We start from the raw sequence: 111,475 nt of genomic DNA, 5'->3' as shown, positions 1-111,475 counted from the left end.
TCACCCCGGCGAAGGCCGGGATGAGCGGGATTATTGCGGGTCTTCGAACCACACCGGCATGCGTTCGCGCGACAGCATGTCATCATAGGTGGGGCGAGGGCGGACGACGGCGAACTGTTCGCCGCGGACGAGGACTTCCGGGACCAGCAGGCGGCTGTTGTATTCGCTGGACATGGCCGCGCCGTAGGCGCCGGCGCTCATGAACGCGACGAGGTCGCCGGGCTCGAGCGGGGGCAGGTCGCGGTCGCGGGTGAAGGTGTCGCCGGTTTCACAGATTGGACCGACTACGTCATAGGGCCCAACCTCGCCGGCGCGCGGTTCGACCGGCCGGATGTGGTGATAGGCGTCATACATGGCCGGGCGGATCAGGTCGTTCATGGCCGCGTCCAGCACCAGGAAGCGGCGGCCTTCCGGACGCTCGTGGATATGCAGCACCTTGGCGATCAGGACGCCGGCGTTGGCCGCGATCATTCGGCCGGGCTCGAAGGCCAGCGACACATCCAGGCCCGAGGTGACGCGGGCGACCATGGCGGCGTATTCGTCCGGGGCCGGCGGATCGGGCTGGTTGAAGTAAGGCACGCCAAGGCCGCCGCCGAGATCCAGGCGCTCAACCGGAAGGCCTGCGGCGCGCAGGCGCTGGACCAGGCCGCGCATCTTGAAGAAGGCTTCTTCCATGGGCCTGAGGTCGGTGATCTGGCTGCCGATGTGACAGGCGACGCCGATGGCGCGGACGCCGGCCATGTTCATGGCCCGCGCGTAGAGGCGCTCGGCCTCGGCGAAGGAAACGCCGAACTTGTTGTCGGCCTTACCGGTGGCGATCTTGGCGTGGCCGCCGGCGGCCACGTCCGGATTGACGCGGATCGCGACAGCGGCGCGGACGCCCTTTTCGCGGCCGATACGGTCGAGGATTTCAAGCTCGGGCTCGGACTCAACGTTCACCTCGGCGACGCCAGCTTCCAGAGCGAAGGCCAGTTCCTCGGCGGTCTTGCCGACGCCGGAAAAAACGATGCGGTCGGCCGGCACCCCGGCGGCGAGCGCCCGGCGAATCTCACCCTCGGAAACGGTGTCGGCGCCCGCGCCCAGCCGGGCCAGAGTGCGTAGCACCGCGACATTGGGGTTGGCCTTGACCGCGAAGGCGATCAGCGGCTCGACGACGCCGGCGCCAACCAACGCATCGCGCAGCACATTGAAGTGCCGCTCGAGCGTGGCCGAGGAATAGATGTAGACCGGCGTGCCGACAGTCTCGGCGATGCGGCTAAGCTTCGTGTCCTCGCACCAGAGCTCGCCCCCCTTCAGCTCGAAGTGGTTCATTCGGGATAGTGGAAGGGGTCGGGCAAGGCGCCTTGCGGGGCTTTGCCGGTCGGGTCGCGGGTGTTCTGGATCGGGTCGGTGCGGACGGGCAAATTGGGCTGGACGTTGCGGCGATCGCGCGGGTCGATGGTGCGCACGGTCTCGACGTCTTCAGCGGGCGTCGCGGCCGCGGACTCGGCGGTCGGGGTGCGTCCGAATAACGGGCCGGGGCGCTCCAACTGGCCCATCTTGCCGCAACCGGCGATCGCGGATGTCGACAGCAGCCCGGCGACGATCAGGGTGTGACGAAGGCTCATGCGAGAATCTCCTTCCAGCGTTGGATCTGAACGCGCACCTGCTCAGGCGAAGCGCCACCATAGCTCCTGCGGCTGGACGCTGAAGCCTCCGGGGTCAAGACCTCGTAAACGCTGGCGGTGATCCTCGGCTCCAAGGCCTGCAATTCGGCGAGCGGCAGGCCCGGCAGGTCGACGCCGAGAGTCTCGGCCAACTTCACAGCCGAACCGGTGATGTGGTGCGCTTCCCGGAACGGCAGGTTCAATTCGCGCACCAGCCAATCGGCCAAGTCGGTGGCGGTGGAGAAGCCCGCGCCTGCGGCCGCGGACATGCGGCCAGTATTGGCGGTCAGGTCGGCGATCATTCCGGTCATGGCGGCGATCGAGAGGCGAAGCGCGTCGAAGGCCTCGAAGGTGGGCTCCTTGTCCTCCTGCATGTCCTTTGAATAGGTCAAAGGCAGGCCTTTCATCACCACGGCGAGGTGGGTGAAGGAGGCCAAGAGACGCCCGGCCTTGGCGCGCACGAGCTCAGCGGCGTCGGGGTTTTTCTTTTGCGGCATGATCGACGAGCCGGTGGTGAAGGCGTCCGACAGCGTGATGAAGCCGAACTGCGGCGTCATCCAGATGACGATTTCCTCGGCCAGGCGCGACAGGTGGATGGCGCAGATCGCCGCAGCGGCCAGGCTCTCCAGGGCGAAGTCGCGGTCGGAGACACTGTCCAGCGAGTTGGCCGTGGGCCGGTCGAAGCCGAGCGCCTTGGCGGTCTGGAAGCGGTCGATGGGGAAGGGCGAACCGGCGAGCGCAGCCGCGCCCAGGGGGCTTTCGTTCATCCGCGTTCGCGCATCGGCGAACCGTGAGGCGTCGCGGCCGAACATCTCGACATAGGCCATCAGGTGATGGCCGAACGTGACCGGCTGGGCAGGTTGCAGATGGGTGAAGCCTGGCATCAGGTCGGCGGCGTGAGCCTCGGCCTTGTTCAGCAGGGCGCGTTGCAGGCGGCGAAGCTGATCGCCGGTCTGGTCGCAGGCGTCGCGGACCCACATCCGGAAGTCGACGGCCACCTGGTCGTTGCGCGAACGCGCCGTGTGCAACCGGCCGGCTGGCGGGCCGATTAGTTCCCGCAAGCGCGCCTCAACGTTCATATGGATGTCTTCGTATTCCTCGCGGAAGGGAAACACTCCGCCCTCGATCTCTTCGCCGATCGTCTTAAGACCCGCCTGGATCTGGGCCTCGTCCTCGGCGGAGATCACGCCGGTTGTGCGCAGCATCTCGGCGTGCGCCCGTGAACCGGCGAGATCCTGTGCAGCGAGACGCTTGTCGAAACCGATGGAGACGTTAATCGCCTGCATCAGCTCGGCCGGCTTGTCAGCGAACCGGCCGCCCCACATGGCTTGACCTTTGGGCGCCGGTCCCGTCGGTTGGCCAGTGGGCTTTGCAGCGTCAGAGGAGTCGTCGGTCATGAGCGGTCATCCGGAGAAGGCGAACGGCGGACCCCTGAAGTGGGCCCTCCTCGGCGCAGGCGCGGTCGGCGTGGCCGGGCTCATCTACATCATAGGCCAGTCGGGAACCAAGCCGGCTGAACCGCAAGAATCGGCGCCGGCCGCACAGAGCGCCGATACGTCTGGATTCGCGTCCAAAATCAGCACGACCAACGCCGGCAAACCGGCCAGCGACTATCCCTTCGTCGACGCCGCTGGCCAGCCGACCAAGATCGCCGCCTTCAAGGGTCAGGTGACGGTGGTGAACCTGTGGGCGACCTGGTGCGCGCCTTGCAAGATCGAGATGCCGACGCTGGCGGCGCTGCAGAAGGCGTACGACGGCAGGCCTGTGTCCGTCGTGGCGATCAGCATCGACAAGCCGGACAAGGCCCAGGAGGCGCGCAATTTCATCACGCAGCACCCGCCGCTGAAATTCTACAATGACCCTGAGGCCAAGTTCCCGTGGGAGATGCAGCCGGCGGCCCAGGGCCTGCCGACCACCATCATCTACGGCAAGGACGGGCTGGAGCGGGCGAGAATCGCCGGTGACGCCGATTGGGCGGGCGCCGGACCGAAAGCGCTGATCGACAGGATTCTCGCCGAGGGCTGATTAAGGTCTTGGTCACCGAAGCAGCCGAACCGTGAGCGCAAGGCTTCGGCGAATCGGACTCATGACCAGCTTCAGTTCTCTACCGCCCTTCGACCATGGCGCCGCGCTTCGCGTCCCGCCGCCCGGGGATTCAACCAATTGGCGCAATCTATTGATGTGGTTGGGCGATGACGCGCGCACCCTGGAGCACGCGGAGGCGATTCAGGTGCGCACCCCGCAGGGCGAGGTGATCGCCCACTGTGGGGACTGGATCGTGCTGTCGGTGACGGGTGCGTTCCATGTCACCCGGACAGGCGACCGGATCTGCGACGCCTGAGCTTTACGCCGCCGCGATCGCCGCCAGCAGCCGCTCGACCAGGTCTTTGCGACAGACCAGCAGGTCCGGCAGGTAGGGGTCCTGGCGGTTATAGATCAGCGGGGATCCGTCGATGCGGCTGACATGCAGGCCCGCGGCCTGGGCGACGCCGACAGGGGCGCAGCTGTCCCACTCATACTGACCGCCGGAATGGATGTAGGCGTGGGCCTCGCCGCGGACGACGGCCATGGTCTTTGCGCCCGCCGAGCCCATGGGCACGAGTTCCGCCCCCATGGCCTTGGCGGCGGCCTCAGCTTGCACCGGTGGGCGTGTGCGGCTGACGACGAAGCGCAGAGGGTTGTCCAAGTGCGGCACGGCGGGCGGTGTTTCAGTGGAGAGCACGACGCCAAGTCCCGGCAGGGCGACGGCGCTGGCCGTGGGCAGTCCGTCTTCGGTCAGGGCGACGTGAACGGCCCAGTCGCCGCGGCCTTCCGAGAACTCCCGGGTCCCGTCGAGGGGATCAATGATCCAGACCCGGCGCTTGCCGAGGCGGGCCGGATCGGGGGCGGCCTCCTCCGACAGCAGGAAATCCTCAGGTCGCTGTTCGGCGAGGACCCGCAGGATGAAGGCGTTGGCCACGGCGTCGCCAGCCGCGCCCAACGGCTTGCCGTCGAGCAACGTGGAGCGCTGGATCGCCAGTAGGATCTCGCCCGCGGCCTCAGCCAGGCGGTGGGCGAGCGCGTGGTCCGACAGGATGTCGCTCACGCGCTGAGCACGCCGGCGTCGCGAAGGCGCGCGATGATCAGGTCGGCGGCCGCCTCCGGCTCCAGGGCCGTGGTGTCGATCCTCAGCTCAGGGGTCTCCGGCGCCTCATAGGGGCTGTCGATGCCGGTGAAGTGCTTGAGCTCTCCGGCGCGGGCCTTCTGGTAGAGGCCCTTCACGTCGCGCTGCTCGGCCACGGCGAGAGGCGTGTCGATAAAGGTCTCAAAGAACTCGCCCGCGGCCATCAGCTTGCGGGCCATGTCTCGCTCGGCGCGGAACGGCGAGATGAAGGAGACCAGCACGATCAGGCCGGCGTCGGTCATCAGCTTGGCGACCTCGGCGACGCGGCGGATGTTCTCGACGCGGTCGGCGTCGGTGAACCCTAGGTCGCGATTCAGGCCGTGGCGGACATTGTCGCCGTCCAACAGGTAGGTGTGCCGGCCTTCGGCGTGCAGCTTCTTCTCGACGATATTGGCGATCGCCGACTTGCCGGCGCCGGAAAGGCCGGTGAACCACAGGACCGCCGGCTTTTGCCGCTTGGCCTCGGCGCGGCTGGCGCGGGTGACGTCGAGGGCCTGCCAGTGGATGTTGTGGCTGCGGCGGAGCGCAAAGCGGATCATGCCCGCGCCGACCGTGCCATTGGTCATCCGGTCGATGAGGATGAAGCCGCCGGTGTCCTTGCCCTGGTCGTAAGGGTCAAAGGCGATGGGCTGGTCGACCGACAGGTTGCAGACGGCGATCTCGTTGAGCTCGAGGGTCTTACCGGCCAGATGTTCCAAGGTGTTGACGTTCACCTTGTACTTGATGTCGGTGACCTGGGCTGAGGTCAGCTTCGTACCGATCTTCAGCCAGTAGGGCCGGCCAGGAAGCAGGGGCTCGTCGGACATCCAGACCAGGGTGGTCTCGAACTGGTCGGCGACCTCGGGTGGGCTGTCGGCGGCGGCCAGGACGTCGCCCCGGGAGACGTCGATCTCGTCAGCGAGCGTGAGCGTCACTGATTGGCCGGCGACCGCCTCCGCCAGGTCGCCGTCCTTGGTGACGATGCGCGAGACGGTGGAGGTGCGCCCTGACGGCAGGACGCGCACGGCGTCGCCCGGCTTGACCGAGCCGGCGGCGATCAGGCCTGCGAAGCCGCGGAAATCGAGGTTTGGGCGGTTGACCCACTGGACGGGCAGGCGGAACGGCCGTTCGCGTTCGTCGTCGTCGATGTCGACGGTCTCGAGGAAAGGCAGGAGCGCGGGTCCCTGATACCAAGGGGCGGCGTCACTATGAGCGGTGATGTTGTCGCCGCGCAGGGCGGAGATCGGGATCGGGGTGTAGTCGGTCAGGCCGATCTTCTGGGCGAAGGCTTCATAGTCGGCCAGGATCTCGGCGAAGCGGTCCTGCGACCAGCCCACCAGGTCCATCTTGTTGATCGCCAGCACCACATGGCGGATGCCGAGCAGCTTCACGAGGTAGCTGTGGCGCCGCGTCTGGGTCAGTACGCCCTGCCGCGCGTCGATCAGGATGACGGCGGCGTCGGCGGTCGAGGCGCCGGTCACCATGTTGCGCGTATACTGTTCGTGGCCGGGGGTGTCGGCGACGATGAACTTGCGCTTGTCTGTCGAGAAGAAGCGGTAGGCGACGTCGATGGTGATGCCTTGCTCGCGCTCGGCGGCCAGGCCGTCGACCAGCAGGGCGAAGTCGATCTCGCCGCCTTGCGTGCCGACCTTCTTGGAGTCGGCCTCAAGCGCGGCCAGCTGGTCCTCGAAGATCATCTTGGAGTCGTAGAGCAGGCGGCCGATCAAGGTGGACTTGCCGTCGTCGACGGAGCCGCAGGTCAGGAACCGCAGCAGCGACTTGTGCTGGTGGGCCTCAAGGTAGGCGGTGATGTCGGTGGCGATGAGGTCGGAGACGTGAGCCATCAGAAGTAGCCTTCCCGCTTCTTCTTCTCCATCGAGGCGGCCTGATCGTGGTCGATCTTGCGACCCTGGCGCTCCGAGGTGGTGGTGAGAAGCATCTCCTGGATGATCTCGGGCAAGGTGGCGGCGGTGGACTCCACGGCGCCGCTCAAGGGGTAGCAGCCGAGCGTCCGGAAGCGGACCGACTTTTGCATCGGGACTTCGCCGGGCGCGAGCCGCATGCGGTCGTCATCGACCATGATCAGCGCGCCGTCGCGCTCGACCACCGGGCGCACCGCGGAGAAGTAGAGCGGCACGATGGGGATATTTTCCAGGTGGATGTATTGCCAGATGTCCAGCTCGGTCCAGTTGGAGATCGGGAAGACCCGGACGCTCTCGCCCTTGGCCTTGCGGGTGTTGTAGAGCCGCCAGAGCTCGGGCCGCTGGTTCTTGGGATCCCAGACGTGCTGGGCGGTGCGGAAGGAGAAGATGCGTTCCTTGGCGCGGGACTTCTCTTCGTCGCGACGGGCGCCGCCAAAGGCTGCGTCGAAGCCATATTTGTCGAGGGCCTGCTTCAGCCCCTCGGTCTTCCACATGTCGGTGTGCAGCGAGCCGTGGTCGAAGGGATTGATGCCCTTGGCCAGGGCTTCTGGGTTCTGGTGGACGAGGAGTTCGAAGCCGAGCTCGGCGGCCATGCGCTCGCGCATGGCGTACATGTCTTGGAACTTCCAGGTCGTGTCGACGTGCAGCAAAGGGAAGGGCGGCTTGGCTGGGAAAAAGGCCTTGGCGGCGAGGTGCAGCATCACCGCTGAGTCCTTGCCGACGGAATAGAGCATGACCGGGTTTTCGCACTCGGCGACGACCTCGCGCATGATGTGGATGCTTTCGGCCTCCAGACGTTGGAGGTGTGTCAGCCGGTCTGGGGTGACGCCAGCCTCGGCGGCCTTTGCGGGATCGACCATTAGATTCACTGAAAGGTTCCTGCCTCTTCCTGGCGCGCCAGGTTCGGACTGAGGGCGCTGGCGCCGCGCGAGAGATCGCGGCCATTCGTCCGCAGTTGGGCAGACTTATGTGAGCAGGGCGCCTGGGCGCGCAAGGCCAAAGCCGCCCACGGAAGCCCAATGAATCCTTCCCGGGGTCGTAGAAAATCTGGCCGGTTGGCACGAGCCGGACGTCAGACTGAGCCGGACGTCCCAGGCATGACCGGGACGGTCTCAGCGCCTTCCGGGACGTCGTCGGTCCAGCGGACCGAGCCTAGCGGGCGCTCCAGCCGGCGGTGCACGATGGGGGGCGCATCACCCACGTGGAAGGCGAGCGCTGCGCGATGCGCTTCGGCGTCCTCCTCGGTCGTGCGGGCGCGCAGACGGAGATAGTCGTGCCAGGTCGGCGAGGAATAGCGTTCGACCCAGAGTTCCGGATCGGCGAGGTCGCGCGACAGGGACCAGCCATAGGCGCCGTTGCGTTGGCGCAGCTGCCGGACAGCCTGCATTGTGCGGTAGAACTCGCGGGCCCGCTCGATATCGATGCGGTACTCGACGTCGATGGAGATCGGGCCGCTGCGGCCGGTCACGCCCAGGCGGATATCGGGGTCCGCCGGCGCCTCCAGCGCGTCGCCGTCGCGGCCCGTGATGGGGTCGAGGGTCAGCCACAGACCGACGACCGGCAACAGCGTCATCAGGCCGCCCGCGATGAGCAGGGCCGGCGTCAGCCCCCAGGCGCCGGCGACCAGGCCCCAGCACCAGGCCCCCAGCGCGTTGCCTGCGGCGTTGGCCGCCTGGAAGGTCGCAAGCGCGCGGCCCGAGACCCATCGCGGCGCGCTGGTTTGGACACTGACATTGAACACGGTGATCAGGCTCATCCACGAGGCGCCGGCGGCGATGAGGGCGGGCGCGGTGAATAGGGCTGAGTGGCTGGCGCCGATCACCGCCATGCTCAGGCCCAGCGTGACGCTGAAGACCCGCGCGCAGGTCTCCGCACTCATCCGGCGTCGGATTTCGCCGGCGCTGAAGGCTGCGGCGATGGCGCCGACGCCGAAGGCGCCCAGCATCAGGCCGAAGGTCTCAGCCTCCCCTTGCAGATTCTCACGCGCCACCAACGGCATGAGCGCCAAGATGCAGCCGCCGCAACCGGTGGTCAGGAAGGTGCGGATCACCGCCTTGCGGATACTCGGGGCGTGCCAGACGAAGCGTACGCCAGAGACGACCGCCCAGCCCAGCCGCTCCGGTGGCAGACGGGACGGTGTCTCGACCCTGTTCCACTTCCACAGGACATAGATCAGCGGCAGGTAGAACAGGGTGTTCAAGCCAAAGGCGGCGCCCGCGCCGGCGCCGGCTACGATCACGCCGCCTAGCGCAGGACCGAAGCTGCGGGCGATGTTGAAGCTGATCGAATTGAGCGCGATGGCTTGGGGCAGCAGGCGTGGATTGACCTGCTCGCGCACGGAGGCGGCCCACGACGGTGCGAAGATCGCGACCCCGAGCCCGATGGTGAAGGTGAAAATCAGCAGCACCGCTGGCGATAGGCCGCCGGCCATCGCGATGATCGTCAGGCAAGCGGAGCTGAAGAGGCAGAAGCCCAGGCCGATCAGGGCGACCTTGCGCCGGTCGTACATATCGGCGATCGCGCCGGAGGCTAGCGACAAGACCATGAAGGGCGCCATCTGAGCAGACTGGACAAGGGCGACCAGATCAGCCCGGCCTGTCAGTTCAGTCATGCTCCAGGCGGCGCCGACCCCTTGGATCAGGGCGCCGAAGTTGGAGAACAGGCTGGCGAACCAGATGCGGCGGAAGATCGCCTCGCGGAACGGGGCGGTCAGGCGGTCCGCCGGTTCACCGCCTTGCTCGGCGCCTGCTGGCGCGGTGGTCTCCGCCACGGTCCGTCCCTCCTAAGGACCGACGAGTTAGGCTGGGCGGCCGCCCCGTGCAATGGCGCTCAGATCTCCACGCACTGGAAGCGGCTGGCCAGTCCGCTGAGGTCGCCGGCGCGCAGGCAATCGGCGTCGAGGCAGCAGGCCGTGCGGCTGGCCTCGACCCAGGACGCCTGGTGCCACCACAGGCCTGCGCTCTCTTGGGCCTGCGGCTCGGGGACCGGCGCGTAGGCCTGTTTCGCCGCGCCAAAGGGCCCAAGTATCGCCGGCATATCCAGGGCCTCGCCGTTCTTGACGACCATGCGGACGTCCGCCGCGGCGGCGATGTCGACCAGGGGGTCGGCGTTGCACACGACGAGGTCGGCCAGCATGCCCGGCGCGATGACGCCCAGCGGCGCGTCGAGGAACTCGCCGGAGAAGCGCGTGGCGGTCAACAACGCCTCATAAGGGGTCATGCCGTATCGGACCATGGCTCGCAGGTTCATGTGGTGGCTGATCGCGTTGAAATCGATCGGCGAATCCGTCCCGGCGGTCACTCGCCCGCCGTTGCGCAGGATGGCCATGAGGTGCTGCACATTGCGTTCAAGGAAGGCCATGGTGACGCTGTTGTCGCTCTTGGCCAGGGCCTCGGCGCGGGCCGAGAGCCGTGCATATTCCCATGGCGGATAGAGCGCCTTGATACGTGCGTCGTCCACCAGCGAACGGTCTTCGCCGTACATCGCGCTCGACTGGAAGAGAGTCGGGGTGCGCCGGGCGCCGCTCTGGACGAAGACCGCCGCGACGTCCTGATAACTGTGGCCAGTGGCGGTGACGGTGCGCGAATAGCCCAGCCGACTGGTGGCGCCGATATGCTCCATCCCATCCTGGCCGAAGGACATGGCCGGGTAGTGATAGTGGCCGGTGACGGGCAGACCGTGCGCGTGCGCCCAGTCGATCAACTCCTTCTGGGCCGCCAACGGCAGGCGGACATAGCTCTTCATCAGGTCGTAGGAGAGGGCCGCGGCCCGTTCCAGCTCGAGCGCCATCTGGCCCGGTTCGCTCACCGGCCGCATGAAGTTGTAGAAGATGCGGTTGCCATCGATCGCTTCGCCCGTCGACCAATAGCGTGGGCCCACGCGGCGGCCGGAATCCAGCGCCTCGCGGTCCTCGACCATGTGATAGGCCGGCGATCCCGGCGAGCGAGTCGTCGTGACGCCCAACGACAGCCACAGCCGGCCGTCACGGTCGCCATAGGCGTAGCCGGCCATCTGCCGGTGGGCGTGGATCTCGACCATGCCGGGGATCACGGTGGCGTCGGCGGCGTCAATCAGCTTGGCGTCAGCCACCTTGACCGATCCGGCCGGGACAATCTCGGCGATCCGCGCGCCTTCGACGATGACGTCGACGTTGCGCTTCACATCGGGGCCAAGACCCTCCCAGAGCCCACCCGCGCGGAGGACCAGCCGGCCCTTGGGCCTCACGTTAGCCCAGGTCAGTCCATGGGCCACCGTGCGGGGCGCTCCGCCGGTGGTCGGGATCAGCCGTAGCTTGCCGGCGCTGAGATAGAGGACCTGCTTTCCGTCGGCGCTAAAGGTTGGGGCGTCGCTGACTTCATTGTTGATTGCGACCGGAGCCCCCATGAACTTGCCGGTGGCGTCGACGGCGACGACATGGAGGCGGCTGGCGAAGACGAAGACCATCTTCGTCCCGTCGACCGTCCAGACAGGCCCATCGTCGCCGCGCGTGCCCAGCGAGCGGTCTGGGAAGACCGGCTGGTAGGTCGCCACGCCTGTGGCGACATCCACCGTGAGGATTTCGCTCAGGCCTTCGCGGAAGCGGGCGGAATAGGGCTTGAAGGCGGCGTAGGCGATGGTCTTGCCGTCGGCGCTCCAGCTGGGCTTGCCGGGCTCCCAGAGGGACTGGAAGACGCGCGTTGTGGCGCCGGTCGCGACATCGACGCGAAACAGGCCACCCTGCTGGTCGAGGAAGGCGATTTGGGCGCCGTCCTTGGACCAGGCGGCCGACAGGGCGGCGTCGGCGCCATGGGTCAGCTGACGTTCGGCGCCTGTAGCCAGGTCGCGCAGCCAGATGTCGAGCTTGCCGCCGCGGTCTGTGGAATAGGCGAGGGTCTGGCCATCCGGCGACCAGGCGGGATCACAGACCCAAAAGCCGTCGTCGACGATCGCCTTCGCCCTTCCGCCCACGGGCAGGAGGTAGAGCGCATTGAGGCTGCGAAAAGCGATTTGGCGGCCGTCCGGCGAGAGCGCGGGGGAGCCGATGCCGATTACGGGCTTGGGCGTCGCGGAGTCGAAGTCCTTCCGCGCCTTGGGATAGCTGGGCCGTGTGACCGGGTTCTGGGCGGCGAAGGGGATCTTGGTGACCTTCCCGCCGGCGCGCCGACGGATCTGGCCGTCGGCCGTATAGAGCATGTCGCCGGACTTCAGCCAGCGCGGCTGGAACGGGAAGAGGTCCTCGCCTGCAAACAGGGCGCCGTCGGAGCCGCGGTACTCGGTCTTGCCGTTCTCGACGACGTGGAAGACGAGGCCGCCCTTCGGATCGAAGCAGGGGCTCTGCGCCAGGGTCGCGTTCATGAAATCGGGGTTATCAGCGAGGTTGGCCAGGACCGTCGGCGGCTGGCCCTTGGCGCAAACCTCGATCCGGGTGCGATCGACGGCGTAAACGATTCTTGCGCCATCTGGCGACCAGGCCGGCTGGCAGGCCTGGCCCTTCCCATTCGACCAGGGGCTGACGGCGCCGGTCGACAGGTCCAGCACATGGATGGCGTAGGATCCGCTGCGGTCCGAAGAGAAGGCGACCTTGGACCCGTCCGGCGAGACCCGCGGTTCGCGGCAGTCGAAGGCGCCGGTGGTCAGTTGGGCGATCCCGGAGCCGTCAGGGTTCATCCGCCAGATGTGAAAGTTACCGCTGCGGTAGGACTGGAAGACGATGGTCTTGCCGTCGGGCGTCCATTCCGGAAGGGCGGCATCGGCGAATTCGTCGGTCAGGCGCCGCGCCACGCCGCCGGAGATCGGCAGGGTCCAGAGAATGCCGTAGAGATCAAAGACGATGGTCCGTTCATCTGGCGATGGGGCGATGCAGATGTTCGTCCCCTCATAGGCGGTGACGTAGACGGGTCCGGCGGCGAGCGGGACATGACCCTCCGCCGCCGTCGGCGCAGGCGACTGAGCCATGCCGACGGCGGGGAGCATGGCCGAGGCGACCGCGGCCGTTCCGCCCAGCGACAGCAGCTTGCGGCGATCCACGCCCTTATTCGAACCGGTCATGCCAGCGCGTCTCCAACCCAAGTAAATACAGATATTTCAATATGATATCAGAAGGTGACGTTCATCTTGGCGTAGTAGAAGCCACCGCTGATTCCGTAGGGCGAATACTGGTTGTAGTAGGTGAAGGGGTTCGCCCCGCCGCGGTTGGCTGGCTTGACGATGTCGGGATAGACATCCGTCAGGTTGTTGGCGCCGATGGCCACCTTGACCTGATCGGTGACCTGATAGGAAAGCTCCACGTCGGCGATTCCCGCTGGGGCGATGACCTCGTCATTCGCGGGAAGCGTGCTGCGCTGAATGATCTTGCCGTAGCGGGTCACGCGCAGAAGGCCTGTGAAGGCGCCGCGGCTGTACTCGGCCGAGGCGATTTCCTTGTCCCTGGGCTGACCGCTGGTGAAGTCGCCCTGCCGCACGCGGTCGATGAGGGTGAACCCAAAGGCCGGCGGGATCACGCGGTCGAAACGGCTCTTGTTATAGTTGCCCGACAGGGTCCAGCGGACCGTGCCCCAGTCGCCGAAATCGGTGCGATAGTCCATGACCGCGTCGACGCCGCGCGTCGTGGTGTCGGCGGCGTTGGCGTAGAAGAAAACCGCCTGCTGGGGGTTGAGCTTGAGGCTTTCCAGGAGGTTGCTGATCTGCACGCTGGGGCCAAGGACGCCCGTCTGCAGGATCCGGTTCTTGATCTTGATCTGGTAGAGATCGACGGTGATGTTCATCCCCGGGATCGGCCGGGCGACGACGCCGACCGAGTAGCTGGTCGACTTCTCCGGCTCCAGGGGCTTGGCGCCCAGGGCGGCGGCGGCCGGGTTGTCTGGCGGCAGCAACTGCACGGGATAGAGCGTCGTCACAGTCGCTGGCGGCAGGATCACCCCGATGGTGCTGGACGAGCCATAGTGCTGCTGTTGCAGCGACGGGGCGCGGAAGCCGGTCGAGATTGTGCCGCGCAAAGCGTAGTTGGTGATTGGCTCCCAACGAACGGAGACCTTGCCGGTCTCGGTCGAGCCGAAGTCCGAGTAGTGCTCGTAGCGGCCGGCCACCGAGACATCGAGACCCTGGACGATCGACTGCTCGATGTTGGCGTAGAGGCTGTAGTTGTTGCGTTTGAAGACGCCCGCGGCGAAGGGCGAGAAGCCGCTGACGCCCTGCGAGCCGCCTTGCATGACCGCGCCCGCATTGGGCTGGCCCGGCGGCGGCGTGTAGGAGCCGATGACGTAGGATTCGGGCTGCCCGGCGATGATCTGGAACTCGTCCTTGCGGTATTCGGCGCCGACGGCGGCGAACAGCGGCTTGTAGAGGCCGACGTCGAACTCGCGGTTGATGTCGAGGTTGGACGTCCACTCCTTGAAGACCAGGGTGCCGGCATAGAAGTAGGTCGGACTGGCCGGGCCCAGCGAGGCGTTGAGCGAGTTTGTGTAGAAGGCGTTCTTGTTACGGCTGGGCGTTGTCGACAGGTCCCAGTTGAAGCCGCCGAGCTCGCCCTTGAGGCCGATCGCAAACTGGTAGTCACGGTCCTTCAGGAACAGGCGGGGAGAGTAGCCGTCCGGATAGACCTGGATGATGTTGTTGGACGCCAGCGGCGTGCGGTGGGTCAGCCAGGCCGCGGAGTTGCGGCTGGATAGCGTGCCGAAGCTATAGAGCTTGATGTCTTCCGTGACGGAGAAATCAGTATTGTAGCTGGCCACGTAGAGCTGTGATGATGGCGCGCCAGGATGGGCGGTGTGCCGGTCGCGACCGATGTCCGCAGGGTTCGGCTGACCGTTCACGAGCGGATAGTAGGGCGAGGTCGTGTTGGGCGAAGCGCCGCCACGATCAACCAGATTTGTGGTTTGGGCGTTGAACGTGACGTTGAACACGCCGCGGTCGGCGAGGTTAAAGCCGTAGTTTATCGAACCCTGCAGGGTCTCGCCGTCGCCCTTGCCGGTGGCGCCGGTCAAGACCTGGGCTGAGCCGCCGACCTGATCCTTCAGGATGATATTGACCACGCCGGCCAGGGCGTCGGAACCGTATTGCGCCGAGGCGCCGTCGCGCAGCACTTCGATCCGCGAGATACCTTGCGACGGAATGAGATCGAGGTCAGGCGGCGACTGGCCATTCTGGGTCGTGCCGTTCACGAACAGGATCGAGGTGTTGTGTCGCCGCTTGCCGTTGACCAGGACCAGGGTCTGGTCTCCGGCGAGGCCGCGGATCGACATGGTCTTGATGGCGAAGCTGGCGCCGGCGCCCGAGTTGGATGTGTTGGCTGAGGGCACCAGGGTTGAGATCAGGTCCCGGGTTGAGATCTTGCCGCTCTTCTCGAGCGCCGAAGATGACAATACGTCGATGGGCGCCAGGCTGGTTGTGACGGTGCGCGATGTCGACCGGGTGCCGGTGACGATCAATTCGTCGATGTCTGCGTCCTGCGCTTGGGCGGAGGCCGCTCCGAGCCAGGTGAAAGCGGATACGCCGGCGATCAGCCAGCCGCGATTTGAAGTCCCCATCTTGTCCCCACGCGTGTTGTCTTCGCCGCTCCTCCTGCTGCGCTCCGTCCCTAATGCCGCGCCAACGCATTGCCTGCGTTCACTGCGACCCCAGAGGGTCAGACTTCGAATGCCTCGGACAAGCCGCGCACCGCCCGATTGGGCAAGGTGGGCTCAGGCGCCGCCACGCCAGGCGGCTGGTGACGTGCGTTTGGGCGCCTGGATCATTTTGCGGCGAGCGCGTCGATGGCCGCCAGATGAGGGGCGGCTTCGTCCGGCGACAGGAATGATCCGGTGAAGCTGTTGCGGGCGAGGGTGAGGAGGTCAGCTTCGGTGAGACTGAGTGCGCGGGCGGTTTGTAGCCAGTTTTCGCCGACATAGCCGCCGAAGTAGGCCGGGTCGTCGGAGTTGATTGTCACCGTCAGGCCGAGGTCGAGCATGCGCTTGAGCGGATGGGCGCTCAGGTCGTTGACGACGCAGAGCTTGAGGTTGGAGAGTGGGCAGACGGTGAGAGTCATCCCGAGGTCGACGAGGCGGCGAACCAAGGCCTCGTCTTCCAGCGAGCGGTTGCCATGGTCGATTCGGTCGACCGCCAGGACGTCGAGGGCTTCCCAGACGTAGGCGGGGGGTCCTTCCTCGCCGGCGTGGCAGACGAGCCTGAGGCCGCGTTCGCGGGCCGCGGCGAAGACTCGGGCGAACTTTGCGGGTGGGTGACCGATTTCCGAGGAATCGAGACCCACCCCGCAGAGCCGGTCGAGGTAGGGCGTGGCTTCGTCGAGCGTGGCCAGCGCCTCGTCTTCTGACAGGTGGCGCAGGAAGCAGAGGATAAGCTTGGAGGTGACGCCCAGGTCGGCCTCGGCCTCAGCCATGGCGCTCAGCAGTCCATCGGCGACCACGGCGAACGGCACGCCGCGGGCGGTATGGGTCTGGGGGTCGAAGAATATCTCGGCGTGGCGCACTCCGTCGGCGGCGGCGCGGCGAAAATAGGCCATGGCCAGATCGTGGAAGTCCTGCTGGGTCAGCAGCACGGCCGCGCCCTGGTAGTAGATGTCGAGGAAGTCCTGAAGGTTGGAAAAGGCGTACGCCGCGCGGACTTCGTCCACCGAGCCGAAGGGCAAAGCGACGTTATTGCGTCGCGCGAGCTCGAACATCAGTTCAGGCTCGAGGCTGCCCTCGATGTGCAGATGGAGTTCAGCCTTGGGCAGGCCGGCGATGAAGGTTTCAAGGTCGCGCATGGCCGGAGCATCCGTCTAAGCGCGGCCTTCGACAAGACGCTAGACCGGCACAGTCATCCGGGCGAGGCGTGGCCGCAACGAGGCGCCTGTGTAAAAGGGCGCGGTCTCGCGGAACATGCGGTCCAGCGCCAGGCGGACCGGCGCCTCGACGTCATAGTCGGCCCGCAAGCCTGCGGCGCGTGCGATCACCGTCGGCGGGTCGGCTTCCTCGATAGTGAGAAACAGGCGCGCTTTCCGCGCGGCCGCGCCCAGGTCCAGGCGCGAGGTCAGCAATGACAGCGGCGCAGATAGCAGCAGGCCAAGCGCCACCGGGCCGGTCCAGGCGAACAGCATGGGATCAATGCGCCAAGCGAGCGATGCCCAGGCGACGCCAGCCAGGGTGTGCCAACGGTGGCGACGCCAAGCGGCCCGCAGGCGAAGTTCGCCGCCATCGCGTTGCTGCGTCGCCCAGCCGGAGCGCCGTCCGGCCAGCACATCGAACACCGCTCTGGTCTGCATCAGCATGAAGACGGGCGCCATCAGCGCCGAGACGAGGATCTCGGCGATCACGCCCGTGGCGAGCCGCAGCGTGCCGCCGCAGGCCCGACGCCAGAGGCGATTGCGCAGCACCAGCGCCAGGCCCATGATCTTGGGCGCGATCAGCAGAGCCATGGTCAAGCCGAACAGGGCGAAAGGCGAGGCTTCGCGGGCGTCAGTCGGCGTCTGCTGGGCCCAGACGACGACGCCGAGGATGAGGAAGGCCAGCCACAGAGGCGCTGTCGCATAGGCCAGGACGCCGCGGAAGAGATGCAGGCGGCTGACCCAATGCAAGCCGGCCGCGGGGATCACGGCTGAATGCTGCAGGTTGCCTTGGCACCAGCGTCGGTCGCGCACGGCCATGTCGATGAGAGAGGGCGGTGTTTCCTCGTAGCTGCCAGCCAGGGCGGGCGCCATGCGGACGGCCCATCCGCCCCGGCGGAGAAGGGCGGCCTCGACGAAGTCGTGGCTCATGATGTGGCCGCTTAAGGCGTGGCTTCCCTCGATGTGAGGGAGGCCGGCGCATGCGGCGAAGGCCCGCGTGCGAATGATGGCGTTGTGGCCCCAGTAATTGCCCTCGTCGCCCGACCACCAGGCCTGGCCCTGGGCGATCACGGGACCGTAGATGCGGCAGGCGAATTGCTGCAGCCGGCCAAACAAGGTCTGGGCGCCGATGATCGCCGGCACCGTCTGGATCAGGCCGGCCTTGGGATCGGCCTCCATCGCCGCGGTCAGGCGCATGATCGTGTCGCCGCTCATCAGGCTGTCGGCGTCGAGCACGATCATGGATTCATAGGCCGCGCCGAAGGATCGGACCCAGTCGGCGATATTCCCGGCCTTGCGGTCGAGATTGAGCGGCCGGCGCCGATAGTAGACGCCGCCGCCGTCGGGCAGGATGTTGCGCAGGCGCATGACGCCGGCGACCTCAGCCCGGGCGACGGCTTGAAGGCGCGTGTCCGAAAGAACGAAAATATCGAAGAGTTCCGCGACGCCCCTGGTGTCGAGCTCCTCGCGGATGGCGCGGACACCAGCCAGAATCCGGCCGGGATCTTCGTTGTAGGTCGGCAGAAGCAGGGCTGTTCGGCTGAAGAGGATCGGCTGTGGCCGCCAGGGTTCCAGGTCGCGGGCGGCCCACGCCAAGCAAAACCCCGCCAGGGCGCTGGTCATGGCGAAGGCGATCCACGCGAAAAGGATCGCGAACAGGACCAGCATGGCGATCTCGGCGATACTGAATCCGCCGCCAGCGACGATCGCACCCATCGCCCATACGGCGCCGGCGGTGGCGAGGGCCGTGGCGCCCAGGATGACTGACCGCCGCCCCGCGCGGGTGGCGGCCAGCCTGCGGCGCGCACCGCGGACGTGATCTTGGGAGAGGCTCTGGACGGGCATATCGAGCGGCGCGCGTTCAGGTAGAATCTGCAGGGCAGGCGCGCTCGCCGCAGCGCGTTGCATCAGGCGGTCCATCGATAAAGCCACACTTCGGAACAGGGTTTGTCGGATAGCTTGAGACAAGCGCGGAGCTCCACTTTGCGGTTCCTGCCTGGGTCGAGTTGGAAGCTGATGCGCGCATTTCGCTCGCCTGCTGTGCGATCGAGGTGAATTTCGTGCACATCTGCGTCGGTCGCTGACGCTTCTGCTGTCAATTCTGCGCGGGAGAGCGCGGCGGGCAAGATGAAGTCGATGACGAACAGCCGTCGATCGGCGTGATCGTGCGCGGCGCCGGAACGCGTGGCGACGACCGTGGCCAGGGCCCCGGATTCGGCGACTTGGCCCCAGTGCAGTCGATAGGCGACATCAAGGGGCTGGCCCCGTCGCGCAGGCGTTGCGGGCGACCACCAGGCGGCGATGTTGTCCTGGGCCTCGGAGGTCGACGGCAGCTCCAGGAGGCGCACGTCGCCTTGCCATTCGCCCAGGGGCTCGACCCAGACATCGGGGCGTCGATCATAGCGCGCCTCCAGGTCGGCGTAGGCGTCGAGATCTCGGCGGCGCTGCACCAGCCCGTAGCCCGCGCCCAGTTGCTGGAAGGCGCTGATCTGGGAGGATGGGGGGTTCGACAGGGGCCGCCAACCACGCCCGCCGTCGCCTGCAGCCATCAGCAAGCCATCGGAATCATGGACTTCGGGGCGGAAGTCGTCGGCTGGGCGGCGACCTTCCCCGCTCCACATGTACATGCTGGTGAGGGGGGCGATGGCGAGGCTGGAGATATCGGTCCGCGGGTAGATCCGGGCGGACACGTCGAATACGGTCTCCCGGCCTGGGGCGATGACGAAGCGATAGGCGCCGGTGCAACTGAGCGAATCCAAAAGGGCATGGACGATCAGGCTCGTGTCCTCAGCCGCCGGCCGCTCGATCCAGAAGGCGCGGAAGTCGGGAAATTCCTCCCGCGCCCCGATGTCGACGCCCAGGCCACGGGCGGAGAGGCCATAGAGCTGATCCTTGGCGACGGCGCGGAAGTAGCTGGCCCCCAGGAAAACCGCCGCCTCATCGAAATAGTCCGATCGGTTCAGCGGCGAATGGATGCGGAAGCCGGCGAATCCGAGGTCGGCAGGAAGGTCGGCGGGCGCAGGACCGTCCCGGAACGAAAATTGTTCGCGGTTGTAGACGATCGGCGCGGCGCGGCCGTCGCGGACTTCGAACAGATCGACCCGCTTGGCGTAACCGCCGCCGCGGTGGAAGAACTGTAGTTGGAAGGGCAGGCGGTCGTTACGCCAGAGCGCCGCTTCGGGCCGAAACCGCAGGCTGCGATAGCCATCGTAGTCCAGGTTGGCGAGGATCGGGGGCAGTTCTGCTGGCGGCGGCTTGTAGGGACGGGCGGCGAGCGCGCGGGCGCGCGCTTGAAGGTCGGCGGGGCTGAAGGCGCGCGCGACGGCGGCGTGCGGCGCGGCGAGGCCCGCCGCCAGGGCCGCGGCGGGAGCGGCGGCGAGGAAGCTGCGACGGTCCAGGAGGGGAAGGCTCGGGAAGGCGGCGGCCGGTCCGGCCACTTCCCGCGTTCGTCTGGCAGTCAGCAAAGGGCACGCGGACGTTGTTGAACCTGTTCACCGGTTCGCCTTCGCCTGAGGCGAAAGCAAGGCGAGGGCGAGATAATCACAGGCGCCGCGGCGAGGCGCCTAGACTTCGGCAGGCGGCCGAGGCTCGCCCAGAACGACGGCGAGACTGCCGGTTATGATCAGCGCCCCGCCGATTCCCAGCGCCGGCGTCAGGTGGTCGCCGAACAGGGCGACGCCGATCGCCGCGCCGATCAGAGGCTCCATATTGATGAAGACGCCGGCTGTAGCCGAGCCCAGGCGGGCGGCGCCGTACTGCCAGGCGGCTGTGGCCAGAAGCGTCGCCAGGACGCCCTGACCAATAACGCCGGCCCAGGCCATGGGCGAAAGCGCCAAGTTGGGCGGGCCGTGCATGACGAAGGCGATCGGCGCCACGGTCGCCAGGGCGACCATGATCGTAGCGGCGGTCACCGCCAGCGGGGCCGGAGAGGGCGGGGCCCGACGGACGAGATGAAGCCAGGCCAGGAACACCAGGAGCGCGCTGAGCGCCAGGACGACCCCCAGGACAGAGCCCGCTCCGTCCGGCTTCCCGGCGATGATGGCGGCGCCCAAGGTCGCGGCGGCGACGCCGATCCAGGCGACCCGGCTGACGGTCTCGCCCAGCAAGCGCGCGCTGACCGCGATGAATGCGGGCATCGCGCCGACCAGCAGGGCCGACAAGGTCACGCTGGTCCGCGCCAGACCCTCGAACTGGACAAGGAACGCCAAGCCGTAGAGCGCGCCGCCGAAAAGGATCACTGGCGAGCGGAAGAGCCGGCGCGTGGCCGCGTTGCGCAGGGCGAACGGGGCGGCGGCCAGGGCGGCGACGGTGAACCGCAGCATGACCACATGGGCAGCGTCGGTTTCGGCCATGATCATCTTGCCGAGGGGAAAGCCCATGCCCCAGAAGCCGCCGGCGGCCACCAGCGCCAGGAAGGCAAGGGCCTTGCCTTGGGGCGCCCGGCCTGCGCGGGCGAGGGCGTCCATCAGATCCGGGCGGCGGGGTGGGCCTGGGCCAAATGCTCGTAGGCGCTGATGATATGATAGAAGGAGCTGGCCGGCGCCGGCTCGTGACGGAAACGCCCGTCAGGCAGGAGCTTGTCCCACCAAAGCCCGGGCGTCGGAGCCGCCAGATAGTTGCGCAGACCTGCCGCGGCCGTCAGCGCATGCGCGGGTTCGTCCATGATGAGGGCGGCCTTGAGATACTCGGTCTGCGGCCAGAGCCGCGCCTCGTCATCGCGCATGGAGAAATCGTCCCAGAGTTCGTTCACTGCGACCATCCGCTGGTGATCGACGCCCCGCGATCCGGAGTCGAAGAGGGTGCGTGCCGTGCCCATCATTGAGGAGTCCTGGGTGAGCCGACTCCAGCGGGCGATGAGGCCGGCCCATTCGAACTGGTGGCCTGGTTCGATCAGGCGACCGTCGTCGCCGTCGGCTGGCCGCCAGGCCTCATTGAAATATTCGCGAAGGAACCCGCCGTTGGGATCGATGAAACGCGTCATGGCGAGGTTCATGATCTCCTCGGCGAGGGGCACGAACTGCGAGGCGCCGGCCTCGACCATGCAGATCGCCGCCTCCACCAAATGCATGTGGGCGTCGGACTGGAACGGGAACTCGCCGGATTCCCGGAAGCCGCCGTTGGCATGGCGCAGGCCGTCCAGGGCGCTCATCAGGCTGAGCGCCTGAGCCAGGTGTTGGCCGTTGTCTGGCTCAGCGGCGTAGAGGGCCGAAAGCGCGAGCAGGGCGAAGGCCTGGTCATAGAGATAGGCGGTGTCGTCGATGTTGGCGCCGTCGGGCGCCACCAGGGTTCGATATAGTCCGTCCGGGCGCAGGTAATTCTTGTGGAAGAATCGCCACCCATGATGGGCCGCTTCTCGCCAAGGCCCGGTCCAACCCAGGCGGCCAGCCATGGCGTAGGTGTAGGTTTGACGGGTCTGGACGCGGGCGCGCCGTAGCGGCGTGCCCGGCCAGTGGTTCATATCCAGGCAGTCGTGGAAACCGCCGTGTTCATGGTCGGCGCCCAGGGCCCACCAGATGGGGAGGGCGTGGTTGGAGAGCCAGCGGGCGTACCAGCCGGCGGCCTCCTCGATCATGGCGAAGGGGATGGGCCCAGAGGCGGCGAAAGCCTCGGCGACGGACTTGACCCCTTGGCTCGAGTTCAGCGCGCTGACCAGAACGTCCTGGCCTTCGACGACGATGGCGAGGTCATGAACGCCGATGACGCCGATGCGCACGCCCTCTGAGCCGCGAGCGAAGACATTGGTCGACCCCGCGAACCGAACATCGCCTCGCGCGGAGTTACCGTCGGCGTCCTTGGGCGCGACCTTCCAGATCGCATCCCAAGCGCCAAGGTCGGACCAGGCGAAATCAACCGGCAGGACGGCCGCGCGGTCAGTCTTTTCCATGACCGCGTAGTCGACGGAAATCTTGGGCGCGTTGCGAAAGGAATCACCCAAAAGCACGCGTCGATCGCCATCTTCGTGAGCAGCCTCGGCCAAGCCGGCGCGGGCGGCCTGGAGCGTCTTGGGAGCGTGCCGTTCGAGCTCGGAGACCAAGGTCGCCGCAGAGGCGATAAAGTTTCCGCTGTTCCAGAGGTAACCCTCGGCGACGTAGGCCTTGGCGCGCTCCATCGAAGGCTTTTCAACGAAGGTCTCGATCGGCCGGACGCCTTCGCCGAGCCCGGGCTTGATGTAGCCGTAGGCGGCCGAGGGAACGGAGGGCACGACGCCCAGGGTGGCGATGGCGCCGGCTTCTGCGGCGTCGGCCGCCTGCAGGACCGCAGCGCGGAAGGCCTCGGCGTCCGGCAGGTGGTGGTCGGCGGACACGACGACGGCGACTCCCGCCGGATGGCGCGCCTGAATATAGAGCGCGGCGGCCGCGACGGCGGCGGCCGAGTCACGCGCTTCCGGCTCCAGAAGGATGACGCCGGTGGCGCCGGCCGCGGCCAGTTGTTCTTCAACGATGTCGGCGTAGGCGGCGTTGGTGACGACCAGGATGTCGCCTGAGCCTTCGATTCCCAGGACGCGCCGTACGGTGTCTTCGAAGCTGGAACGGCGACCGGACAGGGGGATGAACTGCTTTGGTCGGGCCGGCGATGACGTCGGCCACAGGCGTGAGCCGTGGCCGCCGCACATGATCACCGGGTAGATCCGCACACTCACTCCTTAAGCCCATTCCAGGCTGCGTTGAAACATCGCAGCGCGCGCGAGGCCTTCAACGGTGCGCTGGTAACCCGTCAGCCTCGTTCGTCAAACACTGGAATTGGACAAACACGAGGCGAACGGAGCGTTCGAAAGATCGTCGTTCTCTTACCTTACGTCCTTCTTGGCGCGATTGGATGCATCAAATGATCGGCGCTCCGCCTCATACGATCACGTCGCCTGCACAGCCTCTACTCACCGAATTGGCTGCCGGAACGTAAACCGGGCAAGTGTCGGAAAAGCACGCGAAACGACCATCGGAGGGCCGTTCGACACGGCGCCCCCCGCTACGCGTACCAAAGGTTTTCTGAATTCTTGGGAGGGCTGAGCGCCATGATGGGACGCAGCGGCGGCAGGGTTGGCGCAGTGACTACGAGGCGGCAACTGCTGCACGCCATCGGCATGATGGGCGGCTCGGCGCTGCTTTACCAGGCCATGACCACGATGGGGCACGCTGCGGAAACCCGATTCCCTGGGCCGCCAAAGCTGGAAGGCGCGCGTAAAGGGGCGAGCGTCATTGTCCTGGGCGCAGGCCTGGCCGGCATGTTGGCCGCCTATGAACTGCGCAAGGCGGGCTATCAGGTGAAGATCCTGGAGTTCCAGGATCGTGCCGGCGGGCGTAACTGGTCGCTCTACGGCGGCGACACTGTCACCGAGATGGGCGGCGCCGTCCAAAAGGTCGGCTTCTCCGCTGGCAATTATCTCAATCCTGGCCCATGGCGCATTCCGCACCATCACCGCACCTTGCTGCACTATTGCAAGGCCTTTGGCGTGTCTCTGGAGCCCTTCATCCAGTTCAACCACAATGCCTTTGTCCATTCGACCGAGGCCTTCGGCGGGACGCCTCAGCGGTTCCGATCCCTCGCGGCGGATTTTGAGGGCAATGTCGCCGAACTGCTCGCCAAGGCGATCGACCAGAAGGCGCTCGACACCCCGTTGACGGCGGAGGATCTCGACCGCCTCAAGGAGGCGATGCGTGGCTGGGGCATGCTCGACCAGGACATGAAGTACGCCAAGGGCATCAGATCATCGAGCCATCGCGGGTTCGAACTGGCGCCCGGCGGCGGAGTGAATGGCGCGCCCGTCCCATCGGACGTGCTGCCTTTCGACGAGGTCCTGAAGTCCGGCATCTGGGCGAACATGTCGTTCTTCATGACCGACGAATTCCAGACCACCATGTTCCAGCCGACCGGCGGCATGGGCATGATCGGCAAGGCCTTCGCCAAACAGGTCGAGGGGCTGATCTCCTACAATGCGAAGGTCACGCGCATTCTGCAGGACAAGAAGAGCGTCAGCGTCACCTACGCCGACACGGCAAGCGGAGCGGTGAGCGTGGCCAAGGCTGACTTCTGCGTTTGCACGATTCCCCTATCTGTCCTCAGTCAGATCGAAACCAATCTGTCAGACGAGAAACAGGCCGCAATCCAGGCCGTGCCCTACTCCAACAGCGTCAAGATCGGCCTAGAGTTCAAGCGGCGGTTCTGGGAGGACGACGACGCGATCTATGGCGGGCACAGCTTCACCAACCAGCAGATCAGCCTGATCTCCTACCCAAATTTCGATTACTTCAAAGACGGCCCGGCGGTGCTGTTGGGCGCCTTCGCGGGCGGCATGGGCGGCTACCAGTTGGCCGGCATGACTCCTGAGGAGCGGATCGAAGCGGCGCTTGAGCAGGGTTCGGTTTTCCACCCAGCGCAGTATCGCAAGGAATTCATGACCGGCGCGTCGGTGGCGTGGCATCGCGTGCCATGGACCATGGGTTGCTGCGCCCGTTGGAACGAGGACACCCGCAAGGACCACTACCAGACCCTTGTGAGCCTTGAGGACAGGGTCGTCCTGGCCGGCGAGCACGCATCCTATGTGGGCTGCTGGATGGAGGGCGCGCTGTTGTCGTCGATCGACGCCATTTCGCGTCTGCACGCCCGCGCGCTGGCGGCCTGAGGGGAGGAGCGATCATGATCAAAGCCATACTCAAGATCGGCGCGGCCTGCGCCGCGTTCGCCGTCGCTTCGCCGGTCCTGGCCGACGAACCCGGGCCCGGGGGCACGAAGCCGCTGGCGCCAAGGTCCGGCGAGGAGACCTATCGAATGGTCTGCCAATCCTGCCACATGCCTGACGGGAAGGGCGCGGCGGGGGCCGGCGCGGCCTATCCGGCGTTGGCGGGAAACCCGCGACTGGCGGCGGCGCCCTATCCGATCATGCTGGTGCTGAACGGCAAGGGCGCCATGCCGTGGTTCTCCGACAGCCTGAGTCACGCCCAGGTGGCCGATGTGGTCACCTATATCCGCACGCACTTCGGCAACGCCTTCGCCGCGCCCGTCACTCCGGAGCAGGTGTCCGGCATGGCGCGGCCCGCGCCCGTGGCGACGCACTAGCCAGCAGATAACGGGGCCCCGGAGGGGATTCCGGGGCCCCGCAGGACCGAGGGCGCCGTGAACCGAGTGGGGAAGCCCGCGGCGCACCCGACCTGTCCTTTTGTGAATATGCGAAGCGGTCGCAAACGGTGGGATGAGGTAGCGCCCATGTCGCTTGTCGGTCAAGTCTATATATGCTATTGATTATCAGATGCATCTATGTATCAATTGGGTCGTCCCGGCGCGCGGGAGGCGCGACAGATGATCAGGATTCCTTTTGGCGCAGCCTTGGGTCTTTCGCTCGAAACGCCGGGCCGAAAGACCTCGGGCGAAGAAGGCCCAGGCCGCGGCGGTCGCGGCGCGGCGGTCGTTCGCAGGCCCCATCGAACCGACGGCGCGCAGCCTGGCGGGAAGCGGCCGGAACACTGAGGCGCGGGCTTTGCAGCTGCGACTTGTTTGCAACATGGAAAGCCCATGCTACTGCGCAGCGCAGTCGAACAACCCCGGTAAGCTATGTCGTCAACTGTGATTTCCGATGCCGAAGCCGATGAACGCGCCCGGGCGCGCAAGAAGGCCCAGCGGCGCGCGGGCTTCCTGCGGCAGACTGTGCGCTGGCACTGGATCAGCGCGGCGATTTCGCTGATCGGGATGCTGGCGTTCGCCGTCACTGGTTTCACCTTGAACCACGCCGCCGACATCAAGTCGGAGCCGAAGACGGTGGAGCGTTCAGGTGAGTTGCCCGCCCCGCTGTTGCCGGCGCTCAAGGCCGCGGAGACTGCTCGTGGCGACCTGCCGGCGCCAGTGGTCGCGTGGCTGAAGTCGGAGATGAAGATCAAGGCCCGCAAGGGTCCGGTGGAGTGGTCAGAAGGCGAAGCCTATCTCGGCCTGCCCGGGCCAGGGACGGACGCCTGGGTGACGCTGGACACTGAGACAGGCGAGGCGGCCTACGAGCGCACGGATCGTGGCGCGATCGCCTATCTGAACGATCTGCACAAGGGCCGGAACTCGGGTGAGGCCTGGGCCTGGTTCATCGACGTCTTCGCCATCGCCTGCGTGGTGTTCTGCGTGACGGGCTTGCTGCTGCTGCAGTTCCACGCCCATGCCCGCAAGTCGACGTGGCCGCTGGTGGGGGCGGGGCTGCTGATCCCGCTGCTGCTGGCGCTGTTTCTCGTTCACTAGGGAGAGCGCAATGGGCGCGAACCACCACATTGTCGTCGCGGCCGCAGGCTTGGCTGGGCTGCCTGTCGCGGGCCAGGCGGCGGAGCTGAACGTCAGCCTCGAGCTGCCGAAGATGACCGTAGCCGAATATCATCGGCCCTACGTCGCCGTGTGGATCGAAGGCGCCGACCAGGCCGCGGTGAAGACTCTGGCGGTTTGGTATGACGTCAAGAAGCGCGACAACGAAGGCGTCACCTGGCTGAAGGACATGCGCCAGTGGTGGCGCAAGGCCGGGCGGACCACGACGATGCCGATCGCCGGCGTCAGCGGCCCCACCAAGGCGCCGGGCAAGCAGCAACTGGTCTTCACCCGCCAGCAAATGACCGGCGTGGCGCCGGGGGCCTACAACCTGGTGGTCGAGGCGGCCCGTGAGGTCGGCGGCCGCGAGGTGCTGCGGGCGCCGTTCGTCTGGGGCGCTAAGGGCGCGGCGAAGACGTCGACCGTCCAGGGGACATCCGAGCTGGGGGCTATCAGCGTCACGGCCGAACCGTAGAACAGACCAGAGAGGAACATCATCATGTCCGCCGCTTCCCGCGCCGCCATCATTGTCGCCGGCTGCGTCGCGCTCCTCGCGCCGACCGCCCATGCCCACCGCGCCTGGCTTCTGCCCATGGGCACGGTTCTGTCTGGCAATGACACCTGGGTCACGGTGGATGGGGCGATCTCCAATGATCTGTTCTACGCCGACCACGCCGCCATGCGGCTGGATGGGGTGACGGCCTACGCGCCGGACGGCGCGGTCCTGCCGCTGGAGAACACCTCGACTGGCAAGTACCGATCGACCTTCGATGTGCGTCTGGCGAAGCCTGGCACCTATAAGATCGCCAGCGCCGGCGGCGGCGACCTGCTGTTCGCCAGCTACAAGGTCGGGACCGAGACCAAGCGTTGGCGCGGGACGCAGGCGCAGATGGCCACGGCCATCCCTAAGGACGCGACCGAGGTGAAAGTCTCCTCCAACGTGCGACGTATCGAGACCTTCATCACCAACGGCGCGCCGAGCACTGAGGTGCTGAAGCCGACGGGCCAGGGCCTGGAGCTTGAGCCGATCACCCACCCCAACGATCTGGTCGCCAGCGAGCCCGCCAAGTTCCGCCTGCTGATCGACGGCAAGCCGGCCGCGGGCGTCGAGGTCGAGGTCGTCCAGGGTGATCAGCGCTATCGTAAGACCACGGAGATGAAGATCAGCACGGGAGCCGATGGTGTCTTCGAGGTGAAGTGGCCAGAAGCGGGCATGTACTGGATCGAGGCGGGCGTGCGCGGTGAGCCGATGAATGGCGTGTCGCGCAACGCGAGTTATATCGCGACCCTCGAAGTCCTGCCCGAATAGGCCGCGGCTGAGGCGCGCGACGCCATGCGGATCGCGATCCCCCATGGTCTTACGGCTGAGGCCACCCGGCCGAGGCCCGGTCGGCCCATTCGCCTGAGCGGACCGACGATGGGCGTGAGTTGGACGCTGCTCGCCAATGCGCCTCTGGCGGTGTCTGACGCCGCCCTGACGGCGGCCGTACAGGGCGCCGCGAACCTCGTCGTCAAGCAAATGAGCACCTGGGAACCGGAGAGCGATATCTCGCGGTTCAACGCCGCCCCGGCTGGCGCGTGGGTCGAGGCGCCGGATCACCTGTTGCGTGTGATCCGCGCCGCGTTGGTCATGGCGCAGGCGAGCGACGGCGCCTTCGACCCGACGCTCGGCGAGGCGGTCGACCTTTGGGGGTTCGGCGCCTGGGGTGCGGCGCTTGAGCCGCCGAGGCCGGAGCGTCTGGCGGCTGCGGTGTCGGGTTGGCGCGCACTGGAGATCGAGGGCGGCCGAATGCGCCAGCCTGGCGGCTTGCGGCTGGACCTGTCGGGCGTCGCCAAAGGCTATGGGGTGGATCTCGCCGCGCAGGCGGTGGCTGGCCTGGGCGTCCGCGATTTCCTAATCGAGATCGGCGGGGAACTGCGCGGCTCCGGCGTGCGCGGCGACGGCGAGCCCTGGTGGGTCGACCTGGAACACCCGGCCGAGGCCCACCTGGAAGAACCGCCATTGCGGATCGCCCTAACCGGAATCTCGGTCGCGACCTCCGGCGACTGGCGGCGGCAGTTCATCTGGAACGGACGTCGCTACAGTCACACCATCAACCCTGTGACCCGGGAGCCTGTTCGGACACGGCTGGCGCAGGTGAGCGTGCTGCACGACTCCTGCATGCAGGCCGATGCGATTTGCACGGCATTGCAGGTGATGGGCGACGAGGCCGAAGCGTTTGCGACCACGAAGGATATCGCGGCCTGCTTCCTGTGGCGCGAGGCGGACCGCTGGCGCGAGACCTTGTCGCCAGCGCTGGCGGCCCTGCTGGACGATTAGGGCTTGGGGTACTTCAACGGCGGTGTCGTCTTCGCCGTCGGCGCAGTCTTGGCGGGTGTCGGCGTCTTGGCGGGCGGGGCGGGCGTCGGTGGGGCGACGTAGGGCAGGCTGAAGGAATCGCGATCCGTGGCGCGGAAGTCGATCGCTTCCACCGTCCGCTCGACCCCATCGGTCACATACTTGAACGGCGCCATGATCGCGCCCACGCGGCGATAGTCGAGGACCTCGGTGGTGGTTACGGTCGGGCCGCTGCGGTTGACGATGCGGGCGAGCAAGCTGGTGCGGCGATCGAACCACAGTTCGCGGGGCAAGCCGCCGGCGGGACGGACGATGATCACCTCAAAGGTGCGGTCGCCCTGCTTGCGCACGCCGACGTAGGCCGTGCGGATGTCGTAGCGGCTGGGAAAGAAGTAGCCGAAGGAGCCGAAGAAAGCCTCCGAGCGAGCGCGGGCGACTGTGCCGATGTCATCGGCGCCCGTGGCTTGGCCCGTGGGCAGGATCTGCCACTCCGCTGCGCCGTTGAAGGCTCGCACGCGTCTGCCCGCGGCCTCATGCGTCTCGATGCGCTGCCCATAGCGGACTGGGTCGCGCCAGGATTCGTAGCGCACGCCCGCGCGTCGGCCGGTTTCGTGGACGCCGCGGATGGTGTTCCAGCCGGGCCCGCCGGAGACGGATCGGGCCTGGTTCAGCACGCGCTGGGCGGTGGCGGAATACTGCTGGGCGGCGACGGCGTTCTGCGCCGCGGCGCTGGGGACCAGGACGATGAATGTCAGGGCACAGGCCATGGCCGCGAGGATCGCAGCGGTGGTCTTGGGCATCGGGATCCCCTGAACGCGCGCGCCTTGCGAACGCCGCACGGCGAAGGCGGAACCATAGCCCGACCCGGCGCTCAGGGCCTAGAGCTTGCTCATCTCGGACGGCACCGCGTCCTGCAAGGTGCGGCCATAGCCACGGGGCGGCTGGCGGAAGACGGCGCCCAGAACGGCGGGGCTCGCACTGACGCCTTCATCATCGGGAATGACGAGCAGGCCTTGCGCGGCGAAGGCGTCACCAGCGCTGCGCTTGGAGGTGAAGATCGCGAGCCACGGCGAGGCCATCAGCGGCAGGAAGATTGGCGCGAAGCACAGCAGCAGGTCCGGCCGGAAGGCGCAGAGCAGGCCAAAACACAGGACGCCGGCGGCGATTTGGGCCGCCATGGCGCGGCAGGCGTCGGCGAAGCGCAGGCCATCGGCGTCACGCTGCTGGGCGCTCCAGCCGGCGTCGCGGCCGCGCAGGACGCGCAGGACCGATCGGGTGTTGGCGACCATCTGGATCGGGGCCATCAAGGCCGACATGACCACCTCGGCGAGGACTCCGCGCATTACGGTGCGACTGCCGCCGAAGGCCTTCAGCTCGCCCGGCCGGCTGAGCACGATGACCGCGCCCATGATCTTGGGGCCGACCAGCAGCACCCCGGAGATCCAGGTGCCCAACATGAAGGGCGTGAGCTCCGGGCCCATGAAATACCAGAGCGAGCCCCAGTCCGGGGGGAACTGCAACTGGATGGCGAGGCCGACGATCAAGGTGATCATCCAGAGCGGCGAGGCGATATAGGCCATAGCTCCCATGCCCAACTGGGCGCGGTTGATCGGGTGCAGGCCGCGGGCGCCAAGCAGCGCCAGGTGTTGCAGGTTGCCCTGGCACCAGCGGTAGTCGCGGCGGATGAAGTCGAGCAGGGTCGGCGGCGTCTCTTCGGCGCTGCCGTCCAGGGCGGCGGTGACGTGCACGGCCCACCCGGCGCGGCGCAGCATGCCGGCCTCGACGACGTCATGGCTGAGGATGTCGCCGCCGAAGGGCTTGTCGCCTTCGAGGATCGGCAGCTTGGCGCAGGCGGCGAAGGCTTTCACGCGCAGGATGGCGTTGTGGCCCCAGTAACTGCCCTCCGCGCCGGACCAGAAGCCGACGCCTGCGGCGGCCACGCGGCCGTACATGCGCACGCTGAACTGCGAGACGCGGCCGTAGAGTGTACGGGCGCCGACGATCGTGGGGGCGGTCTGGATCAGGCCGACGCCCTCATGGCGCTCCATGGCGTCTGCGAGGCGCAGGACCGTCTCGCCGGCCATGGTGGAGTCGGCGTCGAGGACGATCATAAAGTCGTAGGCGTCGCCGAAGTGCTCGACCCAGTCGGTGATGTTGCCGGCTTTGCGCTCTGTGTTCTGGGCCCGACGGCGCAGGTAGAGGGCGCTGTGGGCGTAGCGACGCAGGGTCAGGTAGCAGGCGTCCTCATCGGCCGCGATCTCAGGGCGGCGGGTGTCGCTGAGCACGAAGATGTCGAAGGCGTCAGAGACACCGAGCCGCGCCAGCGATACGTCGAGGGCGGCCAGACGGCCAAAGGCGGCCTCAGCGTCTTCGTTATAGAGCGGCATCAGGAGCGCCGTGCGCGACAGCGGCGCGGACGGACGGGGCGAGAAGTCGAGATCTTCCTGCTCTGCGCCGGTCATCAGGGCGTGGAAGCCCGCCAGCGCGCTGCAGAACCAGGTGGAGATCGCCGCGGCCAGCATCAGGAAGGCGGCGAAGCCGAGCATCTCTAGGCGCTCGAAGCCCTCACGCAGGTAGAGGGCGAAGGGACCGGCGGCGACGAGTGCGGTGAGGATCGCCGCGCCGCCGAACACCAGGGCCCGACGACGACCGATGTGGGCGGGACTGGTCTCCGGCTTCAGGTCCGGGCGATCGCCATGCAGTTCCTGCCGGGGCATGGCCAGAGGCGCCTCAGCCGGCAGCCAGGCGTCAGCTGCGCCCGCGTCCAGCCACGCAGCGTTGTCCTTCCAAGACGCCGCTTGGTTTTGGTCCGCCGGATATTGGCCAGCCGGTAGGCGCCGCGCCAGGTTGTCCATCGAAGGCTTCACTCTCCACGGCGGCAGGCGAGAACCTGTGCTGCGATGCAGCATCCATCAGAATCCCAGCCATACAATCACGGACATGTGAATTCAATCTTGATCAGACTTTCGTGCGCGCTCCGTGTGCGTTTTCTGCGTGGATAACGTCCGCCGGCGCCTCGGCGCCCAGGCTTCGATCAAGGACCAGCGCGGCGACGGCCACCCAGCCCACGAGGACGATCGCGTAGGCGCGCTCCCACCAGCCGACGTTGGCGTCGGTCACCGTGCCCGGGAACAGCAGGTGTTTGGTGAGCACGGTCAATATCGCCATAATTAGGAAGATGGTCGCGAGGAACAGCTTAAGTCGCTTGAGGTCGCGCCGGCGCCAGAGGCCCCAGAGCAGGAGCAAAGGGGCGATCTGAATGCCGAGGCCGAGGTTGATCGCCATGTGCCGCGGGTCGGGCCAAGGGTAGAGCGCGGCCGCCGAGAGGCCGACGCCGGCGGCGGCGAAGACGAGGGCCGTCAGCGTGCCGACCAGGCGGGCGTTGGTGAGCGCGATGATCGCCAAGCCGAAACCCAGTCCGGCGAGGCCCGCCATGAGGCCGGCCAACAGAACGCCGGTGTTGAAAATCGCCGGATCGCGGGCGGAAGCGCCGCCGAGTTCGCTCAGGTACTGGGTCGCGTGGTTGAAGCCGGGGTAGGCGGCGATCGCGGTGACGACGGTGGCGAGCGCCACAATTGGGCCGGCGACGCCGAACGCCAAAAGACTGCGACGGCGCGGGTAGCGGGGAGTCCCTTCGCGCTGGGGTTTGAGCCCCCAGAGCGGCCGCATTGCCGGGACGCGGCGGACGACCTCATAGATCACAAGGCTGCCCAGGATGGTCGCGGCGACGAGCAGCAGGGCCTCGACAGCGGCCGGCAGCCCGGCGGGCTTCAGCATCCAGGCCGCGGCGACCAGGACCGTCTGATGGGCCAGGTAGAGCGGAAAAATCGCGCCGTTCAGATAGCTGAGCACTGGGCCGCCGGCGTCGCGCAGATGGCGGCTTGCGAAGCCGAGGATCGCGGCGATCATGCAGCCCTGCTCGATGGCGAAGACCACAGCCCGCGGCACACCGTCATAGGCGCCGCCGCCCGGATGGACGTCCTGGATCATCACCAGGGGCAGAGCGACGAGGCCGATGGCCAGACTGACGAACCGCAGGCGTTCCAGGTCGCGCCAGATCGTCTCGCGCCCGACCACCAGAAAGCCGAACAGGAAGGCGGCGAAAGAGAGGGCGTGGTTGTACCAGTCGGCGCTCAGCCGGTTCGTCACACCGAACCAGGGGAAGATCAGGACGCGAATGGCGAGCAGATAGACAATCGGCCAGGCGAGCGCCCGCCAGCCGCGCAGGGCATGCTCAAGCCGTGGCTCGAGGGCGCTCACGAGCCGGGGCTGCATCAAGAGAACGGCGGCCAGGCTGTAGGCGCTTATGTAGACGAGGAACCAGAGATGGTTGACCGGTACGCCATTGGCGAGGCCGGCCGGGCTGAACTCGCTGGCGAGCCAACTGACGTAGCCCTGGGTCCAGAATCCCTTGTCTGTAGCTTCGATCCACGACTGGATCGGCACCAGCACGATGACGCCAAAGATCAAGGGCGGGGCGAGGCGGCTGAATCGGGTCTGCAGGATCTGGCCGGTGGAGCGGTTTCGGCAGAGGAACCGCAGGGCGGCGCCCGAAACCAGAAACAGAAGGGTCAAACGCCAAGGGCTGGTGACGAGCAGGGCCTCACGCACCCAGCCGAAGGTGTGACGCGAGCGGATGTGCCAGTCGAACGGCGAGTAGACCAGGGCCACATGGTAGAGGATCAGCAGGCCGAAAGCCGTGACCCGCAGCCAGTCGAGGTCGTAGCGCCGGGGCGAGTGCAGGCTCGGAAGCGGTGAGGGCGGGCCTTCTGCACGTTGCGTGTCGCCGCCGGCCGAATGCGCCGCCTTTCGGCCGTGGAGGAAAAAGGGGCCGCGCCACTCGGGGCGCGGCCAACTCAAAAGGGTCATGTCTCCTCCACGAGACAAACCAATTGAAGCGGAACGCTCATGAGACCGGCAATAGAACAAGAATCGCCGGACGCCGACTAATTCCCAACGCCTCATTCCGCAGCAGATTGCGGCGCTCGGTGCGCGTTCCCTAACCGCCCCAGCTGTGCAGCGTGGCCGGAACGAGGGTGGGCTGCAGGGGTTTCCTTATGCGACGCGGACACCCGCACCCGTCTTAACGAGGAACATCCCCATGAACGTCAGTGAAGTCATGACCGCGCAGGTGGCCACGGCCAGCCGCGACACCACCATCGCCCAAGTGGCCAAGACCATGGCCGAGGTCGAAAGCGGCGCCGTGCCGGTGGTCGAGGACGGCAAGGTCGTCGGCCTGATCACCGACCGCGACATCGTCCTGCGCGTCGTGGCCGAGGGTCGCAGCTTCGAATCGCCGGTGTCCGATGTGATGACCGACGACGTCCAGACTTGCTCCAGCGACGACAATGTCGCCGACGCCGCGGCGAAGATGGGCGCGCACCAGATCCGCCGCCTGGTCGTGCTGGACGACGCCGGCAAGCTGGCGGGCATCCTGTCGCTGGGCGACATCGCGCTGGACTACGGCGCGAAGGCCGTCGGCAAGACCCTCGAGGAAATCTCGGAAACGACTCCCGCCGCGCACTAGCAGCTTGGGTTGAGACGATGAGCGCCCGGGCGGGAGACCGCCCGGGCGTTGTCGTGTCAGAGCGTGACAGCTTCCAGTGGAAGCCGGTTGAAGCGCCTGTCGCGCTCTAAGTCTATGAAGATAGTCCCTTTTGATCCGGATCAGGTGTGTTCACCTGATCCGGAAAGGGTCTAGCTGGCGGGCGTGAACACCGGCTTGGCGTCCGGGCCAACGACGGCGGGCCAGCTGGCGCGGACCAGGGCCTTCAGGTCGGCCGGGAGGGGCACGTAGCCGAGCTCGGCGGCTTTGGCGTCGCCTTGGGTGAACGCCCAGTCGAAGAACGCCAGCGCCGGTCGGGCCTGGGCCGTGTTGGCTTGGCTCTTGTGCATCAGGATGAAGGTGGCGCCGGTGATGGGCCAGGCCTTGGCGTCAGGTTCGTTCACCAGCAGCAGATTGAAACCTGGGGCCTTGGTCCAGTCTGCGGCGGCGGCCGCCGCGGCGAAGCTTTCGGCGGTCGGGGCGACGAACTGTCCGGCGACGTTCTGCAGTTGGGCGAAGGCCAAGCTGTTTTGCTTGGCGTAGGCGTATTCGACGTAGCCGACCGCACCGGCGGTGTTCTTGACGAAGGCCGAGACACCGTCGTTGCCCTTGCCGCCCTGGCCGGTCGGCCACGCGACGGCTTCAGCCGCGCCGACTGCGCCCCACTGCGGGGCGGCCTTGGCCAGGTAGGTGGTGAAGAGGAATGTGGTGCCCGACCCGTCCGAGCGATGGACGACGGTGATTGGCAGGTTCGGCAACTTCACGCCAGGGTTCGCGGCGACGAAGGCCGGATCGCTCCACTTTTTTATCTTGCCCAGGTAGATGTCGGCGAGCAGTCCGCCGGTCAGCTTCAGCTGGCCGCCGCTGACGCCCGGCAGGTTCACGATCGGCACGACCCCGCCGATGACCGTGGGAAACTGCACGAGGCCCGCAGCGTCGAGCTCCTCAGCGGTCAGCGGCTTGTCGCTGGCGCCAAAGGTCACGGTCTTGGCCTTGATCTGCTTGATGCCGCCGCCGGAGCCGATCGCTTGGTAATTGATGGCGACGCCGGAGGACGCCTTCCATTGCTCGGCCCAGGCTGCGTAGAGCGGGGCTGGGAAGGTCGCGCCGGCGCCGGCGATCTGGCCGGAGGCGGCGGGTCCGCCCGCCGAGGATTTGCCTGTGTCCTGGCCGCCGCAGGCCGCGAGCGACAGAACCGCCGCAGCGGCGATAAGCATCCTGATCATCGTCAATCCCTCAAGATTTCATGCGCCGTGCGTCGCATGCGGCCGAACGGTCAGCGACCGCCTCCGTGCAACAGTTTGATGACGGCGGTGTGACGCCGACCTCCCGCACGCCGCGAGAGGTCGGCGTGGGGATCAGACCAAGCGCTTTCCGGCGTCGTCGATGAGCGAGCCGAGGTCACGGGCTTCAGAGGCCATGACCATCTCGTTGTGCGCCTTGCCCGAGGGAATCATCGGGAAGCAATTCTCCATCTTCACGACGCGGCAGTCGAAGATCACCGGCTTGTCCGAATTGATCATCTCCAGGATCTTTTCGTCGAGTTCGGCGGGGTTGTCGCAGCGGATGCCGACGCCGCCATAGGCCTCAGCCAGCTTCACGAAGTCCGGCAGGCTGTCGGAATAGGAGTGCGAATAGCGCTCGCCGTGCAGCAATTCCTGCCACTGGCGGACCATGCCCATCCATTCGTTGTTCAGGATGAAAATCTTGATCGGCAGGCCGTACTGCATGGCCGTCGACATCTCCTGCATGGTCATCTGCACGGAAGCGTCGCCGGCGATGTCGATGACCAGGCTGTCGGGGTGGGCGATCTGCACGCCGACGGCGGCTGGCAGGCCGTAGCCCATGGTGCCCAGGCCGCCGGAGGTCATCCAGCGGTTCGGCTCATCGAAGTGGAAGAACTGGGCCGCCCACATCTGATGCTGCCCGACCTCGGTGGTGATGTAGACGTCGCGATCGCGGGTCAGGGCGTACAGGCGCTGAATGGCGTACTGCGGCTTGATGACCTTGTCGTCCGGCGCATACCAGAAGCCGTCGCGGGCCCGCCAGGCGTTGATCTGGGTCCACCAGTCGGCCAGGGCGGCCTGGTCGACGCCGAGGTTCTTCGCCTTCCACGCCGCGATCATGTCCTCCAGCACCGAGCCCGCGTCGCCGACGATGCCGACGTCTGTGCGAACGTTCTTGCCGATGGACGACGGGTCGATGTCGATGTGGATCTTCTTCGAGGTGGGGGCGAAGGCGTCGAGCTTGCCGGTGACCCGGTCGTCGAAGCGCGCGCCGACGCAAAGCATGACGTCGCAGTCGTGCATGGCGTTGTTGCTCTCGAAGGAGCCGTGCATCCCCAGCATCCCCAGCCACTGGGGGCTCGACGCGGGGAAGGCGCCCAGGCCCATCAGGGTGGAAGTGACAGGCGCGCCGGTCAGGGCGGCGAACTCACGCAGCAGTTCAGAGGCGCGGGGGCCGGCGTTGATGACGCCGCCGCCGGTGTAGATCATCGGGCGGCGCGCCTGGGCGAACAGGGCGACGGCTTCCGCGATCTTGGCGGCGTCGCCCTTGGTGCGCGGCGCATAGGGGTGGGCGTGCTCGACCTCATCCGGGCCCAGGTAGCGGCCCTTGGAGAACTGGACATCCTTGGGGATGTCGATGACCACGGGGCCGGGGCGGCCGGTCGTGGCGATGAGGAACGCCTCATGCATGATGCGCGGCAGGTCGGCGACATCCTTGACCAGATAGTTCTGCTTGGTGATCGACCGCGTGATGCCGACCGTGTCGCATTCCTGGAAGGCGTCGGTGCCGATCAGGTGGGTGGCGACCTGGCCGGTGATGACGACCAGGGGGATAGAGTCCATCAGGGCGTCGACGATGCCGGTGATGGCGTTGGTCGCGCCCGGACCCGAGGTGACCAGGACGACGCCCGGCTTGCCCGTCGAGCGGGCATAGCCCTCGGCGGCGTGCGTCGCGCCCTGCTCATGGCGGACCAGGATGTGGCGCATCTTCGGCTCGGCGAAGATGGCGTCGTAGATCGGCAGGACCGCGCCGCCCGGATAGCCGAACAGGGCTTCGACGTTCTGGTCGAGGAGGGCGCGCACCACCATCTCGGCGCCGCTGATGAAGTCGGTGTCGGTATTGGCGTTTTCAGTCTGGATGGTCTGGTGGGCGGTCATCGGAGCGGTCCCTTAAGGGGCGTTTTGGGCAATAAAAAAGGCCCTCTGGGGGCCTGGGTGCAAGCGACCTTGACGGCTGACCGGTGTCAGTCCGCGGAGGGCCGCCTTACGAGTACGAGAATGGTGGTGCGCACGGCTGTTCTCTCGAATTAGAGGATCAGGGCTGTGCCATGCCCTGCGCCGAGCGTCAAGGCAGGCGTCTGCGGAAGATCCTACCCGTGACTACTTTGCGCCGACGCGCCAGGGCGGCGGCGCGCGGAGGCAAGCGCCGATGGACGGGTCGATGCGCGCCTCCCAGCCCGCGGGCCAGTTCTGCTGATAGGCGCGGTCGTAGTCCGACAGCAGGAGCATGAAGGCGCCCAGCGAGGAGCCCGCCGCCCAGGCCGGCTTGGAGAAATTGCCGGCGCGCTCGAAGAAGTAGACGTCCGGGCGCTCGGTCTCGATCGAGAGGTCCAGGCCGAAGAGATTGCCGCGCTTGTCGCGGAAGACGGGCAAGGCTTCCACGTCAAGCAACTGGCCAAGCTCGCGCTCGATCGGCGTGCGCCAGCCGACCCAGCTGTTCCAGACCGGCATGATGGCGTCATAGGCCGCCACGCTGGTGATGCGGGCGGCGTAGAAGTCGGCGAGGTCGCCGGGCGGCGGGCGGCCCAGCATGGCCTCCACTCGCGCAAGGATGCGTTCGGAATAATCCTCTCGGCGCGTCTTGAGGGCGCCGCGCGCGTGCAAGGCGCTGGCCGCTTCAGAAACAGAGATCACGGAAGCTGCTCCATCGCGCGCGAGTATAGGGAGGAACCGACGCTCAACCCTAGCCCCTGTTTTGCGGCGACGGCGAGGACGGGGCCTAATCTTCCGGCCAGCCCCATTTCGGCTCCACGCGCAGGCAGTTCTTGATCTCAGGGTCGATCTTTTCCATCCAGTCGTCAGGCCAACCCTCCTGGAGGGCGCGGTCCCAGTCGCCCAAGATGAGAAGGCTGGTCGCCAGAGATGATCCTACTGGCTGCGATGGAAATTTGAATCTGTCGATGTGGTCAAAGAAATACACGCCGTGCCGGGGTCCTGGATATTGAAGATCTAGACCAAAGATGCTGCCACATCCGTCACTGAATAATGGTACGGCTTGAGGGATAGACTGCCAAAATTCCCTTTCACTCGATCTGAATCCGATCCATTCGTTCCAAACGGGAACGTATGAAGAAAATTGACAGATACTCTCGATGTTCTCGCTGTAGAACTCTGCAAGCTCATCGGGGATGGGCTGGCCTATGATTTCCGCCATATAGTCGATTACGCGCGGAGAGAATTTGGTCTTCATCCGTCTGAGAAGACCTCGGGACTCCAAGGTCAGCGCGGCGTCGGTAACGGAAATCAACGTAGCACCTCTGCTTTTGATGGCTTTGATGATCGTGGAACGCCAGCTCTGAGAACATAGGGGGCGACGAGCCGGTCGATGCGCAACTTTTCGCGCATGAACTCAGCTTGCGTTGGTCTTCTTCCGCCCAGCGAAGCAGCAAACTTGGCCCACTCCCGGTTGGCCAATTTATGCGCCGCTTCACGGAGAGCCCAAAGGTTCGCCGTCGAATTTGGGTTTGCCCGAGGAATGATATGGCTCCATTCAACAGGTCGGCTGTGATGAACAACAGCTTGCATCTCCTGAGCGGAGATGCCGTTCGCTCGAGCAAACTGCTTCCGGCCCTCGTCGCGTAGCTTGTTGTCGCCGGCCTTACTGCGCAACGCTGGCTTGGTTTGGAAGGCCAACGGTCCAGGACTGATCGCCGCCGCTGAACGTGCGCCCAAGGCTATGAGCGCTTCGACACCCAACGGCGCGACAGCAGGAAGCAGTGCTGGGGCGAGCATCCAGCTATTTTTGCGCATTTGTCGCTGCCGCTCGGCCTCGAATATCCGACGTTGCTCTGCGAGAGGAAGCTCAGGCTGTCGAGTGGTTCTCGTTGATGTTGGATAGAGCAGTTCGTTCATCCGAGCCCCGGGTTAATCACAAATTCCAGCCCTAGAGTCTGATGAAAGGACGTCAAAAAATCAAGAACAAAAAGAGAACAAATTGACACGCTGGCCGTCGCCATCCGCCGCTGTGATCCGCGGCCAGCGCGCCATGCGGCCGCGCATCCAGGTGAGCTGGCGCTTGGCGTAGCGGCGGGTTTCCTGCTGGGCGGCGGCGATTGCGGCGTCGAGCGGGGCTTCGCCGCGCAGATGGGCGGCGAGTTCGCGGACGCCGACGGCTTTCATGGCGGGGAGGGCGGGGTCGAGGCCGCGGGCGATCAGGGCCTCGACCTCGGCGAGCGCGCCGGCCTCGATCATTCCGCTGAGGCGTGCGTCGCAGCGGGCGTAGAGGGTCTCGCGCGGGGGCTCCAGGGCGATGGGCTGATAATCGGCGATGGCCGGCGCGCTTGCGGCCTGCCAGTCGGTCAGGGCCTTGCCGGTGGCGGCGTAGACCGACCAGGCGCGGACCAGACGCTGGCGATCGAAGGCGGCGATGCGGGCGTCGGCGGCGGGATCAACGGCGGCGAGGCGAACGCGGAAGTCTGGTTCGCCCAGGCCGTCGTAGTCTGCCTGGGCGGCGCGGCGATAGTCGGGGCTGATCTCGGGAATCTCGGCTAGGCCGTCGACGAGGGCCGAGAAATAGAGGCCGGTGCCGCCGACGATGATGGCGGGGGCGCCGCGGGCGTGGATCTCGGCGAGGGTGTTGGTCGCCGCGCGCAGCCAGCGACCGGCCGACCAGCCATCGGCGGCGTCGGCCACGCCGAAGAGGTGGTGGGGGACGCCCTGCTGCTCGGTCTGTGTCGGTGCGGCCGACAGGATGGGAATGTCGGCGTAGAGCTGCATGGAGTCGGCGTTGATGATTTCGCCGCCAATCTCGCGCGCCAGGCGGACGGCGAGCGCCGACTTGCCGCTTGCCGTGGGCCCGGCGATCAGCCAGATGCGGGGCGCCATGATCAGCCTCACCTTCGTCAGCTCCGACGCCGGAGCCGCCGCCGACGCCTATCACAGGGCGAGCCGACTCGTCAGCCTGGAGGGCCGCCGACTGGGCCCCGTCGCCTGGGAGATCGTCGGCGATATCGCCCTGGAGGCGGCGCGCACCACGGCGGCCGAGGCCGTGGGCGACCTGCCGGTGGACCTGTGCGTTCAGACCGCGGAGGGTCGCAGGAAGCGGCTGCTGATCGCCGACATGGATTCGACGATCATCAATGTGGAATGCCTGGACGAACTGGCTGACTACGCTGGCGTGAAGGCTCAGGTGGCCGAGATCACCGAGCGCGCCATGCGCGGCGAACTGGCCTTTGAGGGCGCCTTGCGCGAGCGGGTCGTCATGCTGAAGGGCCTGGGGCTGGACGCCCTGCAGCGGGCCTATGACGAACGCGTGCGGCTCAATCCCGGCGCGCGGACCCTGGTGCGGACCATGGCGGCCCAGGGCGCGCGGTGCGTGCTGGTGTCGGGCGGCTTCACCTTCTTCACGAGCCGGGTCGCGCGGGCGGCGGGCTTTCAGGACAACCGGGCTAACACCCTGGGCGAGGCCGACGGCCGGCTGACGGGAAGCGTGGGCGAACCGATCCTTGGGCGCGAGGCGAAGCTTTCGGCGCTTGAGGCCGAGGTCGCCGCCCTGGGCCTGGGTCCGGAGGCCGCGCTCGCGGTCGGCGACGGAGCCAACGACCTGGCGATGATCGAAGCCGCGGGGCTGGGCGTGGCCTACCGCGCCAAGCCGATCGTGGCCGCGCAGGCCGACGCCAAGGTGGATCACGCCGACCTGACCGCGCTGCTCTATTTCCAAGGCTATGGCGCCGCCGATTTCACGGTCGACTAGATGAGCCTGCCGCGTCCAGTGAAGGCCGTGGTCTTCGACATGGACGGCCTGATGGTCGACAGCGAAAAGCTGTGGTGGGCGGCGTGCAGCACGACCAGCGCTGAGATGGGGGCGGAGTTTCCCTTCGAGGTCTTCGTCAGCATCATCGGATTGAGCGCGGCGGCCTCGAACGAACGCCTCGTCGCGCACTTTGGGGCCGATTTCGACATGCCGGCTTGGGACGCCGCGATGCGGGCGGAGGCTCAGGCGATGTACGCCATGGGGATCGCGCTGAAGACTGGGGTGGTGGAGTTGCTCGATCACCTTGACCAACTGGGGCTGCCGCGGGCGGTGGCCACCTCATCATCGCGCGCGACGCTCCAGGCGTCCCTCGATCCGCACGCCCTGACCAGTCGCTTCCAGGCGATCATCACGCGTGAGAGCGTGACCCAGCACAAGCCGCACCCGGCTCCCTATCTGGCCGCCGCCAAGGCCTTGGGCGTCGACCCCGCCGACTGCCTGGCCCTCGAGGATAGCCACAACGGCGTCCGCTCCGCCTCAGCGGCCGGGATGATGACCGTGATGGTGCCGGACCTGCTTGACCCCACGGAAGAGATCCGCGGACTGTGCGTGCGGGTCGCGGCGGATCTGCATGAGGTGCGCGGACTATTGAGCGATTGATCGGCCATCCTCGGCGCTTCGCAGGCGCGCTATTCAGCTCCTGGGACCGCCAAGGCATCGCCGACATCCTGTGAATTGCGTTCGATCAGGCGCCGGGCTGCGGCGGCTTGGGGCCCCCCGTGGGGATGGTTGGCGACTTCAAGGAGGAGGGCGCGGCCTTCATCGCGCTAGCCGCTGCGCATCAGGACTTCACCGGCGAGCATGGTGATCGCCCCGACCGAAGGCGACAGGGCCAGGGCCGTCCTGACCGAGGCCACGTCGTTCGCGGTGGGGTAGCCCGGTTGTACGCGACGGGCGAAGACATAGGCGTAGATAAGCGGCGCGTCCGCCTTGTCGAGGGCGTAGCCCCGGGCGGCCAGGTTCCGGGCCTTCTGGAAGCGTTCGGCGCGGCCGTCCGGGTGGGCGGCTGCGGCGTAGGCGAGGTTGAGCGCGCCGATCCGCAGAGCGTCGACGTCGTTGGCGTCCTTGGCCAGCAAGCGGTCGATGATGACCTCGCCGGCGGCGGGATCGCCGCAGCGGAACTCCGCCTGAGCGAGGATGCGCTGGACGTAGGGTTCGTCTGGGTGACGCGTGGCCTTGGCGCGGAGTCGGCCGATGAAGGCAGGGTCGTCGGCGCAGCCGCGCACCGCATGGAGCCAGTCGAGTTGGAAGTCTGCGGCAGGCTCGGGCATGCGCGTCACGGTGATGGCGGGCGCCGTCTTGAGCGGGTTGGGGAAGGTGATGGCGGTGATCCTGCGATAGGCCTGGAGCGTCCGCGTCAACGTGGGCATGTCCATGCCGGTGACCGTCTGCACGGCGGTGACGGAAGATTGTCCCTGGCCGATCAGGTCGAGAATGCGGCCGAGTTGCTGCAGCCGTTCTGGGGTCGATTGCATGTAGTGCACGAAGATCCACGACTGTGCGTAGAACCGGTTTCGTTCATCACGGGACATCTCGAATGGAGCCTTCGAGAGCACATCGGCCATGGGCAGCCAGACGCTGAAGAGCACGCCCCCGCGGCTGTTGCCACCGATGGAGATCTTGTCGTCGTCGATCTTGGTGACGCCATAGTATTCGGCCAAGCCTTCCGCCAGCCATGCAGGTGTGGCGCCCGGCATGTAGGCCCGCATGAAATTGTGGGCGTATTCGTGGAAGAGGAACACCTGACCCAACCCCTCCGGCGCGCTGACATCGGCGATGGCGAAGGGCTCGATGGCGGGCGAGGTGAAGAAGCCTGCGACCGTGAGGGGCACAGCCGGATTGACGACCCGCAGGGCGTTGCGATCCTTCACCAGATAGACGTGCAGCTTCTGCGTCGCGCGACCGGCTGTGGCGCGGGGGTAGTTGGCGCGGAGGACGACGTCGAAGACGGCGAGCTTGGTCGCGTAGTCACGGATCACCCGCTCGGAAACTTCGCCGCGAAGGATAAAGCGGTCGGTTTCGGCCTGGAGCCAGGGGGCGGCGGCGGCTTGGCCCACAGTCAGCAGGGCGATGGCGGCGGTGAGGCTAAGGAGCAGGCGCATGGCGCCATGCTGATCAGGGATTGTGACATTGAGAAGGGATTTGACGTTGATCTGTGCTCAAGATCGTCATCAGGATAATTCGCAATTAGAGGCGAATTATAAGGACTTATGGGGATAAAACGCCACTATTTGCGAATTAAGTGCTAGTTATTTAGATCGTCAATCTTGCCGAATTTGGGGATGTGGTCTATAAGTCGTCATAAGAGGCGAGTTGTGAAAATTGATAATCTCCTGACGGATGAGGCTGTCGCCGCTGAGATGGGCGTGCGACTGGCGCAGGCCAGGATCGCGCGCGCCTTCACTCAGGCGCAGCTGGCGGCGGCGGCGGGCGTCTCCAAGCGGACGGTGGAGCGGCTGGAGGACGGACAGCCGACGCAGATGGCGGTGCTGATCCGCTGCCTGAGGGCGCTCGGCTTGCTCGAAAATCTGGAGCGATTGCTGCCGGCGCAGCCGACCAATCCCATGGATCTCTTGAGGGCGCGGCGGGCGCCGCGCCAGCGGGTGCGGTCCTCAGCGCAAGTCGAGCACGGTGTCGCGGAAATACCGGCCAAGCCCTGGGTGTGGGGCGACCAGCGGTGACCACCGTCGCCGAGGTACGGTTGTGGGGCACGCGGATCGGCGCGGTCTCCGTCGAGGAGGGCGAAGAGGTTGCGGCCTTCGCCTATGATCCGGCCTTCATCGGCAGCAGGGTGCAGGTCGCGCCCTTGATGATGCCTCTGGGCGACGGAGTGTTCCGGTTTCCCGATCTGCCGCCGCGTAGTTTCCATGGCCTGCCGGGCTTGCTGGCCGACGCCTTGCCGGACCGCTACGGCAACATCCTGATCGACGCTTGGCTGGCGACGCAGGGCCGGACTCCGGAGAGCTTCAACGCCGTTGAGCGGCTTTGCTACACGGGCGCGCGAGGCATGGGCGCGCTCGAGTTCGCCCCGGTCCAGGGGCCGCGGGCGCGGACCTCCCATGCGGTTGCGATCGACGCCCTCGTCGAACTGGCTTCGGAGGTGCTGAGCCATCGTCGCGACCTGCAAGCCTCGTTTGGCGACGCCGAGAAAGCCGAGGCCTTGCGCTCTATCCTGCAGGTCGGCACCTCGGCGGGCGGGGCGCGGGCCAAGGCGGTGATCGCCTGGAACGCGCAAACCAATGAGGTCCGCTCCGGCCAGGCGCCGGCGGGCGAGGGGTTCGGCTACTGGCTGCTGAAGTTCGACGGTGTCTCGGGCAACCGCGACAAGGAGCTCGACGATCCCCAGGGCTATGGGGCGGTCGAATACGCCTATGCGCAGATGGCGCGGGCGGCGGGGATCGACATGGCCGAATGCCGGCTGTTGGAGGAAGGCGGACGGCGGCATTTCATGACGCGGCGCTTTGACCGGCTGGAGGACGGCGACAAGCTGCACATGCAGTCGCTGGCGGCGATGGCGCACCTGGATTTCAACGACCAGAACGCCAACGCCTATGAACAGGCGCTATTCGTCATGCGCCGGCTGGGGCTGCCGATGGCGGCGCTGGAGGAACAGGTCCGACGGATGCTGTTCAACGTGGTCGGCCGCAACCAGGACGATCACGTCAAGAACATCGCCTTCCTGATGAACCGGGCGGGCGGCTGGGCGCTGGCCCCGGCCTTCGACATCACCTGGAGTTTCAACCCGATGGGCGAGTGGACACAGCGCCACCAGATGTCGATCAACGCCAAGCGCGACGATTTTCTCCCGGAGGATTTCGAGGCATGTGCGGCGACGGTGTCGATCAGCCGGCGGCGCGTCCGCGCAATTCTCGGCGAGGTGCGCGAGGCGGTGGCGAGATGGCCCGACTTCGCCGAAGCCGCCGGCGTCGGCGCCGACTGGCGGCGCAGCATCGATCCGACGCTGCGCCTTGCGATCGGAGTCTAGCGGGCGTTGGCCCCGCGGTCGAAGTAGCGGAAGAAGGCGCTGTCCGGCGAAAGCACCATAGTCGTGTCGCCCTGGCCGAGGCCCTGCTCGTAGGCCTGCATGGAGCGATAGAAGGCGGCGAAGGACGGGTCCTTGCCGTAGGCCTGGGCGAAGATGCGCGTGCGCTGGGCGTCGCCTTGACCACGGACGGTTTCACCCTGCTCCTGGGCGGTGGCCAGCGTAATGGCGACCTGCCGGTCCGCGTCGGCGATGATCTCACGCTTCTGCTGCTCGCCCTCGGCGCGGATGCGCGCGGCTTCCTGCTGGCGGGCGGTCTGCATGCGCGCGAAGACGCGGGGCTGGTTCTGGGCTGGCAGGTCTGCGCGACGGATGCGGACGTCGACGATCTCGATGCCGAGGCGCGAGGTGCGGGCGCGGGCCATGACGTCGTTGCGGGTCTGCAGCATCAGCTGGCCGCGACGGCCGGAGACGATGTCGGTGGAGGTCGCGGAACCCAGCACCTGGCGCAGCGAGGAGTTCACGAGGCGCTCGATGCGGTCCTGCGCCGTGCGTTGGTCGCGCAGGGTGCGGTAGTACTGCAGAGGATCGGCGATGCGATAGCGGACGAAGGCGTCGACCACCAGACGGTCCTGGCCTGCGGTAATGACCTCTTCCTGCGACGCCTCCAGCGAGAGGTTTCTGCGGTCGAAGCGCACGAGGTTCTCGACGAAGGGGACCTTCATGTTCAAGCCGGCGCCTGGCTTGCCTGGCGCGTTGATCACGCGAACCGGCTCGCCGAAGCGCAGGACGAGGACCTGCTGGCGCTGATCGACGATGAACAGGCTGTTGGCCAGAAGGATGATCAGGCCGACCGCGAGGACGGCGTAGGCGGTGAGACGCGGGCTCATTGGGCGGGACCAGGCGCGGCTTCGACCGGAGCCGGCGGCGCGGGCTGGCTCTGGGTGCGCGGACGGAAGACGTCAGGTGGCAGGATGATCGGCGCGGACGCGCCCTTGCCGTCGACGACGACCTTGTTGGAGCGGGCTAGAACGCGTTGCATTGTCTCGATGTAGAGGCGCTCGCGGGTGACGGCGGGGGCGCGGCGGTACTCGGTATAGATCGAGTTGAAGCGCGCGGCGTCGCCGATCGCTTCGCGCACGGACTGTTCGCGGTAACCGTCAGCGGACTCGGTGATCTTGGCGGCGTCGCCCTTGGCTTCGTTGATCACGCGGTTGGCGTAGGTGCGCGCCTCGTTGACGGCGGACTCGCGATCCTGGCCGGCGCTCGAGACGTCGCGGTAGGCGGCCAGGACCTCCGAGGGGACCTGTGCCGAGCGGATTTGGACTTCGACGACGCTGACGCCGGTGCCCCAGCTGTCGAGGGTGCGCTGCATGAGTTCGGCGGTCTGCACCTGCACCTGGCCGCGGCCAGTGGAGATGATCAGGTCGAGCGGCATACGGCCGACCACTTCGCGCAGGGCGCTTTCGGCGACGGCCTTGACCGAGCCCTCAGGGTTTTCCGTCGAGAACAGGTAGCGCGGCGCATTGGCGACGCGCCAGGTGACGGAGAACTGCAGGCTGACGATGTTGTCGTCGCCGGTGAGCATCAGGCTCTCTTCGGGGACGTCGTTGTCGTTGGTGCCGCCGATGTCGATGCGGTTGAGGCTGGTGACCGGCACTTTCTCGACGCGCTCGATCGGGGCCGGCAGATGGTAGCGAAGGCCGGGCGTCTCAGAGCGCGAATAGGCGCCGAAGGTGGTGACCACGCCTTCTTCGTTGGGCTGGACGACGTAGACGCCGGAGGCGGCCCACAAAGCAACGATGACGCCGCCGATGGCGAGGGCCGTACCTGGACGCATGCGGCCGCCAGGGCCGCCCATGAGGTCGCGCAGGCGCTGGGTCAGGCGGTTGAGTTCTGCGTTGAAGTCGGGACCGCTTGGACCACGACCGCCGCCGCCGCCGGATGGGCGCCGCGGCGGGTTCGGGCGCGGTTCATTGTTCTCGGGAGGAGGCGGGGAGCCCCAGGGGCCGGGCTTAGCGTTATCGTTCCAGGGCATTCAGGTCGCGTCGGGTTTCTTCTTGGCTTCCAGGCGCGGCCCGCTCGCAAACCCGGATGGGCTTGTAAACCGGCGCTGTCAGCCGGATATGAGGTCCCTTCTCGGTCAACGCAAGACAAAGGCGACATGAGCGAAGCGCGCGAGCCTGATCGCGCCGCGATCCTGGCGGCGCTGGACAGCATCAAGGATCCAAAGTCGGGCCAGGGCTTATCGCGCGCCGGACTGGTGCGGGGACTGACGATCCGCGGCGGACGGGTGGGGTTCATGCTGGAGGCCCAGGCCGCTGACGCCGCCGTCTACGCCCTGGTGCGCAAGTCGGCGGAGGCGGCGATGCTGGGGGTGCCCGGTGTCGAGACCGCGCAGGTCGTGCTGACCGCCGAGAGCGGGCCGATCGCCGTGCAGCCGCGCCGCGCCAAGATTTCAGAAGATCCTCAGGCCAAGTTGGGCGCCATGCCGGAAGCCACGCGGCCGGTGAACGTGCGCAAGGTGATCGCGGTCGCCAGCGGCAAGGGCGGGGTGGGCAAGTCGACGGTGTCGGTGAACCTGGCGGCGGCCTTCGCCAAGCTGGGCCTGCGCGCCGGCCTGCTGGACGCCGACATCTATGGGCCCTCGGCGCCCCTGATGATGGGGGTCGACGGCGAGCCGACCTTCGATGCGGAAAAGCGGCTGAACCCGATCGAGGCCTGGGGCGTCCAGGTGATGTCGGTGGGCTTCATCGTCGAGGAAGGTCAGGCGGCGATCTGGCGTGGTCCGATGGCGTCGTCGGCGCTCAGGACGCTGATGAATTCCAACTGGGGCTCGCATGATGCGCCGCTGGACGTGCTGGTGGTCGACCTGCCGCCGGGGACCGGCGACATACAATTGACCCTGGTGCAGCGGCTGAAGCTGGACGGGGCGGTGATCGTCACGACGCCGCAGGAGGCGGCGCTGATCGATGCGCGGCGCGCGGCGATGATGTTCGAGAAGATCGGCACGCCGATCCTGGGCGTGGTCGAGAACATGGCCTGGTTCGTCGAGCCGTCTACGGGGGCGAAGCTGCCGCTGTTCGGCCAGGGCGGCGGGGCGGCGGAGGCCGAGCGCCTGGGCGCGCCCTTGCTGGCGGAAATCCCCCTGGAGATGGCGCTGCGCGAAGGCGGCGATGCAGGACGGCCGCTGGTGGTGACCGATCCGGAGAGTGCGGCGTCGAAAGCCTTCCTGGCGATGGCCAAGCGGCTGGCTTAAACGCCTCTGGCCTCTAGCGCCGCGCGGATCTCGGCGTGTCGGGCGGCGTCCAGGCGGAAGCCGATGAAGCAGGCGCCGCCAATCAGGACCGACAGGATCGGCCCTGAGAGAAAGGCGATCTCCAGACCCCGGATGGCGCTCGCGGTGTTGGCGGCGCCTTCGCCGGCGTCATAGCCGACCGCGTCCAGGGCCAGGAAGGTCACGAAGATCGAGACCGCGCCGGCGATCTTGATGCTGGCGTTGGTGAGCGCGAACAGCAGGCCCATCCACTCGCGGCCGCTATCGAGGCGCAGTTCGTCGCCGATGTCGGCGGTGATGGCGCGGACGGTGACGTCGAAGCCGGCGGCCAGAGCGCCGGTGGCGAAGAGGAAGGGCGCGAAGGCGATGAAACTGCCCTTGGGCAGGGTCATCAGCAGAGCCATGCAGGCGGCATAGGCGGTGGTGGTCGCCATCAGGGTGCGGTGCTTGCTGAACCGCTTGGCGGCCAGGGCCGTGAGCGGCGCGCCGGCGAAGCCCGCCATCATGTAGATCAGCAGCAGCAAATTCGCCTGGGTGGTGGAGAAGCCGCGGCTGTCCTTGGCGAAGAACAGGTAGAGCGCGCCCATCCAGAGCGGTCCCAGGCGGATCAGAAGGTCGGCGCAAAGCAGGCGGATGACGTTGGGACGGACGATCAAGCCCAGGTAGTCTTTGAGCGCGAAGCCGCCTTCGGCATGGTCGCTCATGACGCGCTCCGGCGTCTTCCACAGGGCGAGCAGGGTGAAGACCGGGGTGGCGGCGATGACGAAGCCAGCCATGGCCTGAACGCCCTGGGCGTCGGTGGCGCCGGTCTGGGCGGCGACCACCGGGATGATCAGCACGATGGCCGCGCCGATCACGCCGACGGCGGTGATGACACCGAACACCTGGGAGCGCTGGTCGTAGGTGGGCGCGAGCGTCGAGGCCCATGAGGCGTGGGCTAGGCCTTGCATCGACAGGCCGAGGTACATGACGAAGAGCCAGGCGACGAGGAAGGCCTGGGAGCCGGCGGTGGCGGAGGTCAGGACGAAGACGCCCAGCATCAGGACTGGCGCGCCAGCCAGCGCCCAGGCGCGGTAGCGGCCAAGCCGTGTTCGGGTGCGGTCCATGGCGAGACCGAGCAGCGGGTCTAGCGGGATGTCGATGAACCGGACGATGGCGAAGGCCGCGCCGACGACGGCGAGCGGCAGGCCGAGATGGCTGGCGAAATAGCGCGGCAGGTGGACCATGACGGCGATGGTGAGCGCCATCAGCGGCAGGTTGATCCCGGCGAAGGCCCACAACCGCCAGCCGGAGACGGGCGCGGGCGTCATCCGCCCTGCAGCCGGCGCAAGAACTTGGCGGCCTGCTCCAGGCCCTGGCCGTAGGATTGGGCGCCCGTGGGATCGGCGATCTCGGCCCATTGGTCGCGGACGGCTTCGGCGGTGAGGTCGCCTGTCAGGACCGCGCCCTCGGTCTCGACGATGCGGGCGAGCGCGAAGACGCCGGCGCCGGCGGTGAGGATCGCGCCGGTAGGGGCGTCCTCCGAGGCCAGGTGGATGACGCCGGGCGTGACAAACTCGGGCTTCAGGGCTTCCAGCATCTGGGGCGACATCACGCCTTCGGTCATGCGGGTGCCGGCGATCGGGCTGATGGCGTTGACGCGGATATTGGCCTTCTCGCCCTCCAGCTTCAGGCTGTTCATCAGGCCGACGAGGGCGAGCTTGGCGGCGCCATAATTCGTCTGGCCGAAATTGCCGTAAAGGCCGGTTGAGGACGTGGTGAGCACGATACGGCCATAGGCTTGGGCGCGCATGATCTCCCAGGCGGCCTTAATCGGCAGGACCGCGCCCATGAGATGCACGTCGACCACGGCCTCGAAGTCGGCGACCTCCATCTTGGCAAAGGAACGATCGCGCAGGATACCGGCGTTGGCGACCAGAACATCGATCCGGCCCCAGGCATCCAGCGCGCGCTGGACCAAGCCCTTAGCGCCGGCAGGATCGGCGACCGAGCCGCCGTCGGCGATGGCCTCTCCGCCGGCCGCGCAGATCTCGGCGACCACGGCTTCCGCCGCCGCCGAGCCGCCGCTGGACCCGTCTAGGTCGGCGCCCAGGTCGTTGACCACGACCTTGGCTCCACGCCGCGCGAACTCCAGCGCGTGCGCCCGCCCGAGGCCGCCTCCGCTGCCGGTGACGATAACAACGCGACCGTCGAAGCGGATGTCCGTCATGTGTCTAACGGCGACGCCGCTCTTCCTTCTCACGCCGCCGAAGTTCGCTCATCGGCATGGCATGGCCATCGGCCACCGCGTCATCGAAGTCATAGCCTTGATCGAGCACCTGGAAAATCGCCGCCATATCGTGCGCATCATCCAGCCGCTTCTTTAATTCGGCCAGGACGACTTCTTCCGAGATTGGCGTTCCCGCTTCACCCGCAACAAGTTCGTCATCGCGCCACACGTCACGGTCAGCATCCAGCGCCCGGAAGATCCTTGTCTTCACCTCGTCCAGTTCAAGCGGAGCAAGAGGTTCTAGATTGTACCTCGCGGTCCAAAGGCCGCCGGTGTCGCGGTCAATCGACCGACCGATGATATCCCACCATTTGTGTGGGTGCTCCTTGATCTTCTCCAGGGAGATGATGCGCCAGCGGCCGCCCGACATATCGTACAGTTCGCCGCCGATATTCGGATTTTTAGCAGCGCTCTTCCCGTAGACCATGTTGAAATCACCGATCTCATCATCGTACTCAATGGAAGTGAAATCTCCGCGCTTGTCATCGAAGTTATTCAGAAAAATGAATGGGCCGTTCCAACTTTCAGTGTTCATTTTTTCGATCCTTGGGTCTGCCGATCATAGTGATGCTTCGTTCGTGAAACCACGTGGCCAGCAGCGTCGACGTGAGCAGCTTTTCCCCATGCGGGTGTCCCGTGCCAATAGCGCATCGCGGGCTTGAAGCGCGGAAGATCTCCCACGCGATGATCGATGCGCCAGTGTGTCTCGGGGTCTGGCATAGGCTTGATGTTGAGAGGATGGTTCTTGATCCGGTCAGGCACGCCCTTGCCCCACTGGTTCTGCGGAATCGCCCAGTGATGACCGTGCTGACCTCTTTCTAGATATTCAGCCTTTCCGAGCCTCTCTCGAACCTTCTTCCATTCGTAAGCCCGCGCCTTGTTCATTCGCCTCGAGGCCTCCACTGCTTCACGTGAAAATTTCGCCGCCTTCAGCGCCTTTCCTGCCAAACCGATCGGCGCCAAATCTGCGCCCGCAAGAAGGGCGTTCCCGACGGCGCCATATAATGTCGCCGTCGTAGGCGTCGGCGATGGCCTCTCGTGCTGAACCCCAGACCGGGACCAGCGACTCCACCGCACCTGGATGTCGGCGTAGGAAGTCTTGTTCAGGAGCGTATGCGGGGCGCTTAACGGGTGCGCTGGGGCGGCCGACACGGCCATCGCCTCTGGGCATGTTTCATCTCCAAACTGACCTGAAGATTGTTGCAGAAAAATGAGAACAAATAAAGAACAAAGGCGTATCGCCATGCGCAGGCTTCTCAGCTGCGTTACGTCCCGTTACACCTTGCGGCCAAGAGCGCCGCCGAGACGGCGCAAGCAAGCTCAGGAACCGCTCCAATATGATCCGAACCCTCATCGGCGCGCTCAGCGCCGGCCTGGTCGCCTTCGCCGCCTCCGCGGCGAGCGCGGACGAAGGCATGTGGACCTATGACAACTTCCCCTCGGCCAAGGTGAACGCCGCCTACGGCGTGAACGTCGACAAGGCCTGGCTGGACCGGGTGCAGGCCGCCTCCGTGCGGCTGACGAGCGGTTGCTCGGCGTCGTTCGTGTCGAAGGACGGGTTGATCTTCACCAACCATCACTGCGTGGTGGACTGCGTTCAGGCGATCTCGACGGCCGATAAGGACTTCGTGAAGGACGGCTTCCTGACGGCTACGCGGGAAGAGGAGCGCAAGTGTCCGGGCATGCAGGCCGAAGTGCTGGAGACCATCACCGACGTGACGCAGACGATCGGGTCTGCGACCGCGGGCAAGACCGGACAGGCCTTTATCGGCGCGCGAGACGCCGCGATGTCGGGATTAGAGGACGCCAGCTGCGCCAAGACCCAGCTCTATCGCTGCCAAGTTGTGACGCTCTACCGAGGCGGGCAGTACAAGCTCTATCGCTACCGGAAGTACTCTGACGTGCGCCTCGTGTTCGCGCCGGAGTTCGCGACGGCCTTTTTCGGCGGTGATCCGGACAACTTCAACTTTCCACGCTTCAATCTCGATATCGGCTTCCTGCGCGCCTACGAGGGCGGCAAGCCGGTCAGGACGCCGAAGCATCTGACCTGGGTGTCGCGCGGGCCGAAGGTGGGCGAACCCACCTTCGTGTCGGGCAATCCGGGATCGACGGAGCGGGCGCTGACCGTGGCGCAGCTGGAAACCCAGCGCGACCTGGTGATCCCTGTGGGCCAGCTGCAGCGTTCTGAACTGCGGGGGCGGCTGATCCGGTTCTCGGAGGAAGGCGCCGAGCAGAAGCGCATCGCCACCGACCCGCTGTTCGGAATCGAGAACAGCTACAAAGTGTTCTTCGGCCGACAGTTCGCCCTGAACGACGCGGCCTTCATGGATGTGAAGCGTAAGGAAGAGGCCGACCTGAAGGCCAAGGTGACGGCGAACCCGACGCTAGCAGCGGACGTGGGCCATCCCTGGCGCGAGATCGGCGCGGCGCAGAAGGCGGCGACGGACAATTATGTTCGCTATCGCCAACTGGAGGCGGGCGCAGGCTCGGCCTCAGAGCTTTATCAGTTCGCCCGGGCGATCGTGCGAGGCGCCGAGGAGCGCGCCAAGCCATCGGCCGAGCGTCTGCCGGAATACTCCGACGCGCGCTTGGCGCTGCTGGGAAAGCAGCTGCTCGACGAACAGCCCATCGATAAGCCGCTTGAGCAGATGTACCTGGCGTTCTGGCTCTCAAAGACGCGCGAGTATCTGACGACCGACGATGCGGCGACCAAGGGTCTGCTGGGCAAAGAAAGCCCTGAGGGCCTGGCCGAGCGTTTGATCGCTGGCACGACCCTGGCGGATGTCGCGGCCCGCAAAGCGTTGTGGGAGGCTGACCTAGCGACTGTGAAGGCGTCGAAGGATCCGCTGATTCAGCTGGTCCTGGCCAACGACGCCGCGGCGCGGACGGTCCGCAAGACCTGGGAGGCGGAGGTTTCCGGCCCGACCGACCGGGCCGCCGAGCGGATCGCCCGGGCGCGTTTTGCGGCCTATGGCGACGCGGTCTACCCGGACGCGACCTTCACCCTGCGTCTATCCTACGGCAAGGTCGACGGCTGGAGCTATCGCGGCGTGGACATCGCGCCCACCACCAACTTCGCCGGACTCTACGAGCGGGCGACCGGCGCGGAGCCCTATCAGCTAGCGCCGCGCTGGATCGCGGCGAAGGACAAGCTGAACCCGGACACAGTCTATAATTTTGTCACCACCAACGACATCATCGGCGGTAATTCCGGCTCGCCAGTGGTCAACGCCCAGGGCGAGATCCTGGGCGCGGCGTTCGATGGCAACATCCATTCGCTGGGCGGCGACTATGGCTACGATCCGGCGATCAACCGCACAGTGGTGGTGGCCTCCAGCGCAGCCACCGAGGCCTTGCAGAAGGTCTACGGCGTCGATGGGCTGGTGAAGGAACTGACCGCCAAGTAGTCGGGCGCCGATTTGGCGCAGGGCGGTCGCAACGCCGTCTTGCGCCGACCTCGCCCGCAGGCTTTGAGTGGGCGAGGCGGGGTTTCCGGGATTCGATGATGTTCAGCCTGACGAACGCGCAGAGCCTGATCGGCATTGTCGCTATCCTGGCGTTGTGCTGGCTGCTGTCGGAGAACCGCAGCCGGTTTCCGTGGAAGATGGCGCTGGGCGCCCTGGTGATGCAGGCGGTGCTTGTCGCCGCGCTCTTTGGATTGCCTTGGCTGCGGACAGGCCTGTCGGGCGTAGGCGTGGTGGTCGAGGGCCTGGCGTCCAGCACGCAGGCCGGCGTCGCCTTCGTCTTCGGATTCCTGGCCGGCACGCCGGCTCAGCCCTATGCGGTGACTGAAGCTGGCGGACTTTTCATCTTCGCCTTTCGGGTCTTGCCGGTGATCCTGGTGGTCTGCGCGCTTGCAGCGCTGCTTTGGCACTGGCGCATCCTGAAATGGATCACTCAGGTTTTCGGGGTTGTCTTCGAGAGGACGATGGGCCTTCGCGGCGCACCGGCGCTGGCGACAGCGACGACGGTGTTCATGGGCCAGGTGGAAGGGCCGATCTTCATCCGGGCGTATCTGCCGGGTCTGTCGCGTTCGGAACTCTTCCTGCTGATCGCGGTGGGGATGTCGTGCGTCTCCGGATCGACGATGGTGGCCTATGCGACGATCCTGGCGGGTGTGCTGCCCAATGCGGCGGCCCACGTGCTGACGGCCTCGATCATCTCGGCGCCGGCCGGCGTGATGCTGGCGCGGGTGCTAATTCCGCGCAATCCGCTCGTTGAGAAGCCGGAAAACCTCGATCTCAGCGCCGGCAAGACCTACGAAAGTTCAGTGGACGCCTTGATCAAGGGGACGACGGACGGCCTGCAGATCGTGCTGAACGTGGGCGCGACGCTGATCGTCTTCGTCTCGCTGGTGGCCATGGTGAACGGGGCGCTCGGGCTGTTCCCAGACATCAACGGCGCGCCCCCCTCAGTGGAGCGCGCGCTGGGGCTGCTCTTTGCGCCACTGGCCTGGGCGATGGGCGTTTCTTGGGCTGACGCGCCGACGGCAGGGTCGCTGCTGGGCGTCAAGCTGGTGCTGACCGAGTTCACAGCTTTCATCCGCATGGCGGCCTTGCCCGAAAGCGGCTTTGACGACCGCAGCCGGGTGATCATGACCTACGCCCTGTGCGGCTTCGCCAATGTCGCCTCGGTGGGAATCAATGTCGCGGGCTATTCGGTCCTGGTCCCGGAACGCCGGGGCGAGATCATGGGCATGGTGTGGAAGGCGATGCTCTCGGGCTTCCTGGCCACCTGCCTGACGGGCGCGGTGGTGGGATTGATGCCCGCGGCCCTGTTCGGCGGCCAATGAGGAACCGGTGCTGTGAGCGTTGAGATAGAGACGGCAATTTTCGATCTGCTGGCTCAGGCCGGTCCTGGCAAGTCGATCTCGCCCGAACAGGTGGCGCGCTCGGTCGATCCGGAGAGCTGGCGCAGGACGCTTGGCCATGTGCGCGCCGTGGCCAAGGGGCTGGCGCGGCAGGGGAAGCTTGTGATCTCCCGGCACGGCAAGCCCGCCGATCCGGAGGATTTCAAGGGTGTCTACCGGCTGAAGGCGCCTGACCCCGCGGCATGAGGGCGGGGGCGATCCTCCTGATGGCCCTGGCGCTGAGCGCCTGCACGCCGATCGTGTCGCAAGCGCCGCTGGCGCCGCCGGCCGGGTTCGCAGGGCCGAAGTTCGATGGCGATCGGATGATCAGTTTCGATAGCGCGCGCCTTGGATTAACCCGCTGGGCGCCGGCGCAGGAGCCGTGGGCGGTGATTGTGGCCCTCCATGGGATGAACGACTACGCCAACGCCTTCCACCTGGCCGCCCCCTATTGGGCGGAGCAGGGGATCGCCACCTATGCGATCGATCAGCGTGGCTTTGGTCGCAGCCCGCAGCGCGGGATCTGGGCGGGCCGCGACCTGATGGCTGAGGACCTGCGGACGGCGGCGAGCCTGGCGCGGGCGGCCTATCCCAAGGCGGTGCTGGTGGTGATGGGCGAGAGCATGGGGGGCGCCGTGGCGGCCTATGCCGCGGCCTCTGATCGGCCGCCGGAGGCTGACCGGATCGTCCTGCTGTCGCCCGCCGTTTGGGGGTTTGAGACCCAGCCGCCGCCGAACGGACTTTTGCTGTGGCTGGCGGCGCGGTTCACCGGGCCGAAGGTTTACGCGCCGCCGGAATGGGTGACCGACCGAATCTCGCCCACCGATAATCGTGACGAACTGATCGCCATGAGTCAGGATCAGCTCATGATCTGGGGCGCGCGATCCGACACCCTCTATGGCCTGGTCCGGCTGATGGGAAAGGGGTCCGAAGCGATGGGACGGACGAGGGCGCCGGTGCTCTACCTCTATGGCGCCCACGACGAGATCATTCCCAAGCACGCCGCGCGGCGGGCGATGCGCGGGCTGCGGCCTGGCGATCGGACGGCCTACTATCCCGACGGGTGGCACCTGCTGACGCGCGATCACCAGGGTCCGAGAGTCTGGGCCGATGTGGCCGCCTATATCCGCAACCCGACGTCGCCGCTGCCCTCGGGTGTTGGTGAAGCGCCATTCAGGGCGCCTGTTACGTCGCATTGACGGCATTGGCGGAACACCGTCATCTCGTCATCTCGGCGATCCGTGGGGGCGGGCAGTGTTCATTTTCTTAGGCATGGCGATCATCGCCGGCGGCGCCTGGACGCATGCGTTTCAGCTGGACCAACCCGCCGCCGTCGGGCGGACCGCTGTGGTGATCGGCAGCATCCTCTTGTTGATGGGGCTGAGCTCGGCCCTGCGCAAATCCGGCGGCCGACGGGCGGATCGGGGCGGGGTCGGACTTTGGTGGCTGGGGGTCACCGTGCTCACAAGCTGCGTCTCACTGATGGGACTGGTCTACATCACCGTGGTGCCGGACTTCGGGGCGATCCAACAGGATCTCGTGCGCGGCCTGCTCACCGCCCTGGCGATCTCGGAGACGCTGCGCCTGCTGCTCTTCGGGTTCAGCAGCTTACGCAGGTGACAGAGGGGCGGCCCCGGCGTAGAGGCCCGCCATGAGCACTCTGTTCGACTCCCCGTCCTTCGACGACCATGAAGGTGTCCACGCCTTCTCCGATCCGGCCAGTGGGCTTCGGACGATCATCGCTGTCCACTCGACGGCGCGCGGCCCGGCGGCCGGCGGTTGCCGGATGTGGCCCTATCCCAGCGCCGAGGCGGCGCAGGAGGATGCGCTGAAACTCAGCCGGGCGATGTCATACAAGAACGCCATGGCCGACATTCCGGTGGGCGGCGGCAAGGCCGTGATCATCGGGGACTCGCGGACCCAGAAGACCAAGGCGCTGTTCGAAGCGTTCGGACGGGCCGTTGAAGCTGTGGGCGGCCGTTACTGGACGGCCGAGGATGTGGGCGTCTCACCGACCGACCTAGCGCATGCGCGGACGCAGACTCGCTACGTCGTCGGGCTGGAAGGCCACCAGGGCGCCTCCGGCGATCCAAGCCCGGTGACGGCGGAAGGCGTATTCCGAGGCATAGCCCTCTGTGTCCGGCGTGCGCTGAACCGTGATCTGGCGGGCGTCACCGTAGCGATCCAGGGTGTTGGACAGGTCGGCGGCTATCTCGCCGATAAGCTGCATGCGGCGGGCGCGAAGCTGGTGATCTGCGATGTTCACGGCGATGCGGTCGCCGCGGTGGCCGCCCGGACCGGCGCGCGGGTGGCGACGCCCGACGCCATTTTTGACGTTGACGCAGACGTCTTCGCGCCCTGCGCGATGGGCGGCGCCGTCAACGCACTGACATTGCCGAGGCTGCGGGCCAAGGTGATCGCCGGTGGGGCGAATAACCAGCTGGCGGGACCGGACGTCGGTCGGGCGGTATTCGAGCGCGGGATCGTCTATGCGCCGGACTATGTGATCAACGGCGGCGGCATCATAAACGCGGCCGCCGAAATCCTGGCTGTCGAGGCCGGGCGCGCTTACGACGCCGATTGGGTCGAGCGCAAGGTGGAGGGTATGATCCGGACCCTGGACGAGATTCTGGGGGGTTCGGCCATCGAGGGCCGTCCCACCAACGAAATCAGCGACGAAATCGCACGCGGTCGCATCGCTGCGGCGAAAACGGCCTAAGGCCCGCAGGTCCAAAGACCGGGGAAGATGCGCTTCGCGCCATCGGCGCGATCGTAGGTCAAGATTGCCGGCCGGGGCGGTGACTCGCCGCCTTCCGTGGCCGGCCCGGTCAGGGCGACGGTGACGGTCTTGCCCTGGCCAGTGAACACCGCGCCGGGCAGCATGCCGTCAAAGCCGCCAGGCGCGGCCATGCGTTCGACATAACCGGCCACCTTGATCAAGCCGAAGGCGGCGTCCTGAGAGCCGACATCACCGCGGGCGATGACAAGGGGCGAGGCGGTCGGGGTCGAGAAGCTGCAGGCGAGCTCGCCGTCCAGCCTGTTGTCATGGATATCAGCGCCGGTGAGGGCCGAGAGCTCGATAGATGAGCCATCGCCGCCGACCGTGGCGGTGGGCCGAGGCGGGGGCGGAGGCCTGGGCGTTGTTGGAGCTGGCGTGGGGGGCGCGGTCTCCGGCGCTTGAGTGGGCGCGGGCTGCGAGCAGGCCGTCAGTGACAAGGCGCCGAAGAGCAGGAATGTCAGGCCAAGCCTCATGCGCTTCTCCCTCAGATGCGTCGGTATTCGATGCTGGAGTTGTCCTCCAGCTTGCCCTTGAGGCCAGCCCAATCACCGGCTGCGTCGTAGGTGTCGTCGATCTCGGCCTCGCCGCGGACCGACCAGATTCGACCGTTGCGCGAAACGGAGACCTTGAGGAGTTTGCCAGTCTGCGGGTTGAACAATGGTCCCTGGAAGGCCTTGGCGTTCCAATGAGTGAGGGGGTTGGCGCTCGCGGGGGCGGAGACTTGGCCCTTTGCGGTGACAATCTCGACCAGGCTAGCCTGGCGCTGGGCCTCGACCCGTTCGTGCTTACCGTTGGAATTGGTGTTGGTGGCGAGGCTCTCGAACGCTGCGCCCAGGCGTCGCTCAACCGCTTCGTGACGATAGCGATATACGACGACGGGTCCGATCTTCACGCGCATGGCGGCCAGCGTCCGGACGACCAGTGACTGGTCGGCGGTTTCAAAGGTGAGTTCGTGATCGCCGATCCGTTCGCCGTTGCGAAAGACCGCAAAGGCGAGGCGGCGCGGCGCGGCCAGGGCGGGACCAGCCGCCATGAATAGGCCGCCGGCAAGCATCAGGCGACGGGATGGCAAATGCATAGGTGAACTCCGCTCACTGCTGAGAGGAGCTACGGTCGTCACGGAGAGCCGGATGCGCCCGTTCAGGAATGACCAGGTCTGGGCTGGAAGCTGCGTGGTGGTGCGGCGGGTAGGGTGCTGCGTGGCGCCGGCTTTTGGCCGTGTTGTTGGACGGCGGCGGACCGCAGGGTGACGAAAACGGGAGGAGTTTGCTGGAAGGTGTTCATGACAACCTCTCCTTATTGTGTGGACGCTTACTGGGGCCGCGGGTTCAGGCTGCGGCGAAAACCTCTTCAGTAGGAAAGACATCGACGAAGACGTTCAGGTTGCTGACACCGGGATCGCCGTAGATCGAGCCGGAGACAGGGGCGGCTTCGTCAGGCGTGCGGGTGACGGCGACCGGGATCAGGTCGGCGGATTCGGCAAGACCGTTGGTCGGGTCGAATTCGATCCATCCCAGGCCAGGCAAAAAGACTTCGCACCAGGCGTGGGTGGCGCCGGCGCCGCGGACTTTCGACGTGGCGGGTGAGTAGAGGTAGCCAGTGACAAAGCGGGCGGCGTAGCCCAGTCGGCGCAGGCTTTCGACCATCAGCCAAGCGAAGTCGCGGCAGGTGCCGATGCCGCAGGCGACGGTGTAGGCGGGATCCTGGGCGGCGCCGAGGTCGCGCGGCTGATAGTCGAAGGAGGCGTGGATCGTGTCGTTAAAGCGCAGCAGGAAATCCAGGGCAGGCTCTCCCGGAGCGGCGATCTGGCTGCGCAGCCACGATAGCAAGGCGCCGTCGGAATCCTCGGTCAGGGGCTCGATAAAGGGCGCAAGCACCGCGCGATCGGGCGCATCGTAGACGATAGGGTGGGCGGTCTGCGGATCGCGGATCAGCAGCGGCGCGAGCGGCGCCGGGAAGCGCTGAATACGCAAATCACTGACGACCGAGAGGGTATCGGACGCCCGGGCTGGCGTGTACCAGCAGACTGAGTTTCCCAAGGCGTCATAAACCCAGCGGGTCTCGCCCGGCGGCGACAGGGTCAGCGACGCGCGCACGACGCGGATAGCATGGCTGTCGCGCGGCCGGATCAGCAGCTTATGGGGCGAGAAAGATACCGGACGCTCGTAGCTGTAACGGGTTTCGTGCCGGATGGTGAGCGCGGTCATGCGTGCGGAACAGATGGGAAGCATGCGAGTTCCCGCCCGCAGGGGGAGATTTTGCTCGCCTGCAAGAAAGTTCATGTTCCGTGCCGGGAACATCAGAGTCACCGGGGCGCATCAAAAACTTCCCATGGCTCAGCTTGTAGGAACAAAGAGAGAACAATAGGATAGTCCGATGACTATCCTCGACGTTCGGCAGAAGCTTGCGATCCTGGCTGACGCAGCCAAGTACGATGCCTCCTGCGCCTCGTCTGGCGCAACGAAGCGGAATTCGTCGGACGGCAAAGGGATTGGCTCGACCGAGGGGATGGGCATTTGCCATGCCTATGCGCCGGACGGTCGCTGCATCAGCTTGCTGAAAATTTTGCTGACCAACTATTGCATCTACGACTGCGCCTATTGCGTGAACCGTGTGTCGTCCAATGTCGAGCGGGCCCGGTTCTCGGTGGAGGAGGTGGTGGACCTGACCCTCGGGTTCTATCGCCGCAATTACATCGAGGGCCTGTTCCTCTCGTCGGGCATCATCCGGTCGGCGGATTACACCATGGAAGCCATGGTCCGGACGGCGAAGACTCTGCGGCAAGTCCATGATTTTCGAGGTTATATCCATCTCAAGATAATCCCCGAGGCCTCGCTTGAGCTGGTGCGACAGGCGGGTCTGTTCGCGGACCGGATATCGATCAATGTCGAGCTGCCGCGGGACGAGAGCCTGGCCAGACTGGCGCCGGAAAAGGATCCGCAGGTAATCCGTAAGGCGATGGGCGCGGTCCGGCTGGATGTCGAGGCAGCCAAGGAGCCGGCGCGGAAAACCAAGCCGCCGTCTTTTGCGCCAGCCGGCCAATCGACCCAGCTGATCGTCGGGGCGGACGGCGCCAGCGACGGCGAAATCCTCAAGCGCAGTGAGACGCTGTACGGCGCATACCAACTGCGGCGTGTTTATTACTCAGCGTTTTCGCCGATCCCGGATTCAACCTCCAGGCTGCCGTTGGCGCGACCGCCGCTGATGCGCGAGCACCGGCTCTACCAGGCCGACTGGCTAATGCGGTTCTATGGATTCGAGCGGGCCGAGATCGTCGATGAGGATTGCGATCTGGAGCTCGACAAAGACCCGAAGCTGGCCTGGGCGCTGCGGCGGCGAGAGGCCTTTCCAGTGGATATCAACAAGGCCGACCGCGAACGGCTTTTGCGGGTGCCAGGGCTGGGCGTGCGAGCGGCGGATAAGCTGATTCAAGCGCGACGGTTCACGCGGCTGACTTTGGCGGACTTGGGCCGCGTGACGCGCGGGGTGGCTAAGATGAAACCCTTCATCATCGCCGCCGACTGGACGCCGGGGCGATCCGGGGATGGTGAAACGGTCGCCCCTCAGCCTGAACAGTTGAGCCTGTTCTGATGGCGGTGGTGCGGCTTGAGTCCGAAATCGATATCGCCGGCTGGCGGCGTGCGGCGCGGGTGCTGCGGGCGCAGGGCGCGCGGGCTGAGGAGGTGGTCTGGACGGTCGGCCCGAACCTGTTTGAAGAGGCGTCGATGGATCTTGAGGCGACGGCGAGCTTCACCGTGCCACGGGCGTTCGTGGAACTGGCGGACCGCGTGCTGCTGCATCGGTCGGGCGAGCGGTTCGATCTGATGTATCGGTTGCTCCGGCGCCTCGGAGGGGAACCGAACCTCCTGAAGATCGAAACAGACAGCGAGGTCGCCCAGGCTTTGTTGATGGCTAAGGCGGTTGATCGGGCGGCGCACAAGATGCGGGCCTTCGTGAGGTTTCGTGAAATTGAGACCGGCGAAGGCGCCGGGGCCTTTGTGGCGTGGTTCGAGCCAGCCCATCGGGTGACGGAGCTCGTGGCGCCATGGTTCGCGCGCCGCTTCACCAACATGGATTGGAGCCTTCTTACTCCAGATGTCAGTGTCCACTGGGACCGCACAGCGTTGACCCTCGGCCCAGGCGCGGATCCGGCGGACGTCCCGCACAGCGACGCTTTGGAAGCGCATTGGCGAACCTACTATGCGGCCATCTTCAACCCGGCGCGGCTGAACGTGGCGCAGATGACAAAGGAAATGCCCAAGCGCTACTGGCGGAACCTGCCGGAGGCCGCGCTCATTCCAGAACTCGTCGCCCGCGCCGAAAGCCGCACTGAAACCATGGTGATGAAGGCGCCCACCGAGCCTGATCGTCGGATCGTGCGCCAGGCGCATAGGGCCGCGCGAGATGGCTCCTTCGAGGAAGCGCCGCGTGAAAGTCTGGAGCTGATCGCAGCGGGCGTTGACGCCTGCCGCCGCTGTCCACTTTGGAAGGATGCGACCCAAGGTGTGCCGGGCGAGGGGCCGCCGAGGTCGCGATTGATGTTTGTCGGGGAGCAGCCAGGCGATCAGGAGGATCTAGCCGGGGCGCCCTTCGTCGGACCGGCCGGCCAGGTTTTCGACCGGGCGATGGCGGAGGCCGGCGTAGACCGCCGTGCGGCCTATGTCACCAACGCAGTGAAGCACTTCAAACACGAGCTGCGCGGCAAGCGACGGATTCACCAGACGCCGACCTCATCTGAGGCGCAGGCTTGTCGGTGGTGGCTCGACGGTGAGCGCCGGCTGGTGCGGCCGCGGGTGATCGTAGCCTTGGGTGCGACGGCGGCGGGCTCCGTATTCGGCAAGGCGATGCCGATCGGCAAGTCGCGGGGCCAAGCCTTTGAGTTGCCCGACCAGGCGCAGGGCGTGGTTACCTATCACCCCTCCTACCTGCTGCGTATTCCCGATGAGCGGGCGAAGGTCGAGGCCTATTCAGCCTTCGTCGCGGACTTGAAGTTCGCTGGCGAACTGGCGGGCTGAAGGGGCTCTAGGGCGGCAAGGTCAAGGCTGATGCGACCGCCGAAAGGTCCTTCCATCACCAAGGCCGCGCGTTGGCCCACAGGGCTTTCGAGGACTTCTGCCAGACGGCCCGACCAGAGCCCGCGGTTTATATAGACCTTGTCGCCAATGGCGGGTCGCCGCGCGCTTCGATCAGGCTGGGTGTGATCGTGCCGCGGCTGCTCGGCTTGGATTTCGGCGATGGCCTGATCAGGAATGACGACGGGGCGGCGTTCACCGTCGGCGTCGCGCCAGCCGACGAGGTGGTGGACGCCGTCGATCCGCTGAGCGGCGAGAAGCGCCGTCGGTGTGCAACGGACGAACAGGTAGCCCAGGAAGAGTGGGTGGCTCGCCCGAGTTTTGGTGCGCCGGATTCGACTCCAGCGGACTTCCACAGGCAGGAAGGTCTCATAGCCCAGGGCGACGAGGCGCGCCTGGGCGGCCCCTTCCTGCCGGGTCGCGCAGCGCAGGGCGTACCAGGCGCTCATTGGCCGGGCTCGACGGCGGCGGCGAGCGCTTCGGGCGCGACGCTGAACAGCTCCGCCAGGTCTTCGATGCTGGCGCCCATGCTGGCGTAGGTCTTCGACCAGCGCAGGATGGCGGGGGATAGGGCCCGCAGGCGCACGACGTCCGCGGGCGGTTCGATCGCGTCCTCGTCCTCGTGATCGTCCGGCGTCGGGCGAGCCAACGGGCCAAGCGCCAGGGCGATCGCGGCCGCGGCCTCGCGCTCCGCCGCCCGGAAGCCAGGCGGCGGATCGCGGCGGGCGTCCCAGATTTGCTCGGCTTGGACGCCAAGGAGGCGCGCGGCGCGGCTGACGGGCCAGGCAAGGCGGTCGGCAAGCGCGCTGGCGCAAGCCTGAGCCCCGCAGCGGGCGCGGGCGCCGGACGAATCGCGTGCGGCGTCTGGCTCTTCGGACAGAGCGAGCGTGGCCGCGAGGAGCGCGCGGCCGATGAGGTCGGACGTGGAGGGGGTCTGGATCAACATGCCAATATGATGCAAAATGCACCAAACGTATTCAAGTGCATTTTGCATCAATCATGTGTATTAGGTTGGGGATGAGTTTGATCGAGGCCCAACAATGACGCCAGGCGAGCGACTGAAGCAGGTCCGGGAACGGCGTGGCGTGCCCAGCGCCAAGGAAGCGGCAGAGGCCATGGGCGTGCCCGTGGCGACCTACATCCAGCATGAGAACGGGGTGCGGGGGGTACGTCCGGAACGGGCGCAGCAATACGCGATCTTCTATGGCGTTAGCCCGGAGTGGATCGTTTATGGCAAGGGTGACGACGCGGCGGACAAGGCGGGCGCGACCGTGCCGCTCGTAGGATACGTCGGCGCAGGGGCCGAGGCGCACTTTTACGCCTCGGCGGATGACGGACTGGGCGAGGTTGAGGCGCCGCCGGAGGCGACGACCGATACGCGCGCCGCCGAGATCCGTGGCGAGAGCCTGGGGCCGCTCTTCGAGGGGTGGCTGGTGTTCTATGACGACGTGCGCACGCCGGTGACGCCGGATCTGATCGGCCAGTTGTGCGTGGTCGGACTTCCGAACGACAAGGTGCTTGTGAAGAAACTTCGGTTGAGCCGGACACCCGGGCTCTACCACCTGTTGTCGAACAGCGAGGCGCCAATGCTGGACCAGGAGGTGGCCTGGGCCGCCAAGGTCAAGACCATGCGCCCCCGCTAGTGCGTTTCGCACTGGACAATAAATAATGCGTATCGCATCATGCAGGCATGACCACCGCTCGATTAGTCAGCCTTGCCCTGAGGAGGACCGCGCCCGCCCGCCGCCGAGCCTTACTGGTCGCATTGATGCGCAGCGCCGCGGAGAGCCTGGCCGTCATTCGCGGCCTCGAGGGCGCGGCGGAAGAGGCCTATCGGCTGGGGGACTGCATGGCCACCCGGGAAGGAAGCCGACCAGGACGGGCGGACTAGCCGGGTCACCGCGCCCGTAGTCTAGTTCTTCGACGAACAGGCTAGGAGTATACTGGTGCAGCAGACGATCACCATGGCCGAGGCGCTGCGCATGCAGGCTGCGGCGCTGGCCAAGGCGGAGGAATTCGGCGTCGCCGTGGCCGTAACCATCATCGATGCGCACACCCATCTGGTGTCATCCATCCGCATGGACGGGGTGGAATGGGTCTGGTTGCCAGACGATGCGCGAAGCAAGGCGATGGTGACGGTGGTCTGGCGCGGGGAGCCTAGCGGCCCGTTCCGCGACCGGGCGGCCAGTCCGATGTTCACCTGGCTGAACAACCACTATCAGGGCAAGCTGCTCTACCTGCAAGGCGCAGTGCCGATCAAACGCGGGGCCCACCTGCTGGGCGCCATTGCGGCCAGCGGCGCCAGCGGCGAGCAGGATGAAGAGATCGCGTGGGCGGGCGCGAACGCTCTGGAGGCTTAGCGCCGCCGTCGTTAGGATCGCGGCATGAAAACACGCGCCGCCGTGGCCTTTGCGCCCAAGACCCCGCTCGAAATCGTCGAAGTCGACCTGGAGGGCCCCCGGTTCGGCGAGGTGCTGATTGAGATCAAGGCGACCGGCGTCTGCCACACTGACGCCTACACACTTGACGGCCTGGATTCGGAGGGCTTGTTCCCGTCGATCCTGGGCCACGAAGGCGCAGGCGTGGTGGTCGAGGTGGGGCCGGGCGTCACCAGCCTGGCGGTCGGCGATCACGTCATCCCGCTCTACACGCCGGAATGCCGGCAGTGCAAAAGTTGCCTCTCGCGCAAGACGAACCTTTGCACGGCGATCCGTGGGACCCAGGGCAAGGGGCTGATGCCGGACGGCACGAGCCGGTTCTCCTACAAGGGCCAGGCGATCCATCACTACATGGGCTGCTCGACCTTTTCGAATTTCACGGTGCTGCCGGAAATCGCGGTCGCCAAGATTCGCAAGGACGCGCCCTTTGATACGGCGGCCTATGTCGGCTGTGGGGTGACGACAGGGGTGGGCGCAGTGGTGAACACCGCAGGCGTCGAGGCTGGGACCAACTGCATCGTCTTCGGGCTGGGCGGTATCGGCTTGAACGTGATCCAGGGCCTGAAGATGGTGGGCGCTGGCATGATTGTCGGCGTCGATATCAACCCGGCGCGCGAGGAATGGGGCCGCCGGTTCGGCATGACACACTTCGTCAATCCAAAGGCAGTGGGCGGCGATCTCGTGGCGCACCTGACCGCGCTGACTGATGGCGGGGCCGACTACACGTTCGATGCGACCGGGAACACCGAGGTGATGCGACAAGCGCTGGAGGCCTGCCATCGGGGCTGGGGCGAGAGCGTGATCATCGGCGTGGCGGAGGCCGGCCGCGAAATCTCAACGCGGCCGTTTCAACTGGTGACCGGCCGTGTCTGGCGTGGCTCCGCATTTGGCGGCGCACGCGGACGGACCGACACGCCGAAGATCGTCGACTGGTACATGGACGGGAAGATTGAGATCGACCCTATGATCACCCACCGGCTGCCGCTGGATCGGATCAATGAGGCCTTCGACCTGATGCATGCGGGCGAGAGCATCCGCACCGTGATCGTCTACTGACGCAAAAAGGCCGCCCCGCATGGGCGGGGCGGCCTTTGTTTTCAGAGCGCTCGAAGAGACCCTAGCGGTAGTAATCGGCCGGGCAGGGGTCTCCCTTGGCGATTTGATTACCGATAACGGCGCCGGCGACGCCGGCGACGGTGCCGACGGCGCGGTTGTTGGAACGGTCACGCTCGCAACGGGTCTCGTAGCGGCCGCCGGCGTAACGGTCGCCGCGGTAGCCGTAGCCGCCGCTGCTGGCGCAGGCCGAAAGGGCGGTCGCGGCGGCGAGGGAGACGCAGATCAGGGGCAGGGTGCGCATTGGGTAGTCCTCCAGCTTTGCACACCAAACGGCCTAGCTGAGATTGAGGTTGCATCGGCGGCGGTAAGTTCTTATTATGTTCTTAATCCCGCAGCGCTGAATCGCGCGCGCGCGGACGGACGACCGGCGGGGCCGCAACGCGCGGCGTGAAACACTCCCTCAGCGAGGGGCGCCGATCCGCAAGGCCCTGGGCATGATGCGCCGGGTCTAGAGGGCGAAGCTATGGGCGTGCGCCCGATTTGCCAGTTTTGCAGTTCATTGCGAGGTGACGCTCATGGTCGATGAAGCGCCGGATTCGGCTGGGCCGTCGAAGCCCGAGCCTGGGCCGCCAATCCTCACCGCTCAGGCCCTCCGCAAGGCCGCACGCGCCCATAGCCGCGCGGCGCTGGACGCCCTGGCCGCGGTCGCGGGCAATGCCAATGATAGCCCGGCCGCCCGGATTTCTGCGGCGAATGCGATCCTGGATAGGGCGTTCGGCAAGTCGCGTGCGGAAGGGGCCGGAGACACCGATCGACCGCGTCCGAAGGTCGATCGGCGCTATGAGAACGTGATCGTCTATCCGCCGGCCGGCGGCTGGGATTGATGCTGAAGCGGGGGCATGCGCCGGCGTTCAAGCCGCTTCTCGAGCCGGCCAGATACAAGGGCGCCTATGGCGGGCGCGGATCGGGCAAGAGCCACTTCTTCGCGGAGGAGCTGGTGTTGCGATGCGTGGACGATCCGACCATGCGGGTGGTGTGCGTGCGCGAGGTCCAGCGTTCGCTGGACCAGTCGGTCAAAAAGCTGCTGGAGGACAAGATCGAGGCGATGGGCTTTGGCGCCTGCTTCGAAGTGCGGGCCGGCGAAATCCGCGTGCTGGATGAGCGCGGACGCAAGCGCGGGCTGATCATCTTCCAGGGCATGCAGGACCACACGGCAGCGTCGATCAAGTCGCTGGAAGGCTATCGCATCGCCTGGGTGGAGGAGGCGCAGTCGCTGTCGAAGCGGTCGCTGGAGCTTTTGACGCCGACGCTGCGGGCGCCGGGCGCAGAGATCTGGTTCTCTTGGAACCCCGACCTGCCATCCGATCCGGTCGACGCCTTCATGCGCGGCCCGGGCGTCGCCGATGACCCTGAGGTGATCTGCGTCGGCGTGACCTACAACGACAATCCCTGGTTCCGCGACACGTCGCTGCTGGCCGACAAGGCGCGCGACCAGCGTCGCGATCCGGACAAGTACAAGCACGTCTGGTTGGGCGGCTATGACGACAAGGGAGAGGCGCGGGTGTTCCGCAACTGGACGGTGCGCGAGTTCGAGGCGCCGGCCGGCGCTCAGCATCGGCTGGGGGCGGACTGGGGATTTGCGACGGACCCGACCGTGCTGGTGCGCTGCCACCTGGAGGCGCGCCAGTTGTTCGTCGACTACGAGGCCTGGCTGGTCGGCTGTGAGATCGACCATACGCCGGCGCTCTTCGACAGCGTGCCGGAGTCGCGGCGGTTCTTCATCACCGCCGATTCCGCGCGGCCGGAACTGGTCAGCTACATGCAGAGGAGCGGATTTCCGAAGATCGTCGCGGCGATCAAGGGGCCGGGCAGCCTGGAGGACGGGATCGAGTTCCTGAAGAGTTACGACATCGTCGTGCATCCCAGGTGCAAGCACGTGATCGAGGAACTCTCGACCTATTCCTACCGCACCGATCGCCAGAGCGGGGCGATCCTGAGCGAGCTCGAAGACCGCCGCAACCACACCATCGACGCCCTGCGCTACGCCTGCGAGGGCGCGCGGCGGGCTGGGCCTGTGCGGCCGCCGAAGCGCGAGCGGCGCGAGGCGATGGGCGCGCAGGGATGGATGGCGGGGTGAGAGCCCTGGAGAAGCTGAGATGAAAGCTCCGACCCTGATGCTCCAATTTGCCGTGACACGGTCTGATCTCGGTCCCCATGTGTTCTTATGTCTCGCGACCTGAGCCCAAAGCTGGCGCGCCGCGATCTGCGCAATGCGCGACGGCTGCAAATCGTGGCGCTAGCCCTGCGGTCAGCGCGCCTTTGCGATCCGCAGGTTTGTTGGGTCAATGTAGGGCTCCATCGAGGTGTGGCAGAAGCCTGACGTCATGCCCACGGCGAGGTTCAGGCTCGCGCAGTCGTGTACGCGCCCGGTGACCGCGAACCACCGGGGCCTGTGGGCCGAGCGGCGCAGGGCGAGACCGGACACGACGAGGGAGCGGCGGACGTCTTCGCCCCAGAGATCGATAGGCTCCGCCATCGCTTCACGATCCGCATAGAGGCGATTGTCCACGGCGATCCCGCTCACGATGACGCACTTCTCGGCCCAGTTGCGCAGATTGGATCGGACCGTCTCGATGGTGGTCGCCGTTGCGACGGCCGGGGTGCAGGCGGGCGCGGCCGGCATGGTCTGAGCCGCAGCGAGCCGCGGCGACAAAAGGCACAACACCACGGCGAGGCAGGGGGCGACGCGCACGCGGTGACGCTGTCGGCTGGGCCTTCGCGTGTCAATCAAGGGAGACGTTCATGAACCATCGGCTTTCGGCCGAGGGCGCCGCTGCGCCTGATCACGATGATACCGAGACCTTCCTGGCGGAGGTGCGGCGCAGGTTCCAGGAGGGCGTCGACGCCGACCGCGAGAATCGCGAAGTTGGTCTCGACGACCTGAAGTTCCTGACCGGCGAGGGACAGTGGGACGAGCGGGTCGAGGCGCAACGCCTGAAGAAGGGGCTGCCCTGTCTGCGCATTAACACTTTGCCGCAGTTCGTGGGCCAGGTGGCCGGCGACATACGGCTGAATAAGCCGGCGATCCGGGTGCGTCCGGCGGAGGACGGCGATCGGCAGGTCGCTGAGGTTCGGCAGGGGCTGATCCGCTTCATCGAGAACCGGTCGAACGCCGGCATGGTCTATTCCATGGCCGGCGAGGACCAGGTGGCCTGCGGCCTGGGGCATTTCCGCATCGGGCTGGAATATGCGGCCGATGACGCCTTCGACCAGGACATCCGCATCCGCCATGTGCCGAACCCCTTCGGCGTGGTCTGGGACCCCCAGTCGACGGACCCGACGGGCGCCGATGCGCGCTGGTGTTTCGTGGTCGACGAGATGGACCGGGCGAGCTTCAAGGCGGCCTATCCCGACGCCGAGGGTTCAAGCCCGACCGCGACGCCTGGCGAGGGCGGCTGGACCGGCCGCGACACCATACGGGTGACTGAGTATTGGGAGATGGTGGAGCGGCCGCGCACTCTGGCCGTGGTGCTGCGCGGGCCCCAGGCGCAGCCGCAGATCCTGGACATCACCGGGCGGGAGGAGGCGTTCGAAGGCCTGATCCTGACTGGGCCGGATGGGCGGCCGCGGATGCGCAAGGCGATGCGGCGGACGGCGCAGATGTGGCTGACCAACGGCCATGAGCTGCTCGAGCCCGAGCCCTATGAACTACCGATCAGCCGGCTGCCGATCTTCAAGGTGACGGGGCGCGAGGTGCGTACCGGTGAGCGACGCTATCGCTTCGGCCTGATCCGCTTCGCCAAGGATCCGTTGCGGATGAAGAACCTGTGGCGCTCATCCGCCGCGGCGTGGCTGGCCCAGGCGCCGCGGCAGCAATGGCTGCTGCACGCGACGGATGAGGCGGAGGCCGACCGCTATCGCAACGCCTCACAGACCGGCGACCCGGTGCTGATCTGGTCTGGGCAGACGCCGCCGCAGCGCTTGGATCCGCCGAGCTCGCCGGCGGCGCTACTGCAGGAGGCGCAGTTCAACGACCAGGACATCAAGGACGTCACCGGCCTGCATGACGCGAGCCTGGGGATGCGGTCGAACGAGACGTCCGGAAGGGCGATCCTGGCGCGGGAGCGGCAGGGCGACGTGGCGACCTTCATGTATCACGACAACCTGAGGCTCTCGATCAAGGCCTGCGGGGAGGTGGCCAATGAGCTGATCCCGCTGGTCTATGACACGCCGCGCACGGTGATGATCCTGGGCGACGACGAGACCCTGAAACAGGCGCGCGTCAACGACTCCTCCGCCGACGGCGGACTGATCGACCTGAAGATCGGCAAGTACGACGTTGTGGTGGAGAGCGGGCCGTCATTCTCGACGCGCCGCGTCGAAGCGGCCGAAAGCATGATGGCCTTCGTCCAGGCTGTGCCGCAGGCGGCGGCGCTTGCCGGCGACCTGATCGCCCGCGCCCAGGACTGGCCGAGCGCCGAGGTGATCGGCGAGCGCCTGAAAAAGGCGCTGCCGCCGGGGCTGGTGGAGGAGCCGCGTGACGCCGGCCTGCCCGATCCGCGGGTAATGGCGCAGCAGCAGCGCGCGATGCAGATCCAGCAGGCGGCGCAAGCGGCGGCCATGCGCAAGGCCGAGCTGGAGCTGGCCGAACAGGCTGCTCGGGCAAGGCTTGCGGAGGCGCAGGCGGCGAGGGCGGAGATGGAGGTCCAGCGGTTGGCTTCGCAGCAACTGGGCCTCGGCGCGCCAGGCCAATTATGAACGGAGCAAACCATGCCTAGCCGATCGAACTTGCGCAGGCCCCAAGCACGCGGGCCGACGTTCGCCGCGCCATGGGTCAAACACGCTCTCGGCGCGCCGCGTGGGCGACCGTATCGAATGGAAGGTGACGAAGAAGATGGGCCGTCACTCGGCCGCCGCGGGCCGATACACCGACATGGTCGGCCTGCCGGGCATCGCCGTCGTCCCGGCGGGGCCGACGGCGCGCCTATGGGCAGGTGGTCCCGGCGACGACGGCCTTGGTGGTGATCGATATGGTCGCATTAAGCCTTGCCTTCGGCCGATAATGTTCCTATTATGTTCCCAATGACGCCGCATAGATCGTAGCGTCGGGACAACCGGCTGGGCCGCAATGCACGGCGCGAAACACTCCCTCAGCGAGGGTGGCCGATCCTCGGAGCACCGGGCACGACGCCGGGCTCTCAACTGCGAAGCTATGGCTTTCGCCCACACTAGATTTTCGCGCCGGAAGGAGGCTCCGCCTTCCGGGTTGACGCGCTGACCCGGGGCGTAAGCGAACCTCCATGACCCATGACGAGATGAACGGCGCGCCGGATGGCGTGGCTGCGGACGATGCTGTCTATGCGGACGGCGCGAATTTTGCGCCCGAGGCGGAGGACTTCGGCGAACATGATCCCGCCGCGGCGACAGAGGAGGAGGCGCACTTTTCGCGCCGTCGCTCTGTCCAGAACAGGATCGACGAGATCACCCGCGAACGACGCCAGGCCGAGCGGGAGCGCGACTACTGGCGCGACCAGGCCACGGAGTCGGACGAGGCGGAAAGTTATGCGCCTTTCGACGTGACCGATCCCGGCCACATTCGCGCGCTGGCCGCGGAGGAGGCGAGACTCGCCTTCGCCGAAATCGCCGAGCGCGCGCAGGCCGAGCATGAGCGCAGCCAGGCGCACGCCGCCTGGGACGCGCGCCAACAGGCCTTCAGCCAGGAGGCGCCTGACTACTTCGACGTTCTGCACGCCACCGACTGGCCTTGCAGCGAGGTGATGGCCGAGGCGATCCGCACGTCTGACGACGGCGCGGCTGTGGCCTATCATCTGGCGGCGAACCCCGACCAGGCTCGGCGCATCGCGCGCCTGCCGGCGCTGGCTCAGATCCGCGAGATCGGCCGGCTCGAATCCCAACTGGGCCGCGGCCCCATTCCCAACCTCATCAGCCAGGCTCCCCGGCCGCCGGCGCAAATCCGCGGTTTCGGCGGGCGCTACCGCGTCTCGCCCGACACCATGGATTTCGCGGCGTTCGACAAGGCCTACGGCTGAGCCTCAGCAGAAAGATTTAAACAGAGATGGCTCATGCATTCGCTCCGCCGAAGGTCTTCGCCAACGCGGGCCTGAAGCTTCTGAAGAACAGCCTCGTCCTGGCCAAATTGGCCGACAGCGAGGGAGTGGACAAGACCTACAGCACCGAGACTGGCGGCGGTAAGCCGGGGGGCACGGTCTATGTGAAGCGGCCGCCGGAATTCATCGTCCGCGACGGCAAGAACGCGGCTGCGCAGGAGGTGCTGGAGGGCGAGGTCGCTGTCAGCGTCGACAAGCAGAAGGGCGTGGACGTGCAGTTCACTTCGCTGGAGGAGACGCTGAGCGTTGGTGCGCTGCTGAAGTCCAAGGTCATGGCCTCGTCGATGGCGGCGCTGGCGTCGCAGATCGACTCGGACCTGATGGCGACGACGCTGGAGTTCCCCAACTGGGTGGGCACGCCCGGCCAGCTGGTGGACTCGGCGGCGGACTTCTTCCGCGCGCCGGAGCGGCTGGACGAACTGGCGATTCCGCAGACGGACCGCAAGGCGGTGCTGACGCCGTCGGACACATACGCCATGGCCGGCAATCTGCTGGGGCTGGCCGCCCAGCAAGGGGAGGTGGCGCGCAACGCCCTGGAGAAGGCCAAGATCCCGATCCTGGGCAACACCGATCCCTACATGACCCAGACGGTGGCCTCCCTGACCTGCGGCACGCGGACCAATGGGGCGGTGAACGGGGGGTCGCAGGATGTGGCTTTCGCCGCCGTCCGGACGAGCTATCAGCAGACCCTGAACATCGATGGCGTCGGTAATGGCGGCACGATCAAGAAGGGCGAGGTGTTCAGCATCGCCGGCGTCTATGCGGTCAATCCACGGACCAAGGCGGTGCTGCCGTTCCTGGCGCAATTCGTGGTGCTGGCCGATGCGACGGCCAATGGCTCTGGTCAAGTCGCTCTCACCATCGCCAATCCCATCATCGTCGAGGGCGCCTACCAGAACGTCTCGGCAGCGCCGGCCGACAACGCGGTGGTGACCTGGATGGGGACGGCGGGATCGACCTACCGGCAGAACGCGGCCTTCCACAAGACGTCGCTGAAGCTGGTGAGCGCCAAGCTGGTGACGCCGTTCTCGGGCGCGGCCGATTATTCGACCGACCCTGAGACGGGGATTTCGGTCCGCTATTGGCGGTACTCAAACGGCGACAGCGACACCCACAATCACCGCTTCGACGTGATCTACGGCTGCGTGAACGTCGATCGCCGCCTGGGCGTGCGCCTGAGCGGCGCGGCGTAACCTGATGCGCGCTGCGGCCCGCCCAACGGGGCGGGCCGCTCTCTTTCCGAGGAACATCACATGACCACCTGCCGGGATCTGATCGATCGGGCGGGTCGCCAGCTTGGCGTGCTGGCGGCCGGGGAGACGGCGTCGGGCGACGACGCGGCCGACCTGATGCGCCACCTCCAGGACCTGATCGTCGACCTGCCGCTGTTGCTGGATGGGGCCTGGGACGAGGTGCGGCTGACGAGCGCGCTGGCCTACGAGGCGAGTGACGGACAGAGGATCGTGCGCGGGGCCTATCCCGGGGCGGTGATCACCTTGCCGACGACCGCACAGGACGGCGCGCGGGTGCAGATCGTGGGCGGCCCGGACGCCGGGCTCTATGTGTTCGTCGCCGAACTGGCGGCCTGGTCGCGGATCGACAACCTGTCGATCGCCGATGAAAGCCCGTTCGGGCGCAAGGATGATGCGGGGCTGGCGGCGCTGATCTGCGCCAGCGCGGCGGAGGAATACGGCGTGCCCCTAGGGCCCGTCGCCGCCCAGCGGGCGCAGCGGGCGATCGCGGCGTTTCGGGCGCGGTTCTATCGGCCGATCCTGGGCGCAGCCGAACCGGCGCTTCCGGGGCTCAGCAGCCGGGACTTAGGCTGATGGCGCCTTTGCCGCTCAATCGCTCGGCCTATGCACGGGCGCAGCTGCCGCCGCTGCTGTTGAAGAACATGCTGTACGAGCCGACCCCGGCCAATACGGAGGATCAGACCTCTCTGGTTCCGCGCCCGCGTCTGAAGGCGTTTTCGGCGCCGGGCGCGGGGCCGATCCGGGGCCTTTACCGCAAGGGCGGCGTGCTGGCGGCGGCAGGTCACTCTGGCGCGATCTTCGCCCTGTCGGGTTCGACCCTCCACCGCGTGAACCAGACGACGGGCGCGGCCGTGAGCCTGGGGACCGTCGACGGATCGGGCCTGCGGATGAGCGCCGAGGGCCACCTGCACTGGCTGGTGCTGACCTGCGGGACGACGCTCTACAAGACTGACGGGGAGACCCTGGTCGAGGCGGGGTTTCCCGAGAGCCAGGCCTACGCCGTCGACATCTTGAACGGCTACTTCCTGGTGGCCTCGGTGGCGGGGCGATTCTACTGGTCGGACATCGCCAGCAGCGACCCGACGTTCACGTCGTATGCGACCGCCGAGAGCGCGCCGGACGACCTGTTCAGCCTGAAGGTGATCGGCGACGAGCTGTGGCTGTTCGGCCGGCTGACGACGGAGGTCTGGCAACCTACGGGCGATCAGGACCTGCCGTTCCAGCGGATCAACGGCCGGGTGTTCAGCATCGGGGTGACCGCCCGCGACACCGTGCAGAAGCTGAACATCGCCGGTGTGGATACGGTGTGCTGGCTCGGCACCGATCGGCGGGTCTATCGCACGGCGCCCAACCCCGTGCGGATCAGCGACGCCAGCTTGGAGGAGCGACTGGAGCGGGCCAGCGTTTCGGCGACCGACAACGCCGCCAACCCTTACGCCTGCACGATCAGCTGGGGCGGACACGACCTCTATGTGCTGCATGCGCCGGGGGAGGGGAGCTTCGCCTACGACCTGTCGACGGGCGCCTGGGCCGAACTGACGAGCCATGGACGGGACCTGTTCCGCGGGGCGGTGAGCGCGGTGGGGCCGAACAACATGGCGCTGCTGGGCGACGGCTACGGCGAGGCGGTGTGGGTGCTGGACAATGACGGCCGGACGGACGGCGAGGACCCGGTGCTGTTCGAGTTTTCCGCCCTGCTGGAGGCGGAAGGCCCGCCGATGCGCTGCGCCAATGTGATGCTGGATATCGCCACCGGCGAGGCGGCCGCGCCGATGGATGATCCGACCGTCAGCCTGTCGGTCTCCGACGATCGCGGCCGGACCTGGAGCCCGCCGGCGGCGCGGCCGATCGGCCGGCAAGGCGTCCATCCGGCGGTCGCTTGGCGCAGGCTTGGGCGGGTGCGGCGGCCGGGCCGCATCCACCTATGGCGCACGACCGAGCCGGTCGTGGTGACCGGCGCGCGGTTCAACGAAGAGGGACCGCGCTGATGGCGTTGAAGCTTCCGGCCCTGGACAAGGCCGCCCCCATCGTCGAGACGGCGTTCGGCCGGATCACCCCCTATTTCCAGCGGTTCTGGCAAAACGTGACGAGCGAGGTGGCCCGCGCGATCGAGGCGGTGGAAGTCGTCATTCCTGACGAGTTATCGCTGAAAGCGCCGCTTAATTCGCCAAAGCTGACGGGTTATGCAACGGCGCCCACCGCGGACCCGGGGTCAGCGACCACGCAGATCGCGACCACCGCCTTCGCCGCCGCGGCCGACGCGGCGCAGCGGGCCGAGGTGGATGCGGCCCTCGCCTTGAAAGCGGCCCTGGACAGCCCAGCCCTGACCGGCGCGCCCACGGCCCCGACCGCCACGGCCGGAACGAGTACGACGCAGATCGCGACGACCGCCTTCGCCACGGGGGCGCTGGCTGATCTCTACAACCATTTCATCGCCGGCGCGCCAGCGGGCCTGGACACTTTCGCCGAAGTGGCGACGGCCCTGGGCGGCAAGGCGGACACGACGAGCGTGGATGCGGCGTTGGCGACGCTGGAGGCGGAGAAGGCCGGGAAGGCCGCGTTCGCCGGCCTGGGCGCGCCGACGGGCGCCGCCGACGGCTCGGCCTTCGATATCGCGACCGTCACCCTGCCGCAGCTGGCGGCCTATGTGGCGGCGCTGCGCAACGCCGGAGCGTCGTGATGGCGCTGAGCCTTGAGCGGGACCCGCGGTTCTGGGCCGCTGTGCTGGCCGCGCCGGAGGTGGCGCGCGGCGCGGCCTTCGACCAGGCGGTGGATATCGCAGCGATCGTGGCGAACCCGGCGGTCCTGCCGCTGCGCGCGACGCACGGCGGCTTTCTGATCTGCGCGCTGGATCCGCCGGGATGGGTGCGCGAGCTGCACAGCCTGTTCCGTAAGGAGGGCTGGGGCCGGGAGGTCCACGGCGCGGCCAAGGCGGCGCTCGCCCTCTGCTTCGGCCAGGGCATGCAGGCGCTGGTCACCTATGAGGCGCGGGCGAACCCGCGGTCGCGGCCGCCGCGCAGCTTCGGTTTTGAACCCATGGGCGACTTCATCGTCGCCCCACACTTGGCCCGCGAGGGCGCCGCGCTGGCCGAAGCCGAGCTGCGCGGCTGGATTTTAACGCGGCGGGCCTGGGAGGGCGCGCCGGCTTTCAAGAGGATGACGCGGACATGCCTGTAGCTTCCCTCGCGCCCGCCCTCGGCGCGGGCGCATCGCTCCTTGGCGCCAACGCAGCGGCCAAGGCCTCCCGCCGGGCGACCGACGCGACCCTGGACCTGCAAAGGCAGCAGTTCGACCAGATCCGCGCCGACCAGCAGCCCTATATGAACGCGGGCTACGCCGCCCTGGACGACCTACGCGGCGATCTCGACGCGGGGCCGAACTGGAGCTTCACCCCACAGCAGTATGTGGAAAGCCCGGGGCTCAACTTCCTGCTCGATCGCACGCTCGGTCAGGTGCAGGCGCGCGCCGCGGCGGGGGGCTTTCGCCTGTCGAACGCCACGCTGCAGCAGCTGGCCGACTCCACCCGCGGACTTCTGGCGCAGGACTATTACCAGCAACAGGGTGTCAGCCGCGCCAACTATGAGAGCGATCGCAACTGGCGTACGAGCGGCCTGACCAACCTCGCCAACTGGGGTCAGGGCGCGGCGGGCCAGGCGGGCGCGGCCGGCCAAGCCTACGCCAACAGCGCCGGCAACGCGCTGCTGGCCAACGCCGGGGCGCAGAGCAAGGCCGCGACGGATTCGGCGGGCGTGTTCAACGACCTGTTGAGGGGCCTTGGGCCCTACTACGCCAAGCCGGCGCCGGCGACGACGTCGCCCACTCAGCGTCGGCAAGGCTACGGCTCCCTGGATCCATCGTCGAGGCTCGTCTGATCGTCGAGCGACCGGCGGTCATATGGACTGACCCCCACCATCACGGAGACTGACATGGCCGCACGCCGCATCATCGTGCCGGGCGCGATGCCTTCGCGCGACCAAAATGGACGCGCCTTGCCGGCGCTGCTGCGCTTCTATGCGACGGCGACGAACCACACCGAACCGGCGACCGTCTATCTGGACGCGGCGATGTCGACGCCCGCGCCGTTCCCGATCGAGAGCGATGCGGCGGGGCGGTTCCCGTCGCTGTGGGCGGAACAGACCGCGACTTTCGACGTCACCTGGTCGGACCAGATCTACGACCGCCAGATCGGCGCCTTCGCCGCGGTGACGCCGATCGTGCCCGCCGCGTCTGCGGAGGAGATCGAGGCGGCGGCGGCGGAGGCTTCTGCGCAGGCAGGAATAGCGACGACGGCGGCCGGGTCGGCGATGGCGTCGGCGACTGCCGCGGGAGGGTCTGCCACAGCTGCCGCCGGCAGTGCCGCGGCGGCCAACGCGAGCGCGATGGCAGCAGGGGTGGCGGAGATGGCAGCCGATGCAAGCGCGGTCAGCATTGCGTCGCTTCCCGGCACTGGCGACCTGTTCGCCGCGGGCCCGATCATGATGTCAGTCGGGGTGTCGAACGGCGCCACGAGCTCGAGCGCAGAAGCGCGTCAGGTCGGAGTGTCGGTGCCCTCCGGCCAAACCGGCAACAGCTCGATCATCACCGCCCGCATCAACATCATGCCGGAGGAGCTTGCGGCGCTCGCCGGCAAGACGATCCGGATCACGGCCATCTACGCAGCGACGGCCGGCTTCCTGGCCGCCAAGCCACTGTTGACCGCAAACCCGGTCGCCATTACGCGCGTTTCGACGGGCGGGACCACGGGCGGCACTCACATCTCGACCGTGCAGAATAGCACGACGATCACGCGGATAGTCGAATACACGGTCCCTACGGACCTTACGGCCGTCGGCGTCATCGCGCAGCTGGGCACGTCGCTCTCCACAGCCTCGACTTTCAACATCGACCTGACCTCGGTCGGCTACGTCGTGGTTACGACCGGTGCCGTGGACCCGCGTCTCACGGCGATTCAGCAGCGCGATGTGCGCGACATTCGCCGGGCTGGCATGGGCTCGGCCATGGACGATCTAGTGGGCACCACGGCGCTATCGGGCGGTGCGACCTCGCGCTCCCTGGGCGGCAAGCTCATGGGCATCACGATCCCGACTGGCCAGACGGGCGGTACGTCCTATGTGCAGCCGCGCCTGACCTTGCCACCGCGAATCCGTGCCCTACTGGCAGGCAAGACCATCCGGATTTCGATCGCCGGCAACATAAACACGGCCTGGGGGCGGACGATCAACCTGCTCTCGCAGGTCGTACTGTCCAACGGCTCGACCCGTACGAACACCGGCTCGCGCGTCATTCGCAACCAGAAGGTCGGGCCCCGCTGGTTCGGTGAGATCCTGGTGCCGATGGTGGGCGACGAATATACGCTGCAGCCCTACGTCCAGAACGGCACGCCGGGAACTTCGGCCCAGGACGACTACATTGAGATTACTGATTGGGCTTGGGACGTCGTAGCTCCGGCGAGCGATGTGCCGACTGACCAGGTAGCCGAACGAATCCGCGGCGAGCGTGCTTCCACCCGGCCGCAGGTTACAGATTTGCTCGACGACGCGTCGATGGTCGCGTCGGTCGCGAACGGCGCTGCGCTGCGCAACGATTACACCGGGCGCCCGATCGGCATGACGATCCCGGCCGGTCAAACTGGCGCGTCCAGTTTCCTGCAGTCCGTCCTGACCTACGACGCCGACGAAAGCGTCCTGCTGCCTGGCCAGACGCTGCGGTTCACCTTGGTAGCCGAGACGAACGCCGACTGGGCGCGGACGCCCACCATCACCGCCCAGGTCAAGACCGTGGGGGGCACGCGGAACGTCACGCCCGCGGTGCGCCAGGAGCAATTCGGTACGACCCGCATCATCGAATTCGAGGTGGCGTGCACCACAAACGACCTGTGGCCGCAGCCCTTTTTCCAGATTCCGTCGGGCGTCACCACGGCCCAGGACGACTGGATTGAACTACGCGCCGTGCGGATGGAGGTGGTCCAGACCGCGGACACCGCCCAGCCCCTGGGCGCGATCAACGCACTGCAGGCTGAGAAACGCGCCAGCCGACGTGCTGCCGACCAGGCGGCCAGCGGAGCTCGAGGCAACTATGGCCGGCGGTTCACCGTCGCGCCCTCAGGGGCCAACTACACGACCGTTGCGGCGGCCTTCGCGGCGGTGAACGATGCCCGCCGCACCAAGCGCTACGAGATTAAGGGCCTGGGCGTCCTCAACGAGCAGGGCCTATCGACCAAGAGCTTTGTCGACTTCTCCGGTGACAATCCGGCGCGCTCGCACCTCAAGGGCTATCTCGTCGGCAGCACGGCCCTCGGCACGGTCACGAACACTTCGCAGACCGACGTCCGCTCTGACTTCCGCGCCGCCAACACCCGAGCGTCGATGCAGGGGGGGCGCTACGTCTTCCACGTCGATTTCGCGTCGCTCGTCGATTGCGACGTGGTGTTCGAGAACGTCGACGCCGAGCACTATGGCAACGCTGAAGTCCTCGCCTACCAGGCCGCCAACGGCAATCCGAGCGGCACGGGCGTCTGGACGGCCACCTACCCGTTCGGCGTCGGCATGTGGTCGGGCATGACCTTAACGCTTCGCAACGTCCGGGCGAAGGGCAAGGTGCCATTCTACGCGCACACCCGCGGCGACTTCTCCAAGCCGTCGAAGATCGTGCTTGAGAATTGCCAGCTCACGCCGACTGTCGCTGGCCCCGATGCCATCGCCGTCCAGCTGCAGCCGTCCGGTTCCGGGCAGGCGGACAGCTTCACAATGGTGGGCTGTGAGCTCCGCGGCACGTTCCGCGCCGGAGGCACCGGTTGGCTGACGAACACGCCCGCTCTACAGATCGCCGACCACATGGAGTTCGTGGTCACCGGCCACAGCAACAGCCCGGCGGCCTATGTCTACGACGACTGCGGGTCGCGCGCACTGAGGGTGCAGAGCAACTCGACTGGTGGATCCAGCGCGATCACCGTCAGCGGGGCTTTACTGCCCTACCTCTTCGGCGAGGTCATCACCGACGTCTCCGGCGGCGGGCTGCCTGGCGCGGTCTTCGGCAAGTGGGACGTTGCCAACCACATGGTCGGCCAGAACTCGGCCGACGACATCGTCAAGCTGTCCGTGCGGATCGCCGCCGCCGTCACGGCCGGCGCGACGACCATGGCCGTGGCCGTCGATGGCGGCTCTAACCAGACGATCACCGTTGACGCGAGCTATGGGGCGATGTCGCAGTCGGCAATCCTGTGGGCCCTCAACGCCCAACTGACCGGCGCGGCGTTCTCGGAGATGGACGTATCGGAGCGCTGGCGGCCGCGGTTCAGCGACGAGGAACTGGTGTTCTACAACTCCGGCGGCACTGCGATCCTGCGTAAGCATCCGATCGCCCGGAACACAGACGGCGACTCCCGGCCGATGACCGACAGCGACAGCGCGGCCCTCTTCCAGGGGATCGCCTTGGAGAATATCCCGCCGGGCTCTTCGGGCCGGGGCAAACTCCCCGGCAAGCTCCTGCGCGTGTCTGTCGACTTCGATCGCAGCGACGGTGCGACCTCGTTCGGCGCCGGAGACAGCTTTGGCGTGTCCAACTCGTCCGGGCAACTGGCGAAAGGAGTTACACCCACAGTTGCAATGGCGATCAACGCTGCTGACGTGCGCCTTGGCGGCTAATCCCGCGGCGCCGATTCCGGTGCACAAATTTGGAAAGTGGGATTGCGACAACGGATCGACGCAAATGTGATTTACAGCGCATCCCGCACTGCAGCATGGTCTGCTGTAGTGACGGGAGTTAGCGTTGAACAAGCGAATAGAGTTGGTGTTGAGTTTGGGTGGGTTGTGCCAGGTATCCTACCAGATCGAACGGCGCCTCGGATTCCACTACCACAGCCCGTTCGACTGGCTGGTCGCCCCCCTCTCGTCAATTAGACGAGTTTTAGCCGATGAGGGCCAATCGTTCTGCCAAGCCGTCAGCGTGACGCATGAGGGGCGGACGCCGCTGTGTGAAAGCTACGGTGTTGCCTACGCTCACGAATTCCACCGCACGGATGGCGGCGCAGTGATCATTGACCGGGCCACAATGCAGAAGGCGCAGGAGAAATTGGCTCATAAATACTCCGTCATGAGGGAGCTCTTGGCCGAGGGACATCGCACGCTTTTCATCCGCTTGGCGGGGCATCACGATGGGGCCCTCGCGACGCCTTATGTCGTCGATGATCGTCCCTGCACGACGCAGGACTTAAATGCGATCTGCGAGGCCGTGGCTGGGCGGTTCCCCGACCTCGAATTTGAGATCGCCTTTGCGTACTTCTCGGAATTCACCCAACTGAAGATCGACGAAAGCTCGCTCGATCCCAGACTGCGTGTATTCGCTTTGGAGTCATCGGGCGGCGGAAAGTGGCAGGGTGCCGAGGAGAACTGGGCACCGCTGTTTGACGCCTACGACTTCGATCTTAAGGCGGTGAAGGGAAAGTCGCGCCAGTTCAGCAAGAAGTATCAGTTGGACGCTCAGGAGCTTCGTTAACCGGGAGCGAAGTGCGCGACTGGACTTTGGCCCGCAGCGCTAGACGCTCCGCGATCTTCTTGCCCCGCCGGTTATAGATCGCCGCCCACTCGCGCCTTCCGTCTGACGTGAGCAATTCGGATACCATAGAGTAGAGGTATGGGCTCCACTTGCGAGCAGCTCTAAATTTCTTCTTGAAGTCAGTGCGATCAGCCTCGCCCGCGATGAGCCCTTCGATCAGCGGCGTAAGCAGGCCAGTCTGGTGCAACACTTCCATCGTGCCGTGTCCAGACAACCCGATGTGGATTTCGTCGATGGGGCGCTGCTGACGCAGAAAATCCACGTGCCGACGGTCGAGCTCAAGCCAGCGATCGTAGATGACGGATACCTCTGTCTCAGGGGATACACGGTAGGCCAACTCGTCAAACCAGAACGTCAGTTCGCTTTGCTCGATCGTCCATCGGCGATCGGATACGTTGACTTGGTTCAGAGAAACCTGCGGGTGAAAGGTAATAACCTTGTGGACAGGGAAGAACGCCGCCGCCAGTAGTGCACCGTAGCCCCCCATGCTTGAGCCGTATGTGACGACGCGCCTGTGCTTGCCAGCGATCGCTGCCCAGGCGGCGCTCATGGCATAGGGCAAGGAGCGAACCTGCCACCAATGGTTTCGCTTAGCGATGAAGCAGACGTGGGGAATTCCGCGCTTTTGAAGGAAGCCCTCAGAAAAGCCCGCCTTCCCATCGGCGTAAGGGTACTTCTCGCGGTGGCTGAACGTCACGACGCACGTGTCGCCGGATAGGTTGTCGCTCGATCGGACGATCAGCTCGTCATCCTCGAACACTAACATTCCGAAGCCCCCGCGATGGTCGACCCGCTGCGCAGGGCGACGCCTAGCAAGTCAGCCATGGTCGTATCCCCCCGAAGAGGTTCCTATGCGCTGAGCGAATTGACGCAGCCTTAACTTGATCAATTCTGCAGTAATGCAGGCGCAGGCTGTGAACGCAGTGCTTAAAGCCGTCAAAGTGAACCCCTGCAAGTATAGAGCTTGGCTATAGTAGGAGACTCCGCCATGCCGCGGATTGAGGACGGCTGTCTCCTGATCGGGGGCGCCTGATGGACGCCTTGCATCTGCTGCAGGCCTGGGGGCCGCTGGCGGGCGGGGTCGCGGTGGGCGTGCTGCCCTGGCTGAAGCTCTGGCGGGATGCGCGGGAGGCCGGCGGGCGGCGGCGTGCCGACCTGATCCGGATCGCCCAGGACGCGGCGTCGGCGGTGATCACCGAGTTGAGGGAGGAGGCCGACCGGTTGCGAGACAGGGTCGGTTGCCTGGAGGACACGGTGAGCGCGCTGCGGCGACAACTGGGGCTGTCCGCCGACGGCATCGCCGCGCGGGACGCAGAGATCGCCGGCTTGCGTGCGCGGCTGGCCGAGGCCCTGGCCCTGGCCGAGACCTATCGCCGCCGCATCGCCTGAGCGCGAGCCGCACAAGACAGGAGACTTCCATGAGATCGATCCCCGCGAACGCGGCGACCTTTGTCGCCGCGCATGAAGGCCTGCGCCTGGAGGCCTACCGCGATCCGGCCGGCGTCTGGACCATCGGCTATGGCCACACCGAGGACGTAGCGGCGGACCGGCGGATCACGCGCCTGGAGGCCGAGGCCCTGCTGGCGCAGGACCTGGCGGTCGCCGCCTCGCGGCTGGCCGCGCGGATCGGGCCGGTCGTGGGTGAGCTGACCGAGGGCCAGTATGCGGCCTTGCTGTCGTTCGTGTTTAACGTGGGCGCGGATCCTGGTTGGACGATCTGGAAGCGGCTTCGGGCGCGGCAGTTCGACCAGGTTCCGCTGGAACTGATGCGGTTCGTCAACGCCGGCGGGCGCAAGTTGAACGGCCTGGTCGCCCGGCGGGCGGAGGAGTGCAAGCTGTGGGCCCGCGAGGAGCCTGGGTCGAGCGCCGAGGCGGTGAGTTCCGGCGTCACCCGGGCGCAGGCGACGCCGCCGACCGCGGCCGATCCGACGCCGCCGCAGAAGTCGGCCACGGTGCTGACCGGGGCGATCAGCGCGGCGGCGGCGGCGCCGGTGGCGGCCAAGGCGGTCACGGAGGCGATGGCGCCCTATGGCGCGGCCTCGCCCTGGGTGGCGCAGGCGCTGGCGGTGGTGGCCACGGTGGCGGCGCTGGCGGCGACGATGGTGGTCGTGCTCACCTGGTTGAAGGCGCGTGAGGCGCGGTCGTGACGGCGGCGGGTGTCGTCTGGGCGTGGCTGAGGTCCGGCCGCGGGGGCGCGGCGGCGCTGGGCGTTGTCGCCCTGCTGATTGTGGGCTGCCTCTTCGTCGTCCTGGCCGGCAAGGCCGGCGAGCGGCGGGTGTTCGCCGCCCAGGCCGCAGCGGCGGCGCGCGCGGCTCGCGAGGACGCTGCGATCAAGGAAAGCCTGGCCGCCGAGCGCCAGGAGAGCGCGCTCAACCTCGAGCGCGCGCAACGCCAGCTGGAGGCCGCCGATGACGGACAGACCGATGCGATCCCTAGCGCTGCTCGCCGCGCTTATCTGTGCGGCGTCCTGCGTTCACAAGCCGAACCTGGCGCAAAGCCACCCGCCGGCTGCTGACCTGGTCGCGCCGGCCGAGCCGGCCGTGCCTCTGGCGGCGCTGAGCTCGGAGAAGGCGGCCAACGACTATAGCGCCGCCGTGCTGTTCTGGGGACGAGGCCTGGAGGCGCAGATCGGCCGCCTGTGCCGCTGGGCGAAGAGCAAGGGGATGGCGGCGGCGCCGTGCGGGCGGTGAGGCCTGACCGGTTCATGGGAGTCGCCATGTTCTGGCGGTGAGGGCATAGAAAAGGCCCCTGGAGCAGGTCGCTCCAGGGGCCTTTTTAATGGTGCCGCCGGGGGGAATCGAACCCACGACCTCAGCCTTACCAAGGATGCGCTCTACCACTGAGCTACGGCGGCGAAAGGTGAGGCGGGGGCTATAGCGGCGACCGGCGGGCGCGTGAAGCCCCAAAATCGGTGTTCATCCGGTGCTTGACGCGCCGGGGCGGCTGGGCGAGCGATCTGGTTATGGGTGACGATCCGGAAGACAGGCAAGTCGCCGCGCGCGAGGCCAAGCTCGCCCAGGCGCTGCGGGACAACCTGCGCCGGCGAAAGGGCCTGACGCCGGCGCCGGCCAAACCGGTCGAGCCGACCGCCGACAAGGCCCGCGATAAAAGCTGAGGCGCCGGCCTTTGCGAAGGTCGGCGGCGCGCGCTAGATATCCGGCGAAACGGCGCGCCCGTAGGCAGACATTCTTCTTAAGGATCTGGATTGGACCGTATCGCCATCACCGGCGGCGCGCGGCTGGCGGGGCGCATCCCGATCAGCGGCGCCAAGAACTCGGCCATCAAGCTGATGGCGGCGAGCCTGCTGACTGAAGAACCCCTGATCCTGACCAATATGCCGAGGCTGGCCGACACCCGCTTCCTGGGCCGGCTGCTGACCCGGCTGGGCACGGTGGTCGAGGAGAGCGACGATCCGTCGGCCGACGTGGTCACCGCCGGCCAGACCATGAGCCTGACGACCCGCGAGATCGTCTCGGGCTTTGCGTCCTACGACCTGGTGCGCCAGATGCGGGCGTCGTTCAACGTGCTGGGACCGCTGGTGGCGCGGACCGGACAGGCGAAGGTTTCCCTCCCAGGCGGTTGCACCATCGGCGCGCGGCCTGTGGACCTGCACCTGAAGGCGCTGGAGGCGCTGGGCGCGCGGATCGACCTGCATGAAGGTTATGTCTACGCCCAGGCGCCGCGAGGCCTGATCGGCGCGGAGATCGAGTTTCCGTTCGTTTCGGTCGGCGCGACGGAGCACGCCCTGCTCGCCGCCGTGCTGGCCCAGGGGACGACGGTGTTGAAGAACGCCGCCCAGGAGCCGGAGATCGCCGACCTGGCCGAATGCCTGAACAAGATGGGCGCGAAGGTCAGCGGCGCCGGGACGCCGACGATCACGATCGAGGGCGTCTCGCGCCTGGGCGGCGCGCGCCATGCGGTGATCGCCGACCGGATCGAGATGGGCACCTACGCCCTGGCCGCGGCCATGGCCGGCGGCGAGGTGCGGCTGACCCATGCGCGCCCGGAATTGATCGACGCCCTCAGCGCCAAGATGATCGAGGCCGGCGTCGGCGTAACGCGTCACGACGATGGGGTGACCATCACGCGGGACCCGGCGGCGCGCCTGAAGGCGGTCGAAGTCACGACCGATCCTTACCCAGGCTTCGCTACGGATCTGCAGGCGCAGTTCATGGCGCTGATGACGCTGGCCGAGGGCGAGAGCCTGGTGCGCGAAACGATTTTCGAGAACCGCTTCATGCATGTGCCGGAACTCGGGCGCCTGGGCGCGGATATCGCCGTACACGGTGGTGAGGCGCGGGTGCGCGGCGTCGACGCTCTTGAGGGGGCGCAGGTGATGGCGACGGACCTGCGGGCCTCGGTCAGCCTGGTGATCGCCGGTCTTGCGGCGCGGGGCGAGACGACCGTGAACCGCGTCTATCACCTCGACCGTGGCTTCGAGCGCCTGGAAGAGAAGTTGAGCGCCTGCGGCGCGGTGATCCGGCGGATCAAGGGCGACGGGGAGCCGGACGAATGAGCGGCGAGATGTCTGCGCCGCTGCGCCTGATGGCGCAGGACGCCGAGGATCTGGCGGTGGTGTCGGCGGCGCTGCAGGACGCCGTGATCAAGGTCGGCGACATCCAGTATGAGCCGAAGGCGCGCCGGTTGACGATCGCGCTCAACCGCTACCGCTGGGAAGGCGGCCAGAGCCAGCGGGTGCGCGCAGCGCTGCAGTTCGCGGGCGTCGAAGCCGTGCAGGCCCGGCGCGTGCGGATGCGCGCGAAGGACGCGGTGCTGGCCCTGCTGTCCATCGGCTTCGAGCCCGAGGACGCGCCCGGTGGGACGGTAAGCCTGGTCTTCGCCGGCGGTGGCGACATCCGCGTGCGGGTGGAGTGCGTCGAGGCGGTACTGGCCGACGTGTCGCAGCCCTGGTCCACGCCGCGGACGCCGAACCACGACGCCTGATTTGCGCGCGATCCAGACGGCCGGGCCATGGCGTTCGCCCGCCCGGCCCGCTAAAGACCCCGCATGCGCCGCTTTCGCTACACCGACGCCGATTTCAGCACCGCCTTCACCGCCTTCGTGGAGGAACGCCGCGACACGCCGGAAGAGGTGGACGCGATCGTCCGCGACGTGCTGGCCGCCGTCCGCGTCGAGGGCGTGGCGGCTCTGCTGCGGTTCAGCCGCGAGTTCGACCGCGTCGAGTTGACGGAAGCCACCTTGCGCGTGTCCGCCGAGGAGATCGCCGCCGGCGCGGCGGCCTGCCCGGCGGAGGTGCGCGACGCCCTGAAGTTCGCCGCCGAGCGCATCAGACGCTATCACGAGCGCCAGCGCCCCGCCGACCAGCAATTCATAGACGAGGACGGCGTGAGCCTGGGCTGGCGCTGGGGGCCGCTGGACGCGGTGGGCGTCTACGTGCCGGGCGGCCGCGCGGCCTACCCCTCAACCGTTCTGATGAATGTCGTGCCGGCCGCCGCCGCGGGCGTAGGACGTATCGCCATGGTGACGCCGCCGGGCAAGCTGGAGCCGGCCGTCCTGGCGGCGGCGCAGATCGCGGGCGTCACCGAGATTTGGCGGGTCGGCGGCGCGCAAGCCGTCGCCGCCCTGGCTTACGGCGCAGGGCCGATCCTGCCGGTGGACAAGATCGTCGGACCCGGCAACGCCTTCGTCACCGCCGCCAAGCGCCGGGTCTACGGCGTGGTCGGCATCGACGCCTTGGCGGGCCCCTCCGAGATCGTCGTCGTCGCCGATGGCAAGAACGACCCGAAGTGGATCGCCGCGGACCTGCTGAGCCAAGCCGAGCATGACCCGGCGGCGCAATCGATCCTGATCACCGACGATGAGGATTTCGCCGCTCAGGTCGAGGTCGAAATTCAGATCCAGCTGCAGTCGCTGTCGACCGGCGAGGCCGCCGCGCAGTCGTGGCGCGACCACGGCGCGGTCGTCATCGCGCCGTTGGACCGCTCGCCTGAGTTGGTGGATCAGATCGCGCCCGAGCACGTCGAATTCGCCGTTGATCATCCCGAAACGCTGTCCGACCGCGTGCGTCACGCCGGCGCGATGTTCCTGGGCAGGCTGACGCCTGAGGCGATCGGCGACTATGTCGCCGGTTCGAACCACGTCCTGCCGACCAGCCGTGCGGCGCGATTCTCATCGGGTCTTTCGCTCTACGACTTCATCAAGCGCACCTCGATCGTGCAATGCGACGCCGCCGCCTTCGCGCGCCTGGGACCGCCGACCGTGATCCTGGCGCAAGCCGAGGGTCTGCCGGCGCACGCCCGCTCGAGCGCGATCCGCCTCAGTTGAGCGACGGCGGGCGGCCCACCAAGAATGGCTGACGCCGGCAAGCCCCGCCTGAACGCCGTCCATATTGACGAAGAGTCCCTGGCCGCCATTTCGCGCGACCAGGAGCAGGAGCGACAGATCGCGATCTTCGATCTGCTGGAGCAGAACTCATTTCAACCAGAGGGCGGCGACGCGGGTCCCTACGCCCTGGTCATCTCGCTCGCCGACAACCGCTTGGTGCTGGACGTGGCGAGCCAGGGCTACGAGCACCGGCATATTCTTTCGCTCACGCCGTTTAGGCCGCTCATCAAGGACTATTTTCTGGTCTGCGAGAGCTATCACCAGGCGATTCGGCAATCGACTCCGGCGCAGATCGAGGCCTTGGACATGGGTCGGCGCAGCCTGCACAACGAGGCCTCGGAACTGCTGCGTAAACGGCTGAAGGGCAAGATCGAGACAGACGCCGACACGGCGCGGCGGCTGTTCACCCTGATCTGCGCCCTGCACAGGCGAGGCTAGGCGCCGTGCTGGAAAGACCTGGCGCCGTCCTGTTCGCCTGCAACCTCAACCGGGTGCGCTCGCCCATGGCGGAGGGCCTGCTGCGCCGGATGTTCGCGGGGCAAGTCTTCACCGACAGCGCCGGCTTGAAAGATCCGGCCATGAAGTCGCTAGATCCGTCTGCGGATCCCTTCGCCAGGGCGGTGATGGCCGAGATCGGCGTCGATCTGAGCCAGCATCGGGCGAAGACATTCGAGGACGTCCGGCAGATATCCTTCGATCTCGTTATCTCGCTGACGCCGGAGGCCCACCACCAGGCGGTCGAACTGACGCGCGCGCCTTCAGTGGAGATCGAGTACTGGCCGACCCACGATCCGACCCTGGCGGAGGGTACGCGCGAGGCGCGGCTGGACGCCTACCGGCAGGTCCGCGACGCGCTCGCCCGACGCATCGAAGCGCGATTTGGTTAAGCGAGGATGGGGGCTTCGCCGTCTGTTCAGGTCGCTGAACCTGGCGTAAAGCGCGGCGAGTGGCCCCCTACGACCTGACCAAGGGCCGGATTACTTTCCGCGTCCGCTGACCGAACGCCAGGAGACGACATGCGCCTTGTGCTGGCCTCTGCAAGCCCCAGGCGGGTCGAGTTGCTGCGTCAGATCGGTCTTGAGCCGGATGTGATCGCGCCAGCGGATATCGACGAGACGCCTTTGAGGGATGAGACGCCGCGACGCCTCGCTTTGCGGCTTGCGTCGGCGAAGGCGGCTCACGTCGCAAGGGGCCATGTTGACGACGTTGTGCTTGGCGCCGACACCGTGGTGGCGGTCGGACGTCGGATCCTTCCGAAGGCGGAAGACGCGGGCGAGGTCCGCAAGTGCCTTACGCTGCTTTCAGGCCGCAACCATCGCGTGCTGACTGCGGTCGCTGTCGCTGCGCACGGCCAGACCTGGTCGCGGCTGGTGGAGACGCGCGTGCAGGTGAAGCGGCTGTCTGACGCTGAGATTGACAGCTACGCTGAGGGCGGGGAAGGGATCGGCAAGGCCGGCGGCTACGGTGTTCAGGGGCGCGCCGGCGCGTTCATCATCGCCGTCCATGGATCTTACCCTGCGGTGGTCGGTCTTCCGCTCTATGAGACACGGAATCTGTTGTTCGGCGCGGGGTGGCCAGCATGAGCGAACGGCGGGCTTATCTCGATGACGGCGTGGGCGAGACCCGTGGCGTGGTGACACTCGACGGTCGGCCAGAACGGCTGCTGATCCGGCGCGATGGGGACAACCCGCTGGCGCTCCTGGGCGCGCGGGCGGCCGCGCGGGTCGTCAATGTCGAACCTGTGTTGTCGAGCGCCTTTCTTGATCTTGGTGACGGTGTCGAGGCCATGCTGCCCTTCCGACCGGAAGACCGCCCGACTCGAGGCGCGATGCTGCGCGTGGAGGTTCGCGCCGAGGCCCGCCGCGGCAAGGTCGCCGTCGTGCGCGCGTTGGGGGAGGCCGATGGCTCCCCCCGTCTTTTGGAGCCGCCGCCCAGCGTCGCCGAGGCGCTCTCACAGTTTGTCCATGGCGCTGAGCCGGTGGGCGGCCTGGAAGCGATGACCATCGCCGATGAGGCTCAGTCCGATGTTCTGGAGCAGGTGTTCAATCTACCGGGCGGGGGCTCTCTTTCGATCGAGCCTACGCGGGCGCTGACGGCCATCGATGTCGATCTGGGAGAGCGCAAGGGCGCTGACTCCAAGCGCGCGGCGCGGGCGGCGAACCTCGCGGCGATCGCTGAAAGCGCGCGACTTCTACGACTGAAAGGTCTCGGCGGATTGGTGGTGATCGATCTCGTAGGCCGCGGCCATGACGGTCCAGCGCTTTTGACCGCCGCGCGGACGGCCTTCGCGCCGGATAATCCGGGCGTCGCTATCGGGCCGGTGGGCAAGTTCGGCGCCATGGAACTGTCCCTGCCGCGTCGTGTTCAGCCGAATTTTGAACGCCTGTGCCGCAGCGATGGCGCACTGTCCGATGAAAGTCTGGCTCACCGCGCAATCCGCGCCCTGATGCGGGAGGGCCTGGCCCAACCGGGCGCCAGGCTGGTGGCCGCCTGTCCGGCGCAGATTGTCTCTCTGGCGGAGCCCATGCTGAAGGCGCTGCAAGCTAAAATGGGTCTTCGCTTCGCCCTGAGGGCAGTCGACGGCGCCCGTGATACGTTGAAAGTCAGCACTCTATGACGTGCCCGATCTGCAAGCGCCCGGCTCAGGACGCCTACAAGCCATTCTGCTCGAAACGCTGTTCGGACGTGGATCTGCAGAGATGGCTGACTAATCGCTACGCCGTGCCCGGCGAGACCGAAGACCTCGCAGATGACGAAGTCGACTGAGCTCGCTGGACTTCGGCGAACCCGTCTTTTATAGAGCGGCTCCCGCGTCGCCGGCCCCCTTGGGGATCGACCTCGCAGCCCGGGCCTGGGTAGCTCAGTTGGTAGAGCAGCGGATTGAAAATCCGCGTGTCGGTGGTTCGAATCCGCCCCCAGGCACCATTCCTCAGATTTCTAAGGCGCCCCTTGGTCCAAGTGTTGGGCTAGGGTGCTTACATGGCCCTGACGCCAAGCCCTTCCTGGCGCTCGCCGCCCCGTTGCGCTGAACGGGCGGGCGCTGGCCTGGTTGCGATCTGCGCATGGTGTGGGTTGATCCTGCAGACTGTCGCGACCCTTGCCGTCACGGGCGATGGCCTGATCACGGCCCTGGCCATGGCGCGCTACTTCACGATCCTCAGCAATCTGGCCTTCGCGGTCATGATGACGCTCGTCGCCTTAGGGCGACGTGCGCCGGCCGGCTGGGTCGGCGGTGCGACGCTTTGCATGATGACGGTCGGCGTCGTCTACGCGCTGCTCTTGGAGGGCTTTCTGGTGCTCCCTGGGCTCGGGCCCATCGCGGATATCTTCCTGCACAAAGTTTCGCCGATCGCGGCTGGGTTATTCTGGCTGGTCCTTGCGCCGAAAGGTGAGTTGCGCTGGCGTCATGCGTTTGTCTGGTTGGGTCTGCTGACAGCGTACGGTGCTTATGCGTTGCTGTGGGGCTGGGAGGCGGGTTTCGCGATCTACCCATTCCTCGACCCTGGGCGCGGGTGGGGTCGCGTGATTCTCACCCTTCTGATCCTGGGCGGTGGATTTCTCGCGACAGGTTTGGCCCTCGTCTCCGTCGACCGCCGCCTCGCCCGGCATGCGTGAAATCACTGTGCGCCGGCCCGAAATCGGCAGACCAAGTTCGGTGAAGGCGGTCAGACGCGATGCCGCGTGGGCGCCTGCTGTCCAAACGATGTTCAGTTCCGCGTCGAGAGAAGTCTCGGGCCGATCGGAGGGTGTGAAGTTTTCATGCCTGCGATCTTGCTGCGCTGCAGCGTGAATTTTCCTAAAAGTCCCCGCTTCTAAGGGCTCGCAACTTGTCACGCTTATGCTGCATTGCGGCATACGCTTGGTTTAATCAGGATTTGACTGGAATGCTCCGCCACACGGGCCTTGACGGGCCATAAAGGGGTTGCCAAAGGGTCTACGCCACAAATCGGTACGGCTTCATTTTCCCTGGGGGGAGGGCGAAGCCGAACGCCTCGAAGGACCTGCCTCCGCGCTTCAGTGGATGCGAGTTCGGCGGGTCGGGCGACCGATATGGGCACTGACGTCATTTCCGAATTATCGGGGGAGACGGCTGGCTTGCTTTAACTTGGGGTGGAGACGCTCTCGCGCGACGACCCTCCGGCCAATCGTGCTAGACCAACCAGGAACTGGCGACAGATGCTCGACAACAAATTCAAGACTCCTTTCATCGCTCTCCTCGGCGCCGTTGCGCTGATGGCGAGCGCGCCCGCGCTCGCTCAGAGCGCTGCTCCGGCCGCTCCGGCGGCTGCTCCGGCCGCGGCTGACGCCGCCGCCGCCCCGGCTGCCGCTCCGGCCGCTCCGGTGGCTGAAGAAGCCCCTCCGACCATGGACCACGCCGGCAAGCTCGGCGTCGGCACCATGTTCATGGACGCTGACCCGGTCGTTAAGGTGATCATGATCGGGCTGGTTCTCTGCTCGATCTTCTCGTGGACCCTGCTCGTCATTAAGAGCATCGAGTTCAGCTCGCTGAACAAGGGTTCGGACGCCTTCCTCGAAGCCTTCCGCGGCGCCAAGTCGGTGCAAGACATGGGCCGCATCGCGACCTCGGAAGAGTTCGACGGCAACCCGCTGGCCGACATGGCCGCTGCGGCTGCTTCTGAAATTGAACTGTCGCGTCAAGCCGGCGTGCTGACCCAGCACCCCGAACACGCTCTGGTTCGTGCTCAGATGGCGGTTGGCGCCGTCCAAGCCACGCTGGCGCGTCGCCTTTCGGGCGGCATGCAGTTCCTGGCTTCGGTCGGTTCGAACGGTCCGTTCATCGGCCTGTTCGGCACCGTTTACGGGATCATGAACTCCTTCATCGGCATCGCGAACACCAACACGACCAACCTGGCCGTCGTCGCCCCCGGCATCGCCGAAGCGCTTCTCGCCACTGGTCTCGGCCTGTTCGCCGCTATCCCGTCGGTTATCTTCTACAACTTCTTCCAAACGAAGATCTCCGCCTACGGCGCGCGCACCGAAGGTTTCGTTGCTGAGCTCACCAACGCCATCTCGCGGCAGCTCGACAAGGGGGCGTAACCTACATGGCCGCTAAACTCTCGGGTTCCGGGGGCGGCAAGTACACGGAGACGCAGAACGCGGAGATCAACGTCACCCCGTTCGTGGACGTGATGTTGGTTCTCCTGATCATCTTCATGGTGGCGGCCCCTATGGCGGCCGTTACCGTGAAGGTGGCGCTGCCTCCCGCGGTCGCTCCGCCAGGCACTAATCCGCCGAAGCCGGTGTACATCTCGATCCAGAACAACGGTCGGATCTTCATCCAGGACTTTCCGACGGACGTCTCCGCTCTAGGCGACGATCTTCGGTCCCAACTGGGTGCTAGCCGTAACCCGACCAAGGAACGGATTTTCATCCGCGCTGACACCGACACCATGTACGGCGACTTCATGGCTGTCATGAACATGCTCCAGGACAACGGCTTCTACAGCGTTGCTCTGGTCGGCGAAGACAAGGGGTAGGGGGGAAGACGAATGACTGATACCCCGACCACTGACGTCGCCCACCCGGCGCACAATCCGTTCGACGAACGGAAACCGGCTCGCAACAAGGGCGTGACGATTGCGATCATCGTCTCGATCATCGCCCACGTTGCGATTGGCGTGTACCTGTGGAAGACGCGGTTTGAGCCGAACTACAAGGAGTACTCGGACGAGGTGACCGACGTGTCGATCATCAAGCCCGTGCCGCCTCCCCCGCCGCCGCCGCCGCCGCCGCCGTCGAACACACCGCCGCCGCCGCCGCCCAAGCTGCAGCCGCGTCCGCCTGTCGCCGCGCCGGACCTACCTTCGACGATCCCGCCTCTGCCGGTTCCGCCGGTTGAAAAGCGGATCGAAGAGCCCCGGCCGCCGGCCGCGCCGCCTCCTGAGGCGCCGCGTCCGTCGGTGATCACGCAGCCGGATTGGCAACGCAGGCCGACCGCGGAAGAGACCCAGCGCTACTATCCCGAACGTGCTTCGCGCATGAACGTGTCGGGTAGCGCGACGCTCAGCTGCACGGTCAATGCTCGCGGTGGTTTGGAAAACTGCTCGGTCGTGTCGGAAACTCCGGCCGACCAAGACTTCGGCGGCGCCGCGCTTCGTATGAGCCGGCTCTTCCGGATGCGACCTCAGACCCGAGACGGTTCGCCCGTTGCGGGCGGTCTGGTCCGGGTTCCAATCCGGTTCCAGATGGCCGACTGAGGCGACTGCGATTAAATTGAGAAGGCCCCGGAGGTTCCGCCTCCGGGGCTTTTTCGTTTTGGGGTTTACAGTCGCGCTCAGCCCCCGCTACATCCTCGTCGTTACTCGGGGAGTAGCCGCCCGCTTAGGCGGAGCGTCCGTCAACATACTTGGCCGTACAGTGGCCATGGCGGGTGCGGCGGATCAGTGATCCGGCTTGGCGAGACCGACGACGCTAGCTCCGGCCAAGGCCGCGGAGGTTTGCGTTGTCGTGTCCATACGGCCTGGGAATCGCGTTCATGGAAGCTTTGTTCTTTTCCGCCGTCGTGGTCGCCATCGCCGAGATCGGCGACAAGACACAACTGCTGGCGATCATTCTTGCGGCCAGGTTTCGCAAGCCGCTGCCGATCATCGGCGGCATCCTGGCGGCGACCATCCTCAATCACGGCTTGGCGGCGACGGCCGGCTATTTCCTGGCGCGCTGGCTGTCTGGGCCCGTATTCCAGTACGTCGTGGGCGTGGCTTTTATTCTCATGGCGGCCTGGGCGTTGGTGCCTGACAAGGCCGATGACGATGACGTCAAGTCAACGCGTGGCTTTGGTGTCTTCATAACAACGCTGGTGGCCTTCTTCCTGGTGGAAATTGGCGACAAGACTCAAGTGGCGACCACCCTTTTGGCTGCGCGCTATCAGCAGATCGTCCTCGTGACCGTGGGCACGACGGCGGGCATGATGCTGGCGAACGTGCCAGCAGTTTACCTGGGCGAGGCGGCGGTGAAGGTCTTCCCATTGAAGGCGATCCGCACCGCTGCCGCTGTGCTCTTCGCGGTGATGGGCGTTTGGATCATCGCCGCAGCCGCGCTCAGTCGCTAGATGAGGGCTTAGCTGGAGCGACTTGCGTACCATCGTACGCCGCGATGGTACCACCTCTCGGGCTCGAACCGAGGACCTCTAGATCCACAATCTAGCGCTCTAACCAACTGAGCTAAGGCGGCGCATTCGCGAGTTGCGGGTTGTAGTCGCGCGTCCCTTCAGGATCAAGCGGCGACACGCACCATCTGTTCAAGCGATGGCGGTGAGCACGGACCGACGCCCGTGCCCGGCGTCCACCCGTGGCCGCGGAGAGATCTGAAGATAGCTGGGCTCGAACTCTCCGACGGCCGCAAGGCCATCGAAATCGAGAATCGTGACCGTTCCCCGCTCCCAGGTGAGAAGGCCGCTGCTGCGGAGGTCCTGTATCACGCGGTTGATGTGGACAGCGGACAGGGCGAGCATATCGCCGATGCGCGCCTGGCTCAGCGGTAGGCGAAAGCGCCCGTTGTCGACCAAACCGACGTCGTCCAGCCGTGCATGCATCTCGCAGACAAGGTGCGCGCAACGCCCGAGCGCCGAGCGCCGCCCCAAGACCGTAAGCCAGCGCCGATGCACCGCCGCGTCCACGACCGTGAGGAACCAGAGCGCGCGGGAAAGTTTCGGATAGGCGGCGATCAGTTGCTCAAGGCTCCTGCGATTGGCCGTTGCGATCTGGCAGGGCGTCAGGGCGACGATGCGGTGGTCGAGGGAGTTCAGCAGCAAGGCATGGAGATCGACGAAATCTCCGGCGACGTGGATAGCCGTGGTCTGTTCATCGCCGCCGCGCAGCAGGACCGATCGGCCCGCAAAGCCCGAAAGGAGAAGGCTGCACCGCGTTGGTCGGCTGTTCTGGACGACAAAGCTTTCCCCGCGCTCGACGAAGACCGGCGGGCCGAACACGGCGGCGAGTGCGTCGTACTCATCTTCCGGCACGGTCTCGGAGAAATGCGACAGCTTGTGCCGAAGCATCGCGATATCGGGGTGGCGCTCCTGCATGGCGCTATGGGTCCTGTCCGCTTTCACAAGCGCCAGCTCGGCCGGAAGTTCCCTCGGCGGTTCTTCGCCTCTAAGTCGGCTGGACGATCGGCCCCTATCCACGCGTAGCGACCATGCTAGAGGAGGCTCGGCTCGGCCAAGCTGACGGCGCGAGTCGCAGGGGCGGGCATGGTCTTCAGTTCGATCATCTTCATCTTCTATTTCCTGCCTGTCTTCCTGCTCGGCTACTATGTCAGCGGCTGGCGGGCAGGCGTCCTGTTGGCGGGGAGCGCCGCCTTCTACGTCTGGGGCGAGGGCGCTTATATCCTGCTGCTCGCAGCGCTCATCGCCCTGAACTTCGGTGCGTCGCTGTTGATCGCACGACGGTCGCGCAGCCCTGCGGGCCTTGCGATCCTGGCCGCGCTGATCGCCGCCGACTTCGGCGTGTTGGGCTACTTCAAGTACGCCGCATTCCTGGCGGAGACGTTCAACGACCTAGCGCCAGGGGCGCCGATCTCGTCGCCAGCCCACGCCCTGCCGCTGGGGATTTCCTTCTTCACCTTCCAATTGGTCAGCTACGTCGTCGACGTGCAGCGCGGAAGCGTGGAGGTGGAACGCAATCCGTTGCGGTTCGCCACCTACATCCTGATGTTCCCGCACCTGATCGCCGGACCGATCGTGCGATACGCCGATATCCGCGACGAAATGCACGCCGACCGCCGCCGGACCGGGCATGTCGGCCTTGGCGTCCAGTATTTCATCGTGGGTCTGAGCCAGAAGATCCTGGTCGCCAACGCGGTTGCGCCCCTGGCGGACCACGCCTTCGGCCTGCCTATATCGACCCTCGACAGCGGTACGGCTTGGTTGGGCGCCTGGGCCTACACCCTGCAAATCTACTTCGATTTCTGCGGCTACTCCAATATGGCGATCGGCTTGGCCTTTCTGCTCGGCTTCACCTTCCCGAAGAACTTCGACTACCCCTACGCCGCCCAGTCGATCACCGAGTTTTGGCGCCGATGGCACATCTCCCTGTCGAGCTGGTTCCGCGACTATGTGTACATTCCGCTGGGGGGTAACCGACTGGGGGGCCTGAAGACCGCGCGCAACCTCCTCATCGTCTTTTTCCTGACGGGCCTATGGCACGGTGCGGCCTGGCAATTCATCGTCTGGGGCCTGTTCCATGGCGCATTCCTCATGCTGGAGCGGTATGGCTTCGCGGGCGTCCTTGCGGCATGGCCTGTTCTGGGGCGGCGCGCCTACACGCTTTGCGTCGTCGCGGTGGGCTGGGTGTTCTTCCGCGCCGAGAGCCTGCCCTCGGCCCTCGGCTATCTGAAGGCGATGATCTCTCCAGATCGCATCGGCGTCATCAAGCCCGACCTGGCGGTCCTGCTGCACGCCCAGTCGCTCGGGGCCCTGGCTGCAGGGTCGCTCTTCGCCTTCCCTTTGGCGCCTTGGGTGTTAGCCCGCCTGCGCGCGCCCTGGGCGACGCGAGAAGGCGATGGCGGGACGCGGTTGGATACAGTGGCGGTCAGGGCGGCGCCGGCGCCCCTGCTGCTGGCGAGCTTCGTCCTGTGCATCGCGCTGTTGGTCAGCTCGACCCTAAACCCCTTCCTCTACTTCCGGTTCTGAGACGTGATCGCGTCTAAAACCCATTGGCGGCTCTTGGTCGGCGGCGTGATCGTGCTGATGGCGGCTGCGACGGCTCCGCTGTCGCACCTCCCACAGCCAGTGATCCAGGAAAATCGCAAGCTCTCCGAAAGGCCGCGATGGAGCGGCGGCTATGAAGGCCTCAAACCCTTCCGCAAGGCGACTGACGCCTATATCGCCGACCACTTTCCTGCCCGCCCGTACCTTATCGCCGCCTTGAACCGCGTACGGATGATGGCGGGGGTCAGCGGCTCGCCAAAGGTCATCGTCGGTCGCAAAGGCTGGCTATTCTACGACGACGGCAGCCACATGGGCGGTGTGCGCGCCGACCCACCCTGGGGGCAGATCAGAACGCGCGATTGGCTTGCGACCCTCGCGGGACGCACCGAGGCGCTGCGCGCGCGGGGGATCGCCTACGTCGTCTTCGTCGCGCCGCTCAAGGAGACGGTGTATCCGCAGTTCGGCCCTTGGTGGTTAAAGGGCGCCGCGCCGGATCATGCTGCGCTGCGCATGCCGCCCATTGTCGAGGCCTCAGGGGCCGGCGTGCTGGTCTCGCCGTCAAAGGCGCTGGACGCCGCCCGTGAAGCCGGAGACCCGGTCTACAGTCGCCATGACACCCATTGGACCGGCTACGGCGCCTATGTCGGCTACGTCGCCCTGATGGATCGGCTGCACGCCATGGGCCTGACCGAAGGGCCCAGACCCCGTTCCGACTTCCCGCCGGCCGCGCCGTTGCCGCTAAAAGCGACGCCCCACGACCTCGCGAAGATGCTGGGGGTCGGCGGCGCCGTCGATGTCCAGTATCCCGAGCTCGTGGATCGCGGGGACCTCAAGCGCGCCAAGGTCGTGTGGCTGACGCCGATCAAGCACTGGAGCAAGCCGCACATCATCGAGACCGGCGTCTCCGGCAAACCCATCCTCTTGATGACGGTGGACTCGTTTTCCAACGAACTCCTGCCCTTCATGTACCGCCACTTCAGCCGCATCATCGTTGTGCACAACGAAGAGGGCACCTGGCGCGAGGATCTGATCGATCGCTACCGGCCCGACATCGTCATCCTGGAGGTGGTGGAAGGCGGCCTGAAGTTCTCGCTCACCGGTGGCCCTGCGCCATCGCCTGCAGCCCGGGCGCGGATCGAAACAGCCCTGCCGAACGAGGCCACGGGCTTGCCGGAGCTCCAACGCGCCCGAGCCTCCGAGGCCGGGGCCACGCGCAGCGCCAAGCTGACAGACCAGTGCAACGTCGAGCGAGTTGAGCTGCGACCGGTGGTCCCAGGGATCTCCCATGGGCAATGGCTGCTCGACGTTGGCGGCTGGCTGGTCGGCGGCGCACGCGACGGCTTCCTGCGCATCTCCGGACCAGGCGGCGACTTGACGGGCGCCGTTGACTTCGGGCTTCAGCGCCCTGATGTCGGCGAGGCGTTCCGCGAGCCGAGAATGTCCGAGAGCGGATTTGATCAGACATTTGTGATCAAGGGCGCGACGCCCGGCCAGTATAAGCTCAGCTTCTATCGCCGAGCGGGCGCTTTGGGCGGTTGGCGGGAATGTCGCGCCTCCCAACCGTACGCGATCCCGGCCAATTCGCCCTGAAAAGCCGCAGTGGGAGAGAAATTTTGCGCCTTCGTATGGGCGCTGGCGCCGCTTCACGCAGCAAATTCTTCCATGCCCGCGACTTTCGAGGCATCGACAAGGGCTATCCTTGCCGGGTAAATGCCCGCGCGAGTGACCCGGCCTCGGCCGGGCCGCGTTTTTCGCGCGCCTGCAGTCTTTCTAAGGCGAACGCCTCTCTCTAGTCGAGAGTCTTTCGCAACTGATCGGCGGGCGCGGCTTAAGTGGAGTGGGGACGAGGATGGGGTTGCCCGAGCGTCAAGGCCTGTATGATCCAGCGAACGAGCATGACTCGTGCGGCGTAGGCTTTGTCGCCAATATTAAAGGGCGCAAATCCCACGAGGTGATCCAGCAGGGCCTGCAGATCCTGCTGAACCTCGACCACCGCGGCGCCGTGGGCGCCGACCCCTTGATGGGCGACGGCGCGGGCATTCTCATTCAGATTCCGGATCGGCTTCTGCGCGCCTGGGCGGACGGTGCGGGCGTCGTCCTGCCGCCGGCCGGCGAGTATGCGGTGGCCATGTGTTTCCTCCCGCGAGACGAGGAGGCGCGCGACGCCGCCATCGGCCAGTTCGAACACTTCCTCATGGTCGAGAAGCAGCCGCTGATCGGCTGGCGCGAAGTGCCGGTCGACACCACGGGTCTTGGCCAGTCGGTGATGGAGTCTATGCCGGTCATCCGTCAGGCGATCATCGGCCGCGGTCCGCAATGCCGTGATCAGGACGCCCACGAGCGCAAGCTTCTGGCGGTGCGCAAGCAACTGCAGAACCCGTTGGCCGAGCTTGCCCTCAAGCGTAACCTCCCGGGTCTGACCGAGCTCTACATCCCATCGTTCTCGACGCGGACGGTGGTCTACAAGGGGCTGCTGCTCGCCGGGCAGGTCGGCGCCTTCTACAAGGACCTCGCTGACCCGCTCGCCGACTCCGCCCTGGCCCTGGTCCACCAACGGTTCTCGACCAACACTTTCCCATCCTGGAAGCTGGCGCACCCGTTCCGCTTTGTCGCGCACAACGGCGAAATCAACACCGTCCGCGGGAACGTGAACTGGATGAACGCCCGTCGGCGTTCGCTGGAGAGCGATCTGATCGGACCGGATCTGAACAAGATGTGGCCGCTGATCCCCCACGGCCAGTCCGACACCGCCTGCCTCGACAACGCCCTCGAGCTGCTGGTCGCAGGCGGCTACCCGCTGGCGCACGCCGTCATGATGCTGATCCCGGAAGCCTGGGCCGGCAACCCGATGATGGATCAGAAGCGTCGGGCCTTCTACGAGTACCACGCCGCCCTGATGGAGCCGTGGGACGGCCCCGCCGCCGTGGCTTTCACGGACGGTCGCCAGATCGGCGCGACGCTGGACCGCAACGGTTTGCGCCCGGCGCGCTTCGTCATCACCGACGATGACAACATCATCCTGGCCTCGGAAGTGGGCGTGCTGCCGGTGCCGGACGAGAAGATCGTCCGCAAGTGGCGTCTCCAGCCCGGCAAGATGCTCCTGATCGATATGGAAGAGGGTCGCATCATCGAGGATGAGGAAATCAAGGCGACCCTCGCCGCGGCCGAACCCTATGAGGAATGGCTCGCGCAGACCCAGTTCAAGCTTGAGGAGCTAGGCAACGAAACGCCGGCGCTCACCAACGCGTACGATGCTCAAGGGCTGCTGAACCGTCAGCAGGCTTTCGGGTACACACAGGAAGACCTCGCCTTCTTCCTCGAGCCCATGGGGCGGCTGGCTGACGATCCCATCGGCTCCATGGGGGCCGACACGCCGATCGCCGTGCTCTCGAAGCGCGCGAAGCTGCTTTACGAGTACTTCAAGCAGAACTTCGCCCAGGTCACGAACCCGCCGATCGACCCGATCCGCGAAGAGCTGGTCATGAGCTTGGTGTCCATGATCGGCCCCCGACCGAACTTGCTTGGCCGCAACGCCGGGTCGCACAAGCGCCTCGAGGTGGCCCAGCCAATCCTGACCGACGAGGATCTGGCGAAGATCCGCTCGGTGAGCGAACTGCTCGATGGCGCCTTCCGCACCGCGACGCTGGACGCCACCTGGCCGGCGTCCGAAGGCGCGGCGGGTCTTGACGCGGCGGTCGAGCGGCTCTGCCGAGAAGCGACCGAATGTGTGCTGGCCGACAGCAATATCCTGATCCTGTCGGACCGGGCGACGTCGGCTGAGCGCATTCCGATCCCAGCGGCGCTGGCCACGGCTGCGGTGCACCACCACCTCATCCGCCAGGGCCTGCGCATGCAGACTGGCCTGGTCATCGAGACGGGGGAGGCGCGTGAGGTCCACCACTTCTGCGTCCTGGCCGGCTATGGGGCCGAAGCGGTGAACCCCTACCTCGCCTTCGAGACCCTGGAGCAGATCCGTGTCCGCGAAGGTCTGACGCTGAAGCCCTATGAGGTCCGCAAGAACTTCATCAAGGCGGTGGGCAAGGGGATCATGAAGGTGATGTCCAAGATGGGCATCTCCACCTACCAGTCCTATTGCGGCGCCCAGATCTTTGACGCCGTGGGTCTGTCCTCTGGGCTGATCGAAAAGTACTTCACCGGCACATCATCCACCATCGAGGGCATCGGCCTCGCAGAAATCGCCGAGGAAGCCGTGCGTCGGCACCGCGACGCTTATGGCGACAACCCGATCTACCGCGAGATGCTCGATGTCGGCGGGGCTTGGCAGTTCCGCCTGCGCGGCGAGAGCCACGCCTGGACGCCGGAATCGGTTTCGAAGTTGCAGCACGCGGTTCGCGGCAACCAGTCCGAGGACTACAAGGCCTTCGCCCAGTCGATCAACGAACAGAGCGAGCGCCTGCTGACGATCCGCGGCTTGATGCGTTTCAAGTACGCCGACCAGCCGATCTCGATCGATGAGGTCGAACCGGCGACGGAAATCGTCAAGCGCTTCGCGACGGGCGCCATGAGCTTTGGCTCGATCAGCCGCGAAGCTCACACCACGCTTGCGACCGCCATGAACCGTATCGGCGGCCGGTCAAACACCGGCGAAGGCGGCGAGGAGTCGGATCGCTTCAAGCCGCTGCCGAATGGCGACAGCCTGCGTTCGGCGATCAAGCAGGTGGCGTCCGGCCGTTTCGGCGTGACAACCGAGTATCTGGTCAACGCCGACGACATCCAGATCAAGATGGCCCAGGGCGCCAAGCCCGGAGAGGGCGGCCAGCTGCCCGGCCACAAGGTCGACGCCAACATCGCCAAGGTGCGTCACTCGACGCCTGGCGTCGGTCTGATCAGCCCACCCCCGCACCACGACATCTATTCGATCGAGGATCTAGCGCAGCTGATCCACGACCTGAAGAACGTCAATCCGGGCGCCCGCATCTCCGTGAAACTGGTGTCGGAAGTGGGCGTCGGCACCGTGGCCGCGGGCGTCGCCAAGGCGCGCGCCGACCACGTCACCATCTCAGGCTTTGAGGGCGGCACCGGCGCTTCGCCGCTGACATCCCTGGTCCATGCGGGTTCGCCCTGGGAGATCGGCTTGGCCGAGACCCAGCAAACCCTGTTGCTCAACGGCCTGCGGACCCGAATCGCCGTGCAGGTCGACGGCGGCCTGCGCACCGGTCGCGACGTGGCCATCGGCGCGCTTCTGGGGGCGGACGAGTTTGGCTTCGCCACCGCGCCGCTTATCGCCGCCGGCTGCATCATGATGCGCAAGTGCCACTTGAACACCTGCCCGGTGGGGGTGGCCACCCAGGATCCGGTGCTGCGGGCGCGCTTCACCGGCCAGCCCGAGCACGTGATCAACTACTTCTTCTTCGTCGCCGAAGAGCTGCGCGAGATCATGGCGCAGCTTGGCTTCCGCACGATGAACGAGATGATCGGCCGGGTGGAACGCCTCGACATGGCGCCGGCGCTTGACCACTGGAAGGCGCACGGGGTGGACCTCTCGCGGATTCTCTACGCGGCGCCCTCCGAGACCCCGAAGGGCCTGTGGAATCAGGATCGGCAGGAGCACGGCCTTGAAGGCGCGCTCGACAACCGCCTGATCGCCGACGCCCGCGAGGCGATCGCCACCGGCAAACCGATGGTCGGCCAGTACGCCATCAAGAACATCAACCGCACGGTCGGCGCGATGCTGTCAGGCGAAGTGGCGCGCGCCTACGGCCACGCCGGCCTGCCTGACGACACCATCGCCCTGAAGTTCGCCGGTCAGGCGGGCCAGTCGTTTGGCGCCTTCGCGGCCCGCGGCGTCTCCCTGGAGCTCACCGGCGACGGCAACGACTACGTGGGAAAGGGTCTCAGCGGCGGGCGGATCGTGGTCCGTCAACCCGCGGGGTCACTTCGCGATCCCACGGCCAACATCATCGTCGGCAACACGGTGCTCTACGGCGCGATTTCCGGTGAAGCCTACTTTGAGGGCGTGGCCGGCGAGCGCTTCGCCGTGCGCAACTCCGGGGCGGTGACGGTGGTCGAAGGCCTCGGCGACCATGGCTGCGAATACATGACAGGCGGCGTCGTCGTCGTGCTCGGTGAGACGGGCCGCAACTTCGCGGCGGGCATGTCGGGAGGCGTGGCCTATGTCTATGACCCTGACGGCAAGTTCGGTTCCCGCTGCAACATGGCGATGGTCGAGCTTGAGAAAGTTCAACCCGCCGTGGGCAAACCGGACGAAGCCGGTCGTCCTAGCCAACGCTCCATCTCGGTGGACAACAATGGCATGGGCGACCCGCTCGCCTTCGACGCCGAACGGCTGCGAATTCTGATCGAACGCCACCATCTGCACACCGGCAGCGCCCGCGCCGCCGAGATCCTGGACAACTGGGATCGTGCGCTGGGCGCTTTCGTGAAGGTCATGCCGGTCGATTACCGCCGGGCGCTTAAAGACATGGCGGCGCAAGCCGCGACCGTCTTCGCCGCCGAATAAGTTTCAGCTTAAGGGGTCCCTCGCCAGCGGCGCAAAGCCAGCGAAGGACCCCCAGTCTTGGAGGCCAACCGATGGGTAAGCCCACCGGCTTTCTGGAAGTCGCGCGTCGTGATCGGGGCTATGAAAAGCCTGCCGACCGTCTGAAAAACTGGAAGGAATTCGTCCGTCCTCTGCCGACCGCAGAGGTGGTCGAGCAGGCGTCGCGCTGCATGGATTGCGGCATCCCGTTCTGTCACCAGGGCTGCCCGGTGAACAACCAGATCCCCGACTTTAACAATCTCGTCTATCGCGAGCATTGGCAGGCGGCGCTGGAGAATCTGCAGTCGACGAACAACTTCCCGGAGTTCACCGGCCGCATCTGCCCCGCACCCTGCGAGGCGTCCTGCACCCTGAACATCCCGGACATGCCGGTCACTATCAAGACGATCGAATGCGACATCATCGATCGCGGGTGGCAGGAGGGTTGGATCAAGCCTCAGCCGAGCCCGCGTGGCACGGGCAAGCGCGTCGCGGTCGTCGGTTCCGGTCCGGCCGGCCTCGCCTGCGCCCAGCAATTGGCCCGCGCCGGCCACGCCCCGACCGTCTTCGAGAAGAACGATCGGATCGGCGGCCTGCTGCGTTACGGCATTCCCGATTTCAAGATGGAGAAGGACCTCATCGAGCGGCGCATCCGGCAGATGGAAGGCGAGGGGGTCATCTTCCGGACCAAGTTTAACGTCGGGGTCGATGTGTCAGTCCAGCGGTTGCTGGATGATTATGACGTGCTGGTGATGGCCGGCGGGGCCGAGGCGCCGCGCGACCTGGAAGTCCCAGGGCGCGAGTTGGACGGCGTCCACTACGCGATGGATTTCTTGACCCAACAAAACAAGCGCAACGCGGGAGACGACGAGACGACGGCTGCGCCGGCCGGCACGTTGTCCGCCAAGGACAAGCACGTCATCGTCATCGGCGGTGGCGATACCGGCTCCGACTGCATCGGCACCTCAAACCGCCAGGGCGCGGCGTCCGTGATCCAGCTGGAGATCATGCCGCAGCCGCCGGAGCGCGAGAACAAGCAGCTGACATGGCCGGATTGGCCGCTGCGGATGCGCACGTCCTCCTCGCAGGAAGAAGGCGTCGATCGCGACTTCGCTGTTCTCACGAAGGAAGTGCTCGGCTCCAACGGCAAGGTGACCGCGCTGAGGTGCGTGCGGCTCGAGTGGGTCGCGGGCAAGATGCAGGAGATTGCGGGTTCTGAGTTCGAACTGAAGGCCGATCTCGTCCTGCTCGCCATGGGCTTTGTCGGTCCCCGCAAGCCAGGCCTTGTCGAGAACGCAGGCGTCGCCCTCGACGCCCGTGGCGCTGTCAAGGCGACCGTGGTCGACTACAAGACTTCGGCGGAGAATATTTTTTCCTGTGGCGACATGCGGCGTGGCCAATCCCTGGTCGTGTGGGCGATCCGCGAAGGCCGACAATGCGCAGCCGCTGTCGACGCCTACCTAATGGGCTCAACAAACCTGCCGCGCTAACCGGTCAGCGGACGGCGTCGTCGTCCGACAGATCGATGGAGTCCGCGTCATCGCCCGCCTCTCTTGAGAGTTCGGCGCGGTGGGCGGCTTCCTGGCGGGCCTCCTCCAAGTCGCTGTGTTCAGACAAACGGTCTGAGCCGGCGTTGACCGCCCAGCCCTGGCGAGAGCGGACCACGAGGAATTTCAAACGCTGGGTCATATAGCAACAACTGACGCGGCGGCTCGATGTTGCATCTCAGGCTTTGCTTTCTTTGGGATTTTCTCCCGTGGTCGGGTGTTGCGCGCCCTCATTTACGGCGAGCGCCTGGAGAGCTGCAGCCAGCTTTCGGGCATGTCGCCGATCAGCCGGATCACCGCGCGGCGAAGCTTTCAGCGTCTGCGCCATGGCGAGAAGCTCCGGCGCGCCGCCGTCGGGCGCGAAGGCGTCAGCCAGCAAGACCGCCTCGCCGAGGAGTTGGTCGCGCTCCTCGCCGCTGCACGCGCCCAGTAGGGCTGCGTCCAGATTCACGACATTGTCGGCAGCCGCCATGGCCTCGATCCGTTTCCTGGAGGTGAGCGCCAAGAACCGTCCGTGAAGCCCCGTTGTTCCAAAACCGGAGCCTTGCACGGCCTTGCGCATTGAGAAGGCTAGCGCGTGCGTCCGCCCGCACTAAGATGCGCAGGCGACTCAACCTTTTCGCGCTCTTGCGAACGGCGTCGTCTGACTTACACAGCTGGGGACTACAATGGCTGAACCCAAGAAAACCAACGCCCTGCAAAAGCCGCTGACGCCGTCTCCGGAATTGGCCGCCGTCGTCGGATCGGCGCAACTCTCGCGCGGGGAAGTGGTCTCCAAGATTTGGGACTACATCAAGAAGAACAACCTGCAGAATCCCGCCAACAAGCGTGAGATCCTGGCTGACGACAAGCTGAAGCCGGTGTTCGACGGCAAGCCTGCGGTGAGCATGTTCGAGATGAACAAGCATCTCGCCAAGCACCTGAAGTAAGCGCGTCTCAAGACCTCGGTCGGCGTGAGCCGACCCGCAGAAGCCCCGCGGCCCGGTCGCGGGGCTTTTATCGTTGTCGGCTAGGGGTTTTCTCGACGCAGGGACCAGGCCAGCGCTAGCCATCCGCTAAGGAGAAGGAGGCCACCAATCGGGGTCACCGCGCCCAGGAGCGGCGGCGCGCCGAGCGCGATGGCGTAGAGCGTCCCGCAGAAGACGGTGGCTCCGCCGAGGAATAGGGCCGGCGCTACGCCGCCCCTGCTGGCGGACTTCGAGTTCGCGCCCCACACCAGGACCGCAAGCGCGTGCGCCAGCCCATATTGGGCCCCGGTCTTCAACAGTTCGCTCGCCCGTTCGTCAGCCGCGGCGTGGGCGCCGAACGCGCCGGCGGCGACCGAAACAAAGCCCAGGAAGGCGGCGAGCATAAGCCAGTTGCGACGTGTCCACATCGCGCCTCCATCGGCCCGGCGGCGATAGGGGTCAAGCGGCATCGATGTCCGAAAATCGCGAGACAGCAATGCGCGGCCCGTCCATGGTCGGGTCCATGGAAACGCGCCTGGACATGGATGTCGCCGCCTGCCGGCGGGCCTTTGAGACCCGGGACGCGCGGTTTGACGGTCGTGTTTTCTGCGGCGTCAAGACGACAGGCATCTATTGCCGCCCCATCTGTCCGGCCCGAACGCCCAAGCCTGAGAATGTCGTCTACTTCGCGACCGCGGCGGGCGCCCAGGAAGCGGGATTCCGCCCGTGTCTGCGTTGCCGACCGGAGGCCTCGCCTGACCTCGGCGCTTGGCGCGGCACCTCCAATACGGTCAGCCGGGCGCTCGCCTTGATCGAGGCTGGCGCATTGGACGGGGGCGATGTCGAGGCCCTGGCGACGCGCCTGGGAGTCGGCGAACGGCAACTTCGCCGGCTCTTCGCCAAGCACATCGGGGCCGCGCCCGTCACGGTCGCCCAGACCCGTCGCATCCTGCTCGCCAAGCAGCTGATCCAGGAGACCAACCTGCCGATGGCCGAGGTCGCCCTGGCTTCCGGCTTCGGCAGCGTTCGGCGTTTCAATGAGACCTTCCAGCAGCTTTTCGGCCGTCCGCCAGCCGACATCCGCCGCTCGCGCGCGGCGCCGGCGCCCGCTGGCGGAGGGGTGATCGTCAGGCTGCCGTACAGCCCGCCGTATGATTGGTCGGCGATGATCGCCTTCCTCGCGGCGCGCGCCGTGTCGGGCGTCGAACGCGTCGAACCGGATCGTTACGCCCGGACCTTGACCATCGACGGCGCCAAGGGCGTCGTCAGCATCCGGCCAGGCCAGGATCATGCCCTTATCGCCGAGGTCTCCTTCCCTAGCCTCTCGGCCTTGCCAGCGGTCATCGCCCGCATCCGACGGGTGTTCGACCTGGTCGCCGACCCGGTGCAGATTGGCGCGCATCTGTCGCGGGACCCCGTGCTGGCGACCATGGTCGCTGCGCGGCCCGGCCTGCGCGCGCCAGGGGCGTGGGACGGTTTTGAGCTCGCCGTCCGCGCCATCCTCGGACAGCAGATCACTGTCGTGGCGGCTCGTGGTCTCGCCGCGAGAATGACGGAGGCCTTCGGTGAGCCCATCGACGATCCAGCGGCGACGCGCCTTGGCCTCGGCCGGATATTCCCAACGGCGCAACGCCTGGTCGGCCAGGACATCGCCGCGCTTGGCATGCCGCGCGCGCGCGCGGCTTCCGTCGAAGCTCTGGCGCGCGCCGTCGTCGCCGATCCGGCTATGTTCACGCCGCGGGCCGATCTCGACAGTGCGATCGCTGCGCTTCGCGCCCTGCCTGGCATCGGCGAGTGGACGGCGCAGTACATCGCCCTGCGCGAACTGCGCGAACCGGATGCCTTTCCGCACGGCGATGTCGCCTTGCAGCGCGCTCTGGCCGAACCCGACGGGACGCGCCTCAGCGCCACCCAGCTCCTTGCGCGGGCGGAGGCTTGGCGACCCTGGCGCGCCTACGCCGCGCAGCATCTCTGGGCGTCAGGATCGGCGCCCGAAAGGAAAGTCCATGACGAACGAAACGCCGCCTGACCTCCTGACCGTGTCGCGTCTGGCGACGCCGATTGGGACCGCCCTGATCGTCTCCGATGAGGCCGAGGTCCTGCGAGCCTTCAACTGGACCGACTACGAGGCGGCCGTGCGCGGTTGGCTCGCCAAGCGCTACGCCGCTTCGCGCGTCGTCGACGGCGGGACGCCGGCGGGCCTGGCGGAGGCGTTCGAACGCTATTTCGCCGGCGACGCCCAAGCATTGAACGCCGTGCGGTGGCGGGCGGTCGGCACGCCGTTCCAGCTACAGATCTGGACGCTGCTGACCGCCATCCCGCCAGGCGAGACAATCAGCTATGGCGAGTTGGCCCGGCGCGCGGGGCGACCTACGGCCAGCCGGGCCAGCGGGGCCGCTAACGGCCGCAATCCCTTGGCGCTTGTCGTACCCTGCCATCGTGTGATCGGCGCGAGCGGCGCGCTGACCGGCTACGCCGGCGGCATGGCGCGCAAGGAATGGCTCCTGAAACACGAGCGCGCCGCGGTTTTAGCCCGTCTGGCCGCCTGACGGCGCGCGCAGCAGGCCGATGTCCGCGAACATGACAGAAAATTCACCCTCGGAAAGTCGCCTCCGGCCCACGGTTGAGCTATGGAAGTGCCCTGAAGAATCGGCTTGCGCGAGGGAGGCGTGTCGATGACCACCTTCACCGAGATCGTCGCCGCCGTTGTCGTGCATTCGTCTGCGGCCGCCTATTCCCATTTCGGCGTCGTCCTGGAGCCCTCCGCGCTTCAGAAGCCGCAACTGGATCGTCCACGCGCTGAACGGGTGATCGCCCGCTCGCCGCTGCCGCGGGCCGCAGAACGCCTGCCGGCCGATAAGCTGACCGTCTGCCCCGACATCCAGTCCCGCACCCCTCGCGCCAGCGTCAAGGCCTGATCTACACCGTCATGTGACGCGGTTGCGCGATCCGCCCTGCGCCCGCCTGTTTGCCCCTGGGCCTGGGCCCGCTATGAGTCGCCGAGGCCTTGGGGATCGCAATGAACGTTGGCGAAGGCGGGTTCGCGACAGGTCGTGCTTCGGCGCGTAGGGCCCCGTTGCTGGCGGTCTGGATCGCTGCGGCGGTGCTGAGCCTCGCTTGGCTCTCGGCGCTG

General features: G+C 66.6%; 106 protein-coding genes, 3 tRNA genes and 1 riboswitch (1 of these 110 running past the window's edge). Of the genes, 65 read left to right on the top strand and 44 right to left on the bottom strand.

The window, feature by feature from the left end; translation table 11 throughout:
• Window positions 1-30: 30 nt before the first annotated feature.
• From lysA to argH, 3 genes are read right to left on the bottom strand one after another with little or no spacing between them, the layout of a single operon-like run.
• Entirely contained in the window at window positions 31-1,311 is a 1,281-nt protein-coding gene (lysA, locus tag BN1313_RS14850; protein WP_091743073.1) for a diaminopimelate decarboxylase, read from the bottom strand.
• On the bottom strand, window positions 1,308-1,607 hold the full coding sequence (locus BN1313_RS14845) for a hypothetical protein (RefSeq protein WP_091743071.1): 300 nt from the start codon (window positions 1,605-1,607) through the stop codon (window positions 1,308-1,310). Before BN1313_RS14845 ends, lysA begins: the two co-directional genes overlap by 4 nt.
• Window positions 1,604-3,043: an argininosuccinate lyase gene (argH, locus tag BN1313_RS14840; protein ID WP_091743069.1), complete on the bottom strand. Its 1,440-nt coding sequence runs from the start codon at window positions 3,041-3,043 to the stop codon at window positions 1,604-1,606. Before argH ends, BN1313_RS14845 begins: the two co-directional genes overlap by 4 nt.
• On the opposite strand from argH, the gene BN1313_RS14835 reads away from it, so the two are divergent.
• Together BN1313_RS14835 and BN1313_RS16405 are read left to right on the top strand one after the other, a co-directional pair.
• Window positions 3,042-3,671 carry a TlpA family protein disulfide reductase gene (locus tag BN1313_RS14835; RefSeq protein WP_091743067.1) on the top strand — a complete coding sequence of 210 codons (630 nt, stop codon included), beginning with the start codon at window positions 3,042-3,044 and terminating at the stop codon, window positions 3,669-3,671. The two genes, argH and BN1313_RS14835, sit on opposite strands and share 2 nt — an antisense overlap.
• A gap of 61 nt (window positions 3,672-3,732) precedes the next feature.
• Window positions 3,733-3,987 (top strand): hypothetical protein, encoded by a 255-nt coding sequence (locus tag BN1313_RS16405; RefSeq protein ID WP_141653170.1) that lies wholly within the window; start codon window positions 3,733-3,735, stop codon window positions 3,985-3,987.
• 3 nt (window positions 3,988-3,990) lie between these two features.
• Here the strand turns inward: BN1313_RS16405 and BN1313_RS14830 are convergent, their stop codons facing one another.
• The 11 genes from BN1313_RS14830 to BN1313_RS14780 form a co-directional block, all read right to left on the bottom strand.
• The gene (locus BN1313_RS14830; RefSeq protein ID WP_091743065.1) at window positions 3,991-4,731 is read right to left on the bottom strand and encodes a 3'(2'),5'-bisphosphate nucleotidase CysQ; all 741 of its coding nucleotides are present in this window, start codon (window positions 4,729-4,731) and stop codon (window positions 3,991-3,993) included.
• Complete coding sequence (cysN, locus tag BN1313_RS14825) at window positions 4,728-6,632, bottom strand: sulfate adenylyltransferase subunit CysN (protein WP_091743063.1); 1,905 nt, start codon at window positions 6,630-6,632, stop codon at window positions 4,728-4,730. The genes BN1313_RS14830 and cysN overlap by 4 nt, the downstream gene beginning before the upstream one ends.
• Window positions 6,632-7,570 carry a sulfate adenylyltransferase subunit CysD gene (gene cysD, locus BN1313_RS14820; protein ID WP_091743061.1) on the bottom strand — a complete coding sequence of 313 codons (939 nt, stop codon included), beginning with the start codon at window positions 7,568-7,570 and terminating at the stop codon, window positions 6,632-6,634. The genes cysN and cysD overlap by 1 nt, the downstream gene beginning before the upstream one ends.
• 212 nt (window positions 7,571-7,782) lie before the next feature.
• Window positions 7,783-9,480 carry an MFS transporter gene (locus BN1313_RS14815; RefSeq protein WP_091743059.1) on the bottom strand — a complete coding sequence of 566 codons (1,698 nt, stop codon included), beginning with the start codon at window positions 9,478-9,480 and terminating at the stop codon, window positions 7,783-7,785.
• A gap of 59 nt (window positions 9,481-9,539) precedes the next feature.
• On the bottom strand, window positions 9,540-12,737 hold the full coding sequence (locus BN1313_RS14810; RefSeq protein WP_091743057.1) for an amidohydrolase family protein: 3,198 nt from the start codon (window positions 12,735-12,737) through the stop codon (window positions 9,540-9,542).
• Between the two features lie 47 nt (window positions 12,738-12,784).
• A complete protein-coding gene (locus BN1313_RS14805; protein ID WP_091743055.1) occupies window positions 12,785-15,214 on the bottom strand; it encodes a TonB-dependent receptor plug domain-containing protein in 2,430 nt (809 codons plus the stop codon).
• A gap of 203 nt (window positions 15,215-15,417) precedes the next feature.
• Entirely contained in the window at window positions 15,418-16,428 is a 1,011-nt protein-coding gene (locus tag BN1313_RS14800; protein ID WP_091743053.1) for an adenosine deaminase, read from the bottom strand.
• Window positions 16,429-16,467: 39 nt separating this feature from the next.
• On the bottom strand, window positions 16,468-18,396 hold the full coding sequence (gene mdoH / locus BN1313_RS14795) for a glucans biosynthesis glucosyltransferase MdoH (protein ID WP_091743193.1): 1,929 nt from the start codon (window positions 18,394-18,396) through the stop codon (window positions 16,468-16,470).
• Window positions 18,396-19,925 (bottom strand): OpgD/OpgG family glucan biosynthesis protein, encoded by a 1,530-nt coding sequence (locus BN1313_RS14790; RefSeq protein ID WP_218054404.1) that lies wholly within the window; start codon window positions 19,923-19,925, stop codon window positions 18,396-18,398. Before BN1313_RS14790 ends, mdoH (BN1313_RS14795) begins: the two co-directional genes overlap by 1 nt.
• Before the next feature lie 126 nt (window positions 19,926-20,051).
• Entirely contained in the window at window positions 20,052-20,954 is a 903-nt protein-coding gene (locus tag BN1313_RS14785; RefSeq protein WP_091743051.1) for a DMT family transporter, read from the bottom strand.
• Complete coding sequence (locus BN1313_RS14780; protein WP_091743049.1) at window positions 20,954-23,122, bottom strand: AGE family epimerase/isomerase; 2,169 nt, start codon at window positions 23,120-23,122, stop codon at window positions 20,954-20,956. Before BN1313_RS14780 ends, BN1313_RS14785 begins: the two co-directional genes overlap by 1 nt.
• Window positions 23,123-23,500: 378 nt before the next feature.
• Here BN1313_RS14780 and BN1313_RS14775 point away from each other — a divergent pair, with 378 nt between their 5' ends.
• The 6 genes from BN1313_RS14775 to BN1313_RS14750 all read left to right on the top strand — a co-directional run bounded on the left by BN1313_RS14775 (window position 23,501) and on the right by BN1313_RS14750 (window position 29,077).
• The gene (locus BN1313_RS14775) at window positions 23,501-25,108 is read left to right on the top strand and encodes a flavin monoamine oxidase family protein (protein ID WP_091743047.1); all 1,608 of its coding nucleotides are present in this window, start codon (window positions 23,501-23,503) and stop codon (window positions 25,106-25,108) included.
• Between the two features lie 14 nt (window positions 25,109-25,122).
• The gene (locus BN1313_RS14770) at window positions 25,123-25,542 is read left to right on the top strand and encodes a c-type cytochrome (RefSeq protein WP_091743045.1); all 420 of its coding nucleotides are present in this window, start codon (window positions 25,123-25,125) and stop codon (window positions 25,540-25,542) included.
• A 492-nt stretch (window positions 25,543-26,034) separates the two neighbouring features.
• Window positions 26,035-26,700: a PepSY-associated TM helix domain-containing protein gene (locus BN1313_RS14765; RefSeq protein WP_091743043.1), complete on the top strand. Its 666-nt coding sequence runs from the start codon at window positions 26,035-26,037 to the stop codon at window positions 26,698-26,700.
• A gap of 10 nt (window positions 26,701-26,710) precedes the next feature.
• Window positions 26,711-27,232, top strand: a complete 522-nt coding sequence (locus tag BN1313_RS14760) for a DUF2271 domain-containing protein (protein WP_091743041.1) — start codon at window positions 26,711-26,713, stop codon at window positions 27,230-27,232.
• A 24-nt stretch (window positions 27,233-27,256) separates the two neighbouring features.
• Window positions 27,257-28,066: a DUF4198 domain-containing protein gene (locus BN1313_RS14755; protein ID WP_091743039.1), complete on the top strand. Its 810-nt coding sequence runs from the start codon at window positions 27,257-27,259 to the stop codon at window positions 28,064-28,066.
• A gap of 24 nt (window positions 28,067-28,090) precedes the next feature.
• On the top strand, window positions 28,091-29,077 hold the full coding sequence (locus BN1313_RS14750) for an FAD:protein FMN transferase (RefSeq protein WP_091743036.1): 987 nt from the start codon (window positions 28,091-28,093) through the stop codon (window positions 29,075-29,077).
• Here BN1313_RS14750 and BN1313_RS14745 read toward each other — a convergent pair.
• From BN1313_RS14745 to BN1313_RS14735, 3 genes are all read right to left on the bottom strand, one after another.
• On the bottom strand, window positions 29,074-29,895 hold the full coding sequence (locus BN1313_RS14745) for a hypothetical protein (RefSeq protein ID WP_091743035.1): 822 nt from the start codon (window positions 29,893-29,895) through the stop codon (window positions 29,074-29,076). The two genes, BN1313_RS14750 and BN1313_RS14745, sit on opposite strands and share 4 nt — an antisense overlap.
• A 78-nt stretch (window positions 29,896-29,973) precedes the next feature.
• Complete coding sequence (gene mdoH / locus BN1313_RS14740) at window positions 29,974-31,950, bottom strand: glucans biosynthesis glucosyltransferase MdoH (RefSeq protein WP_091743033.1); 1,977 nt, start codon at window positions 31,948-31,950, stop codon at window positions 29,974-29,976.
• A gap of 103 nt (window positions 31,951-32,053) precedes the next feature.
• Window positions 32,054-33,964, bottom strand: a complete 1,911-nt coding sequence (locus tag BN1313_RS14735) for an acyltransferase family protein (protein WP_091743031.1) — start codon at window positions 33,962-33,964, stop codon at window positions 32,054-32,056.
• A gap of 232 nt (window positions 33,965-34,196) precedes the next feature.
• Between BN1313_RS14735 and BN1313_RS14730 the strand changes: the two genes are divergently transcribed.
• Window positions 34,197-34,622 (top strand): CBS domain-containing protein, encoded by a 426-nt coding sequence (locus BN1313_RS14730; RefSeq protein ID WP_091743030.1) that lies wholly within the window; start codon window positions 34,197-34,199, stop codon window positions 34,620-34,622.
• A 170-nt stretch (window positions 34,623-34,792) separates the two neighbouring features.
• On the opposite strand, the gene pstS is transcribed toward BN1313_RS14730, so the two are convergent.
• The 6 genes from pstS to miaA all read right to left on the bottom strand — a co-directional run bounded on the left by pstS (window position 34,793) and on the right by miaA (window position 40,750).
• Window positions 34,793-35,866: a phosphate ABC transporter substrate-binding protein PstS gene (pstS, locus tag BN1313_RS14725; protein ID WP_091743028.1), complete on the bottom strand. Its 1,074-nt coding sequence runs from the start codon at window positions 35,864-35,866 to the stop codon at window positions 34,793-34,795.
• Window positions 35,867-35,998: 132 nt separating this feature from the next.
• The gene (locus tag BN1313_RS14720) at window positions 35,999-37,804 is read right to left on the bottom strand and encodes an acetolactate synthase 3 large subunit (RefSeq protein WP_091743026.1); all 1,806 of its coding nucleotides are present in this window, start codon (window positions 37,802-37,804) and stop codon (window positions 35,999-36,001) included.
• 222 nt (window positions 37,805-38,026) lie between these two features.
• On the bottom strand, window positions 38,027-38,560 hold the full coding sequence (locus BN1313_RS14715; RefSeq protein ID WP_091743015.1) for an SMI1/KNR4 family protein: 534 nt from the start codon (window positions 38,558-38,560) through the stop codon (window positions 38,027-38,029).
• An 85-nt stretch (window positions 38,561-38,645) separates the two neighbouring features.
• Window positions 38,646-39,116: an SMI1/KNR4 family protein gene (locus BN1313_RS16400; protein ID WP_141653169.1), complete on the bottom strand. Its 471-nt coding sequence runs from the start codon at window positions 39,114-39,116 to the stop codon at window positions 38,646-38,648.
• 53 nt (window positions 39,117-39,169) lie between these two features.
• The gene (locus tag BN1313_RS16395; RefSeq protein WP_141653168.1) at window positions 39,170-39,778 is read right to left on the bottom strand and encodes a hypothetical protein; all 609 of its coding nucleotides are present in this window, start codon (window positions 39,776-39,778) and stop codon (window positions 39,170-39,172) included.
• Between the two features lie 60 nt (window positions 39,779-39,838).
• The gene (miaA, locus tag BN1313_RS14710) at window positions 39,839-40,750 is read right to left on the bottom strand and encodes a tRNA (adenosine(37)-N6)-dimethylallyltransferase MiaA (protein ID WP_091743013.1); all 912 of its coding nucleotides are present in this window, start codon (window positions 40,748-40,750) and stop codon (window positions 39,839-39,841) included.
• Here miaA and serB point away from each other — a divergent pair.
• Together serB and BN1313_RS14700 are read left to right on the top strand one after the other, a co-directional pair.
• Window positions 40,749-41,618 carry a phosphoserine phosphatase SerB gene (gene serB / locus BN1313_RS14705; protein ID WP_091743011.1) on the top strand — a complete coding sequence of 290 codons (870 nt, stop codon included), beginning with the start codon at window positions 40,749-40,751 and terminating at the stop codon, window positions 41,616-41,618. The two genes, miaA and serB, sit on opposite strands and share 2 nt — an antisense overlap.
• Window positions 41,619-42,278, top strand: coding sequence for an HAD family hydrolase (locus BN1313_RS14700; RefSeq protein WP_091743009.1), 660 nt, complete (start codon window positions 41,619-41,621; stop codon window positions 42,276-42,278).
• Between the two features lie 167 nt (window positions 42,279-42,445).
• Here BN1313_RS14700 and BN1313_RS14695 read toward each other — a convergent pair whose 3' ends face one another.
• The gene (locus BN1313_RS14695; protein ID WP_091743007.1) at window positions 42,446-43,780 is read right to left on the bottom strand and encodes a hypothetical protein; all 1,335 of its coding nucleotides are present in this window, start codon (window positions 43,778-43,780) and stop codon (window positions 42,446-42,448) included.
• A 213-nt stretch (window positions 43,781-43,993) separates the two neighbouring features.
• Between BN1313_RS14695 and BN1313_RS14690 the strand changes: the two genes are divergently transcribed.
• Both BN1313_RS14690 and BN1313_RS14685 read left to right on the top strand, forming a co-directional pair.
• The gene (locus BN1313_RS14690; protein WP_091742995.1) at window positions 43,994-44,359 is read left to right on the top strand and encodes a helix-turn-helix domain-containing protein; all 366 of its coding nucleotides are present in this window, start codon (window positions 43,994-43,996) and stop codon (window positions 44,357-44,359) included.
• Window positions 44,356-45,663: a type II toxin-antitoxin system HipA family toxin gene (locus tag BN1313_RS14685; RefSeq protein ID WP_091742993.1), complete on the top strand. Its 1,308-nt coding sequence runs from the start codon at window positions 44,356-44,358 to the stop codon at window positions 45,661-45,663. The genes BN1313_RS14690 and BN1313_RS14685 overlap by 4 nt, the downstream gene beginning before the upstream one ends.
• Here BN1313_RS14685 and hflC read toward each other — a convergent pair.
• Complete coding sequence (gene hflC, locus BN1313_RS14680) at window positions 45,660-46,550, bottom strand: protease modulator HflC (protein ID WP_091742992.1); 891 nt, start codon at window positions 46,548-46,550, stop codon at window positions 45,660-45,662. The two genes, BN1313_RS14685 and hflC, sit on opposite strands and share 4 nt — an antisense overlap.
• Window positions 46,547-47,698, bottom strand: a complete 1,152-nt coding sequence (gene hflK, locus BN1313_RS14675) for an FtsH protease activity modulator HflK (RefSeq protein WP_091742990.1) — start codon at window positions 47,696-47,698, stop codon at window positions 46,547-46,549. Before hflK ends, hflC begins: the two co-directional genes overlap by 4 nt.
• A gap of 126 nt (window positions 47,699-47,824) precedes the next feature.
• Here hflK and BN1313_RS14670 point away from each other — a divergent pair, with 126 nt between their 5' ends.
• Window positions 47,825-48,919 carry an Mrp/NBP35 family ATP-binding protein gene (locus tag BN1313_RS14670; protein WP_091742988.1) on the top strand — a complete coding sequence of 365 codons (1,095 nt, stop codon included), beginning with the start codon at window positions 47,825-47,827 and terminating at the stop codon, window positions 48,917-48,919.
• Here BN1313_RS14670 and BN1313_RS14665 read toward each other — a convergent pair.
• From BN1313_RS14665 to BN1313_RS16390, 4 genes are read right to left on the bottom strand one after another with little or no spacing between them, the layout of a single operon-like run.
• Window positions 48,916-50,247, bottom strand: a complete 1,332-nt coding sequence (locus tag BN1313_RS14665; RefSeq protein WP_176696051.1) for an MFS transporter — start codon at window positions 50,245-50,247, stop codon at window positions 48,916-48,918. The genes BN1313_RS14670 and BN1313_RS14665 overlap by 4 nt on opposite strands.
• A complete protein-coding gene (locus tag BN1313_RS14660) occupies window positions 50,244-51,146 on the bottom strand; it encodes an SDR family NAD(P)-dependent oxidoreductase (RefSeq protein ID WP_091742984.1) in 903 nt (300 codons plus the stop codon). The genes BN1313_RS14665 and BN1313_RS14660 overlap by 4 nt, the downstream gene beginning before the upstream one ends.
• Window positions 51,147-51,150: 4 nt before the next feature.
• Window positions 51,151-51,741, bottom strand: a complete 591-nt coding sequence (locus BN1313_RS14655; RefSeq protein WP_091742982.1) for a hypothetical protein — start codon at window positions 51,739-51,741, stop codon at window positions 51,151-51,153.
• Window positions 51,738-52,451 (bottom strand): hypothetical protein, encoded by a 714-nt coding sequence (locus tag BN1313_RS16390; RefSeq protein WP_141653167.1) that lies wholly within the window; start codon window positions 52,449-52,451, stop codon window positions 51,738-51,740. Before BN1313_RS16390 ends, BN1313_RS14655 begins: the two co-directional genes overlap by 4 nt.
• A 92-nt stretch (window positions 52,452-52,543) precedes the next feature.
• On the opposite strand from BN1313_RS16390, the gene BN1313_RS14650 reads away from it, so the two are divergent.
• From BN1313_RS14650 to BN1313_RS14625, 6 genes are all read left to right on the top strand, one after another.
• Window positions 52,544-54,613 carry a S46 family peptidase gene (locus BN1313_RS14650; protein WP_245620246.1) on the top strand — a complete coding sequence of 690 codons (2,070 nt, stop codon included), beginning with the start codon at window positions 52,544-52,546 and terminating at the stop codon, window positions 54,611-54,613.
• A 98-nt stretch (window positions 54,614-54,711) separates the two neighbouring features.
• Window positions 54,712-55,998 carry a NupC/NupG family nucleoside CNT transporter gene (locus tag BN1313_RS14645; protein WP_091743190.1) on the top strand — a complete coding sequence of 429 codons (1,287 nt, stop codon included), beginning with the start codon at window positions 54,712-54,714 and terminating at the stop codon, window positions 55,996-55,998.
• A 12-nt stretch (window positions 55,999-56,010) separates the two neighbouring features.
• Window positions 56,011-56,262, top strand: coding sequence for a DUF3253 domain-containing protein (locus BN1313_RS14640; protein WP_091742980.1), 252 nt, complete (start codon window positions 56,011-56,013; stop codon window positions 56,260-56,262).
• Complete coding sequence (locus BN1313_RS14635) at window positions 56,259-57,254, top strand: alpha/beta fold hydrolase (RefSeq protein ID WP_091742978.1); 996 nt, start codon at window positions 56,259-56,261, stop codon at window positions 57,252-57,254. Before BN1313_RS14640 ends, BN1313_RS14635 begins: the two co-directional genes overlap by 4 nt.
• Before the next feature lie 55 nt (window positions 57,255-57,309).
• Window positions 57,310-57,675 (top strand): hypothetical protein, encoded by a 366-nt coding sequence (locus BN1313_RS14630; RefSeq protein WP_176696050.1) that lies wholly within the window; start codon window positions 57,310-57,312, stop codon window positions 57,673-57,675.
• 31 nt (window positions 57,676-57,706) lie between these two features.
• Entirely contained in the window at window positions 57,707-58,774 is a 1,068-nt protein-coding gene (locus tag BN1313_RS14625) for a Glu/Leu/Phe/Val family dehydrogenase (protein WP_091742974.1), read from the top strand.
• Here BN1313_RS14625 and BN1313_RS14620 read toward each other — a convergent pair.
• From BN1313_RS14620 to BN1313_RS14610, 3 genes are all read right to left on the bottom strand, one after another.
• Complete coding sequence (locus BN1313_RS14620; protein WP_091742970.1) at window positions 58,771-59,307, bottom strand: hypothetical protein; 537 nt, start codon at window positions 59,305-59,307, stop codon at window positions 58,771-58,773. The two genes, BN1313_RS14625 and BN1313_RS14620, sit on opposite strands and share 4 nt — an antisense overlap.
• Window positions 59,308-59,318: 11 nt before the next feature.
• A complete protein-coding gene (locus BN1313_RS14615) occupies window positions 59,319-59,912 on the bottom strand; it encodes a DUF6134 family protein (RefSeq protein ID WP_141653166.1) in 594 nt (197 codons plus the stop codon).
• 250 nt (window positions 59,913-60,162) lie between these two features.
• Window positions 60,163-61,065: a transglutaminase family protein gene (locus BN1313_RS14610; protein ID WP_245620245.1), complete on the bottom strand. Its 903-nt coding sequence runs from the start codon at window positions 61,063-61,065 to the stop codon at window positions 60,163-60,165.
• A 145-nt stretch (window positions 61,066-61,210) separates the two neighbouring features.
• On the opposite strand from BN1313_RS14610, the gene BN1313_RS14605 reads away from it, so the two are divergent.
• Together BN1313_RS14605 and BN1313_RS14600 are read left to right on the top strand one after the other, a co-directional pair.
• On the top strand, window positions 61,211-62,425 hold the full coding sequence (locus BN1313_RS14605) for a putative DNA modification/repair radical SAM protein (protein WP_091742964.1): 1,215 nt from the start codon (window positions 61,211-61,213) through the stop codon (window positions 62,423-62,425).
• Complete coding sequence (locus BN1313_RS14600) at window positions 62,425-63,849, top strand: UdgX family uracil-DNA binding protein (RefSeq protein WP_091742962.1); 1,425 nt, start codon at window positions 62,425-62,427, stop codon at window positions 63,847-63,849. The genes BN1313_RS14605 and BN1313_RS14600 overlap by 1 nt, the downstream gene beginning before the upstream one ends.
• On the opposite strand, the gene nusG is transcribed toward BN1313_RS14600, so the two are convergent.
• Window positions 63,798-64,355, bottom strand: coding sequence for a transcription termination/antitermination protein NusG (gene nusG / locus BN1313_RS14595; protein ID WP_091742960.1), 558 nt, complete (start codon window positions 64,353-64,355; stop codon window positions 63,798-63,800). The two genes, BN1313_RS14600 and nusG, sit on opposite strands and share 52 nt — an antisense overlap.
• Window positions 64,352-64,852 (bottom strand): hypothetical protein, encoded by a 501-nt coding sequence (locus BN1313_RS14590; RefSeq protein ID WP_091742958.1) that lies wholly within the window; start codon window positions 64,850-64,852, stop codon window positions 64,352-64,354. Before BN1313_RS14590 ends, nusG begins: the two co-directional genes overlap by 4 nt.
• 94 nt (window positions 64,853-64,946) lie before the next feature.
• Here BN1313_RS14590 and BN1313_RS14585 point away from each other — a divergent pair, with 94 nt between their 5' ends.
• From BN1313_RS14585 to BN1313_RS14575, 3 genes are all read left to right on the top strand, one after another.
• A complete protein-coding gene (locus BN1313_RS14585) occupies window positions 64,947-65,549 on the top strand; it encodes an XRE family transcriptional regulator (protein ID WP_091742957.1) in 603 nt (200 codons plus the stop codon).
• Between the two features lie 303 nt (window positions 65,550-65,852).
• The gene (locus BN1313_RS14580; protein ID WP_091742955.1) at window positions 65,853-66,266 is read left to right on the top strand and encodes a GlcG/HbpS family heme-binding protein; all 414 of its coding nucleotides are present in this window, start codon (window positions 65,853-65,855) and stop codon (window positions 66,264-66,266) included.
• Window positions 66,267-66,290: 24 nt separating this feature from the next.
• The gene (locus tag BN1313_RS14575) at window positions 66,291-67,400 is read left to right on the top strand and encodes an S-(hydroxymethyl)glutathione dehydrogenase/class III alcohol dehydrogenase (RefSeq protein ID WP_091742953.1); all 1,110 of its coding nucleotides are present in this window, start codon (window positions 66,291-66,293) and stop codon (window positions 67,398-67,400) included.
• A gap of 61 nt (window positions 67,401-67,461) precedes the next feature.
• Here BN1313_RS14575 and BN1313_RS14570 read toward each other — a convergent pair whose 3' ends face one another.
• Window positions 67,462-67,701, bottom strand: a complete 240-nt coding sequence (locus tag BN1313_RS14570; RefSeq protein WP_091742949.1) for a hypothetical protein — start codon at window positions 67,699-67,701, stop codon at window positions 67,462-67,464.
• Between the two features lie 274 nt (window positions 67,702-67,975).
• Here BN1313_RS14570 and BN1313_RS14565 point away from each other — a divergent pair, with 274 nt between their 5' ends.
• Entirely contained in the window at window positions 67,976-68,284 is a 309-nt protein-coding gene (locus tag BN1313_RS14565; protein WP_091742946.1) for a hypothetical protein, read from the top strand.
• Complete coding sequence (locus tag BN1313_RS14560; RefSeq protein WP_091742944.1) at window positions 68,284-69,537, top strand: PBSX family phage terminase large subunit; 1,254 nt, start codon at window positions 68,284-68,286, stop codon at window positions 69,535-69,537. The genes BN1313_RS14565 and BN1313_RS14560 overlap by 1 nt, the downstream gene beginning before the upstream one ends.
• Before the next feature lie 171 nt (window positions 69,538-69,708).
• Here BN1313_RS14560 and BN1313_RS14555 read toward each other — a convergent pair whose 3' ends face one another.
• Window positions 69,709-70,152, bottom strand: a complete 444-nt coding sequence (locus tag BN1313_RS14555; RefSeq protein WP_091742942.1) for a hypothetical protein — start codon at window positions 70,150-70,152, stop codon at window positions 69,709-69,711.
• A gap of 50 nt (window positions 70,153-70,202) precedes the next feature.
• Here BN1313_RS14555 and BN1313_RS14550 point away from each other — a divergent pair, with 50 nt between their 5' ends.
• The 10 genes from BN1313_RS14550 (at window position 70,203) to BN1313_RS14505 (ending at window position 83,274) form a co-directional block, all read left to right on the top strand.
• Window positions 70,203-72,158, top strand: a complete 1,956-nt coding sequence (locus BN1313_RS14550; protein WP_091742941.1) for a portal protein — start codon at window positions 70,203-70,205, stop codon at window positions 72,156-72,158.
• Between the two features lie 542 nt (window positions 72,159-72,700).
• Complete coding sequence (locus BN1313_RS14545; protein WP_091742940.1) at window positions 72,701-73,450, top strand: hypothetical protein; 750 nt, start codon at window positions 72,701-72,703, stop codon at window positions 73,448-73,450.
• A gap of 26 nt (window positions 73,451-73,476) precedes the next feature.
• On the top strand, window positions 73,477-74,721 hold the full coding sequence (locus BN1313_RS14540; protein WP_091742939.1) for a P22 phage major capsid protein family protein: 1,245 nt from the start codon (window positions 73,477-73,479) through the stop codon (window positions 74,719-74,721).
• Window positions 74,722-74,781: 60 nt separating this feature from the next.
• Window positions 74,782-75,354, top strand: coding sequence for a hypothetical protein (locus BN1313_RS14535; RefSeq protein ID WP_091742936.1), 573 nt, complete (start codon window positions 74,782-74,784; stop codon window positions 75,352-75,354).
• A complete protein-coding gene (locus BN1313_RS14530) occupies window positions 75,354-76,769 on the top strand; it encodes a hypothetical protein (protein ID WP_091742935.1) in 1,416 nt (471 codons plus the stop codon). Before BN1313_RS14535 ends, BN1313_RS14530 begins: the two co-directional genes overlap by 1 nt.
• Window positions 76,769-77,461, top strand: coding sequence for a hypothetical protein (locus BN1313_RS14525; RefSeq protein WP_091742934.1), 693 nt, complete (start codon window positions 76,769-76,771; stop codon window positions 77,459-77,461). Before BN1313_RS14530 ends, BN1313_RS14525 begins: the two co-directional genes overlap by 1 nt.
• Window positions 77,461-77,958, top strand: coding sequence for a hypothetical protein (locus tag BN1313_RS14520; protein WP_091742932.1), 498 nt, complete (start codon window positions 77,461-77,463; stop codon window positions 77,956-77,958). The genes BN1313_RS14525 and BN1313_RS14520 overlap by 1 nt, the downstream gene beginning before the upstream one ends.
• Window positions 77,949-78,653 (top strand): hypothetical protein, encoded by a 705-nt coding sequence (locus tag BN1313_RS14515; protein WP_091742930.1) that lies wholly within the window; start codon window positions 77,949-77,951, stop codon window positions 78,651-78,653. Before BN1313_RS14520 ends, BN1313_RS14515 begins: the two co-directional genes overlap by 10 nt.
• 54 nt (window positions 78,654-78,707) lie before the next feature.
• Window positions 78,708-82,424, top strand: coding sequence for a hypothetical protein (locus tag BN1313_RS14510; RefSeq protein ID WP_091742929.1), 3,717 nt, complete (start codon window positions 78,708-78,710; stop codon window positions 82,422-82,424).
• 124 nt (window positions 82,425-82,548) lie between these two features.
• Entirely contained in the window at window positions 82,549-83,274 is a 726-nt protein-coding gene (locus BN1313_RS14505) for a DUF1796 family putative cysteine peptidase (protein ID WP_091742928.1), read from the top strand.
• On the opposite strand, the gene BN1313_RS14500 is transcribed toward BN1313_RS14505, so the two are convergent.
• Window positions 83,234-84,100 carry an alpha/beta hydrolase gene (locus tag BN1313_RS14500; protein ID WP_091742927.1) on the bottom strand — a complete coding sequence of 289 codons (867 nt, stop codon included), beginning with the start codon at window positions 84,098-84,100 and terminating at the stop codon, window positions 83,234-83,236. The genes BN1313_RS14505 and BN1313_RS14500 overlap by 41 nt on opposite strands.
• Window positions 84,101-84,366: 266 nt before the next feature.
• Between BN1313_RS14500 and BN1313_RS14495 the strand changes: the two genes are divergently transcribed.
• Genes BN1313_RS14495 through BN1313_RS16660 form a run of 4 tightly spaced genes read left to right on the top strand, consistent with a single transcriptional unit; the run spans window position 84,367 to window position 86,024 of the window.
• Window positions 84,367-84,723, top strand: coding sequence for a hypothetical protein (locus BN1313_RS14495; RefSeq protein ID WP_091742925.1), 357 nt, complete (start codon window positions 84,367-84,369; stop codon window positions 84,721-84,723).
• 29 nt (window positions 84,724-84,752) lie between these two features.
• Window positions 84,753-85,481, top strand: coding sequence for a lysozyme (locus BN1313_RS14490; protein WP_091742923.1), 729 nt, complete (start codon window positions 84,753-84,755; stop codon window positions 85,479-85,481).
• Window positions 85,478-85,849, top strand: a complete 372-nt coding sequence (locus BN1313_RS14485) for a hypothetical protein (protein ID WP_091742921.1) — start codon at window positions 85,478-85,480, stop codon at window positions 85,847-85,849. The genes BN1313_RS14490 and BN1313_RS14485 overlap by 4 nt, the downstream gene beginning before the upstream one ends.
• A 25-nt stretch (window positions 85,850-85,874) precedes the next feature.
• On the top strand, window positions 85,875-86,024 hold the full coding sequence (locus BN1313_RS16660) for a hypothetical protein (protein ID WP_176696049.1): 150 nt from the start codon (window positions 85,875-85,877) through the stop codon (window positions 86,022-86,024).
• An 89-nt stretch (window positions 86,025-86,113) separates the two neighbouring features.
• Here BN1313_RS16660 and BN1313_RS14480 read toward each other — a convergent pair.
• A tRNA-Thr gene (locus BN1313_RS14480) sits at window positions 86,114-86,188 on the bottom strand.
• A gap of 108 nt (window positions 86,189-86,296) precedes the next feature.
• On the opposite strand from BN1313_RS14480, the gene BN1313_RS16655 reads away from it, so the two are divergent.
• The 15 genes from BN1313_RS16655 (at window position 86,297) to BN1313_RS14405 (ending at window position 96,748) form a co-directional block, all read left to right on the top strand.
• The gene (locus BN1313_RS16655; RefSeq protein WP_176696048.1) at window positions 86,297-86,449 is read left to right on the top strand and encodes a hypothetical protein; all 153 of its coding nucleotides are present in this window, start codon (window positions 86,297-86,299) and stop codon (window positions 86,447-86,449) included.
• 90 nt (window positions 86,450-86,539) lie between these two features.
• Window positions 86,540-87,850 (top strand): UDP-N-acetylglucosamine 1-carboxyvinyltransferase, encoded by a 1,311-nt coding sequence (gene murA / locus BN1313_RS14470; RefSeq protein WP_091742915.1) that lies wholly within the window; start codon window positions 86,540-86,542, stop codon window positions 87,848-87,850.
• Window positions 87,847-88,278, top strand: a complete 432-nt coding sequence (locus tag BN1313_RS14465; protein ID WP_245620244.1) for a DUF2948 family protein — start codon at window positions 87,847-87,849, stop codon at window positions 88,276-88,278. The genes murA and BN1313_RS14465 overlap by 4 nt, the downstream gene beginning before the upstream one ends.
• Window positions 88,279-88,341: 63 nt before the next feature.
• The gene (hisD, locus tag BN1313_RS14460) at window positions 88,342-89,619 is read left to right on the top strand and encodes a histidinol dehydrogenase (protein ID WP_091742913.1); all 1,278 of its coding nucleotides are present in this window, start codon (window positions 88,342-88,344) and stop codon (window positions 89,617-89,619) included.
• Window positions 89,620-89,643: 24 nt separating this feature from the next.
• Window positions 89,644-90,117 (top strand): UPF0262 family protein, encoded by a 474-nt coding sequence (locus BN1313_RS14455; RefSeq protein ID WP_091742911.1) that lies wholly within the window; start codon window positions 89,644-89,646, stop codon window positions 90,115-90,117.
• A 5-nt stretch (window positions 90,118-90,122) separates the two neighbouring features.
• Window positions 90,123-90,566 (top strand): arsenate-mycothiol transferase ArsC, encoded by a 444-nt coding sequence (locus BN1313_RS14450; protein ID WP_091742909.1) that lies wholly within the window; start codon window positions 90,123-90,125, stop codon window positions 90,564-90,566.
• Window positions 90,567-90,695: 129 nt separating this feature from the next.
• Window positions 90,696-91,262: a Maf family protein gene (locus BN1313_RS14445; protein WP_091742907.1), complete on the top strand. Its 567-nt coding sequence runs from the start codon at window positions 90,696-90,698 to the stop codon at window positions 91,260-91,262.
• On the top strand, window positions 91,259-92,296 hold the full coding sequence (locus BN1313_RS14440) for a ribonuclease E/G (protein ID WP_091742905.1): 1,038 nt from the start codon (window positions 91,259-91,261) through the stop codon (window positions 92,294-92,296). Before BN1313_RS14445 ends, BN1313_RS14440 begins: the two co-directional genes overlap by 4 nt.
• Window positions 92,293-92,445: a DNA gyrase inhibitor YacG gene (locus BN1313_RS14435; RefSeq protein ID WP_091742903.1), complete on the top strand. Its 153-nt coding sequence runs from the start codon at window positions 92,293-92,295 to the stop codon at window positions 92,443-92,445. The genes BN1313_RS14440 and BN1313_RS14435 overlap by 4 nt, the downstream gene beginning before the upstream one ends.
• Window positions 92,446-92,528: 83 nt before the next feature.
• Window positions 92,529-92,604 (top strand) — tRNA-Phe (locus tag BN1313_RS14430).
• Window positions 92,605-92,751: 147 nt separating this feature from the next.
• Complete coding sequence (locus tag BN1313_RS14425; RefSeq protein WP_091742901.1) at window positions 92,752-93,294, top strand: Pr6Pr family membrane protein; 543 nt, start codon at window positions 92,752-92,754, stop codon at window positions 93,292-93,294.
• A gap of 561 nt (window positions 93,295-93,855) precedes the next feature.
• The gene (locus BN1313_RS14420) at window positions 93,856-94,737 is read left to right on the top strand and encodes a MotA/TolQ/ExbB proton channel family protein (RefSeq protein WP_091742899.1); all 882 of its coding nucleotides are present in this window, start codon (window positions 93,856-93,858) and stop codon (window positions 94,735-94,737) included.
• 5 nt (window positions 94,738-94,742) lie between these two features.
• Window positions 94,743-95,177: an ExbD/TolR family protein gene (locus tag BN1313_RS14415; RefSeq protein ID WP_091742897.1), complete on the top strand. Its 435-nt coding sequence runs from the start codon at window positions 94,743-94,745 to the stop codon at window positions 95,175-95,177.
• A 12-nt stretch (window positions 95,178-95,189) separates the two neighbouring features.
• Window positions 95,190-95,897: an energy transducer TonB gene (locus tag BN1313_RS17015; RefSeq protein WP_091742895.1), complete on the top strand. Its 708-nt coding sequence runs from the start codon at window positions 95,190-95,192 to the stop codon at window positions 95,895-95,897.
• 94 nt (window positions 95,898-95,991) lie between these two features.
• A riboswitch (yybP-ykoY riboswitch) is annotated at window positions 95,992-96,162 on the top strand.
• A 13-nt stretch (window positions 96,163-96,175) separates the two neighbouring features.
• Window positions 96,176-96,748, top strand: a complete 573-nt coding sequence (locus tag BN1313_RS14405) for a TMEM165/GDT1 family protein (RefSeq protein ID WP_091742893.1) — start codon at window positions 96,176-96,178, stop codon at window positions 96,746-96,748.
• Window positions 96,749-96,793: 45 nt separating this feature from the next.
• Here BN1313_RS14405 and BN1313_RS14400 read toward each other — a convergent pair.
• Together BN1313_RS14400 and BN1313_RS14395 are read right to left on the bottom strand one after the other, a co-directional pair.
• A tRNA-His gene (locus tag BN1313_RS14400) sits at window positions 96,794-96,870 on the bottom strand.
• 67 nt (window positions 96,871-96,937) lie between these two features.
• Window positions 96,938-97,723, bottom strand: coding sequence for a Crp/Fnr family transcriptional regulator (locus BN1313_RS14395; protein ID WP_091742891.1), 786 nt, complete (start codon window positions 97,721-97,723; stop codon window positions 96,938-96,940).
• A 168-nt stretch (window positions 97,724-97,891) separates the two neighbouring features.
• On the opposite strand from BN1313_RS14395, the gene BN1313_RS14390 reads away from it, so the two are divergent.
• The 4 genes from BN1313_RS14390 to BN1313_RS14375 all read left to right on the top strand — a co-directional run bounded on the left by BN1313_RS14390 (window position 97,892) and on the right by BN1313_RS14375 (window position 107,338).
• A complete protein-coding gene (locus BN1313_RS14390) occupies window positions 97,892-99,331 on the top strand; it encodes an MBOAT family O-acyltransferase (protein WP_091742889.1) in 1,440 nt (479 codons plus the stop codon).
• Between the two features lie 3 nt (window positions 99,332-99,334).
• The gene (locus tag BN1313_RS14385; RefSeq protein ID WP_141653164.1) at window positions 99,335-100,939 is read left to right on the top strand and encodes an alginate O-acetyltransferase AlgX-related protein; all 1,605 of its coding nucleotides are present in this window, start codon (window positions 99,335-99,337) and stop codon (window positions 100,937-100,939) included.
• 265 nt (window positions 100,940-101,204) lie between these two features.
• Window positions 101,205-105,830 carry a glutamate synthase large subunit gene (gene gltB / locus BN1313_RS14380; RefSeq protein WP_245620243.1) on the top strand — a complete coding sequence of 1,542 codons (4,626 nt, stop codon included), beginning with the start codon at window positions 101,205-101,207 and terminating at the stop codon, window positions 105,828-105,830.
• A gap of 71 nt (window positions 105,831-105,901) precedes the next feature.
• Window positions 105,902-107,338, top strand: a complete 1,437-nt coding sequence (locus BN1313_RS14375) for a glutamate synthase subunit beta (RefSeq protein ID WP_091742883.1) — start codon at window positions 105,902-105,904, stop codon at window positions 107,336-107,338.
• A 4-nt stretch (window positions 107,339-107,342) separates the two neighbouring features.
• Here the strand turns inward: BN1313_RS14375 and BN1313_RS16650 are convergent, their stop codons facing one another.
• Window positions 107,343-107,537: a hypothetical protein gene (locus BN1313_RS16650; RefSeq protein ID WP_091742881.1), complete on the bottom strand. Its 195-nt coding sequence runs from the start codon at window positions 107,535-107,537 to the stop codon at window positions 107,343-107,345.
• A gap of 36 nt (window positions 107,538-107,573) precedes the next feature.
• The gene (locus BN1313_RS14365) at window positions 107,574-107,867 is read right to left on the bottom strand and encodes a hypothetical protein (protein ID WP_141653163.1); all 294 of its coding nucleotides are present in this window, start codon (window positions 107,865-107,867) and stop codon (window positions 107,574-107,576) included.
• 196 nt (window positions 107,868-108,063) lie between these two features.
• Between BN1313_RS14365 and BN1313_RS14360 the strand changes: the two genes are divergently transcribed.
• Complete coding sequence (locus BN1313_RS14360) at window positions 108,064-108,324, top strand: SWIB/MDM2 domain-containing protein (RefSeq protein ID WP_091742877.1); 261 nt, start codon at window positions 108,064-108,066, stop codon at window positions 108,322-108,324.
• 80 nt (window positions 108,325-108,404) lie between these two features.
• On the opposite strand, the gene BN1313_RS14355 is transcribed toward BN1313_RS14360, so the two are convergent.
• Window positions 108,405-108,770, bottom strand: coding sequence for a DUF423 domain-containing protein (locus tag BN1313_RS14355; RefSeq protein ID WP_091743188.1), 366 nt, complete (start codon window positions 108,768-108,770; stop codon window positions 108,405-108,407).
• 44 nt (window positions 108,771-108,814) lie between these two features.
• Here BN1313_RS14355 and BN1313_RS14350 point away from each other — a divergent pair, with 44 nt between their 5' ends.
• The 4 genes from BN1313_RS14350 to BN1313_RS14335 all read left to right on the top strand — a co-directional run.
• Window positions 108,815-110,371 (top strand): DNA-3-methyladenine glycosylase 2 family protein, encoded by a 1,557-nt coding sequence (locus BN1313_RS14350; RefSeq protein ID WP_245620242.1) that lies wholly within the window; start codon window positions 108,815-108,817, stop codon window positions 110,369-110,371.
• On the top strand, window positions 110,349-110,891 hold the full coding sequence (locus BN1313_RS17010; protein WP_091742876.1) for a methylated-DNA--[protein]-cysteine S-methyltransferase: 543 nt from the start codon (window positions 110,349-110,351) through the stop codon (window positions 110,889-110,891). Before BN1313_RS14350 ends, BN1313_RS17010 begins: the two co-directional genes overlap by 23 nt.
• 126 nt (window positions 110,892-111,017) lie before the next feature.
• On the top strand, window positions 111,018-111,260 hold the full coding sequence (locus BN1313_RS14340; RefSeq protein WP_091742874.1) for a hypothetical protein: 243 nt from the start codon (window positions 111,018-111,020) through the stop codon (window positions 111,258-111,260).
• Window positions 111,261-111,361: 101 nt separating this feature from the next.
• A protein-coding gene (locus BN1313_RS14335; RefSeq protein WP_141653162.1) for a hypothetical protein crosses the window boundary here: on the top strand, window positions 111,362-111,475 show its 5' portion. It continues 1,413 nt past the right edge of the window; the window shows 114 of its 1,527 coding nt (coding positions 1-114); it begins with the start codon at window positions 111,362-111,364; its stop codon lies beyond the right edge, outside the window.

The sequence above is a fragment of the Phenylobacterium immobile (ATCC 35973) genome (assembly GCF_001375595.1).
In the GTDB taxonomy this organism is placed as follows: Bacteria; Pseudomonadota; Alphaproteobacteria; order Caulobacterales; family Caulobacteraceae; genus Phenylobacterium; species Phenylobacterium immobile.
Note: the sequence above shows the minus strand (reverse complement) of the source record. Positions and strands in the feature narration are given on the sequence as shown.

Excerpts from the sequence above, each read along its gene's own strand:
- lysA (WP_091743073.1), bottom strand. The coding sequence starts at position 1,311 with ATGAACCACTTCGAGCTGAAGGGGGGCGAGCTCTGGTGCGAGGACACG.
- BN1313_RS14845 (WP_091743071.1), bottom strand. The coding sequence starts at position 1,607 with ATGAGCCTTCGTCACACCCTGATCGTCGCCGGGCTGCTGTCGACATCC.
- BN1313_RS14835 (WP_091743067.1), top strand. The coding sequence starts at position 3,042 with ATGAGCGGTCATCCGGAGAAGGCGAACGGCGGACCCCTGAAGTGGGCC.
- argH (WP_091743069.1), bottom strand. The coding sequence starts at position 3,043 with ATGACCGACGACTCCTCTGACGCTGCAAAGCCCACTGGCCAACCGACG.
- BN1313_RS16405 (WP_141653170.1), top strand. The coding sequence starts at position 3,733 with ATGACCAGCTTCAGTTCTCTACCGCCCTTCGACCATGGCGCCGCGCTT.
- cysN (WP_091743063.1), bottom strand. The coding sequence starts at position 6,632 with ATGGCTCACGTCTCCGACCTCATCGCCACCGACATCACCGCCTACCTT.
- cysD (WP_091743061.1), bottom strand. The coding sequence starts at position 7,570 with ATGGTCGATCCCGCAAAGGCCGCCGAGGCTGGCGTCACCCCAGACCGG.
- BN1313_RS14810 (WP_091743057.1), bottom strand. The coding sequence starts at position 12,737 with ATGACCGGTTCGAATAAGGGCGTGGATCGCCGCAAGCTGCTGTCGCTG.
- BN1313_RS14805 (WP_091743055.1), bottom strand. The coding sequence starts at position 15,214 with ATGGGGACTTCAAATCGCGGCTGGCTGATCGCCGGCGTATCCGCTTTC.
- BN1313_RS14800 (WP_091743053.1), bottom strand. The coding sequence starts at position 16,428 with ATGCGCGACCTTGAAACCTTCATCGCCGGCCTGCCCAAGGCTGAACTC.
- mdoH (WP_091743193.1), bottom strand. The coding sequence starts at position 18,396 with ATGCAACGCGCTGCGGCGAGCGCGCCTGCCCTGCAGATTCTACCTGAA.
- BN1313_RS14785 (WP_091743051.1), bottom strand. The coding sequence starts at position 20,954 with ATGGACGCCCTCGCCCGCGCAGGCCGGGCGCCCCAAGGCAAGGCCCTT.
- BN1313_RS14775 (WP_091743047.1), top strand. The coding sequence starts at position 23,501 with ATGATGGGACGCAGCGGCGGCAGGGTTGGCGCAGTGACTACGAGGCGG.
- BN1313_RS14770 (WP_091743045.1), top strand. The coding sequence starts at position 25,123 with ATGATCAAAGCCATACTCAAGATCGGCGCGGCCTGCGCCGCGTTCGCC.
- BN1313_RS14765 (WP_091743043.1), top strand. The coding sequence starts at position 26,035 with ATGTCGTCAACTGTGATTTCCGATGCCGAAGCCGATGAACGCGCCCGG.
- BN1313_RS14760 (WP_091743041.1), top strand. The coding sequence starts at position 26,711 with ATGGGCGCGAACCACCACATTGTCGTCGCGGCCGCAGGCTTGGCTGGG.
- BN1313_RS14755 (WP_091743039.1), top strand. The coding sequence starts at position 27,257 with ATGTCCGCCGCTTCCCGCGCCGCCATCATTGTCGCCGGCTGCGTCGCG.
- BN1313_RS14750 (WP_091743036.1), top strand. The coding sequence starts at position 28,091 with ATGCGGATCGCGATCCCCCATGGTCTTACGGCTGAGGCCACCCGGCCG.
- BN1313_RS14745 (WP_091743035.1), bottom strand. The coding sequence starts at position 29,895 with ATGCCCAAGACCACCGCTGCGATCCTCGCGGCCATGGCCTGTGCCCTG.
- mdoH (WP_091743033.1), bottom strand. The coding sequence starts at position 31,950 with ATGGACAACCTGGCGCGGCGCCTACCGGCTGGCCAATATCCGGCGGAC.
- BN1313_RS14735 (WP_091743031.1), bottom strand. The coding sequence starts at position 33,964 with ATGACCCTTTTGAGTTGGCCGCGCCCCGAGTGGCGCGGCCCCTTTTTC.
- BN1313_RS14730 (WP_091743030.1), top strand. The coding sequence starts at position 34,197 with ATGAACGTCAGTGAAGTCATGACCGCGCAGGTGGCCACGGCCAGCCGC.
- pstS (WP_091743028.1), bottom strand. The coding sequence starts at position 35,866 with ATGATCAGGATGCTTATCGCCGCTGCGGCGGTTCTGTCGCTCGCGGCC.
- BN1313_RS14720 (WP_091743026.1), bottom strand. The coding sequence starts at position 37,804 with ATGACCGCCCACCAGACCATCCAGACTGAAAACGCCAATACCGACACC.
- BN1313_RS16400 (WP_141653169.1), bottom strand. The coding sequence starts at position 39,116 with ATGAAGACCAAATTCTCTCCGCGCGTAATCGACTATATGGCGGAAATC.
- BN1313_RS16395 (WP_141653168.1), bottom strand. The coding sequence starts at position 39,778 with ATGAACGAACTGCTCTATCCAACATCAACGAGAACCACTCGACAGCCT.
- serB (WP_091743011.1), top strand. The coding sequence starts at position 40,749 with ATGATCAGCCTCACCTTCGTCAGCTCCGACGCCGGAGCCGCCGCCGAC.
- miaA (WP_091743013.1), bottom strand. The coding sequence starts at position 40,750 with ATGGCGCCCCGCATCTGGCTGATCGCCGGGCCCACGGCAAGCGGCAAG.
- BN1313_RS14700 (WP_091743009.1), top strand. The coding sequence starts at position 41,619 with ATGAGCCTGCCGCGTCCAGTGAAGGCCGTGGTCTTCGACATGGACGGC.
- BN1313_RS14695 (WP_091743007.1), bottom strand. The coding sequence starts at position 43,780 with ATGCGCCTGCTCCTTAGCCTCACCGCCGCCATCGCCCTGCTGACTGTG.
- hflC (WP_091742992.1), bottom strand. The coding sequence starts at position 46,550 with ATGAGCCCGCGTCTCACCGCCTACGCCGTCCTCGCGGTCGGCCTGATC.
- hflK (WP_091742990.1), bottom strand. The coding sequence starts at position 47,698 with ATGCCCTGGAACGATAACGCTAAGCCCGGCCCCTGGGGCTCCCCGCCT.
- BN1313_RS14670 (WP_091742988.1), top strand. The coding sequence starts at position 47,825 with ATGAGCGAAGCGCGCGAGCCTGATCGCGCCGCGATCCTGGCGGCGCTG.
- BN1313_RS14665 (WP_176696051.1), bottom strand. The coding sequence starts at position 50,247 with ATGACGCCCGCGCCCGTCTCCGGCTGGCGGTTGTGGGCCTTCGCCGGG.
- BN1313_RS14660 (WP_091742984.1), bottom strand. The coding sequence starts at position 51,146 with ATGACGGACATCCGCTTCGACGGTCGCGTTGTTATCGTCACCGGCAGC.
- BN1313_RS14655 (WP_091742982.1), bottom strand. The coding sequence starts at position 51,741 with ATGAACACTGAAAGTTGGAACGGCCCATTCATTTTTCTGAATAACTTC.
- BN1313_RS16390 (WP_141653167.1), bottom strand. The coding sequence starts at position 52,451 with ATGGCGATACGCCTTTGTTCTTTATTTGTTCTCATTTTTCTGCAACAA.
- BN1313_RS14650 (WP_245620246.1), top strand. The coding sequence starts at position 52,544 with ATGATCCGAACCCTCATCGGCGCGCTCAGCGCCGGCCTGGTCGCCTTC.
- BN1313_RS14645 (WP_091743190.1), top strand. The coding sequence starts at position 54,712 with ATGTTCAGCCTGACGAACGCGCAGAGCCTGATCGGCATTGTCGCTATC.
- BN1313_RS14635 (WP_091742978.1), top strand. The coding sequence starts at position 56,259 with ATGAGGGCGGGGGCGATCCTCCTGATGGCCCTGGCGCTGAGCGCCTGC.
- BN1313_RS14625 (WP_091742974.1), top strand. The coding sequence starts at position 57,707 with ATGAGCACTCTGTTCGACTCCCCGTCCTTCGACGACCATGAAGGTGTC.
- BN1313_RS14620 (WP_091742970.1), bottom strand. The coding sequence starts at position 59,307 with ATGAGGCTTGGCCTGACATTCCTGCTCTTCGGCGCCTTGTCACTGACG.
- BN1313_RS14615 (WP_141653166.1), bottom strand. The coding sequence starts at position 59,912 with ATGCATTTGCCATCCCGTCGCCTGATGCTTGCCGGCGGCCTATTCATG.
- BN1313_RS14610 (WP_245620245.1), bottom strand. The coding sequence starts at position 61,065 with ATGCTTCCCATCTGTTCCGCACGCATGACCGCGCTCACCATCCGGCAC.
- BN1313_RS14605 (WP_091742964.1), top strand. The coding sequence starts at position 61,211 with ATGACTATCCTCGACGTTCGGCAGAAGCTTGCGATCCTGGCTGACGCA.
- BN1313_RS14600 (WP_091742962.1), top strand. The coding sequence starts at position 62,425 with ATGGCGGTGGTGCGGCTTGAGTCCGAAATCGATATCGCCGGCTGGCGG.
- nusG (WP_091742960.1), bottom strand. The coding sequence starts at position 64,355 with ATGAGCGCCTGGTACGCCCTGCGCTGCGCGACCCGGCAGGAAGGGGCC.
- BN1313_RS14590 (WP_091742958.1), bottom strand. The coding sequence starts at position 64,852 with ATGTTGATCCAGACCCCCTCCACGTCCGACCTCATCGGCCGCGCGCTC.
- BN1313_RS14585 (WP_091742957.1), top strand. The coding sequence starts at position 64,947 with ATGACGCCAGGCGAGCGACTGAAGCAGGTCCGGGAACGGCGTGGCGTG.
- BN1313_RS14575 (WP_091742953.1), top strand. The coding sequence starts at position 66,291 with ATGAAAACACGCGCCGCCGTGGCCTTTGCGCCCAAGACCCCGCTCGAA.
- BN1313_RS14570 (WP_091742949.1), bottom strand. The coding sequence starts at position 67,701 with ATGCGCACCCTGCCCCTGATCTGCGTCTCCCTCGCCGCCGCGACCGCC.
- BN1313_RS14565 (WP_091742946.1), top strand. The coding sequence starts at position 67,976 with ATGGTCGATGAAGCGCCGGATTCGGCTGGGCCGTCGAAGCCCGAGCCT.
- BN1313_RS14560 (WP_091742944.1), top strand. The coding sequence starts at position 68,284 with ATGCTGAAGCGGGGGCATGCGCCGGCGTTCAAGCCGCTTCTCGAGCCG.
- BN1313_RS14550 (WP_091742941.1), top strand. The coding sequence starts at position 70,203 with ATGAACCATCGGCTTTCGGCCGAGGGCGCCGCTGCGCCTGATCACGAT.
- BN1313_RS14545 (WP_091742940.1), top strand. The coding sequence starts at position 72,701 with ATGACCCATGACGAGATGAACGGCGCGCCGGATGGCGTGGCTGCGGAC.
- BN1313_RS14540 (WP_091742939.1), top strand. The coding sequence starts at position 73,477 with ATGGCTCATGCATTCGCTCCGCCGAAGGTCTTCGCCAACGCGGGCCTG.
- BN1313_RS14535 (WP_091742936.1), top strand. The coding sequence starts at position 74,782 with ATGACCACCTGCCGGGATCTGATCGATCGGGCGGGTCGCCAGCTTGGC.
- BN1313_RS14530 (WP_091742935.1), top strand. The coding sequence starts at position 75,354 with ATGGCGCCTTTGCCGCTCAATCGCTCGGCCTATGCACGGGCGCAGCTG.
- BN1313_RS14525 (WP_091742934.1), top strand. The coding sequence starts at position 76,769 with ATGGCGTTGAAGCTTCCGGCCCTGGACAAGGCCGCCCCCATCGTCGAG.
- BN1313_RS14520 (WP_091742932.1), top strand. The coding sequence starts at position 77,461 with ATGGCGCTGAGCCTTGAGCGGGACCCGCGGTTCTGGGCCGCTGTGCTG.
- BN1313_RS14515 (WP_091742930.1), top strand. The coding sequence starts at position 77,949 with ATGCCTGTAGCTTCCCTCGCGCCCGCCCTCGGCGCGGGCGCATCGCTC.
- BN1313_RS14510 (WP_091742929.1), top strand. The coding sequence starts at position 78,708 with ATGGCCGCACGCCGCATCATCGTGCCGGGCGCGATGCCTTCGCGCGAC.
- BN1313_RS14500 (WP_091742927.1), bottom strand. The coding sequence starts at position 84,100 with ATGTTAGTGTTCGAGGATGACGAGCTGATCGTCCGATCGAGCGACAAC.
- BN1313_RS14495 (WP_091742925.1), top strand. The coding sequence starts at position 84,367 with ATGGACGCCTTGCATCTGCTGCAGGCCTGGGGGCCGCTGGCGGGCGGG.
- BN1313_RS14490 (WP_091742923.1), top strand. The coding sequence starts at position 84,753 with ATGAGATCGATCCCCGCGAACGCGGCGACCTTTGTCGCCGCGCATGAA.
- BN1313_RS16655 (WP_176696048.1), top strand. The coding sequence starts at position 86,297 with ATGGGTGACGATCCGGAAGACAGGCAAGTCGCCGCGCGCGAGGCCAAG.
- BN1313_RS14465 (WP_245620244.1), top strand. The coding sequence starts at position 87,847 with ATGAGCGGCGAGATGTCTGCGCCGCTGCGCCTGATGGCGCAGGACGCC.
- hisD (WP_091742913.1), top strand. The coding sequence starts at position 88,342 with ATGCGCCGCTTTCGCTACACCGACGCCGATTTCAGCACCGCCTTCACC.
- BN1313_RS14455 (WP_091742911.1), top strand. The coding sequence starts at position 89,644 with ATGGCTGACGCCGGCAAGCCCCGCCTGAACGCCGTCCATATTGACGAA.
- BN1313_RS14445 (WP_091742907.1), top strand. The coding sequence starts at position 90,696 with ATGCGCCTTGTGCTGGCCTCTGCAAGCCCCAGGCGGGTCGAGTTGCTG.
- BN1313_RS14440 (WP_091742905.1), top strand. The coding sequence starts at position 91,259 with ATGAGCGAACGGCGGGCTTATCTCGATGACGGCGTGGGCGAGACCCGT.
- BN1313_RS14435 (WP_091742903.1), top strand. The coding sequence starts at position 92,293 with ATGACGTGCCCGATCTGCAAGCGCCCGGCTCAGGACGCCTACAAGCCA.
- BN1313_RS14420 (WP_091742899.1), top strand. The coding sequence starts at position 93,856 with ATGCTCGACAACAAATTCAAGACTCCTTTCATCGCTCTCCTCGGCGCC.
- BN1313_RS14415 (WP_091742897.1), top strand. The coding sequence starts at position 94,743 with ATGGCCGCTAAACTCTCGGGTTCCGGGGGCGGCAAGTACACGGAGACG.
- BN1313_RS17015 (WP_091742895.1), top strand. The coding sequence starts at position 95,190 with ATGACTGATACCCCGACCACTGACGTCGCCCACCCGGCGCACAATCCG.
- BN1313_RS14405 (WP_091742893.1), top strand. The coding sequence starts at position 96,176 with ATGGAAGCTTTGTTCTTTTCCGCCGTCGTGGTCGCCATCGCCGAGATC.
- BN1313_RS14395 (WP_091742891.1), bottom strand. The coding sequence starts at position 97,723 with ATGCAGGAGCGCCACCCCGATATCGCGATGCTTCGGCACAAGCTGTCG.
- BN1313_RS14390 (WP_091742889.1), top strand. The coding sequence starts at position 97,892 with ATGGTCTTCAGTTCGATCATCTTCATCTTCTATTTCCTGCCTGTCTTC.
- BN1313_RS14375 (WP_091742883.1), top strand. The coding sequence starts at position 105,902 with ATGGGTAAGCCCACCGGCTTTCTGGAAGTCGCGCGTCGTGATCGGGGC.
- BN1313_RS16650 (WP_091742881.1), bottom strand. The coding sequence starts at position 107,537 with ATGACCCAGCGTTTGAAATTCCTCGTGGTCCGCTCTCGCCAGGGCTGG.
- BN1313_RS14365 (WP_141653163.1), bottom strand. The coding sequence starts at position 107,867 with ATGGCGGCTGCCGACAATGTCGTGAATCTGGACGCAGCCCTACTGGGC.
- BN1313_RS14360 (WP_091742877.1), top strand. The coding sequence starts at position 108,064 with ATGGCTGAACCCAAGAAAACCAACGCCCTGCAAAAGCCGCTGACGCCG.
- BN1313_RS14355 (WP_091743188.1), bottom strand. The coding sequence starts at position 108,770 with ATGTGGACACGTCGCAACTGGCTTATGCTCGCCGCCTTCCTGGGCTTT.
- BN1313_RS14350 (WP_245620242.1), top strand. The coding sequence starts at position 108,815 with ATGTCCGAAAATCGCGAGACAGCAATGCGCGGCCCGTCCATGGTCGGG.
- BN1313_RS17010 (WP_091742876.1), top strand. The coding sequence starts at position 110,349 with ATGACGAACGAAACGCCGCCTGACCTCCTGACCGTGTCGCGTCTGGCG.
- BN1313_RS14340 (WP_091742874.1), top strand. The coding sequence starts at position 111,018 with ATGACCACCTTCACCGAGATCGTCGCCGCCGTTGTCGTGCATTCGTCT.